This is a genomic window from Streptomyces sp. NBC_01390, assembly GCF_045040105.1.
In the GTDB taxonomy this organism is placed as follows: Bacteria; Actinomycetota; Actinomycetes; order Streptomycetales; family Streptomycetaceae; genus Streptomyces.
This window is the reverse complement of the sequence record NZ_CP109551.1, coordinates 6,421,818-6,537,160: the sequence shown is the minus strand read 5'-3', so window position 1 is coordinate 6,537,160 and position 115,343 is coordinate 6,421,818. Positions and strand designations below refer to the sequence as shown.

The window sequence follows — 115,343 nt, the reverse complement described above, 5'->3', positions numbered from 1 at the left end:
AACGGCGTCCAGGACTTCGGACCTGCCGTGGCTGTCCAGCACCGACCGTACGGTCACACGTGCGACCCGTGCCGCGCGCGGGTCGTGGGGAAGGCGAAGGGCATACGTCCAGGTGTCGGGCGGGGATACGGTGCGCATGAAGGGCTCCTACGGTGGAGGAACTTGGCTCAGTGGCTTGGGTTTCACCGTAGCGGCATCCGTAGAATGGTTTCTACGTAATCTGCTGATGCATCCGACTGTGCACTCGTGTGGGTGACCCTGTACGAAGCAAGGCAAGGGAGCGGAAGAACATGCCCCCACGGCAGACACCCACGGCACGCCAGTTGCGCCTGGGTGCGGAACTACGAAAGCTGCGCGAGAACGCGGGACTCACCGCCCGGGAAGCCGGCGAGATGATCGGCGCGAACCAGGCGCGCATCAGCAACATCGAGACAGGCCGTTTCGGCCTCAGCGAACAGCGCGTCCGCACGCTCGCCCACAACTACGACTGCACGGACTCGGCCCTGGTCGACGCGCTCGTGGCCATGGCGGCGCGCCGGGAACGCGGCTGGTGGGAGGAGTACCGGGACACGCTGCCGCCGCGCTTCCTGGACGTCGCAGAGATGGAGCACCACGCCGTCGCCCTGCGCGTGGCACAGGTCATCAACATCCCCGGTCTGCTCCAGACCCCTGAGCACGCGCGGGCCCTGTTCCGCCAGGTGGTCCCGGAGTTGCGGCCGCACGAGATCGAGTACCGCGTCTCCCACCGGATCAAGCGCCAGGTCGTGCTCCACCAGGAACAGCCGCCCGCGTACACGGCGATCGTCCACGAGGCAGCTCTACGCATGCGGTTCGGCGGGCCGGAAGTGGCCCGTGCCCAGTTGGACCACCTGGCCAAGCTGAGCGAATTGCCACACGTCACGCTCCGGGTGATCCCGTTCGACGGCACGGCGTTCCCCACGGTCGGCCACGGGCTGGACTACACGTACGGGCCCGTACCCGCGCTCGACACCGCACAGCTGGACGCGGCCCACGGCAGCGAACTCATCGATTCCGTCGCACAGTTGGCCAAGTACCGACTCATCCTCGACCGCATGCAGGAGGTCACCCTCGAGCCCGGGGCCTCTCGCGACCTCATCCACCGCATCGCCCAAGACACCTGAAAGCCGAGCCATGACCAGACTCAACTGGCAGAAGTCCACGTACAGCGAGGAAGCGTCCTCGTGCGTCGAGATGGCCCCTACCCCCACCACCATCCACATACGCGACTCCAAGACCCCCGCCAGCCCCCACCTCACCCTCAGGCCCACCACCTGGGCGGATTTCCTCTCCGACGTGACACAGCGCTCTTCCTGGAGGTGCCCGGCGACGATGGCGAACTAGCGCCGGACGACGAGGAGTCGAAAACTCTTGACAGACGCCGAAACACCAGCAACAGTTTACCGAGATTTCCCAGTTTACTGAGTGAAATGGGCTCGATGAACGAACCGTCGCACACCCTCCACGTCGACACCGAAGTGTTCGCCAAGCTCCAGTCCTTGGCGGAGCCCTTCGTGGACACGCCGAACAGCACTCTGCGGCGACTGCTCGGCCTCACCCCCGCTCCCACAGGGGGACACGCATCATCCCCCTCCCCTATCAACCCGCTGCACTCTCCTCGCGACCCGTCGCACTCGCTCGCCCCGCTCATTGAGGACGGCCGCCTGTATGTCGGCCAACGGCTCGTCTGGCACCGGCGCAACCTCGGCCGTACGCACCATGTGGTCGTCGTCGAGGGCGGCGGCCTCCGGCTCGACGACGGCACCGTCCACTACACGCCGTCCAGCGCGGCGACTGCCCTCGCGGGCAACCAGCAGAACGGATGGAAGGTACTCGCCACAGAGGCCGGCATCTTCTTGAAGGACCTGCGATGAACTCGCCGCCGGAACCCGGTTCCCGCCGCAGACCGACCTACGATATGTGCGTCCCAGGAGGCGGATCATGGCGGGAGTAACCCAGCCGAAGGTAAGTCGCGTCGCGCCGCCTCAGCTCGTGGACTGGGCCAGGAGCGGACGTATCCGGATTCCGCGTTTCCAGCGTTCTTACCGCTGGGAGTACACGGACGCCGAGAAGCTCTTCGACAGCATCCTGCGTGGCTACCCCATCGGGAACCTGCTGATGTGGCGCAAACCTGCACCCGCCGCCGAAATCGACCTCGGTGAACTCCGCATCAGCGCGCCAGCGGTTTCGGATGCGCTGTCGGTCGTCGATGGCCAGCAACGCCTCACCACACTCATCGGCGCATTGACCGCGTCCGAGGAGACCGTGGACCGACGGTTCCGGATCTTCTACGACCTGCGGGACAAGAAGTTCCTGTCGACGCCGCACTCGCAGAAGCCCCGCGACCACTGGCTGCCCGTCTGGGTCGCCGGTGACAACCGTCGGCTGATCGCCTGGCAGCGCGAGCGGAGCTGGCTGACGCCGGAGGATTACGACCTCTGCGACGAGGTCACCACGGCCATCCGGACGTACGAGATCCCCATGTACGAGATCGAAGGCGACGACGAGCAGGCACTGCGCGAGATCTTCGACCGGATGAACACATTCGGCAAGCGGTTGAACCGAGCGGAGATCTTCCAGGCTCTGCACGCCGGCCCCCTCGACGTGCAGCCATCCGGGCTTGACGCGCTGCGAGAGCGGGTCTCGGGCCTGGACTTCGGGGACTTCACCACTCAGATACTGATGCAGAGCGTGATGGCCGTGCGCGGCGGCAAGGTGGACCGCGACTTCCGGCACGAGTTCGACAACGACGCGGACAGGCAGCACGCGTTCGCCGTGACGGAGAAGGCACTGCGGGTGGTCGTCGACTTTCTCCGCGAGGAAACCGGAATTCCCCATCTACGATTGCTGCCGTACGCGCTCTTCGTGCCGGTACTCGCGCGGTACGCAGCGATCTTCGGACGGCCCGAGGGGCGGGGAGCCGAACTGCTGCGGCGCTGGATTTGGCGCGGGTCAGCAATGGGGGCAGCGCCACAGGGCAACACGGTGGCCTTGCGGCGCAATGCGACGGCGATTTCGGGCGACCCGGTCCTGAGTGCGCAGCGGTTGCTGAAGATGCTGCCACCAGGTGGCGAGCAGTGGACCCCCGACCTGTCACAGACGGCGCTCAACCGTGCCCAGGCAAGGCTCAACATGCTGGGGCTACTGTCTCTTCACCCGGTGCTGCTCACCGATTACTGGGACGAAGACGGCAACCGGCATACGCCGGGCACACGTATTGACCAGCCTCGGCTACTGGCCGCCCTGCTCGCGGGCAAGACCTCACCGTTGGCGCCAATCCTGAGCGGCTGGGAGAAGGGCATGGCGAACCGGATCGTCCACCCGCCAGTGGACAAGCAGGTCGATGTGCTGTCCCTGTTGGCGACTCAGGGGCCGGAGGCGCTCCGCTCGCACTGCTTCGACGAGAACGAACGCGTGTCCTACAACCCGGACGGGACCGGGTCCCTCCTCATGCGCGCGGACGTTGTCCGCAAGGTCATCGCCGACCACGTCCAGAGCATGGCCCTATGGGGCTTCTCCGACGGCCCGGACCCGGAATCGTGGTTCGGCGAAACATCCTTCGACCCGGACGACTTCTTTGTCCCGGACGAACTATCCGGAGGCAACAATGCAGCGTGACGTCACCGCGTCCGTGTTCCTGCGCAAGCGCCGAATCGGCGTACTCGGCTATCACGACGGCAACACCTGGTTCGAGTACCAGGACCTGAGCGCCGATCACCCCGTCCTCGGACAAGGCTTCGAGCGCGACCCGCGCAAGCGCCGGACGGCAAGCGGCAGTGTCCCCGAATGGTTCGCGAACCTGCTGCCGGAGACCGGCAGCGGGCTCCGGCAGCAGATCGCACGTGAACTGGGCAAGCAGAAAATTCACGACTTCGTCTTGCTCAGCCACCTCGGGGACGACCTTCCGGGGGCAGTTCGTGTTGTACCTGACGTACCACTGCACGGCCTGCCCGACCATGAGAGCACGGACGACTGCGCACACGATCACGCGCTTCGGTTCTCGCTGGCCGGCGTACAGCCGAAATTCTCCATGCGGTACGAGGGCAAGGCACTGGTGCTGCCCGCGACCGGCATCGGTGGCGACTGGATCGTGAAGCTCGCCGACCAGCGTTTCTCCGGCGTGCCTGCCAATGAGCACGCGATGCTCCAGTGGGCGGGCCGGTCGGGGATCGACGTTCCTGAGTCCCGGCTCGTCGTCGGCGCGGACATGCAGAATCTGCCCGAGGGATCGATCGACCCCGGCGAACAGGCCCTTGCTGTCAGCCGATTCGACCGTACGGATAGCGAAGGCCGAGTGCACCAGGAGGACTTCGCCCAGGTCCGCGAAGTCGCCATCGACGCCAAGTACGACAAGGCAACGTACGAGGGCATCGGCCGGGTAATCAGGGCGGTCTGCCCACCCGAGGACACGATCGAGTACGTACGGCGGCTGGTGGCGGTCGTGGTCATGGGCAATGCGGACGCGCACTTGAAGAACTGGACGCTGCGCTACCCCGACGGGAGGCAGGCCCGGCTGTCGCCAGCATACGACCTGGTGTGTGTCACGGCGTACCCGAAGATCGACCCGAAGCTCGCCTTCCCACTGGGCGGCACGGTCAGGTCTGAGGCCGTCACTCGACGCAACTTCCTCGGCCTGTCCCCAGCCCTCGGCCTGCCCGAGGAGCAGATCGTCGACACGGTCGCGGAGACTGCAGACGCCATGGCCAGCTCTTGGCCTAGCGTGCAACGGGACTTCCCCGTACCGGACTTCGTCACCTCGACGATCAATGACCGGTTGCGTACGCTCCCACTGCTGCACCCCTGAAAAGCTCCCGGGAGGGAGGGGCAACGCACGGACCTGTGCCTAGGCTGGCCACATGGCACCGAACATCGCTACGAATACCGCCGTGTCCCTGGCCGAGCTGCTCGACTTCGTACGGCCCCGCCACCGGGCGATCCTCCTCACCCGGCGCGCGGACGGGTCCCCGCAGGCCTCGCCGCTTACCTGCGGGGTCGACGACTCGGGGCGGGTCGTCGTATCGACCTACCCCGAGCGCGCCAAGACGCGCAACGCCAAGCGGGACGAGCGCGTCAGCCTGCTCGTGCTGAGCGACGACTGGAACGGGCCGTGGGTCCAGATCGACGGCACGGCGGAGGTCATCGACTCCCCGGAGTCGGTCGAGCCGCTCGTCGAGTACTTCCGGAACATCTCGGGTGAGCACCCGGACTGGGACGAGTACCGCGCGGCCATGGTGAAGCAGGGCAAGTCGATCATCCGGGTCACACCGGAGAAGTGGGGGCCGGTTGCCACCGGCGGCTTCCCGGCGAGGCTTGCGCCGCAGGGGTAGGCGGGGAAACGGGGGTCGGCGGCAACGAGGCTCGGGTTCGATGAGGTGAGCCTCGCCCTGGGGGCTCCGCCCCCAGACCCCCGGTCGCGCTGAACGCGCTCGTCCTCAATCGCCGGACGAGCTGGAGATGCCGGGCGGCGCACTCTCGTCGTCCTGCCTCGCCACCATCGCCTCGATTCCCGCCACCAGCAGCTCCAGCGCGAAGTCGAAGTCCCGGTCGCGCATCTCCTGCACCGTTCCGCCGCCCCTCGCCGCCATCATGTCCGCCGACTCCCGCATGAGATCGGCGACCTCGGGGGCGGCCCCGGCCGTGCTCATGGCGTGCTGGAAGAAGGCGTCCTGGGTCATGCCGGCGTCGTTGCAGCGGGTGATGAAGTGGCCCTCGATCGTGCCGAACCCGTACACGAACTGGAAGACGGCGGCGATGGCGCCGGTGAGGCCTCGCGCGGGCAGGCCGGTGCGTCGGATCACGCGCTGGACGGCACGGGAGAAGGCCTGCGCGTGTGGGCCGATGTTGAGGTAGGTCCCGGTGAGCGGTGACACCCAGGGGTGGCGGACCAGCAGGGCGCGGTACTCGCCGGCCAGCATCCGGAGCTGGTCGCGCCAGTCCTCGTCGTCGGCCTCCGGGTCGGGCAGGCGCAGTTGGGCGCTGGCCGCGTCGAGGGCGAGTTCGAGCAGGTCGTCCTTGGTGTCGACGTACCAGTACACCGACATCGCCGTGACGTTCAGCTCGGCGGCCAGCCGCCGCATCGAGAACTTGGCGAGCCCCTCCGCGTCCAGCAACCGAACGGTCACCTCGGTGATCCGGTCCCGGTCCAGCCCCGACGGCTGACCGGCGCGACCGCCACTGCTCCGGCGCACGGCTTTACCGTCCAACCAGACGCTGGTCCGCGCCGGCCCTTCAACTGGCTTCGCCATGGCGCACCTTCCGAAACGTACGTTCACTTGCGAAGATGCTAGGCCGAAGCCGACCTGAAGGGGCGCGGGGAACTGCGCGAGAAACCACGACGGACCCACAGCCGCGCGGCACACCGAACCCCCGAACTCCTACGCGGCCTTCACCTGCTCACCGGGCCCACCCGGGACACCCGGCTCCCCCTGTTCCCCTCGCTCAGCCCTGCGCAGCAGCAACGCCGCGACCACACCACCCAGCAACACCGCCCCCGCCCCCACCAACTGACTGGTCTCCAGGCCGGACGCGAACGCCTCCGTGATCCGTGCCCTCTCCGCCGCCGACCCCGCCTCCGCCAGCGCCCCCGGCAGGGACACCGCGGCAACGGAAACCAGCACAGCGAACCGCGCGTTCAGCACCGCGCCGAGCACCGCGACCCCGAGCCCCTGCCCGAACTCCGCCACCGTGCCGTTGATCCCCGCCCCGACTCCGGCCTTCTCCGGCGGAATCGAGCTCATGATCGCGTGCGCCATCGCCGGGCTGGCAATCGCCGCCCCCGTCCCGATGAGCAGCAGGCCCAGCAACGTACCCGCGTAACCGCCGGAGGCAACCGTCGCGATGGAGACGAGGCCGCACGCCATCAGCGTCATGCCGAGCCCGATGGCGAGGGGCGTCCCGAGCCTGGCCGCCCATTTCGCCGACACACCGGTGAAGTTGAGTGCGACGATCGCGAGCGCGAGCGGTGCCGTGCGCAGCCCCGCCTCCAAGGGGCCGTAGCCGAGCACGAACTGCATGTGCTGGGTGAGCAGGAAGAGCGAACCGCCCATCCCGAACGTGATCAGCACCGCGCCCGCGACCGCACCCGTGAACCGCCGGTTCCTGAAGAAGTGCATGTCGAGCATGGGGTACGGGATCCGGCTCTCCCAGTACGCGAAGGCGCCCAGCACCACGACCGCGACGGCCGCCGGCGCCAGCACCCGGCCCGACGTCCAGCCGTGTTCCGGGCCGGAGATGATGGCGAACACGAGCGAGGACATGCCGATCGTGGAGAGCAGCGCGCCCAGGAGGTCCGGGCGTTCGCCGGTCGGGTTCTTCGACTCGGGTACGAGGGCCACGACCGCCACCAGCCCCAGCGCCGCGACCGGGATGTTGATGAGGAAGATCGCGCCCCACCAGAAGTGGTTCAGCATGAAGCCGCCGATGAGCGGTCCGGTGGCGAAGCCGAGCGAGTTGACCGCGGCCCAGATGCCGATGGCCTTCGGCTGCTCCTCGGGAGTGAAGATCTGCATCGCCACGGCGAGGGTGGTCGTCATCAGCAGCGCGCCGCCGACGCCCATCCCGGCACGCGCCGCGATCAACTGGCCTGTGCTGTCGGCCAGTCCGGCGGTCAGTGAGCCCAGGCCGAACAGGGCGAGGCCCGCGACCAGCATTTTCTTGCGGCCGTAGCGGTCGGCCGCGCTGCCGGCGGTGAGCAGCAGGCCCGACTGGACCAGCGAGTACGCGTTGATCATCCACTGGATGTCGGAGGTACCGGCGCCCAACTCCCGGGTGAGGGAGGGGATCGCGACGTTCAGGACGGTGTTGTCGAGCAGCACGGTGAGCTGCGCGAGACAGATGACACCGAGGATCAGCCAGCGTTGGGGGTGGCCCTGGGCGGGCGGAGACTCCAGGGGGTTCGCCTGGGGTGCCTGGGGGGACGTAGACATGTTGTACACCGTAGAACGGTTCCTGTACGGCGTACAGGAAATAAAGGGCGGTGGGCCCGGAGCGAGATCGCTCGCTCCGGGCCCACCGCCACGCACTACCGACCGTCAGTTGCCGCTCGTCGGCTGGGTCAGGTCGTAGAAGGTGGCCGAACCCACCGTCACCTTCTTGAAGTTGCTCTCGATCCACGAGCTGATCTGGGACGACGTGCTCGTCGTGCTGCCGCTGCCGCCCATGCCACGGCCGCCGCCGGAGCCGCTGGAGATGAAGTAGTGGATCTTGCCGTCCTCCACGTACTTCTTGAACTCGGCCAGCGTCGGGGACGGGTCGGTGCCGTTGAAGCCGCCGATCGCCATCACCGGGTCGCCGGTGGAGAGCTGGTAACTCGCCGCGTTCTGGGCGCCGATGGCCGCCGCGGCCCAGGTGTAGTCACCGGCGTTCTTCTCCAGCAGGGCCTTGGCCGCGCTGCTGACGCTGGCGCCGTTGAGCAGACCGCCCACGCCGCCACCGCCGCCCATGCGGCCACCGTCACCGGTCTGACCACCGGGGGCACCCTGCCGGGTGTTGCCGTTGCCGGCGGTCGGGGGCTGGCCCATGCCGCCACCCTGCTGGTTCTGCCGGCCCTGCTGACCGCCCTGGGTGGTGCCGCCACCAGGGCCGCCGCGCATACCGCCACCGCCACCGCCGAAACCACCGCGACCACCCGCCACGGACGGACCCGCGGTGACGATCGAGCCGGTGTGACCCTCGTTGAGGGTGGTGAGGGAGTACGCGGTCGGGCCCGCCAGCGCTGCGACGAAGCTCAACCCGACGACTGCCAGGGCCAGTTGACGCCCGAGCCGGTTGACGAAGATGAGCCCCAGCGCGGCCGTGAGCCCGCCCACGAGCACCAGCCACTTCAGCCAGGGCAGGTAGTCGGAGGAACGGTTGAGGAGGACGTACCCCCAGACCGCGGTGGCCGTCATGGCACCCGCGAGCGTCAGCGACGCCCACATCCTGTCCCGCTCCTGCCAGAGCAGAGCCGCGCCCATACCGACCAGCGGCGCGATGTAGGGGGCGAGGGCGACGGTGTAGTAGTCGTGGAAGATGCCCTGCATAAAGCTGAAGATCACCATGGTGATCAGCAGCGAGCCGCCCCAGAGGAGGAGCCCTGCGCGGGCGGTGTCCGTGCGCCTGGCCTTGCGGCCGGCCCAGATCGCCGCGACGAGCAGGATCAGCGCGGCCGGGATCAGCCAGGAGATCTGGCCGCCGCTGCCGGAGCTGAACATCCGGTTCCAGCCGGTCTCGCCCCACATTCCGGTGCCGCCACCGCCGCCACCCCCGCCGACGCTGCCGGTCTCGTCGCCGTTGATACGGCCAAGTCCGTTGTAGCCGAAGGTCAGTTCAAGGAAGGAGTTGTTCTGCGAGCCGCCGATGTACGGGCGCGAGGACGCCGGCCACAGCTCGACGATCGCGACCCACCAGCCACCTGCGACGATCATCGCCAGCCCGGAGGCCAGCACCTGTCCGATGCGCCTGCGCACACTGGTCGGCGCGAAGATCACATAGACCAGGGCCAGCACCGGCAGGATCAGGAAGGCCTGCAGCGTCTTGACCAGGAAGGCGAAGCCGATCGCCGTACCCGCCCAGAGCAGCCACTTCGTCTGGGCCTTCTCCATGGCGCGCTGGGTGCAGTAGACCGCAGCGGCCATCAGGAGCGCGAGGAGCGCGTCCGGGTTGTTGAAGCGGAACATCAGCGCGACGACGGGCGTCGTCGCGAAGGCCGCCATCGTGAGCAGCCCGGCCGTGGCATTGAACCGGCGCCGCACGGACGCGTACAGCACACCTGCCGTGGCCACGGCCATCAGGACCTGCGGGAACAGGATCGCGAAGGAGTTGAGCCCGAAGAGCCTGACCGACAGCGCCATCGGCCAGAGGGAGGCCGGGGGCTTGTCGACGGTGATGGCGTTGGAGGAGTCGAGGGAGCCGAAGAAGAAGGCCTTCCAGGACTGGCTGCCCGCCTGAACCGCCGCCGAGTAGAAGGAGTTGGCGTATCCCGAGGCGGTCAGGTTCCAGGTGTACAGCGCGCCGATCACCAGCAGCGTGGCGAGGAACGCGGGCCGTACCCACCGATGGTCCTCGGGTCGACCGCGCCACAGTCTGCGTACGAAGGGCCGGTTGGGCTCTCCGGAGGAGGGAGCCGGTACGTCCGTGTCGGCACCTTCCTTCTGCTGTACGGCAGTTGAGTCCGGCGGCTGCGGCGGCGGATAGGTCGCCCGGTCGAAGTGAGTGCTGGTCATCGCGGGTTCCTCGGATCCTGGCTGTCGTGCGGGCGCACCGGCTGGAGCCGCATGGTCGGGTCCCCCCAGGTGCGGTCCGCGACTTCACCGGCGCGGAACTGGTCAGTGGGGTAGGGGGAGTTGGCGTACGAAGCAGAGGCGTAGGCCTGGTACGTGGGCGGGTTCGGCGTGTGTGAGTTCGGCGTGTGCGAGGCAACGACGGTGGAGGCCGCGGAAGCGTCATCGCCCTGGTCCGGGAACACCCAGGCCCTGAAGAGCAGGAACCGCAGCACCGTCGCCGCGAGGTTGGCGGCGACGAGCACCGCAAGTTCCGCGGAGTGGCCGGGGTCGCTGGTCGCCGCGTTGAGGGCGGCGAGCGAGCCGCTGGTCAGGGCGAGTCCGATGCCGAAGACGACCAGGCCCTGCGCCTGGTGCCGCACCGCCCCGCCCCGGCCGGTCACCCCGAAGGTCAGCCGCCGGTTGGCCGCGGTGTTCGCGACGGCGGAGACCAGCAGCGCGAGCGCGTTGGCGATCTGCGAGCCGGCGAAGCCGCGGAAGGCGCTGTAGAGCACCAGGTAGAAGAGGGTCGACATCCCGCCGACCACACAGAACCCGACGAGCTGGCGGGCCAGCCCCTTCGGTACGTCCTTGATGTCGCGGTCGCGCGGATCGTCGCCGAAGGGCCGGGTGAGCCGGTCCAGCGGCAGCGAGCCGGTGGCCAGGGCCTTGCCCACGCGCAACACTCCCTTCAGGTCGTCGGTCGCCGTCCTGACGATGTGGACGGTCGAGTCCGGGTCGTCGACCCAGTCGACCGGCACCTCGTGGATGCGCAGGCCCGCGCGCTCGGCGAGCACCAGCATCTCGGTGTCGAAGAACCAGCCGGTGTCCTCGATGAGCGGCAGCAGGATCTGGGCGACATCACGCCGGATGGCCTTGAATCCGCACTGCGCGTCCGTGAAGCGGGCCTGGAGCGAGCCACGCAGGATCAGGTTGTACGTCCGGCTGATGAACTCCCGCTTGGCACCGCGCACCACGCGCGAGGAGCGGGCGAGCCGGGAGCCGATCGCGAGGTCCGAGTGACCGGAGATCAGCGGTGCCACCAGCGGCAGCAGGGCGTTCAGGTCGGTCGACAGGTCGACGTCCATGTAGGCGAGGATCGGCGCGTCCGACGCGGACCACACGGTCCGCAGGGCCCGGCCGCGCCCCTTCTGCTCCAGCCGGAAGGACCTCACCTCCGGCAGCTCCGCCGCCAGCCGCGCCGCCACCAGGGGAGTGGTGTCCGTGGACGCGTTGTCCGCGACCGTGATGCGGAACGCGTACGGGAACGTGCGCTTGAGGTGCTCGTGCAGTCTGAGCACGCATGGCTGGAGGTCCTTCTCCTCGTTGTAGACGGGGATCACTACGTCCAGGACAGGCGTACCGGCTGCCGCGGCCGGGAGGTGCTCCCGCGCCGGCAGGGTGCCGGAAGAAGAGTCGGTTCGCATAGGACCGACTTTCGTCAGGCCCCCTGTCGCACCCATGTGGTGGCACTGTGCTGTGCCTGTGAGTCCGATTGCCAGTTTGTTTCGGGTGCGACTTCGGGGGCTAGGGCCGGCAGATGCACCGTGAATATGGTCTGTCCGGGCACGCTGTCGACGGTCACGGCACCGCCGTGCGCGGTCGCCACGGCCTGCACGATGGCGAGCCCGAGGCCTGTCGACCCGGTGTTGCGGGAGCGCGCGGAGTCGCCTCGCGCGAACCGCTCGAACACATGCGGCAACAGGTCGGCCGGGATGCCCTGTCCGTCGTCCTGCACGTCCACACACAGCCACGGCCCGCGTCGCTGCACCCGCGCGGTGACGGTCGTCCCCGGCGGGGTGTGCGTACGGGCGTTGGCCAGCAGGTTCACCAGAACCTGTTGCAGCCGGGCCGCGTCCGCCGACACGAGCGCGGGCTCGTCGGGCAGGTCGAGGCGCCAGTTGTGGTCCCGTCCGGCGGCGCGCGCGTCGCTGACGGTGTCCACGACGAGCGGTACGAGGTCGGTCTGGTCGAACTGGAGCGGCCGGCCCGCGTCCAGGCGGGCGAGCAGCAGTAGATCCTCGACGAGGAGGGTCATACGGCCCGCCTCCGACTCGATCCGCCCGAGCGCGTGCCGCGTGTCCGGCCCGGTCTCCTCACGTCCACGCCTCGTCAGCTCGGCGTATCCGCGGATCGACGCCAGCGGCGTACGCAGCTCATGACTGGCGTCCGCGACGAACTGGCGTACGCGCATCTCGCTCTGCTGACGGGAGTGCAGGGCGCCGTGCACATGGTCGAGCATCCGGTTGAGGGCGGCGCCGACCTGGCCGACCTCGGTGTGCGGGTCGGTCTCGGACTCGGCGACCCGCTCGTTGAGGGTCACCTCGCCGGTGTGCAACGGGAGTTCGGAGACCCGGGTGGCGGTCGAGGCGACCCTGCGGAGCGGGCGCAGCGCCACCCCGACGAGGACCGTCCCGGCGATACCGGCGGCGACGAGACCGGCGGCGGTGACACTGACCTCGACGAGGATCAGCGTGTTGATGGTCGTGGTGACGGAGTCGGTGGGCAGGGCGACGTAGTAGTTGCCCCGGTTGCCGGTGACGTACTTGACGCGGTACTCGCCGAGCCCGGTGAGGGTGACGGTGTGCTGGCCGCCGTCGCGGGACACGGCGGCCAGCTCGGCCATCTGGGTCTGGTCCAGCTGGACCGCGTCCATGTCCGGGAGACCGGTGTCAGTCGTGGTGGCAGTCGTGCTCGACTGCATATTGGCGATGTACGCCTTGGTGACGCCACCGTTCGCGTCGACGGCAGCGGCGACGGTGTACTCCTGCGTCCCGCCCTTCTTCATGAAGTCCGAGAGCCGCTGCGCGACGGTCTGTGTACGGCCGCCCACCCCGGAGCCGATGCTGCCGACGCTGGAGGACGCGGAACCCGTGGAGGACGAGGAGGAGCCACTGCTGCCCGGCGCCCCCTCGGGCGGAGTGTTGTTGCCAATGCCCGGCCCGTTCGGGGGACCACCGACGCGCTTGGCGGCTTCGTTGACCTGGTCGCCCAGTTGGTTGTAGAGGTGCTGTTCGAGCGCGATGGTCGTCACCGTACCCATCACGGCGCACACCACGGCGATCAGCGAGACCGCCGAGACGACAAGCCGCGTACGCAGGGTCCGCGGCCTGCTCTGCCGCTGCGCCCTCCGCTCCGACCTGCCGAGCCTCCGCTGCCCGCCCGCTTTCCTCTTGCTGTTCACCGTGCTGCCCTCCTACCGGGCTCGACTACCTCTTCCGGAGCGGCACCACCAATGACGCGACCAATGACGGTAGGTCAACCGGCGGGCTTGATCAGATATCCGGCGCCGCGCCGGGTGTGGATCATCGGCTCGCGCCCGGCGTCGATCTTCCGTCGCAGGTAGGAGATGTACAGCTCGACGACGTTCGCCTGACCGCCGAAGTCGTACGACCACACACGGTCGAGTATCTGGGCCTTGCTGAGCACCCGCCGCGGGTTGCGCATGAGGAAGCGCAGCAGCTCGAACTCGGTCGCGGTGAGGTGGATACCGTCCCCGGCCCGCGAGACCTCGTGGCTGTCCTCGTCGAGGGTGAGGTCACCGACGACCAGGACGGACTCGGACCGCCGGTCGGCGGCACCGGAACGCCGGATCAGACCGCGCAGCCGTGCCACGACCTCTTCGAGGCTGAAGGGCTTGGTGACGTAGTCGTCGCCACCGGCGGTGAGGCCCGCGATCCGGTCCTCGACGGCGTCCTTCGCCGTCAGGAACAGCACCGGCACCTCGGGCAGCTCGCGCCGCAGCCGGCCGAGAACGGTGAGGCCGTCCATGTCGGGCAGCATCATGTCGAGGACGACGGCGTCGGGCCGGAACTCGCGCGCGGTCTGCACCGCACCCGTTCCGTCACCCGCGCTGCGGATCTGCCAGCCTTCGTAACGAAGGGCCATGGACAGCAGCTCGGTGATCGACAGCTCGTCGTCCACCACAAGCACTCGGACGGGGCTCCCGTCCGGCCTCAGCAGTTCGGTGCGCCCCTGGGGCGAGGTCGTGGTCATAGCGGAAACCTTGTCGGTGTCCTCTGAGAGCAGGCTTTCTGGAACCTGTGATTTTCCTGAGAAACACACAGGCACCTCTCAGGGAAGCCCTGGGAACCGACACCCCGAAAGACGGGGAGAGGACGAACGGCACAACCCACCGGAGAGCACCGACCACCGGCCGACCTGCACCTTCGCGCCCACCCGGACCGTTCCGATCCACCGGACCGGCCATCGGAAACCCCCGGAGACCACCATCGGGCATCCTGTGCCCCTGCTGGGCGAACCTGGTCCGAAGTTACGCACCCCACTCCCGTACTCCACCTACGCCCGTGCGTCCCCCACTCCCGTTTGGTCACCGCCGACCGCCGTTTCTCACCCCGCCCTCACGCCGCCCTCACGCCAAGGTCAGACCCTCCTCACCCTTCCTTGTCCGTCACAGCCCGAACAGTCGCGCCCCGTTGTCGTGACACACGGCCCGGAGCCAGTCGTCGCCCAGGCCGAGCCGCTCCAGGGCGTGCAGCTGGTGGACGTACGGATACGGAAGGTTCGGGAAGTCCGAGCCGAGCAGGATCCGGTCGCCGAGGTCCGCCAGCCGGGGGAGCTCGACCCGGGGGAACGGGGCGAGCCGCTCCGCGAAGTCGGTGAACGCCATCGTCGTGTCCAACCGCACCTCGTCGTACCGCTCGGCAAGGCCGAGGAATTCCCCGTACTCGGGCATCCCCAGGTGCGCGACGATCAGCCGCAGCCGGGGATGCCGGGCCAGCACGCGCCCGATCGGCTCGGGCCCCGTGTGCTTGCCGGGCGCCGGACCTGACCCGCAGTGGATCACCACGGGCGTCCCGGCCTCGGCGAGCAGTCCCCAGGCCGGGTCGAGGAGTTCGTCGGCCGGGTCGTACGCCCCCACCTGCACATGCGCCTTGAAGACGCGCGCGCCGGCCTCGACGGCCTCCCGGACGTACCCCTCGACGCCCGGCTCGGGGAAGAGAGTCGAGGTGTGCAGACAGCCCGGGGTACGGCCCGCGAACTCCGCCGCCCACTGGTTGAGCCACTGGGCCATGCCGGCCTTGTGCGGGTAGAGCATGGCGGTGAAGGCCCGCACCCCGAACTCCCGGATCAGTGCGAGCCGTTCGTCCTCCTCCAGCCGGTAGGTGATCGGCCACTCGATGCCGCCGTTCAACGACCCGGCAGCGTCGAAGTAGGCCCAGACCTTGCGCAGCACCTGCTCGGGCATGAAGTGCGTGTGCACGTCGACGAGACCGGGCAACCCGAGCCGCACCCAGAACCGCCGAACCTCGGCTACTTCGGTGACATCGGCAGCCGCCCCGGTGCCGTCGGCAGCTCGACCGAGATCGGCGACCTCACCGCCGACGTCAGCGTTTCCGTCCTCCGAGGCTGTGCTCGCGTCGTCCACCGCTTCCTCCCGCTCAGGACTTCACTGCAGGACGCCCGATGACGCCCCATGACCCACCTGCCGTCCGGGATCAGAACAACCCGTCCTGTACCCCCGCCGCCTCCTTCGCCGCCTTGAACTCCCGTACAGGGACGGTGAGTCCACCGCTTCCGACCGGCACCAGTTCCCATCCGGTCATCAGCCTCGTGTCCAACACGACCACCCCACGCCCGTCCTCGACTGCCAGATGCAGGTCGGGCCCGGCAGCCGCCACCAGCTCGCCCCCGACGACACCTCCCGCGACCAGCTCCCTCACCGCACCCACGGCCGGCGCCGGCTCCGTCAGCCCGAACACCCCGACGTGGTCGACGACTTGGCAGGACGCCCGCTCCAGGGACTCGGGCCAGCCACCCAGCCCCACCGCCCGGGCGTGCAGTTCCTCGACCTCGACGGCCCGCTCCGCCGCCGATCCCGGCAGTGCGGCCCGCACCGCCCGCTTGTCGGCGTACGGAATCCGGTCCGGGACCCCGAGTGCGGCGCGCAGCAGCTCCTCCGTACGCCGGGCGGCCATCAGCGGGCCGACGCCCAGCCAGCTGAAGGCGACGGCACCCTGCTCAAGCAGCCGCGCGGAGCCCCGCTCCAGCGCCGTGATGCCGACCTTGGTCATCCCGGGCCCGAACCACGCCAGATATACGTGATAGGGCCGTGGATCGTCCGCGATCGTGTCGGCGGCGACCGAGTGCGCCCGGTCCAGCCGCGCGCACTCCTCGCAGCGCGCCCCCGTACTCCGCCCCGACACCCCCGCCCGTAGCGGACAGGCATTCCCCCGCGCTCCCACACATGTCCGTACGCCCCCTTCCGTGACCCCGAAGGCCACCCTCTTCCCCCAGGTCAGCGCGCTGTCGCGCCCCCCGTCCCACCGCAGCACGGGACCGTCCGCCGACCATCGCAGCCCCGAGCATCTCCACGCCTGTGCCATCCCTTGCGAGATTACGGGGTACCACTGACAACGCCCCCTGGAACGACAAAACGCCAGGTCAGAAGCGCGCAAGCCAAGCAGTGAACCAGGCGGCGCCCCAGACAGCGGCCCGCTCAGGCACATTCAGGCACGTTCAGGAACAGCCTCCCCGGCCCCACCCGCGACAGCCGTACCACTCTCACCACCCCCGACAACGGCACCGCCCGCACTCCGTGCCCGACCCGCCAGCCGACACGAGACACACCCCGGATGCCCCGCCCGCGCCGAACAGTCCCGCTGCCGCATCGGCCAGTCACCGACCGGCCGCACGCCAGGCGGCTTCCCCCACCCGGCGAGATGCAGCACCCAGGTGACCAGCACGGCGACCGCCACCACCACGCCCCCGCCGCTCAACGCGAGAGCCGAGGTCGTACAGACCCCCAATCCGAGCACGCAGGTCCCGACCGTGGCGATGGCGGTACCGGTCCAGCCGGCGACAGTGTGCCCCTCGTCGTAAGTGCTCACGTCCGTGTCTCCCCAGTAGGATGAGAATCTCTCACGTCGTAAGTAGTTTAGCTGCAAAACCTCTCACGAGCTAAGGCAATCCCCGATGCAAGGCACGCCCGACACCCCCGGCACACCGGACAGCGGGCCCCGGCCGCCCGCGACCCCCGCCCAGATGCTCAAGGAGATGGACCACACCATCGCGACGCACCTGCTCAGCCAGCAGGAGATGGCACGTCGCCTCAACATGAACGTCACCGACATCACCTGCTTCGCCTACGTCCTGGAAGCAGGCGAGAACCTGCTCACCGCCGGCGACCTGGCCGAGCGCGCCCACGTCACCACGGGCGCCGTCACCGGGATCCTCAACCGCCTCGAACGCGCGGGCTACATCACCCGCCGCCCCGACCCGAACGACCGCCGCCGGGTCCGCGTAGCCGCCGAACCGGCCGCAGTCGCCCGGGCTCACGCCCTCTACGGGCCCTACTACGCCCGCCTGGCCGCCCTCATCGCCGACTACTCCCCCGCCGAAGTAGCCGTACTGGCCGACTGGTTCACGCGTCAGGGCCGCCTGGCCCGGGAGTACATGGACGAGATCCACGACCTCACCCCGCCTGCCAACTCGCCTGTCACCCCGGCGGAGTAGTTGCCAGATACCTGCCCAGAGCCTCAAGGCCATCGGGTACGAAGGTCAGCCGACGGGTCAGTTCCCCCAACTCGCCCTCGCCGACCCACCCGTGCCAGCTGATCTCCGTCGGATCAGCAGAGATCTCCTCGGCGACGACAGCTTCGTGAACGCCGAGCCAGTACGGACTGATGGCCCCCCGGCAGAGGAACTTGAACACAAACCGCACGTCCACCCTCACCCCCAACTCCTCGGTGAGCTCACGCGCGGCGGCCTCCTCCCAGCTCTCCCCGACGTCGGCGGCACCGCCGACCAGCCAGTCGTAGTGCCCCGGAAACCGGGGGTGGCCATCGGCCCGCCGATGCACCAGCACCCGCCCAGCCCCATCGCGGCACACGGTGGTGGCGACCCGATGCAACCACCCGCGCCGAATGGCCTCGTCGCGCTCCACCACCCCGACGACCCGATCCAACTCGTCGACCCGTTCCACCAGTTCCACGCGCTCCACCGCATCGGTCACGGACCAACGGTGACACAGGGGGAGCGCGTCAACCCTGCTTCGGCCGCCGCCAGACCAAGGTGTACCGCCAGAAGAGCCACCGCCGCACCCGGCACCCGGGCAACACCCGCCGAGCCTCCCGCACGACCTCACCGAACCCCATCTCCGCCACCCGCGTCCGCGCGGTCATGGCAACCGGCCGCGCGGCCGACCGCCCCCGGTTCTTCGCCCAGGCCATGACGAGGTTCGCCGGGATGGCAACCGCCCCCACCAGATGATCAACAAAACCCTCGGCCCGGGAGAGCCCCACGACGACCAACGTCCCACCGGGCGCCAACTGCCGCCGGAGGAGGGCGAGCGCCTCGGCATACGGAAGATGGTGAACGACGGCGACACAGGTGACGACGTCGTACGAACCCTCCGGTCCGCTGGCAAGCCCGACCATCGCGTCCGCGACGGTGAACGTGACAGGGAGAGCAGGAGAGCTAAGCTCCCGGGCCTGGCGAACGATCGCAGAATCGGCGTCGATGCCAAGCACCGACTCCGTACTCCGCCCCGCCAGCAGCCGCACCAGATCGCCACTCCCACACCCCACATCCAGCGCATGGCCGTACCGCCGTGGCAACTGCCGCAGGATCCACCGGTGGTAGTGAGCGTTGTGATCCCAGGGCCGACCGGCATGAAACCGCTCAAGCGCCCGCAGGACCGACACCGGCAAGATCGTCACCCTCCAATCCTGACGCCAACGACGAACGACGAACAGAGTCAGGCCACCTGAACGCCAAAGGCCCCGGAGTGATCGCAGACGGGCGTGATCACCGGCCTCTGTGTGCCGTCGATGCCGTCAGGGTTGCCGTCACTTCCGAACCACCGATGGCCACGGATATTCTCCGGCGATGTCGAATCAGTCAGTGACAGTGGGAGTCGCTCTCGCCGATGTGATGGCGCACTGTGGCGGAAACCCGGTCGGCGCCGTGGAGTTTCTGGTGAAAGCGATAGCCGCCGCGCCGGCAGCCCCGGAGCCGTATGCGGCCCTCGCGGAGTTGTGGCAGGACCGGCGCTCGGAACTGAAGGCGGGCCTCGAAGGGGAAAGCTCCTTGAGCGCTGTACTGGCGCAGGCGTACTTCCTGTTCCTGGACTGGGACATGGACGACGCTGTGATGGCCCTCGGCTCGGTCACAGGGGCGCGGCCCGAAGTGGCGTGGGGCATCGCTCCCTGGTTCGGCGATCCTCGTTTCCTCGGCGCGGTGAGTGCCGAGGCGTTGGCGGAGGCGTGTCTGCGGACGTTGGACTACGGCCACAACCTGAACACCGAAGAGATGCGGGAGCGGTTCGCTCCCTGGTTCCATGCCCTCGACGTGGTCTCCGAACGCAGTCCTGTACCGGAGTCGCTGGCTGCCATGGCCCGGCTGCCCCGCGCCTGCGGCTGCTACGAACTGGCTTTCACTCTCTGCGACCGTGCCGATGCCGTCGATCGGGTCATGTGGACTGCGGTCGCCCGAGCGAACACCTGGCGCGCGATGGGCAACCTGGACCAGACCGCGGAAGCCTTCGAGCACGCCCTGACTCTGGATGCCACCAACTGGTCCCTCTACCTGGACCTCGCCGACGTGCGCGCCTTGCAGGGCGACTTCGCCGCAGCGGTGGCCCTCGTCGAACAGGGCATGCAACACGAACCGCACGAAACCTCCCTGCGCGCGGCGGGCGCCGCCTATCGCACACGCCTGTCCGGCTCGTCCGACGACCTGCGGGCCCTGATCGACCTCGCGCCTCAGGTCGCGAACACCTCCTACCGGGACCTACTGATCGACTACGCATGCGCGGGACCGGGTCTGCCTCAGAGACTCGTGACCAAGGCCCGCTCCATCAGCGAGAACTGAGCACGTGCTCTCGACGCAATGCTCAGCCACGCCCCCGAAGACCGACCCACCATCTACGAAGTACGCAAGGAGCTGAGCTGAACCCCGAAGCGGTGGCATGACCGGCGACGTGCTGAAAGGCCTCGCGCGGCGAGGTCGGAAAGGCTGCCGGATGCGTTGATGTCATGCGTGTATGTCAAAGGCCCCGCCGGTTCGCTCGGCGGGGCCTTTGACCTGTGTGCACTCGGCAGGATTCGAACCTGCAACCTTCTGATCCGTAGGATCGGGCGGATTCCTGCGGAGGGGCTCGACCCTGGCCTGGCCTGATCGTCGAGGTTCGTGATCGTCGGCCTCTGTGTGCCGTCGTTGCCGTCAGAACTGCCGTCAACTCCGAACGCTGGCGTCGGCTATGCCGCGCCGTCTGCCCGCCCGCTCAGCTCCGCCAGCACCGGTCTCGAACAGCAACCCGACAATGACTTACACACACGCCGTCCGTGTCTACCGAGTTGTAACTTTCTCTACTTAATAGATGACTCAATTTTGTACCGAAATTAGCTGTGCGAACTCTTCGCCCCAACTCCCTCGACGCAAATGATCTGAACCGGCCAGACGGAGCACCGACGCCAAATGCTCGGTATCCACACTTTGAGGACGCTTGGATCCACAATACCCGCACAGGGCAGCGCTCAATGCACCCAAGAAATCGCGACCTCGAAAATAGGGAGAAGTCCCACGAGGGCACTTTGGCGCCGCCTTCAAATTCCGGGTTCCATTCGCATATTCAAGCAAGACTGCCTGACCCGGACTTTGATCGGAAGTAGAATCAAGTGCGGCGCAGTAAGGCTGCATCTTTAGCGTGAAAATCTTCCGATCGATCTTAGAGTAGATTTCCACTTTGTCGAACGCCAGGCCCCAGCCATTCTCGTAATTTGCTCGACGAAGTCTAGAAATAGGATCAATCAGAGACAACGTCTTCTGTACAACCTTTTGCACACCTCCCAGATTTGCAATCTTCTCCGAACTTCCAAGCTCAGAAACCAGGTCACTGGCAGCGCCGGCGACCGTCAACATGCCCTCAAGATCTGCATTGTCGTATGGATGGAGTGGCATCTTGCTATTCGATCGAGACAGATTGGCCACCTCGTCATCAAAGTCTCGGTCAACCACACAGATGAAGTAGCCTTGACGCCAGAGGGTCAGCTTTTGCGCTGCCTCCAAAGCCACGGGGCGAGATCCTGCGGGGAAATAGACTATGTTGCCGTCAGGAAATGACCGCTGGAGAGTGCGCTCGTCGCTGACGCCTTCGACGATAACGACGTTACGAGGGTCACCTTGATGATGGAGCCTAACCCTATCTGCCAAATTATCAAGGTTTCGCAAAGAGATATTCTCCACCTCAGACCTCGCTTTCCATGTCATCGAAAGCAGCATCATCTGACTCAGGTGGCGATTCAACTAGAGGCGCTTTAATCTCTTGCACAATATCCCAATTACCATTGATAATGGCGCTTGAGTGCGTAGCGATTACGATCTGCATATCGGAGATGTGAGCCACCTCCGTAATATCGTTGAGGAAGGAATGCTTCCAGGCTGCATGCATTGAAATCTCGGGCTCGTCAATCAAAACAAGCGAGCCTTCGCTCGTAGCAAACAAGAGCATAGTGAAAACCGCCAGGAGGTGCTGTTCTCCAGACGATAGAGAGTTCACGCCTAGCGGTTTTCCGTTGTACTTCGAGCGGAATCGAATGAACCCTCTCTGGGTGAGCACTAGCTCTTTTCCAACGAATTTTGATTCAACAATTTTCCTGAGAGTCTTTAGCTTCTCATGGGTAGGCAAGAGAGGCTGTAGTTTTTGTTCCCAGTCGTCAAGGAAAACATTCAAAATCCGGCGTTCCGTAGGGGAGGTTTTCCCGTCTGGAAATTGAACATCAACAGGGCTTACGTTGAGTCCGCTAGCATGAAGTTCCGAATGCTGATCGGCGATCCTTTGATACCGCTGTCGCAAATCCTTCTCGTTGATCGTGGTTCGAGCTTTCTTCAGAACCCGAACTGCAAACGTCTGGTCCGCATTGAGGGACACATTAAGAGATTTACGGCGAGCGTCAGACAGTTGCGCGGCAACCTGGGCGATGTACTGCCTTGCCGGTTTGACTTCGGTACTCGTTCGGGGAGAAGGAGCGTTTTCTAGACGTTGAGTATCAATGAGAATCGACTTGGCCTCTGAAAAAAATTCACCAAGCCAACTATCTTTAAAATATGCGAGAGCATTCGGGGTTGCTGAAATTCCAAATCGACGCAAGGCCCCTTGGGTCGTTACTGGACGATCGAAACGAGTATCGTACCAGCCCCCATCCGGCAATTGGACGACGTAAGAAGGAACTTCCTGCTCGGAGTCCTGGATCTCCAGATACGGGACGTTAATTACTTTGAAGCTTCGGCGAGGGCTTCTCTTTTCCGAGAATTTAAAAGTAATGACTTCACCCCCACCTCGCACTGGCGCCAATCTGACGACACTTTTGTCTGCGAGATAGATTTCGATCTGCTCAAATTCTACTGAAGTCAAAGTCTTCAAATCGAGAGTCGTGAAAGCATAAAGAAGACGCAAGAAATGTGTCTTCCCAATACCGTTAGGGCCCGAGATGATAGTGATTGGTGAGTCTTTCGAAAAAATCACGTTGTGATCTACGTATCCAAACAATCCTTTAATGGTTGCTCGTGTAATGTTTCGCATGATCTCCCCAAGCCGATAGGCAGTAGGCGAACTTTAGCGTGCTCAAGGCTGGTATGTAGGGGAAATCACATGATTCTCCGCCAACTCCGTTCAGGAGGAAGCCCTGAGCCACGGGCCGGTCCACATGCCCAAGTGGGAGACCATGCCTCGCACAGGAAAACCGAACGGCAGTACGGGCTCGGTCTTACGACCGAGTCGAATACTTGGATGCGGTAGGTAGTGCCCACCATTAGTCCTTCCTGGGGTGTCCACATGCCCGACCTTCAACGTGCAGCCCTGGGGTGGGTGGGCCTGCCCTGCGGTCGCCAGGAGGTCGGCCGTGCCGTCTACCAGGCAGCTACGCCCCTTCGCCGCACGCCAGCGACGCACTGCACACGAGATCACTCAGCTTTCAAAGCTGATGTCCCCTGGTGTGCTCCAGGCCCGAAGCACCGCTCAACTCAACATCACATCACTACTCCCTCCCTTGCCTGACACATGACTTTTCCAGCCGGGGTGCGGAGCACGCGAGAGCCATCTCGTCAAAGTGACGCGAAAAGAGCCGAACGTGCGCCCACCCCCAGGTCAGTCTGAGATCCTGGAGTCCGATCGAGAGGGGCCGCAGGTATGGAGTGGAAGACCCACGGTGAGCGACAGATCTACACGAACAAGTGGGTGAATCTGTGTCTGGTCGACGTCCAGCAGCCTGACGGGGCCAGGTGGGAGTACCACGTCGTTCGGCTCCGGCACCTGGCCGTGGCCGCCGTAGTCAACGACCGCCAGGAGGTGCTGATGATGTGGCGGCACCGCTTCATCACCGACTCGTGGGCCTGGGAGTTGCCCATGGGTTTGGTCGAGGAGGGCGAGTCCCCGGAGGAGGCGGCGGCCCGCGAGGTCCTGGAGGAGACGGGCTGGCGCCCCGGTCCCATCAAGCCCCTGATCTACGCCGAGCCGGCCAACGGCATCACCGACTCACAGCACCACGTCTTCCGAGCGGACGGCGCGACCTACGACGGCCCGCCCACGGAGAAGAACGAGTCTGACCGCATCGAGTGGATCCCCCTCAGCGAGGTGCGCGGGATGATCGACCGCCGCGAGATCGTGAGCAGCGGATCCCTCGTCGGCCTCCTGTACGTGCTCATGGACGAAGCGATCCGCTGACCGGTGGGAGGAGTTCCCGTAGCCGTGCCTCGAAGGCCAGGGCTACGGGCTCCCTCCTATGCGGGGCCAACTGCTCGTAGAACTCCCGGAGATGGCCCGACACCCGCTCGGAGGACACCGCCGAGGCGGGCTCCAGCGCTTGCGTGGCGGTGTGGCACGCCTGGGCCAGCTTCCCTTGGTCCAGTTGCGTACGGGCCAGCCAGAACGCGTGAAACGCCCGGCCGCGTTGGTTGGTGCTGTTCTCCCGCCGCAGAGCATCCGCGATCAAGGGCTCGGCAGTCGCCGCCTCCCCCAGTCGGCCGTGAGCAATGCCGGTGTCCACTATGAGCTTCAGCTCGTCGAAGTAGGTCACCCACGACGGGTCCGGGTCGTTCGCCTCGATCTGCTCGAAGTGGCGGTGCGCTTCCCCGATCGCTCGGTGCGTGGAGTCCCGGTTGCCGAGGGTGGCATGGGCGAAGGCCTCGCGCATGGACAGCATCGACATGACGCGTGGCGTGGTGCCGAAAGCTGGGCGGGCCTGGTCCTGAGCGGCGGTCACGAAGGCCAGAGAGTCCCCCGGCTTGTCCTGGTACGTGGCCTGCAAGCTCATGCAGGCCAGGACGTTGGCCATGAACTGACGGTCGTCGATTTCCTTGGCCAGTTGCAGTGCCTCGGTGAAGTACGCGCGGGCCTGGTTGTACTGGCGGGCGTCGAAGTAGGTCCAGCCGGTGAGGCGCGCCAACTCGGCCGCGATTCCGTACAGGCCGTTCTGGATGGACGGCGGTCGGCTCTCCTTCAACAGGCCCACGACGTGCCGGAGCTGACCGACGATGGCCGGCCTCAGAGCCTCGCCGCCGTGCTGATCGTCCCGTCGCCAGTAGTCCTCGATGGAGGATCGGAACGCTGCAAGTGTGGCTGTGCTGAGGCTCGTTCGGGTGGCCAGGGCCAGGATGCTGTCTACGTCCGGCCCCGGCAGAGACGCGGGGGTCGGCTGTGCTGGCTCCGGCGCTTGCGGTGCCTCGCGCTCGGTGACCACGAGAGCCTGCGGCGTTTCCCAGGGACGACGGGCAAGCCCGAGCATGTGCCCTGGGATGCGCAAGCCGTCCGCGATGCGTTCGACGACGTCCATGTGGAGCAACTGACGTTGCCCGGCGATCACTTCGCCGACTCGGCTGGGTGTCAGCTCGCATCGCCTGGCGATCTTCGACGGGTAGATGCCCGCCTTGGTCTTGACCAGCCGGAAGACTCTGCCGAAGTCCCGTACCCGGCACGCGTTGATCATCTCGGGATCGGTGAGCAGCCTGGCGGGCAGTTCCTGCGGCCGGTCGGCGTCGGGCATCGGGCAAGCTCCCACACTGCGAGGGCTACGCAACGTCGCTGATTCTCTACTTCCCGCGATGTTACCCAAGTTGGGTAATCAGTCTGACCTTTTGGCGGGGGTACCCGGTTCGCGATGCTCGTGTGCATGGCGAGCAATCAGCAGACCAGACCATGCATCGGTGAACTGGCCAAGGACAGCGTCAGGGACCGTATCGGCGTCGTCATGGGCGAGTGCGGGGGCCGTGTGCAGATGCGGCCGATCCGTGGCGGCCTGGAGTGGGATGCCATTCCGGACGACGTGGTGGCGCTCAGTGCGCGGGAGGAACTGAGCGCACGTCTGACCATCAAGAACGGCAACAGTCTGGGTGGGTTGTGATGCGCGCCATCGGCCGGTACGCGGGAGTCCTTTTCATCATCTGCATCAGCGGTTCGTGCGGCCTGGTGATCGGCGCGGCCCTCGGTATCCGCCAGTAGACCGGCCGCCCCGGACGGGTGCCAGTTCACGGCTCCCCCGTCCCCGTCCGGGGCCGGCCCTTCCAAACCTGCCCCCTGATCGTCTGCTAGAGCCCAGCTCGGCGATCAGGGCGGCATGTCCGTGCCACGCACCACTTCACACCGGGAGATTGCACATGACGGCAACGGCGAACGATCAGCGGACCGGTCGCGCGGTGGCTGGTGAGGAATTGTTCGAGAGCCTCGCCCACTTCGTGGTCATCCACAACGGGCAGTCGACCGAGCGCGCCGAGCGGATCGCGGATCAGGCGGTCGCGTTCCTCGTAACGGCGGCCACCGCCACCGTTCCCATGGTCCCGTCCGATGACGTGGACCTCGGCCTCCACGCGCTCATCCTGCACACGAAGGAGTACGCGGCGCTGTGCGAGCGGTACGCGGGCCGCTTCCTGCACCACAACCCGGCGCCGGGCGGAGGCGCCCGCGACGCAGAGATGGTCGCCTCCTCGGCACGCGCCATGAAGGCGGCCGGGTTCATGGTCTTCGACAACCTGTGGACCGTGAACGGCGCGAATCTCGCGCAGTGCGACTCGGACTGCGGCCGACCGTACGGTCAGGCGTAGCACACGACAACAGCGACGCGGTCGGCCTGAACTCGTGGTCGGCCGCGCTCGCCTGGAAGGAGCAGAGACGTTGCCCGGCCTAACCCCTGAACTGCCGATCGTGGTGCTCGACGCACTCATGCCCACGACTCAGCGCATGGTCATCAACCGTCGGGGCTCCACGGTGTGGGAGGTGGAGAGCCCCCGGGGCCACTACGCCGTGAAGATCGGCTATCCGATCGAGGCTACGGCCGACTGGCCTGCCCAGCCCTGGACCGCGCTCGCGCCCGCGCGCGAGGGTGCCGTTCTGCTTCGCCTCGGCGTCGAGGGGATCGCGTACGGCGAATGGGAACACGGCACGTGGAACTTCCAGCCGTGGCACGAGGGGCCGGACCTGTACCGGCTGTGGGAGCGCTGCCGTAGGAAAGACTCGTCCATCACGCCGGATACCAGCGAGGCACTGGAATGCGTCGAGGCGCTAGCCGCACTCCACGCCAAGGGCTGGGCACATGGTGATGTACAGCCCGCCCACTTCATCATCGGGCCGCAGCGAACACACCTCATCGACCTCGCCCTTGCCCGTGGCGGCCATGTACCCGAGGGGCACGACTTCCCGTTCCGCGGCTGCCTCGTCCACTACGAAGCACCGGAGATCGCGCGCAGTGTGCTCGACACCGGGGAAGCGGAGCCGACACCGGCAGCCGACGTCTACGCGCTCGGGGCCTCGCTGCTCATCTCCGCCACGGGCTGGCGGGCGGTCGAGTACCCGGACGACGCTCCGCGACCTGTGCAGCGAGAGGCAGTGGCCAACGGCCGACGTCGGCCCGTGAAAGTGCCCGGTGAGCTGGGCGAATTGGTCGACGCGATGCTCAGTCATGCACCGGGGGATCGGCCCACCATCCCCGAGGTGGTCAAAGCCCTGACCTGATCCCGAAAACCCGGTACGCCTCACGTCAGCAGAGCGCGCGGACGCCAACAACAAAAGACCGGACCACCCCTCAGCCTGGACAGCATTCCGGGTGGTCCGGTCGTGGAAGCCCTGATCAGGACCCCGGTGCCGATGGTACCGGGGCGGTCGGCGTGCTCGGATTCGGGTGCGGCGACAACCCCCGTCAGCTGTTGTTGAGTTAGAGAGGACGGCGGTTGAAGGCGGTCATTGGAAGCGCAGTTCTGACCTGCACCACCGAAAGTGAGCCAAGACGGCGAGTGCGCCGAACAATCACCCGTCACGTATGTCTCCAGCAACCCCGTACGGGCATCAGCCACGCTTCCCGGTTTCGAAACGACAGTCACCCTGACGGCGGGGTCGTGCGCGCTCGGGCTCGGCCTGGTCCTGCTCGTGCTCCTGGTGCTCGGGCTGGGCGAGTTGCTTCCTGGCCTGGCTGTCTGCCTTGGCGGTGTTGCGCGCTGAGTGGCCGGGGGCCGCCGCAGCGGTGGCGGAGACAGGGAGCGGCGGCGGCCCGTGGCCGCCAGCGCGCGCGGCACGCCGTAGGCGGGCCGCCTTGATCCAGTAAAGAAACTCTGAACAGCACGCTGGGCAGCAGTCGATCAATCCGGGAGAGGCACGGATGCCGTGGGCAGGCCCCGGCGGTTCGAACAAGTGCGGCACGGAACGACGGCACGTCGGCAAGCGGGGAGCGATGACCGAGCACATACCGGACAACGAAATGGGGTCGACCAGCATTCAGGTCGGGGACACGGATCAAGTAGTCGCGCTGATCGAGGAGATGCGGGCCATGGTCGTTCGCCTTAGTAGGGAGACCAGGGAGTTGCGAGACGAAGTGGCCCAGCTCAGGACTATGGCTTCGGCTGCTGAGCTGCCTTCAACTCCTCGACCTCGCGCCGCAGTTCCTGATGATCAGCACTGAGGGCACGGATCTCGTCACGTAGTGCGGTGAGTACTTCGGCAAGGGTGGTCCCGGCGTCTGCGGCAGCTTCGGTGTCGTCGGGCCCGCCCTCCACCGGCTCGGCCTGGCCGTGCTTCTCGTCCCTGTTCGCCAAGTACCAAACCGGAGCGGTGTAGTTCGCCGAGGGCTCCCCTCCGGCGTTGTGGTCCGCGACGAAGCTGCCGCGACCATGGATCGTGTAGATCAGGCCTTCGTCCCGCAGCACGTTGAGTGCGGACCTCATGGTCATGTTGGCCACGCCAAAGCGTTCCTGTAGCTCGCGGATGGACGGCATCTGCTCGCCCGGCTTGATCCGCCCCTGCAAGATGTCGCGCCGAATCTCGTCGGCAGCGTGCTGATACGGCGGCCGGCGGTCCTGCTTGCTCTCTGACGCGGGGCTCATGGCCCAAGAGTAGCGATTCTTAGCACCCCTAGCACACCCCACTGACATAGGTGGCCTATGTCAGTTGATAGCTAGCTCACCCGATTCACTTGACTCTGCTAGGTCTGCTAGGTTCAATAGAGAGCGCGCCCCACCGCCCCGGTGGAGCGCAACCGAGAGGAATCAACTCCCATGGCACGCATCCGTGTTGGCCTGCTCCCCACCTCTTCGTTCATGGTCGGCACCCTGCCGGTGCCGAAGTACGCGGACCAGGAGAAGACGCAGTTCGCCACCGACCGTGAGACCGGCGCGAAGCTCTACACGATCACCCTCTTCTTCATGGAGGAGGACCGTGCCGAGGCTCTGAAGATCACCGTTCCGGAAACCGGTCTGCCCAACGGGCTCCGGCCCGGTGTCCCGGTCATGCCGGTGGAACTGTTCGCCACTCCGTGGGCGCGCATCTTCAACGGCTCGCTCTCGGACGGCATCGCCTACCGCGCGGGCCGACTGGACCTGGTGGCCCCGGCCGCTGAGGCGGCGTGAGCGGCAGCGCCTTCCGGTCCGGCACTGAGCGCAGCTACCCGCTGCCTCACGCCGGGCCGGGTGCCCAGTCCACCGAGTCGCTCGTGACCTCGGTGGCGGCCGTGCTCGTCGCCTACGGCTACCCCCGCCTCGACACATTGGCGGATCGGGCGGCCCTCGAATCGGCCCTCACGGCCTTCCTCTACAACCCGCTGGAGAGTCACAGGTGAAAGATCCGAACACACCGGCGCAAGGGATCTTCGGTCACGTCCCGCTCGTCGTCGCCCTGGCGCTCGCCGTGCTCGCCGGATGGGCGGCCTGGTGGATAGTCCGCTACGTTCGCGCCGATGCCATGACCCGCCAGTCCATACGGCAGGCCATACGCGTGCGGTGGGGCTGGAAGCGGCTCGCACCGATGCTCAAGCTGTCGGCCACGGACAAGACCCCGACCGCGCTGGCGTCACTGGCGACCACGAACGGCAAGCCCATCAAACCGCGCGTCCTCATTCCCGCCCTGAAGGTGAAGCACGACGCGTATGGCGTGATCGCGCGGGCACAGTGCCTGCCTGGCGTCGGTCTCCAGCAATTCCAGAAGGCGGGCCCACACCTCGCAGACGCCTGGCGCTGCACACGTGTCGCGGTCACCCAGGACAAGCCTGGGCAGGTCCTCATCCGGGGTGTGCGACTGGACCCACTGAAGTTCCCCACCGAGCACCACCCCACGGGTGAGCCTCCGGAGGAGACAGCCCAGTGGGATCTGGGCCTGGACGAGTACGCGCAACCCGTGTCCGTGAACCTCACGCAGGTGCCCGGTGTGACCGTGGCCGGACTTCCCGGCTTCGGCAAGACCAGCCTGATCAACCGGCTGCTCGCCGACTGGTCTCCCTCGCCCGCAGTGCAGTTCGCCTGCGCGGACGGCAAGGTGTCGGCTGCGTACGAAGGTGACTACGCGGACTGGGTCCAGCGCATGTTCGCCTTCGTGGGCGATGACCTGGAAGAGGCCAACAAGCTGTTCCGGCAACTCGTGGAGCTGCGCCGCGCCCGGTCGGCATCGGTGCGCCAGGTACTCGGGGTGAAGTCCATGTGGGACATCGGTCCTTCCGAGAGCTGGCCCCTGGTCGTGCTGATCGTCGACGAAGCGCACACCTACTTCCGCGACCACAAGGGAAGCGACCAGGAGACGAAGAAGCTGGCCGCGCTCGCCGCCGAGAATGCCCGGCTCGTGGAAGACCTGGTGAAGAAGGGCCGGTCCGTGGGACTGCTCGTCATCCTCACCACTCAGAAGTCCACGGGCGACGCGATACCCACCTTCATCCGCGACGTGTGCCCCGTGGGCCTGAGCTTCGCCCAGAAGACAGCTGAAGCCGCCGTGGCCGCTCTCGGTGACGAGATCCGGGAATGGCCGGACGCCAACCCCATCAACCTCCAGGACCCCACCTACGTCGGCGTCGCGTCGATGAACCACCAGTCGCAACCCGGCTTCACCCGCATTCGTACGCCCTACGTACCCGACGCGGAAGCGGCTCGCATCGCCGAAGAGACGGCGAACCTCACCATCGACCCATCGACCCTGCTGGCAGCCTTTATCGGCCCTCGCACGACGGACGTGGATCTCACGAAGCTCGACGCCTGAGCAGGTCGCCCCACCGCCTCGCACGTTCCCGACACCTCAGGAGAGGGGGTGAAAACTCATGCCAGAAGACCGGATCACCCAGCGCACGATCACCGCCGTCATGATCGTCATTGCCGCGCTGGCGTTCGTCTTCTCCTTCGGCAACGTCTGGTCCCTCGCACTCCGCCTCGGCGTCCCCGGCCCGATCGCACCGCTCATCGCCCCAATGGTGGACCTGTCCGTGGTCGGCCTCCTGGTCGCAGTTCGCTACCTCTCCCTGCGCGGCCTTCCGGCCGAACAGATGACGGCCGCGACCCGCCTCATGTCCTTCTCCGGACTACTGACCCTCGCCCTCAACGTCGCCGAACCGATCGTCACCGGACACTACGGCCGCGCCGCCGTCGACGCGGTGGCCCCGCTACTCCTCCTCGGCTGGGGCTCCGTCGGCCCGCAACTCCTCCGCGCCTTCCACACCGTTGCGCGCCCCGCCGCACCGGCTTTCCTGCCGAACAAGACCGAGTCGAAGCCTGAGACAGCTTCTGACACATCCCGCCCTGCGCCTGCGACGCCTCCCACCGTTCCGGTTCCGGCCCCGGTCACTCCGCACGTGGCCCCGGCTCCTGCCTCGCCGGCGGTCAAGGTGCCTGAGCCGCTGCTGACCGAAGCACGCTCCATCGCCACGTCCCACCACACCGAGCACGGCGAACCGATCACGGCGGCCCAGCTCAAGACGCGACTCGGGATCGGCCTGCCCATGGCCACCGCGCTGCACGCCGCTCTGTAGCGCCACCCCCTTCCGCCGGCCTCTCCGCCACTTCCCACCACCGCCCGCCCCTGGGCCCGACCTGCCATGCCTGCGGGCAGCAGCCCGAGCGCACTGAATCGCTGCTGCCCGCAGGGCCCACCCTCGTGCCAGAAGGGACACCCCGCCACCCATGCGCCGCCCCCTCGACCTGCTCCACGTCATCAGCCCCGGCCTGCGGGACCTGGTCGAACTGGCCAACACCGACAACTTCGACCGAGTCACCGAACAGGTCCGCGACCTGCGGGGCTGCACCAGCCCGGTCAACCTGCACGGCTGGACCATCACCACCGACCAGACCACCAACCAAGTGGTCCGCTCCTACCGCTCCGAGGACGAACCCACCGGCCGCCTCCTCACCACCTGCGGCAACCGCCGAGCCTCCCGCTGCCCCGCCTGCTCCCGCCTCTACGCCGCCGACACCTACCACCTGATCAAGGCCGGACTGTCCGGCGGCAAGAACGTCGCCGAAACCGTCCGCGACCACCCCCGCGCCTTCGTCACCCTCACCGCCCCGTCCTTCGGCCCCGTCCACAACCGCCCCACGACCAGCGCGGGCAAGCCCCGCCCCTGCTCCTGCGGCGAAAGCCACGCCCAGGACGCTCCCGAACTCGGCACCCCCCTGCGCCCGTCGCGCTACGACTACAGCGGCGCCGTGCTGTGGAACGCCCACGCCGGGGCCCTGTGGGCACGCTTCACCACCTACCTGCGCCGCGCTCTCGCCGAGCACCTCGGCATGACACAGAAGGCACTCAACGCGGCCCTCCGTATCTCCTTCGCCAAAGTCGCCGAGTACCAACAGCGCGGCCTGGTCCACTTCCACGCGGTCGTCCGATTCGACGGTCCCGACGGCCACACCACCGCGCCCCCGGCCTGGGCCACCTTCGACGCCCTCCATGCGGCTGTCGGCCTGGCGGTCGAGCGTGCCCGGCTCATCGTCGAGTCGGACGCGGTCGGCGAACGCGTCATCCGGTGGGGCGACCGCTTCAAGGTGGATCAGATCTCGGCCTTGGGGGACGGCGAACTCACGGACGCCAAGGTCGCCGGATACGTCGCCAAGTACGCGACCAAGAACGCCGAAGGCGCGGGCACTGTGGACCGCACCCTCGTCTGCCGCCCCTGCGCCGGGCGCGGCTACGTACGCGGCCCCGACGGCTTCCGCGACCTGTGCACCGACTGCGACGGCACCGGCCAAGCCGAACCCCTCACCGATCTCCCCGTGCAGCAGCACGCCCGGCAGATGATCCGCACCGCCTGGGCGCTCGGCCACCTCCCCGAGTTCGCCCACCTCAAGCTCTGGAAGTGGGCCCACATGCTCGGCTTCCGCGGCCACTTCTCCAGCAAATCCCGCGCCTACTCGACCACCCTCGGCGCACTCCGCGACGTACGCAGTGCCTGGCGCACTGCTCAGGCCGATGCTGCCCGCGTCCGGGCCGGCCTTCCGGTCGACGACGAGAACACCACCCTCATCACCGCCTCCTCGTGGACCTACCTCAGCAGCGGCTACCGCCCCGGCGAAGAACTCCTCGCCGCCCAGGTCCGCCACGACAGAGCCCACACCGAACGCCTCAAGCAAGAAGGGCTGCTGCCTGCATGACGACGGCCGTACTCACCGTGGACCAGGTCGCCGAACGTCTCGGCATCAGCCGCTGGAAGGTCCACGACCTGATCCGCTCCCGCGAACTCGCCTCCTTCAAGATCGGCCGCTGCCGACGCATCAGCGAAGCCGCCGTGGACGCCTACGTATCCCACCGCACCGAACAGGAAGCCGCCTGATGGCCACCCCGAAGAAGAACGCCAACAACGAGGGCACCATCTACCAGCGCAAGGACGGTCGTTGGGAAGGCAGTGCCTACGTGCTGACGACGGACGGCACGTACAAGCGGCGCAGCGTCTACGGCAAGACCTGGGGCGAAGCACACGAGAAGCTGACCAAGCTCAAGGCCGACTCCCTGAGCGGTCTCCCGGTAGCCACCAGCAAGATGACGCTGAGCGAGTACCTGGCGTACTGGCTGGCGAACGTCGCCAAGGGCAAGGTCCGCCGGACGACCTACGTCAACTACGAGTCCCTGGTCCGGAACTACGTCACCTCGGAGTTCGGCAAGAAGAAGCTGACCCGACTCACCGCCCGAGACATCCGCGCCTTCCTCACCAAGACGGCGGCCACCTGCCAGTGCTGCGCCCAGGGCAAGGACAAGAACCGCCCGGACCACAAGCGGCGCTGCTGCGCCCTCGGCAAGTGCTGCAAGAAGCTCCCGTCAGATCGGACCGTCCGCTTCCTGCTCGTAATCCTGCGTGCCGCTATCCAGCACGCCGTACGTGAGGACGAACTGCCGCGCAACGTGGCCCGGAACGTGGAGCTGAGCATGGGAACGAAGCGCGAGATAGAACCGCTCACGGCCAAGGAAGGGCGTCAGCTCCTGGCGGCGGCTCGGGAGAACCGCCTGTGGGCCGCGTACGAGCTGGCGGTCCGCATCGGCCTCCGGCGCGGCGAACTGCTGGGCCTGCGCTGGTCGGACCTGGATCTCTACGAAGGAGTGCTCACCGTCCGGCAGGCGCTCCAACGAGTCGGCGGCGAACTGCTGATCGTCGCACCGAAGACTCAGCGCTCAGCCCGCCGCGTGGCCCTGCCTGCTGAGTGTGTGACGGCGCTTCGCGCTCAGCGGGCCCAGCAGATCGCCGACAAGAAGGCAGCGGGGGACAACTGGAAGGAGACTGGACACGATCTCGTCTTCACCACGAAGAACGGGACACCGATCGAGCCGCGCAACATGAACCGCTCCTTCGAAGCGCTGAGCGTCCGCGCCGGCGTCCGCAAGGTCCGCCTGCACGACCTGCGCCACACTTGCGCGTCACTCCTCCACGAACAGGGCGCCGACGCCCGCATGATCATGGAAGTCCTCGGCCACAGTTCGATACGCGTGACCATGGACATCTACACGTTCGTACGGCTCGACTCGCAGCGCTCGGCCTTCGATCGCGTCGGGGATGCCCTGAGGGGTGACGGCAACGGCTCGGACGATGACGACGGCGCGGCCGGTGTCCCGGTTACCGTCTGATCGGCTCGCAAAGGCGGTTGCCGTCAAACCCTGCCGTCAACGCAAAAGCCAGAGGCCCTGTGGATTCCTCCACGGGGCCTCTGGTCTGCTGTGCACTCGGCAGGATTCGAACCTGCAACCTTCTGATCCGTAGTCAGATGCTCTATCCGTTAAGCTACGAGTGCTTGTGTTTTCTGTTGTTTTTGCTCTTCCTTCCGGGGTTTTCGACCCGGTTGGCGTTGCGGGAACAACATTACATGACTGGCGGCGTGAGGTGAAATCCGTTAGTCGCACCCCGCCTGACCTGCGAAAACGGCCGAAGCCCCGGTCGGTGAGGACCAGGGCTTCGGATCAGGTGCGGAGGCGGAGGGATTTGAACCCTCGATGGAGCGTAAACCCCAAACCGCATTAGCAGTGCGGCGCCATAGACCGGACTAGGCGACGCCTCCAGCACAACCTCCCGCGCGAGCGCGAGTGGTGCGTGCAGATGATGACACAGACGAGCGCGGTGTCACCAATCGCCTCCCACGGTACTAGGCAGGTGGGGCGCAGGGCAAAGCCGTTGTGGGGTCGTCGGCACGGCTCGCGCATCGTCCTTCGGGGTCAGGCGTTAGTCAGGTCATGTTCAAGGTCACGTCCAAGGTCATCCCGCACGCTCCTCGTGCCCACGTCCCCCTTCCTCCCTGCGCCCCCACCGCCCCCACCGCCGCCCCCGCCCGCACCCACACCGGCGCTCTCCGCCGCCTCGTCTTCGCCGCCACCGCCGGTGTCTCCCTCGCCGCCGCCTCCGTCTCCGCCGCGCCCACGGCCGCGTACGCCGACGCGGGCCCCCAGGCACGCCCCCTCTCGCCCTTCGCGCCCCTCCTCGCTCCCCTGGGACGCGCCTCCGACCACCTCACCGTCACCGTTCGCGGCACCGGTGGGCGTGGGGACGGGCGGTTCGAGTTGGCCTGTCATCCCGGTGGCGGGAGTCATCCCGACGTCGAGGAAGCCTGTGGGTCGCTCGACCGGGGCGCCCGGTGGGGGAAGGATCCTTTCGCCCCCGTACCCCCCGACAGCGTCTGCACGATGATGTACGGGGGTCCGGCGACCGCTCATGTGACCGGGACGTGGGCCGGGCGTCCTGTCGATGCCACGTTTGACCGCAGCAACGGGTGTCAGATGGCCCGCTGGGACCGGCTCGTACCGCTGCTTCCCGATCTTCGGTGAGCCGCCCGGGCAGGACCCCGACCAGCGGAACAAGGTCTCCGCTGGCCCTCACACCACAGTCGCGGGAGCCCCGTAGCGCATAAGCGGTGTGGAAGGTGCCGTCACAGGGTCTCTGTCACTTCGTCGTGCGACCTCCCTCTCATCCGGCGTCGCGAGCGCAACCACTGCCCTTAGACTCCCTCGCGTGACACGTTGCGGGCCGGTAGGCAAGATGGCGTCCGCGGTAGGCAAGGTGCGGTAACAGGGAGGAAGCGTCTCGTGAGCAGCAGGCCATCCCGAGGCGCTGCTCGCCTCGCAGCCATACTCGACGCGCTGCCCGATGCGTTGGTGCTGGTCAACGCCAATGGGACCGTCGTCAACGCCAATACGATCGCTCTCGCCGCGTTCGAGACGCCGGGCACCGCCCTCGTCGGGCGCGGGCTGCTCGATCTGCTGCCGCAGTTCGACTCGCGGCTGATCCCCGGCACCATGCGGCGGCCCGATTCCATGGACCCGCACGGGCAGACCAAGCCGACCCGGATGATCGCCCGGCGGACGGACGGGACCGAGTTCCCCGTCGAGGTCACCAGTGCGAATCTCGAGAACGGCCAGCAGGCCTACGACAGCTACGGCTACACCAATGACGAGCTGCTCATGCTCGTCGTACGCGATCTGTCCGGCACCGTCGACACCGAGGCCGAACTCGCGCGTTCGCAACGTCAGACCGAGATGATCCTGCGTGCCGCGGCGGAAGGTGTCGTCGGTACGGACACCGAGGGACGGGTCGTTCTCGTCAATCCGGCCGCCGCTCAGATACTCGGTTACCGGGCCAGCGATCTCGGCGGGCGCGAGCTGCACACCCTCGTCCTGCACTCGCGTGCCGACGGTGAGCCCTTCCCGTACGGCGAGTCGCCGCTTGCCGACACCCTACGGTCCGGGCGCAAGCACCGGGTGCGCGGGCAGGTGCTGTGGTCCAAGAGCGGGGACAAGGTCTCCGTCGATCTGACGACCGCACCCGTCCGGGACGGCGACCAGCTCGTCGGCGCCGTGATGACCTTCACCGACCGGCGTCCGTACGACTCCCTCGCGGAGGAGAAGGACGCCGCCGACAAGCTGCACGAGGCAGAGCTGGAGCGGGTCGCCGAGGAGCACGCCTCCGAGCTCACCTCCCTGCGCCAGAAGCACGTCGCCGAGATCGAGCAGCTGCGCGAGGAGCACGAGGAGGAACTCGCGGCCGGTGAGGACCGGTACGCGGCGCTCGCGGAGCGCGAGAAGGACCGGTACGAGGCGCTGGCCGGCCGGCAGGAGCAGTTGCTCGTCCTGCTCGGGCGTTCGCTGCGCGGACCCCTCGACGAGCTGCGCCGCGAACTGGCCACCCTCGCCGCGGACGACGCCGGGCAGCTGTGGCCCGAGGCCAACCAGGTGCTGCACCATCTGTCGGCCGGTTACTCGCGCATCACCACATTGGTCGACAACGTCCTCGCCTACCAGCGGCTGGACACGGGCGTCGACTCCGTCACCCGTACGAAGGTGATGCTCGACGCGGTCGTCGCCGCCGGGGTCGACGGGGCCGTCGAACTGATCGGGCCCGGGCGCGTCCAGTTCGCCGTGCACGCGCCGCCCATCGAGGCCGAGGTCGACCCGCAGCGCCTCGCCACCGCCCTCGCGCACCTCGTCGCGGACGTCGCCGGTGTCGACGCGACCGGCAACTCGCCGGCGTCCGCGGGCGGCTATCTGGACAACACGGTGGTCGTGGCCGCCGCGCAGCGCGGTGAGGTCGTACGGATCGAGGTGCGCGGGCCGTACACCGGGGGAGACCCGGTGCACGAGCCGATCGTGCGCGGGATCGTGCGCGCCCACGGCGGAGTGCTGCAGACGCACGAGGTACCGGGCATGAGCGGCAGCGCGTACGTCCTTGAGGTGCCCATCGGGGGCGGGGCGGGCGCGGTCGTCGCCGAGGACGCGCGGACGGGCGTCGGCGCCGAACTGGCCCTGCCCGAGCAGGAACCGGCCGGCGGCGACAGCAACGGCGACGGTGGTGGTGTCAGCGGGCGCCGCCGGGCCCGGCGGTCCTCCGTGGACGCCTTCCTGGAGGCCGATCTCCCGGAGGGCGCCCCCGAGGCCGACGCGGAGCCCGGTGACTCCGGCGACGAGGTGGTCGCGCCCACCGGGCGGCGCCGGAGGCGTGCGGCCGAGGAGGCCGCCGCCGCTGCCGCGCCCCAGCCCAACTCACCGGCACAGGAACAGGCGCAGGCGCACCCCCAGGCGCAGCCCTCGGGCGACGGGGACGGCGGTACGGGGCGTCGGCGCGGTCGGCCCAGCCCTGTCGACGCGGGCGATGCGAACGGGGGCGGTGTCTCCACCGGCGCCGTCGTCATGGCGGGCGAGCACGGCGCGGGCACCGCTGCCGCGGGCTCCGGCCTGGGCGGTACGGTGCCGCCCCAGGGCGTGCCCGGCGCTCCGGCGCGGCGCGGCGGGGGCGAGCAGCACGCGTTGCCGCCCGCCCTGCCCGCGGCTCCTTCCGCGGCCACCGGTGCGGAGGGCGCTGCCGACGAGGGCGCGGACGGGCAGCCGACCGGGCGCCGTCGCCGGGCCCTTGCGGCGGCGGCCGAGCGCGGCAACGCGCAGGAGGCGGGCCCACGTCCGGTGTTCGCGCTGCCTCCGGCCGAGGCCGACCGGACGGACCAGGGCGCCCCCGTGGCCCCCGGCGGACCCGCCGGGCCGGTCGGCGACCAGTTCGACGACGGTGGCCGTCATGACGGGCTCACGCACGATCCCGACGACGACCACACCCCGCCGCAGCCTCACCCCACCTCCGCCCCGACCGGTCGCCGCCGTGCGCGCCAGGCCCCGGAGCAGCCGGGGGCCGTGCCTCCGGGCGGGATTCCCGGCCAGGCGGCTCCCGTACAAGCGGCTCCGGTTCAGGCCGCTGCCGTTCCGCCGGGCGGCGTACCGGCCCAGGGGCAGGCACTGGGTCAGGGGCAGGCGGTTCCGGCGGCGCAGGCCGCCCAGGTCGCCCAGGCGGTGGCCGGACAGGCGGTTCCCGCCCAGGGGCTTCCCGCGCAGCCGGCGCTCGGGCAGCCCGTGCCCGGGCAGGCGCTCCCGGGTCAGCCGCTCCCCGGTCAGGCCGTCCCGGCACAGGGTGTCCAGGGGCAGCAGGTTCCCCAACAGGTAGTCCAGCAGGCCCCCCAGGCCATTCCTCAGGGCGCTCCCCAGGTCGCTCCCCAGCAGGTTCCGGCGCAAGGACTCGCCCCCGGCCAGGCGATCCCGGCCCAGGCCGCTCCCGTCGGCCAGCCCCAGCAGCAACCCCAGCCGTGGCCCCCGGCCGACGACGACACCCCGGACGCCGGAACCGCCGCCCAGGCGGCAGGCGCCCCCCTTCCTCCCGAGCGGGCTGCGCAGCCCCGGCTCGGACAGGCGCTCCCCGTCGAGGCCGCATCGCCGGTCGACCCGAACTCGACGCAGGGTCGGGCGATCAGTGTGCGGACCCTCGGGCAGGGAGTGGCGTTCAGCCGGCAGGCGGCGCAGGTCCAGACGCCGGGCCAGCCGCAGACCGCGACGCCCCCGCACGGCACCAACGGCTCGAACGGCTCGGGTCGTCGCCGCAAGCTCGGTACCCGCCCCGAGCCCGCCGGTCAGCCGGAGTCGACCGCCCGTCCGCACCCGCAGTCGGGCCAGGCCGCGCCCGCCACGCCCCCGGCGGCACAGGTCGCGCCCGCCGCCCCGGCCCAGCCCTCGCCGGCCGGTCAGGCGCCGCTGCCGGGTCAGCCGTCCCTCGCCGGGCAGGTGCCGTTGCCCGCGCAGCCCTCGCTCGCCGGGCAGACCCAGCTCGCGCCGGGCGCTCCACGCCTCCCCGGGTTCACCGAGGGGGCCGGGCGCTCGTACGCCATAGGGGCACCGGACGAGAACGCCGCCGAGGGGCCCGAGCCGCTCGACGGGCCCGGCGGAGCCGTCGAGGTCTCCGACCAGCCACAGCCGCGGCCCATGGACGACGAGTTGCCGCCGGAACCGCTGGACAACCCGCGTCGGCTGCTGGTGTGGCCCGCGCCGGACGTCACGACGCAGCAGGCGCTCAGCGACCGCGGGTACCGGCCCGTCATCGTGCACTCGCGCGAGGAGGTCAACGCGCAGATCGCGGCCTTCCCGGCGGCGCTGTTCGTGGATCCGCTGACCGGGCCGATCACCCGGACCGCTCTCCAGTCGCTGCGCCAGGCCGCCGTGGCCGCCGAGGTGCCGGTCCTGGTCACGGCCGGCCTCGGACAGGCGACACGCGAGGCGGCGTACGGCGCCGATCCCGCCGTACTCCTGAAGGCGCTCGCCCCACGTGACAGTGAGCAGCATCCGCCGCGGGTACTGCTCATCGAGGAGCACGCGGAGATCGCGCTCGCGCTGACGGCGACGCTGGAGCGGCGCGGGATGCAGGTCGCACGGGCCGCCAGTGACGCCGACGCGGTCACCCTGGCCTCGCAGTTGCGGCCGAACCTGGTGGTCATGGACCTGCTGCAGGTAAAGCGCCGCAGGGCCGGAATCGTGGACTGGCTGCGGGCGAACGGGCAGTTGAACCGCACCCCGCTGGTCGTCTACACGGCCGCCGTCGATCAGGCCGACCTGCCGAGGCTTGCCTCGGGCGAGACGGTGCTGTTCCTCGCCGAAAGGTCCACCAGCACCGAGGTGCAGGACCGGATCGTCGACCTGCTCGCCCGTATCGGCACCAATTAGCGGCACTGACCAAAAGCGTTAAAAGGCATCAATCGGCATATATTTGCACCGGGGTTGGGGCAGTGTTTCACGTGAAACACTGCCCCAAGCCACGCTCAGAGCTTGGTGACGTCCAACTCGCCCTCCGCGTACCGCTTGCGCAGGACCTTCTTGTCGAACTTGCCGACGCTCGTCTTCGGTACCGACTCGATGATCGTCCAGCGCTCCGGGAGCTGCCACTTGGCGATCTTGCCCTCCTCGGCGAGGAAGGCGCGCAGTGACGTGAAGTCGGCGGTGGAACCCTCCGACAGTACGACCGTGGCCAGCGGGCGTTCGCCCCACTTGTCGTCGGGGACGGCCACGACAGCCGCCTCCATGACGTCGGGGTGAGCCATGAGCGCGTTCTCCAGGTCGACGGACGAGATCCACTCGCCGCCGGACTTGATGACGTCCTTGGCGCGGTCGGTGAGCGTCAGGAAGCCGTCGGGGCTGATGGTGCCCACGTCGCCCGTCTTGAGCCAGCCGTCCTCGCTGAACTTGTCGGCGGGGCGCAGAGGTTCGCCGTCGGGGCCGTTGTAGTAGGAGCCCGCGATCCACGGGCCGCGTACCTCCAGCTCGCCCGCAGATTCGCCGTCCCAGGGGAGCCGTTCGCCGCCGGGGCCGCTCAGCCGGGCCTCGACGCTCGTCGGGAAGCGGCCCTGCGTGAGTCGGTACGCGAACTCCTCGTCCGTACCCACCGCATGGGCCGGCGGCCGGGCGATCGTGCCGAGCGGGGAGGTCTCCGTCATGCCCCAGGCGTGGCAGACGCGCATACCCAGCTTGTCGAAGGCGGCCATGAGGGAGGGCGGGCAGGCGGCGCCGCCGATGGTGACCTGGGTGAGGGACGAGACGTCCCGGGGGTTCGCGGTGAGCTCCAGAAGGAGGCCCTGCCAGATGGTGGGGACGGCGGCGGCGTGCGTCGGCCGGATCCTCTCGATCATCTCGGCGAGCGGGGCGGGCTGCAGGAACCGGTCCGGCATCAGCATGTTGACGCCGGTCATGAAGGTCGCGTGGGGCAGCCCCCAGGCGTTGACATGGAACTGGGGGACGACGACGAGCGAGGTGTCCTGGTCGGTCAGGCCCATGGACTGCGCCATGTTGACCTGCATGGAGTGCAGGTAGATGGAACGGTGGCTGTACACCACGCCCTTGGGGTCGCCGGTCGTCCCGGAGGTGTAACACATGGCCGCGGCCGTACGTTCGTCCAGCTCGGGCCAGTCGTAGCCGGTCGGCTTCCCGGCGATGAGCTCCTCGTACTCGTGCACGCGCGCGTGGGACCCGGCGAGGCTGGAACGGTCACCGGGGCCGGAGACCACGACATGCTCGACCGTCTTGAGGTGCGGGAGCAGCGGGGCGAGCAGCGGCAGCAGGGAGCCGTCCGCGATGACCACCTTGTCGGCGGCGTGGTTGACGATCCAGGCCAACTGCTCAGGGGGCAGTCGCAGGTTGAGGGTGTGCAGGACCGCGCCCATGGAGGGGATCGCGAAGTAGGCCTCGACGTGCTCGGGGTGGTTCCACATCAAGGTCGCCACACGGTCGTCGCCGGTGACTCCGAGGTCGTCGCGCAGGGCGTGTGCGAGCTGTGCCGTACGGGCCCCGATCTCGGCGAAGGAGCGGCGCCGCGGCTCGGCCTCGCCGGTCCAGGTGATCACCTGCGAGTCGCCGTGGATCGTCGACCCATGGGTCAGGATCCTTGAGATCAGCAGCGGTACGTCCTGCATGGTGCTCAGCACGGCGTCCTCCCGGGGCTTCATTGCCTACTCGGTGGTAAAGGTTCTGCTGATTCTGCGCACATACCGAGCGGTACGTCACTAGGAGAGAGTGATCGATCAGATCACGTCCTGCCTGGGGAACTACCAGCGATCACCAGAGGTTCCCGTTCGGGAACCAACATGCGGAGCCGAAGCGGAACTACCGGGCGAGAACCAGCTCGGGGTCCTCGCGCAGCTTGCCCAGCGCGCGTGAGACGGCCGACTTGACCGTGCCCACCGACACCCCGAGCACCTCGGCCGTCTGGACCTCGCTCAGGTCCTCGTAGTACCGCAGCACCACCATCGCGCGCTGCCGCGCCGGCAGTTTCATGATCGCGCGCCACATCGCGTCGTGGAGCACCTGGTGCTCGGCCGGGTCGCCGACCGGCGTCCCCTCGGGCTCGGGCAGCTCGTCGCAGACGAACTCGTCGACCTTCCGCTTCCGCCACTGCGACGTCCGCGTGTTCAGCAGCGCCCGGCGGACATAGCCGTCCAGCGCACGGTGGTCCTCGATGCGCTCCCACGCGACGTACGTCTTGGTGAGCGCGGTCTGCAACAGGTCCTCCGCGTCGCTCGGGTTCGCCGTGAGCGACCGGGCGGTGCGCAGCAGCACCGGGCGGCGGGCCTTCACGTACGACGAGAACGACGGGTACGAGGTGTACGACGCGAACGACAGGGTCTGCGTCGCCGGCGTAGCCGCGTCCGAAGCGCTGGTGCAGACGAGTGTGGTCATGGCTCTACGCTAGGTTCGCCCCCTACTCGGGCGGATCGGCCGCAGGTCCCGAAGCCGCGTCCGCCTCAGGTTGTAGGAGGGGGGCTGCCTCCACCTCCTGAAGGTGGAGGCCGAGTACGGGGCTATGAGGGTTCACCCCTGAGGGGTGGTACGACGGTATTACGGAGGCTGCTCCTCCAGTAGGAGGGCCGGCCCCGGCCCCGGCGGCGGACCGGACGGTCGCGCTCATCCGGCGGTCGCCAGCACCAGCCCCGAGGTCGGAACCCCCGTACCCGCCGTGACCAGCGCTCTTTCCACGCCTGGCACCTGGTTCACGGAGGTCCCGCGGAGTTGTCGTACCGCCTCCGCGATGCCGTTCATGCCATGCAGGTACGCCTCCCCGAGCTGACCCCCGTGCGTGTTCAGGGGCAGCCCCTCGGCCGCGACGAAATCCGCCGCCTCGCCCGGCGCGCAGAAGCCGAACTCCTCCAGCTGCATCAGCACGAACGGCGTGAAGTGGTCGTAGATGATGGCGACGTCGATGTCGGCCGGGCCCACCCCGGCGGTCCGCCACAGCTGGCGCGCCACCACGCCCATCTCGGGGAGCCCGGTGAGGTCGTCACGGTAGAAGCTGGTCATCTGCTCCTGCGCGCGCCCCGCGCCCTGGGCCGCCGCCGCGACGACGACGGACGGGTGCCGCAGTTCGCGCGCCCGTTCGACAGAGGTGACGACGACCGCCTGGCCGCCGTCCGTCTCCTGGCAGCAGTCCAGCAGCCGCAGCGGCTCGGCGATCCAGCGCGAGGCGGCGTGGTCGGCGAGGGTGATGGGCCGGCCGTGGAACCAGGCGGCCGGATTGGTCGCCGCGTACTTCCGGCCACGGACGGCGACCTGTCCGAACGCCTCCGCGGACAGCCCGTACGTGTGCAGGTACCGCTGCGCCGACATCGCCACCCAGGAGGCGGGCGTGAGCAGCCCGAACGGCAGCGACCAGCCGAGCGCCACCCCCTCGGCCGACGGCTCCCGCCGCTGCACCCCCGACCCGAAGCGCCTGCCCGACCGTTCGTTGAAGGCCCGGTAGCAGACGACGACCTCGGCCACCCCAGCCGCGACGGCGAGCGCTGCCTGCTGCACGGTCGCGCAGGCGGCGCCTCCGCCGTAGTGGACCCGGGAGAAGAAGGACAGCTCCCCGATCCCGGCGGCCTGCGCGACGGTGATCTCCGGGCTGGTGTCCATCGTGAACGTGACCATGCCGTCCACGTCGGCAGGCGCCAGCCCGGCGTCGTCGAGCGCGGCCCGCACCGCCTCCACGGCCAGCCGCAGTTCGCTGCGTCCCGAGTCCTTGGAGAACTCGGTGGCCCCGATACCGACGACGGCCGCACGGCCGCCGAGGTCGTCGCGCGCGTGCAGGGTCACGGGGTGCCTTCCGAGGCCGAGGGAGGTAGGGAGTGGGGTACGGAGACGGTCACCGTTCCGGACACATGGCGGCCGATCCCGTTCGCTCCGAGGACGCGTACGACGGCTGTGTCGCCATCGACGTCCTCGATACGGCCGGTCAACACCATGGTGTCGCCCGGGTAGTTGGGGGCGCCGAGGCGGATGGCGACCTTGCGCAGGACGGCGGCGGGTCCGAAGCAGTCGGTGATGTACCGGCCCACCAGGCCGTTCGTGGTGAGGATGTTCATGAAGATGTCGGGGGACCCCTTCGCCCGCGCCGACTCGGCGTCGTGGTGCACGTCCTGGAAGTCGCGGGACGCGATCGCCCCGGCGACGATCAGCGTGCGCGTGACCGCGATCTCCAGCGGCGGCAGTTCGTCCCCGGCCCTCATCCGCCCACCTCCGCGGGCAGGTCGCCCCGGAACACCGGAAGCTCCGGCTGCCCCTCCTCGTACCGTACGAACTCCAGCCGCACCGGCATCCCGATCCGCACCTTGTCGTACGGCACGCCCACCACGTTGCTGACGATCCGCACGCCCTCCGCGAGCTCGATCAACCCGACCGCGTAGGGCGGGTCGAAGGCCGGGAAGGGCGGGTGGTGCAGGACCACGTACGAGAAGACGGTGCCCTCGCCGGACGCCTCGACGGTGTCCCACTCACCGTTGCCGCAGGCGTTGCACCCCGGCAGCCAGGGGAAACGGAGGGTACGGCAGCCGAGACAGCGTTGAATGAGCAGCCGGCGCCGCTCGACCCCGTCCCAGAATCCGGCGTTGTCCCGGTTGATGACGGGGCGGGGGCGCGTGGCCGTGGGTTTCTTCTGACCCTCAGGTGGCTCGGTCGACTCGGGCGCGCGCGAGGGGGCGTATGCGCGTACCGGCGCGTACTTGAGGATCCGGAAGCGATGGGTGCCCACCGGCTCACCATCCACTCGTACATCCGTCCGGGTCGTGACGAAGTACCCGGTGCCGAGCTTGGTGGTCTTGGGCCCGGAGACCGACTCGACGACGGAGTCGAAGGCGACCCGGTCCCCCGGCCGCAGGGGCCGCAGATACTCCTGCTCGCAGTCGGTGGCGACGACCGAGGTGCAGCCCACGCCGTCGAGGAGGTCGAGCAGCTCCTCGTACGCGGCCGAGCGGCCCGGATTCCCGGAGAGGCCGCCCATGGTCCACACCTGGAGCATGGCGGGCGGCGCGACGGCGTCCGGCCCGGAGTACGCCGCACTGGTGTCGCCCAGTGCCTCGCACCAGTGCCGGATCATCGGCTCGTTGACGGGATCCTTGGCGACACCGCCGACGACGGCGGGGCGCCCTTCGAACGCGGCCAGGAGTGGGGCGAGTTGATCGCGTGACGGAGGGCTGGGGGGACGGCCAGGTAGGTGACTCACGGTTTCTGACTGTCCGTCAGATACGGGAGGGTGTCAAGGGTCCGAAAACGCCTGCGCGGCGACACGTTGTACCGAAGTACGTGCCGCCGCGCAGACGCGTTACCACCCCATGAAGCGCTCCCCACCAGGGAGTTCAGGACCGCCGGGGACCCACACCCCCACCGGCCCACGGCTCACCAGAGGTTGGTGAAGTTGACGACGGCGTTGGACTGGTCGATGGCCGTGAACGCCGAGCCGTTTACCTGCGCGGTGTTGTTCTGGTTCGAGGCGCCCGAGCCGACCGCCTGCTGCTGCGAGGTGGACGAGTTGCCGTTGTTGTTCCCGCCCACGCCGCTGCCGACGATGCCGGCGACGGCCGCGTTCGATCCGTCGTTCGCGAAGGCGCCGTTGTCCGCCGCGGCCACACCGCTGAACAGCGCGGCGGCGAGGGGCAGAGCCGAAACGGCGGCGAGAACGCGAGCGGTACGGATGCTTGCCATGTCTTTCCTCCAGAACATGTACGCCCCGGCTCCAGTGCCGGACCGTACGAAGTACGTGTGATGCGTGAACTGCTCCTGCTGCCAGGGAAGTTGGCCATCCGCCCCGGTGTTGTCCCGCCGCTGTGCACTGCGTCGCGAGATCAGAATTGCCCACCGAATCCCCGGCGAACCACCCCGGAACCACTTATTCCCCCTGAAGCGTGATGACAAGTCGATAAACCCCCTTCGGATCATGGAAGTCGCAGGTCAGGCCGACAGGACTGATTCACGCCAAGCCACCACGAAAGACACCAAGGGACACAAGGGCCGAAGCGTTCCCGCACATTTCCGGCCATTCCACCAACGGGGTCCGGACGGACAGCCACACCCTTCCCTTTTTCGAACATGCGTACGAACATGGAGGCATGGCCACCACAGACCGGCAGGCCACAACGCTGGCCCTCGCACACGCCCTGTCAGCCGCCGAGCGCGGCCTGGCCGTCATCCCCCTGTCCCGGACGAAGCTCCCGGCCCTCCGATCCCCCCACCGCGACTCCCCGGACCCCGCCCCCTGCCACGGCGAGTGCGGAAGCACGGGCCACGGCGTGTACGACGCCACGACCGACCCGTCCCGCATCCGCGAACTCTTCGCCGCCGCCCCCTGGGCCACCGGCTACGGCATCGCCTGCGGCCTGCCCCCGCACCACCTCATCGGCATCGACCTGGACACCAAGTCGGGCACGGACTCCTCCGCGGCCCTGCGCGAACTGGCCCTGCGTCATCTGTTCACGATCCCCGAGACGGTGGTCGTCCTGACCCCGTCCGGCGGCCGCCACCTCTGGCTGACCGGCCCCCCGGACGCCACGGTGCCGAACTCGGCGAGCAGGCTCGCCCCCGGCATCGACATCAGAGGAGCCGGCGGCTACCTGGTCGGCCCCGGCTCCCGCACCGAACACGGCGTCTACGGCACGGCTCCCGGCACGGCCCACCTGACCCCGGCACCCTGCCCACCGTCCCTCCTGCGCCTCCTCCTGCCCCCGCCCCGCACACACCGCTCAACGCTCCCCACACCTGCCGAACACGGCCAGGGCCTGGTCCAGTTCGTCCTCGCGGCCCACGAGGGCCAGCGCAACACCCGCCTCTTCTGGGCGGCCTGCCGCGCCTACGAGAACGGCATCGGCCCCGCCCTGCTGACCCCGCTCGTGGAAGCGGCCGTCCAGACGGGCCTGACGGAACGGGAGGCACGGGCGACGGTGGCTTCGGCGGAGCGGATGACGGGGCGACGGGGGTGAGGTGACGCATACGAACTTATCGGGCCACTGAGGCATGACTTCGTCAAATACGGCCAAAAGGCGCCCTGTCTGAACGGTGTACCGCGCACTCACACTCGCGACATGGGGGTTCACGGGTTTCACCGCGATGCCGACCGACCTGAGTGCTTGTTGTGCTCGGCGAACGGACCTGACGTTCGCGAGCGCGGACGCATCGTGCCCTTGTCGGCCGAACTCTGCGACGCCTGCTGGAACAAGCTGGCCAACAAGCTCGCCGAGTGCGAGGGAGCCACGGCAGTACCGAACCCGGAGTCGGACCCGGACGACATGGACTGGATCGAGCACCGCAGCTGCCGCCACTGCCATGCCCCGGTGCGCTGCTACCCGACCAACTACGACCGCTGGGTCGAGCTGGCCACCTTCGAGCTGCCGGCGAAGAAGGTTCCGCCACAACACCGTTGGCGACTGATGCGCCCGACGGCCCCCAACACCCCGATCGCGGTGGCGGCCGTCGCCATCAGGATCGGCGCCCTGGATCCGACGCCCGGCGAACCGGTCATCCCGGCCCACGAGTTCGTGTGCCTGCGGGAAGACACCTGACCACGCCCCTGAGACCCCGCCCTGGTCGTGCGCCGGGCAGACCGGCAAACAGAACGGCCTCCGACCCGTACACCAGGTCAGAGGCCGTTCACTGCGGTGGGTGTGGGATTTGAACCCACGGTGACATCGCTGCCACGACGGTTTTCAAGACCGTTCCCTTAGGCCGCTCGGGCAACCCACCTGCGCCCCGGCCCACCAGGGACGGAGCGGGTACAGCGTACCTGGCGCGGGCGCTGCTCGGGCGGCGTGATCCAGAAGGGGTCCACTGGGTCGGTTCCGCTCCCCAGGTCTGCCGCTGAAGGGTGGCGTCGGCACCGCGAGGGTTCCTCAGCCGCTCTCCACAGACTGGGCTGGTTCAGGCCGCCGTGGGCCCCGTCACCGACCAGCCCTCGGCCTGCGGACGGGCCGTCAGGTCCTCGTGGTGCAACGGCTTGCCGCAGGCCTGGCAGGTGACCACCGGGACCAGATCGCTGCCGCAGCTGTGCTCCATGACCATGGGGCGGTCGTTGCCCTTGCGGATGTGGCGGTCGCCCCACTCCATGAGGGCCATCAGGACCGGCTCCAGTTCGAGCCCCGCCTGGGTGGGCCGGTAGTCGAAGCGCTGCGGCCGCTCGCTGTAGATGCGCTTCGTCAGGATCCCGGCGTCCACGAGGCGGCGCAGGCGGGTGGCCAGAATGTCGCGCGGTGCGCCGATGTTGCGCACCAGCTGGTCGAAGCGGCCGTTGCCCAGGCACACCTCCCGCAGGACGAGCAGCGAGTACTTCTCGCCCACGAGCGCCAGAGCGTCGGCGATGGAACAGGGGCGCGGGTCTTTGGTGGCGGCCATGACGCCCAGCTTAGGGGAGGGTTTGTTTTTCCAACCTTCCGAGTTATGGTGAATTTGAATTTCCTACTCACTGGTAGTCTCGCCAATTCGTCGCGGAGGCCCGCACATGCGTGACGCAGTCATCGTCGAAGCCGTACGCACCCCCATCGGCAAGGGCAAGCCGGGCGGCTCCCTCGCGCACGTCCACCCCGTCGAACTCCTCGCCCACACCCTGCGCACCCTCGTCGACCGTTCCGGCGTCGACCCGGCGCTGATCGATGACGTCATCGGCGGCACCGTCGACCAGGTCGGCGAGCAGGCCATGAACACCACTCGCTACGCCGTCCTGTCGGCGGGCTTCCCGGACACCGTCCCGGCGACCACCGTGGACCGTCAGTGCGGCTCCTCCCAGCAGGCCGTGCACTTCGCCGCACAGGGCGTCATCTCGGGCGCCTACGACCTCGTCGTCGCCTGCGGTGTGGAGTCGATGAGCCGGGTGCCGATGTGGTCGAACGTGCCGCCCGGCAAGGACCCCTTCGGGCCCGGCGTCGCCGAGCGCTACCCGGAGGGTCTGGTCCCGCAGGGCATCAGTGCCGAACTCATCGCCGCCAAGTGGTCGATCACCCGCGACCAGATGGACGCCTTCGCGGTCTCCTCCCACCACAAGGCCGCCGAGGCCTGGGCCAATGGTCTCTTCGACGCCGAAGTCGCGCCCCTGGGGGACGTCACGCGCGACGAGTGCGTACGGCCGAACAGCACCCCGGAGATCCTCGCCGGCCTCCGGCCCGCCTACCACGACCCGGCCTTCGCCGAGCGCTTCCCGCAGATCGAGTGGAACGTCACCGCGGGCAACGCCAGCCCCGTCAACGACGGCGCCTCCGCCGTGCTCATCACCTCCAGCGAGACCGCCGCCCGCCTCGGCCTGCGCCCGCTCGCCCGGCTGCACAGCTTCGCCGTCACCGGCTCCGACCCGCTCCTCATGCTCACCGGCGTCATCCCGGCCACCGAGAAGGTGCTGCGCAAGGCGCACCTGACGCTCGACGACATCGACCTGTTCGAGGTCAACGAGGCGTTCTCCAGCGTCGTCCTGGCCTGGCAGCAGGAGACCGGCGCCGACCTTGCCAAGGTCAACGCGCACGGTGGCGCGATCGCCCTCGGCCACCCGCTGGGAGCCAGCGGCACCCGGCTGACGACCACCCTTGTGCACGCCATGCGCGCGCGTGGCGCCCGTTACGCCCTGCAGACGATGTGCGAGGCGGGCGGTCTCGCCAACGCGATGATCTTGGAAGCCGTGTAAGCGACTGACGTCCCCGCAGGTGGTGCCGCTTGTGCCAGGCCACCACCTGCGACGACGTACACGGCAGCGTTCGGGATCGAACCGAGCGCCGTCGCCCGTGCGGGAGACGGCGGCGAAGTAGTCCGCCGCCCAGAACGGCACCCCAGGGGGAACAGCCGGACCGCCGAGGCCCATGCGGATGGGGTGCCCCTCACCAAGGGGCACCCCATCTGGCCTGCGTACTCATGACCGGCGGAAGCAGTGGGATTCGAACCCAAGAGAAACGGGTCTGCCCGCGCGCGCGTGGGTCAGTTGTCGCCCTCGCGGGAGCCCAGGGTCAGGTCGACCGTCTTTGACTTGCCGTCGCGTTCGTAGGTGATCTGGACCTTGTCGCCGGGCTTGTGGGTCCAGATCTCGCCGATCAGGGTCGGACCGCTGTCGATCACGTGGTCGTCGAGCTTGGTGATGACGTCGCCGGGCTTCAGGCCCGCCGCAGCCGCCGGGCCGCCCGCCTCGACGGGATCGGCGGCGTCCGTGCCCTTCTGGCTGATCTGCGCGCCGCCCGTGCCCTCGGTCAGGGTGACCGAGGCGCCGATCTTCGCGTAGACCGGCTTGCCGGTCTTGATCAGCTGCTGGGCGACGTACTTCGCCTGGTTGATCGGGATGGCGAAGCCCAGGCCGATCGAGCCGGACTGGCCGGTGCTCAGGCCGCCGCTGCTGGAGGACTGGATCGCCGAGTTGATGCCGATGACGTTGCCCGCCGCGTCGAGCAGCGGGCCACCGGAGTTGCCCGGGTTGATCGACGCGTCCGTCTGCAGGGCGCTCATGTACGACGCCTTGCTGCTGGCGCTGCCGTCGCTGGAGGCCACCGGGCGGTTCTTGGCGCTGATGATGCCCGTGGTCACCGTGTTGGAGAGGCCGAAGGGGGCGCCGATCGCGATCGTCGAGTCGCCCACGGCCACCTTGTCGGAGTCGCCGAGGGTGAGCGGCTGGAGATCCGAGGGGGCGTTCTTGAGCTTGATGACCGCGACGTCGTAGCCCTGTGCGTGGCCGACGATCTCGGCGTTGTACTTCTTGCCGTCCGGGAAGGTGGCCGTCAGTTTGCCGCCGTCGACCGCGTCCGCGACGACGTGGTTGTTGGTGACGATGTGACCCTGGGTGTCGAAGACGAAGCCCGTACCGGTGCCGCCCTCGCCGCTGGAGCTCTCCGCCTCGATGGTGACGGTGCTCGGCAGCGCCCTGGCGGCCACGCCCGCGACCGTGCCGGCGTCACGCTTCAGGTCACCGCCGGCCTGCTGTGCGGCGGAGACCGTCGTCGACGTGGTGGAGTCGTCGTTGTCCTTGGCCAGCGTGTAGCCGAGGCCGCCGCCCAGGCCGCCGGCGACCAACGCGGCCACCAGCACCGCGGCGAACAGCCCGCCGCGCCCGGACTTCGGCTTCGGCTGCTGGTCGTACGTGGCGCCCCAGGGCGCGCCCGTGTCGCCGCCGCCTCCGCCGTCCATGTACGACGGTGTCGCCGGCGGCGGAGGCGGCGGCCAGGCCGCTGCCTCGTGGCCCGCACCCGCGCCCTGAGGGGCGTCCGGCGCTCCCGCCGACGCGTACGCCGGCACCTGTCCCGCGTGCGCCGGTTCCGGCTCCGGGGCGCCCTGGGGCACCGGCGGGAGCGGAGTCGTCCTGTCCTCGTGCGCGGTGGCCTGCGGGGAGGCAGCAGGAGCTTCCACCGGCACGGGAGGTGCGGACGGGGCCGGGGGTACCGCAGTGCCCTCGTTCTCGGTGCTCACAGCTCTTTCTCCTCGATCCACGGCTGTCCTTCTCGGTCGCACTCGGTCACGCCCGACCACACGTGCGCGTACCCGTTCATACGGGTGGCGGTCGGTACGTGATTCAGCTGTGCGCGTCCTTTTGTATGCCGTCAGCTTTTCCCACGGGCCGTCAGGGCACCATAAGCGGTGCCTGTGGGTCCGGGACCATCCTTTATATCCGACAAGTCACACAAGCATGGGCATCTGTTACGCGCATCGGGCACCCGTGACGTCACAGCCGCCCTCCGACGGTGACACCATGACGCGGTGACCCACGCACGACAGCACCCGATCCAGGTCGTCGCCCACCGCGGAGCCTCGGAGGAGGCCCCCGAGCACACGCTGGCCGCCTACAAGAAGGCGATCGAGGCCGGCGCCGACGCCCTGGAGTGCGATGTACGGCTGACTGCGGACGGCCATCTCGTCTGCGTCCACGACCGTCGCGTCAACCGTACGTCCAATGGCCGCGGCGCGGTCTCCGCCCTGGAGCTCGCCGACCTCGCCGCCCTGGACTTCGGCTCCTGGAAGACCGGGGACGAGGCCCCCGACTGGGAACACCGCCCGGAGGACCGCGAGGACACCTCCGTACTCACCCTGGAGCGGCTTCTCGAACTCGTCGCGGACGCCGGGCGGCGGGTGGAGCTGGCCATCGAGACCAAGCACCCCACGCGGTGGGCGGGCCAGGTCGAGGAGCGGCTGCTGTTCCTGCTCAAACGGTTCGGCCTGGACGCCCCGGAGTCGCCGACAGATTCACAGGTACGGGTCATGAGTTTCTCGGCGCGCTCGCTGCACCGCGTCCGGGCCGCCTCGCCGACGCTGCCGACCGTCTACCTGAACCAGTTCCTCTCACCCCGGCTGCGCGACGGGCGACTGCCCACCGGGGTGGGGATCGCCGGCCCCTCCATCCGGATCGTGCGCAGTCACCCCGCGTACATCGAGCGGCTGAAACGCGCCGGTCACCAGGTGCACGTCTGGACCGTGAACGACCCCGCGGACGTCGACCTCTGCGTCGCCCTCGGCATCGACGCCGTCATCACCAACCGCCCGGGCGCGGTCCTGCGGCAACTGGGCCGCTGACCAGCCACACTTCCGCGACGCCAGGAACCTTCGGCCGCGAGTCGTCTCTTACCCGACTCCGACCCCGGTTCACGTCCGGGCTCTTGACCTGGCGGTCCCGGTGAGGAAACCTCCACCTTCGGCCATACCGTCGAAATCCGGCCACTCGACTACAGGGAGTGCACCGGCGCGTTCGGTCCGTGTTCGATCATTGCGAGTGCGTCACCGAAGGCGGAAGGGGCGGTTTCCGGTACAGGCCAAAGGGGCATTCACACCGTGGCGTGGGGCAAAGGAGGTCTCGGGGGTGGCGTTGGTGGTGGCACAGGAGGTGCCCACGTCGTCGAGCATGGCCGTTCCCCATGGCCCTGCGGGCGTGGGGAAAGCAAGACACCGGATGCGCGATCAGTTGCGCACGGGCGGTGTGGCGGAATCGGTCATAGACGACGCGGTACTGATCCTGTCCGAACTCTTGAGCAATGCGTGCAAACACGGTCGGCCACTGGGCGAGGCCCTGGCCGGTGACGGCGACGTCCGGGCCGCGTGGCGCGTGGACTCCGGCGGCAGACTCATCGTCGAGGTGACGGACGGCGGCGGCCCGACCCGCCCGATTCCGTCGACCCCCTCGGTGACGGCGCACGGCGGTCGCGGGCTGAACATCATCACGGCGCTGGCCGACGACTGGGGCGTCCGGGACGACACCCGCGGCGAGGTCACGGTGTGGGCCGTCGTCAACGACGACGTCCACGACCCGAACGCCGGCCACCGGCGTACCGACTTCGCCACCCGCGTCACAGGCCGCTCGATGTCCGCGGTACCCGACCTGGACTTCGCGGACGCGTTCGACGACATGGACTGACGGCACACCGGCGGCGTCAGGTGCGCACAGGTCCTGACGCCGGTGTGCGGTGCGTTGTCCACAGGGTCCCGTCGGCCGTCGTACGAACGGCTAGGCTCGCGCCAGTACGAGACGAGCCGTAACCGGGAGACACCCACGATGGCCAAGAAGCGCCCCCAGACCAAGGCCTCGCGGCCTCAGCCGTCCGACCGAGCCCGCGCCGGAGGCGCTGACGGGGACTTTCCGGTTGTCGGTGCCCGCGAGCCCTGCCCCTGCGACAGCGGCCGGCGCTACAAGGCCTGTCACGGCCGGGCCGCCGCGCACGCGGTGACCGAACTGGTGCACCGGCCCTTCGAGGGCCTGCCCGGAGAGGGCGACTGGGTGGCTCTGCGCGAGCTGGTCCCCGCCGCCACCGTGGAGCTGACCCTGAAGGGCGGCCTCCCCGAGGGCGTTCCCTCGGTCACACTCGCGACGGTCCTGCCGATGGCGTGGCCCGCCCTGCGCCGTGACGACGGCTCGGTCCTGCTCGGGCTGCAGAACGACACGGCGTCCGGCGACATCAGCCGCGACCTCGCGGACACCCTCCAGCGCGCGCTCACCGCGGCCCCCGGCACGCCCGTACAGGGCCGCCGCGCACCGGCCGAGAGCCCGCGGCTGCAGGACCTGCTCGATCCCGAAGGCGTGTTCGAGCCAGTTGTGCACACGGGCTTCGAGTTCTGGGTTCCGGACGCGCAGAACGCCACGGCGGACGTCACCGCCTCCCTGGAGCGTGCGAACGACGCGGCCATCCCGACCGTGAAGCTGACGGGCGTCGACGCCGCGTACTGGTGCGAGACCCCGGACAAGAACCACCTGCGCTGGGTGATGCCGCACGGCGAGGAGCAGCTGCTCGACGCCCTCACGCGGCTGCACGCGGCCGGGCAGTCCAGCCTGGGCGAGGGCACCCGTCTGGTGGGCTCCTTCCGGGCTCACGGCCTCACCGTCCCGGTCTGGGACCTGCCGACCGGCGTCACCGCGGAGGACGTCGAGAAGCCGGCCGCCGAGTTCGCCGACCGTCTCGCCAGCGCGCTGGCCTCGGACGCGCCGCTCACCCCGGACGAGCGCCGCGCACGCGGCGGACTGACCAACCGACAGGTGACGCTCAGCTGACGCACGGTCGGACCCGTCGATTCCGCGGCCTCCGGTGGGGGGTGACTCCAGTCACAACTCCCCGTGAGAACAAGGGAATCGGTGTCCGAATAGCCGAGATCGAATTTGCGAACCGCCGATCTCTTGTTAGCGTTGCGGTAGCCCGGTTGCTGGTGCATCCCCCGTCGCCAGCAACCGGGTCTTTCTTTGCCCGGAGATTCCCGCAGCGTGCTGTACGGAACCGCGCCGCGCGTCAACTCCCGTCGGGCGCCCCGGAGTTGCTCCCCGAACGCAGCAGCAGCGGCCTTTGTCCCGCGGCCGCCGCCCCTCCGGCCCCGTCCGTGGAATTCCCCGCCGCCGCGAACTCCGCGACCGCCGTGTACGCCCCCGGCTCACCCGCCGTGCGCTCCCTGGGCGTCTCGCACACCCCGGGCTCGTCCTCGGCACCCACCGCGCACCGCAGCTGCACGGTGTGGGAGTCGGGGCCCATGAGGCTCAGCACGGACACGAGGTCACGGCCAGTCGTATTGCGATAGTAGGTGCGCGCCCAGGTCTCCTCCCCCTGGGACAGGACACAGGTCTGCGCCTCGATGCCGTCGGGGGAGGTGAGTTCGGGACCGCAGCGGGCGGCGGTGGCGAGCCCCAGACCGAGCAGCAGCGGGGAACCGGTGGGATCGGCGGCTTCTCGCGCCTTGTCGTCCTCCGGGCCCTGCTGAGGGCCTTCTTCAGGCGTCAGGGAGAGAAGGGCGTCGCGGTCCGCGTCGCCCACGGGGCCCGCGGACGCCACGGCCAGCGGCAGGGCGACCGTGAGCGCCACGACGCCCGAGAGCGCGAGCAGACGGAGGTTCATGGAGGTGAACATAACGACAGGGGACGGGCGCCCGGTTGCCCGCGCGCCCGACACCCCTACAACTCGGGCGCGCTCACACCCGTACGAGTGAGGGCCTCGACCACGGCGTCCACCACGGCCTCGACATCGGGCAGCCAGGGCGAGGCCGAGCCGGGCAGCGGAGCCCGCTCCCAGCGGACCTGGCCGTGACCGGTCTCGGACGGCGGCAGGGCGATGTAACCGCCCTCGCTGTGGAAGCGGAGCGAACCGGGCACGAAGTCCTTCGCGTACAGCAGTTCGCCCAGCTGTTCCATCGTGTACGGCTTCACGAGCAGCGACCAGCGGGTGGGACCCGCAACGACCGGACCCAGGCGCATGCCCTTGCGGTCCAGGGCGTCGAGAGCGCGGGCCGCGGCCGGGGCCGGCAGGCTGACCGCGCACGGAGCCGCGCCGCCGGTGGCGAGGATGATGGGAGCCGTCGGCCGGTTCGTCCACCACCAGCGCACCATGCGCTCGTCGGTGGTCGCCGCCAGCAGGCCGGGTTCGAACGGGTGAGCGCCGGGGACCGTGCACTCCGGGTCGGGGCAGCCGCAACGGGCGCGCCCCTGTGGATCCGGTGCCACGCCCGGGAGTACGGGCCACTGCCAGCCGGCCGCGAACGTCAGGGCCGCGCCGAGCACCTCAGGCTTCCCGCCGTCGCGCCGGGACAGGAGCCTGCGTCGCCTTCCGAGCCTTCCGAGGATCTCGCGCATGAGCGCTCGTTCCTTTCCGTTGCACGCCTGGCAACACCGTGGGCTACATCACACCATGTGTCGATCACTTCACTGTGCGTATCTTCTGGCGCATCCCGACCTGCGGGAGGCAAGGGGCAGCCCCCTTGTTGTGCGCCGAGCGCCGAGCGTTGGCTTCGTCCGCGTCCATACTGCGTTCATCAAAAGCATGGGCATGGCGCGGGGTGGCGGAGTCTGGCGTTTTGCGTCCCGCGTATTTCTCTCCGCCTCCGCCAGGGGAGGATGGGACACGGCCGTCGGTGGTTAAGACGCCCGGGTCCGTCGCCAGGTTCCGGGTGGTTGACACAACCACCCCCGGCCTTCACCGAGTACGTACCCACCAAGACCGCTGTGACGCTCCGTCGAACCAGGCCAGTCGACCTCAATAACCCGCTACCCGAGTCAGTTTTAGGCCAACTTTGCTTTTTCGCAAGGGGACCGCGGCGAACCCATGGACACCAGGAATCCCAGCAGGACAATGCTGGACATCCCCTCACGAGTGCGTGTACATGTGGAGACACTGCTAGCGGCGCAGAATCACATGGGGGTTTGCGATGCTATTGAGCAATAAGCGCCGGTCGGAAGGCCGGACGCCATGAACGCCCCTCACCTCCCGAAAGTGGCTGGAATCGATTCAACGGTTCCCTCACCCGCACACACTGTCGCGCCCGCGCCCGTAGTCCCGGACACCCCAGCGGACACTCCCGCGCTGACCTGCACGAACGGCCCCGGCATCCTGCTTCAGGACCGTCTCGCCGGCTGGGTGTCCGACCTCACAACACTGCACGAACTCACCGAACGGCTGGCCCGCACGGCGGCACTCGCCGACGCACTGCAGGAGCTGCTGAACGCCGGAGCCGCTCTCGTGGGCGCCCGGCGCGGCCTCGTCGTCCTGGAACCCGGTGACGGACTCGGCCCCGACACCACCATTGGCCTGGGGCTGGCCCGCGCGGACCTCGGGCACATCGAGACGATCCCGCGCGGCGCCATGCCGTACGGGCAGCTCCTCGACACGGCCGCCGGCCTGCCCGGCGGCGAGAGCGAAATCACACACCCGGACCTCCTCGCCGAGGACGGTCTCGACCCCCGTCACCGTGAAGTGGCCGCCCGTCTCGGCTACGCGGCGAGCTACGCGCTCCCCCTGTCCACGGAGTCCGCGGGCCGCCTCGGCGCGGCCGTCTGGCTGTACGACGAGCCCGCGGAGCCGGTCGAACGGCAACGGCACCTCGTCGGCCTGTACGCGCGGTTCGCGACCGAGCACCTGGCACGGCTGGTCGAAGTGGAGCGCACGCGCGCGTGTGTGCGCACGATCTCCGAGGAGCTGCTGCCCGCCAGGCTGCCCCGGACCGCCGGTGTCCAGCTGGCCGCCCGGCACCGCACCGGTCCGCGCGGGGGCGGCGACTGGTACGACGCGCTGCCGCTGCCGGACGCCGCCCTGGGCCTGGCCGTGGGCGCGGTGACCGGCTCCGGACCGAGCGCGATCGCCGCGATGGGCCGGCTGCGGGCCTCCCTGCGCGCGTACGCCGTGATGGAGGGCGAGGACCCGGTGGCGGTCCTCTCCGACCTGGAGCTGCTGCTGAGGCTCACCGAGCCCGCCCGCTGCGCCACCGCCCTGTTCGCCTACTGCGAGCCCGCGCTGCGCAAGGTCACGCTGGCCGGCGCCGGGCACTGTCCGCCCCTGCTGATCGGCGAGCGGCGCACGGAGTTCGTGGAGACCACCGTGTCGGCGCCGCTCGGGATGCTCGCCTGCTGGGAGGCGCCCAGCGTGGAGTTCCGTACCGAGCCCGGAGAGACGGTTCTGCTGTACACCGACGGGCTGCTGCACCGTACCGGCGAACCCGTGGACCGGGCCTTCTCCCGGCTGCACGCGGCGGCGGCGAGCGTCCCCCGGCAGTTGCGGGACGACGCGGGCGCGATCGCGGACCATGTCCTGCGGAGCATGCTGCCGGACGGGCTGGACGCGTCGGACGGTCAGGAGGACGTCGTACTGCTGTCGGCGCGGTTCGAGTGAGCCGCCGGTCGCCCCGCGCACCTCTGGGCCCCGTCCCGTACGACCGTACGATGGACGGGGTCCAGTGCCGTATCTAGGAGGATGACCGTGGCGGACGAGCTCAATCCGGCGATCCCGGAGACTGAGGCCGAGCCCGAAGAGCCGATCAAGCAGCGGAAGAACGGCCTGTACCCGGGCGTGTCCGACGAGCTTGCCGAGAACATGAAGTCGGGCTGGGCCGACACCGAGCTGACGGGCCTGGAGCCCATCGCTCAGGCCGGTCACACCGCCGCCCGCCGCGCCGCGCTCTCCGCGCGCTTCCCGGGCGAGCGCCTGGTGATCCCGGCGGGCAACCTGAAGACGCGTTCGAACGACACGGAGTACCCCTTCCGTGCCTCTGTCGAATACGCGTATCTGACCGGTAACCAGACCGAGGACGGCGTGCTCGTCCTGGAGCCCGTCACCGGCGGTCACAAGGCGACGATCTATCTCCTCCCGCGCTCCGACCGCGAGAACGGTGAGTTCTGGCTCTCCGGGCAGGGTGAGCTGTGGGTCGGCCGCCGGCATTCACTCACCGAGGCCGAACAGGTGTACGGCATTCCGGCGTCGGACGTGCGCGAGCTGGCCGACCGGCTCAGGGAGGCCACCGGGCCGGTACGGGTCGTACGTGGGTTCGACGCCGGTATCGAGGCCGCCCTGACCGACAAGGTCACCGCCGAGCACGACGACGAACTGCGGGTCTTCCTCTCCGAGGCGCGGCTGGTCAAGGACGAGTTCGAGATCGACGAGCTGCAGAAGGCCGTCGACTCGACGGTGCGTGGGTTCGAGGACGTGGTGAAGGTCCTCGACAAGGCCGAGGCGACCTCCGAGCGTTACATCGAGGGCACCTTCTTCCTCCGCGCGCGCGTGGAGGGCAACGACGTCGGCTACGGCTCCATCTGCGCGGCCGGCCCGCACGCCTGCACGCTCCACTGGGTGTGCAACGACGGGGCCGTGCGCTCCGGCGAGCTGCTGCTGCTGGACGCGGGCGTCGAGACGCACACGTACTACACGGCCGACGTCACCCGGACTCTGCCGATCAACGGCACGTACACCGAGATCCAGAAGAAGATCTACGACGCGGTGTACGACGCCCAGGAGGCCGGTATCGCGGCCGTGCGGCCCGGCGGCAAGTACCGGGACTTCCACGACGCGGCGCAGCGGGTGCTGGCCGAGCGGATCGTGGAGTGGGGGCTTGTCGAGGGGCCCGTGGAGCGGGTGCTGGAGCTGGGGTTGCAGCGGAGGTGGACGCTGCACGGCACGGGGCACATGCTCGGCATGGACGTTCACGACTGTGCCGCGGCGCGGGTGGAGTCCTATGTCGACGGGACGTTGGAGCCGGGGATGGTGCTGACGGTTGAGCCGGGGTTGTACTTCCAGGCTGATGATCTGACCGTGCCTGTGGAGTATCGGGGTATCGGGGTGCGGATCGAGGACGACATCCTGGTGACGGAGGCCGGGAATCGGAATCTGTCGGACGGGCTGCCCCGGCGATCTGACGAGGTGGAAGCTTGGATGGCTTCGCTCAAGGGTTGAGTTTCGTCTGCGGGTAGTTCGTGGCTGGTCGCGCAGTTCCCCGCGCCCCTAGGGGGATGGGTGTGGACCTGCATCTGGAAGTGATCGCGGCTGAAGGGCGTCGTGCCGGGATCGAGCGGGCCCTTCGTGACGCCGTGCGGGACGGGCGGCTTGCGCCCGGTGTTCTGTTGCCTGCCACCCGGCGGCTCGCCGATGAGCTGGGGGTTTCGCGGGGGACCGTGAAGGCGGCCTACGACCAGTTGGTCACCGAGGGGTATCTCACCGCTCGGCAGGGGGCCGGTACGCAGGTCGCCGCGTTGCCCTCCGTCGGTGCCGAGCCGCCGGAGGTAGCCGCACGCGCGCGTGTGCCCCGGTTCGACCTGCGGCCGGGGAGCCCGGACGTCGGGACGTTCCCGGCGGACGCCTGGCTGCGGGCGCTCCGCCGGGCCGTCGCGACGGCGCCCTCCCCGGCGTACGACTACGGCGACCCGCGCGGCCGGATCGAGCTGCGGACGGCACTGTCGGACTACCTGGGGCGGGCCCGCGGGGTGCTCGCGCCGCCCGAGCGGATCGTGATCACCTCCGGGTACGTGCAGGGGCTCTCGCTGCTCACGCGCGTGCTGGACGGCGCCGCCATCGCCATGGAGGACCCGGGGCTGCCGTTCCACCGGGAGGTCGTACGGCGGGCCGGCGGGCGGGTCGTACCGGTGGGCGTCGACGAGCGCGGCGCCCGCGTCGAGGAGTTGACCGGCCCCGGCAAGGTCTCCGCGGTCGTCGTCACCCCCGCCCATCAGTACCCGACCGGCGTGACCCTGCACCCGGAGCGGCGGCGGGCGCTCACCGACTGGGCACGCGCGCGTGACGGGCTGATCGTCGAGGACGACTACGACGGGGAGTTCCGCTACGACAGACAGCCCGTCGGCGCTCTTCAGGGCATGGCCCCGGGACAGGTCGCCTATATCGGCACCGCTTCCAAGACGCTCGGGCCCGCCCTGCGCCTGGGCTGGATGGTGCTGCCCCCGCATCTGGTCGACGCGGTCGCCGACGCCAAACTTCACAGCGACCACCACACCGAGACCATCGGTCAGCTGGCCCTCGCCGAACTGATCACCAGCCACGCCTACGACCGGCACGTGCGCGCGTGCCGCCTGCGCTACCGGCGTCGCCGGGACCGGCTCGTCGACCTGCTGGGCGCCCACCGGGACGTGCGCGGGATCGCCGCGGGGCTGCACGCCCTGGTGGAGGTGGCCGACGAGGCGGAGGTCAGGGCGCGGGCCAAGGAGGCCGGGCTCGCGGTCGGGTACCTCGAGGAGCACTGGCACGTGCCGGGCGCGGTGGCGGCGGGCGCTCGGGCGCAGGGGCTGGTCGTCGGGTACGGGACGCCTCGGGAGGGGGTCTACGAGGAGGCGTTGGCCGTGCTCGGGCGGGTTCTGAACGGTGGTTGAGTTCGGTTTCCCCGGCCTGAAATTGGGCCACTGAAAGGCATGACTATTGGGCCTGCCGATCGGTCCACCGTGCTTCTAACGTCGTCCGTATGACCAACTCCCTCGTCCCGCCCGCAGGCCCGCAACGTGTGCTCGCCCTGGCCCAGCTGACCAACTCGGTCGGCGACGGGGCGTACTACGTCACCTCCGCCCTCTACTTCACCCACGTCGTCGGGCTGGCCCCCGCGCGCGTGGGGCTCGGGCTGACGCTCGCCTGGGCGGTCGGTTCGCTGGTCGGGGTGCCGCTGGGGCGGCTCGCCGACCGGCGTGGGGCGCGCGGGACCGCCGTACTGCTGGCGCTCGCCACCGGGGCCGCGGTGGCGTCCTTCCTGGTCGTGCGGGGCTTCGTGCCGTTCGTGATCGCGGCCTGTGCCTACGCGTCCGCGCAGTCGGGGCTCGCGGCGGCCCGGCAGGCGCTGCTCGCCGGGCTGGTGACGGCCGGGGACCGCACACGGCTGCTCGCGCACCTCCAGTCCACGCTCAACGCCGGTCTGGCGGTGGGCGCCGGGCTCGGCGGGCTCGCGCTGAGTGCCGGGACACGGGCGGCGTATCTCGGGGTGTTCGCGCTGGACGCGGTGAGCTTCCTGGTCTGTGCGGGGCTGCTGCTGCGGCTGCCGTCGGTTGCGCCCGTCGCGGCGGCGAAGTCGCGGGGGCTCGGTGTGCTGCGCGACCGGCCGTACGTCGTCGTGACCCTGCTCAACACCGTGCTGCTGCTGCGCATGCCGCTGCTCAGCCTCGGAATCCCGCTGTGGATCACCGAGCGGACCGACGCTCCCGCCTGGGTCGTCTCCGCGCTGTTCGTGCTCAACACGGGCGCGGTGATGGTGTTCCAGGTGCGGATGGCGCGCGGGGTGACGGAGCTCGGGTCGGCCACGCGCGCGGTACGGCGCTCCGGTTGGGTGATGCTCGCGGCGTGCGCGGTGTTCGCCCTGTCCGCCGGGGTGGGGCCCTGGGTGGGCGTCGGTGTCCTGGTGGTCGGCGCGGTGCTTCAGGTCGTCGCCGAGATGGGCCAGTCGGCGGGATCCTGGCAGCTGTCGTTCGAGCTGGCCCCGGCCGACCGCGTCGGCGAGTACCAGGGCTTCTTCGGCACCGGCGTCACCGTGGCCCGTACCGCGGGGCCCCTCGTCCTCACCGCCCTGCTGGTGGGCTGGGGGACCCCGGGATGGCTGCTGCTGGGCGCAGTCACGCTGGTGGCGTCGTACGCCATGGGCCCGGCGGCCCGGAAGGCGGCCGCCGCAGGCCCGGTCGGCGCGGCTGTCAGGCGGCCCGTGTCAGTGGGCTGACCGGCAGCGAGTCCAGGAACAGGGCCCCCGCGAAGAGCCCGGCGCTGCCGCGGGGGCTCCACGCGCGCGCGTGGAGGTCGTCGTCGAGGGCGGCCAGAGCCGCGGCGCCCGCTTCCGTCGACGTGCCGCCCGCTTCCAGGACTCCGCGGGCGCCCGCCTGGACATGGCGCAGGCCGTGCGGGCCCGCCGTGTACAGCAACTCGGTGTCCTGGAGCGTCGACATGACGGTCAGCAGCGCGTCGAGGCGGGCCTGCGCCTCCGTCGCGCCGGTCGAGCGGGCGACGGCCAGCGCGTCCAACGCCCGCCGTACGTGCGGGAATCCGGCCCGCGCCTCGCCCCGGGCGCCGGCGGCGCCGTACTTCGCCGACACCGAGGAGCCCCGGGAGGGTCTGCGCGGGGCGCGTTTGTCGGGGTGGGAGGCGATGCGCTTGGCCGCGGCGGCGACGTCGAGCGCCTTGGCCCGGGGGTCCAGGGCGGCTGCCGCGACCAGCAGGCCGAGCGCCCACAGGGCACCCCGGTGGCCACCGCCCGTGAGCCCCACCGAGTGCTCGGTGGACCGGCCGATGGCGCCCAGTTCCGTACGGAGCCCGGGTGTCGGTTCGCCGGTGCGGCGGGCCGCGGCGGCCATCGCCGTGAGGCCGGGCGCGAGCGCCTTGGCCGACCAGCGCAGGGCGAGTTGGTCCCGGCGCGTGGCACGGGCGTGGAGATCGCGCGGGTCGGGCAGGCCCGGCTTGGGAGCCAGGGCCAGCTGTCCGGTCAGCGCGTCCACGGCGGCGAGCGCCAGCGCCTCGTCCTCACGGCTTGTCATGTACGCACCCTACGAGGAGGCCGTGGCGGACGGTGAGGCACTTTCGGTCGGAGCGTCCGTCGGGGGCTCACCGCTCGGGGGCGTACCGCCGCCACCGCTGCCCGCACCGGTGTTCTCGGCGTCCGGGTCGATGCTCAGGGTGATGAAGCCCTTGTAGCCCTTGGAGACGTCCTTCTTGTGGACCGGCTCCAGGGTGAGCAGACCGCTGGAGGCGCCGCCACCGTCGTACACCATGTCGTTGTCGAGGGTGGTGTAGCTGCCGGAGTGCCGGGAGTAGGGCTCCAGCGCGAAGATCTCCTGGGCCGCGTCGTCGGGGAAGAACAGCTGGCCGGTGTAGTTGACCGTGCCGCCCTCGTAGGTGCCGTCCTCCTTCTGGCCGCCGGTGTGGACCTTGAGGTGGATGTGGCAGGTTCGCGGCGTGTACCAGCCCGGGAAGATCGTCTCGAACTTGACGACCCCGTTGGCGTTGGCGATCTGGTAGCCGCGCAGATAGGTGTTGTCGTTCGCGGTGGAACCGTCCTCGCTCTCGGCGGGGGCCGAGCCGCCGGGGTTGGCGGTGGTGTAGCCGGAGTAGTAGCCCCAGGCGTCGCAGTGCCAGATCTCCACGGCCGCGCCCGCGACCGGGGCGCAGGACTCGGTGGTGTCCTGGACGGTGATGCGCAGCGTCAGCGGGACGCCGGACTTGCCCTCGGTGATGTCCTTTCGCACCAGCGCGTTGTCGAGGTAGTACGGCCCCTCCGTCACGCTGGACATGAGCACGCAGGTGCCGCTGCTCTGGCTCGCCGTGGCGGACGCCGTGGCGTCGGCGGTGGCCGTGGTCGTCGCCTCGTCGGCGAAGGCCGACTGGTAGCCCGCGACCACGAGTCCGCCGGCGACGACCGTACCTCCGGTCACCGCGAGGGCGCGGCGCCGGCTGATCGAAGTGTCCTTGTGGATTCCCGTCATGAGCAGGAAATTAGGGACGGCGTCCGTCAGGAACGTGGGCGCGTGCTGAGAGCCGTCTGTGAATGCCAAGAAAACTGAACGTCCACTTTCGGGTGCCCACGTTCGGGTGAAGGGGGACGCGGACTCGCACCGCGGCGGCCCCGGACAAGGCGGTCGCGTGCAACACGCACCCACTCGCTGGACGTAGAAAGCCTGGTCGGGACAGCGGGGAGCGCCGGGGCTTCGAAGGCCGGCCCGAATACGCCTTGAGTAAAATCTTGACAAAGGAATCCAGGCCGGAAAGGACGGTCACTCCCCGCTGGCCTGCGGTGTTTCGCGAGGGTGCCACCGCACCCCGCCTGCCGGTCTTGCTGACCGAGGCCGCACGATGACGACATGAGCGACGATCGGATGATCCAATTCGCCTATGTTTAAAGCCAGTTGGTGTTCACCGAACCGCTGGTAGCACTGCGCGCACGCCTGTACGCTGCCGCTCTCGACCACTGGCTGGCGGGACACCTGATGGTCCGCAACGTCGGCCAAGTGGAAGCTCGCAGGAAGAACTTCGTTTCGGCATCACGTCGCCGAAACGAGCGATGAAACGCGAGTCGACGCGAATTAATCGGGTGCACGTGAGTCACTGGTGGAGGTTTGCCCACTTTGGGCCCCTTTGTGGACCCACGGACTTATGAAGAGGTTCCCATGAACGCCTCCTTTGACACCGCGGCCGAAGAACCAGGGAAGACGGCGGGCGTGGTCGGCCCGGAGCGGGTGCCCCTCGTGACACTGGCTCGTGCCCGCGCCGAGTCGCCCGCACTCACCCGGGCCGTGTCGAACGGTGGCGTCCAGCGGGGACCGAGCAGGGTCACGGCCGGAGCCTTCCAGTCCAGCGTGTGACACGGAGACAAGGACCGACAGCACTCTCATGGGCCGCACGCCACAACCGCTCAGTCAGTTCGTTCTGAAGGTGCACAGTCGCTGTGACCTCGCTTGCGATCACTGCTACGTGTACGAGAAGGCTGACAAAAGCTGGCGCGGCAGGCCGGCGGTGATTTCCGACGAAGTCCTGGAAGTCACCGCCCGGCGCATCTCCGAGCATGCCTCCGCCCACCGGTTGGACGCCGTTTCCGTCGTGCTGCACGGCGGGGAACCGCTGCTTGCCGGCCGCGCACGCCTGCGCAGGACGGCCGAGGCGTTACGGACGGCCCTGGACGGTGTGTGCGAGCTCGACCTGCGCATCCACACCAACGGGGTAACGCTCGACCAGAGGTTCTGTGACCTCTTCGCGGAACTCGACATCAAGGTCGGCATCTCCCTGGACGGCGACAAGGCCGCCAATGATCTGCACCGCCTCTACCGCAACGGCCGCAGCAGTCACGACAAGGTCCTGCGCGCCGTGTCCCTGCTCAGTCGGCCCCGCTACCAGCACCTCTTCGCGGGCATCCTCTGCACCATCGACCTGCGCAACGATCCGGTCGCCGTGTACGACGCCCTGGCCGCCCTGAAGCCCCCCCGCATCGATTTCCTCCTGCCCCACTCGACGTGGGAGGACCCCCCGCCGCGGCTGCCCGGCGACACGTCCGCCACCCCCTACGCGGACTGGCTGCTGACCGTCCACGACCACTGGGACGCGGACGGCAGACCGATGGACGTACGGATCTTCGACTCGGTGCTGCGCACCCTGCGCGGCGAGAGCAGCCTGACCGAATCGCTGGGGCTGGCCCCCGCGGACCTGGCGGTGATCGAGACCGACGGGACCTTCGAACAGGCGGACTCGTTGAAGACGTCGTACGACGGCGCGCCCGCCACCGGCATGGACGTATTCCACAACACGCTCGACGACGTGGCCGCGCACCCGGGTGTGGTCGCCCGCCAGCAGGGACTGGAGGGGCTCTGCGCGACCTGCCGCAGCTGCCCGGTCGTGCAGTCCTGCGGCGGCGGTCTGTACGCCCACCGGTACCGCGTCGACAACGAGTTCGACAACCCGTCCGTGTACTGCGGTGATCTTGAAGGCCTCATCGTCGGAATCCGGGACCGCGACCGGGCCGGCCAGACGACGTCGGCCACCACCGGGGCAGCCGAGCCCGCCCCTGTTCTCGATGCCGCCCACCTCGACGAGCTGGCCGCCGGCGCCGGTGGCGGCGCCGTCGCGGATCTGCTGGTGCGTCACCAGCTCGGCCTGAACCGGGAGCTCCTGGCCCTGGTCTGGCAACAGGCCCACCCCGACGCCGGCGGGGCACGGGCCTGGGAGACGCTGGCCGTCCTGGACGGCAGCGCGCCGCACGTCGTGGACTCCGTCCTGACACACCCCTACGTACGCCCCTGGGGGCTGTACTGCCTGGACGGCGACAGGACACGGACACCAGCGGGGACACAGACGCGGGCCGCGATGCGCGGGGTGGCCGAGATCGCCGCGGTCGCGGCGCTCCGGGCCGGACAACCGGCCACGGTCGCCGTACCGGTCGCCGACGGGGTACTGAGGCTGCCGACCCTGGGCACGCTCGCGGTCGGCGACGCGACCGAGGCCCATGTGTCCGGCGATGCAGACGGCTTCACCGTCGAGGCCGGCCGCAGGACGTACCGGATGGAGTGGAAAGGCGTCGACGACCCCGCGTGGTCCACTCGCCGCCGATTCGAACTGGACGGCTGGGCGGTCGCTCTGGAGGACACGGATCCCTGGCGTGACTGCCATGACCAACCGGTACACTCCCGGCTGACCGAGTCCGAGGCCGAGGAGTGGTACACCGGTCTGAAGGCCGCCTGGGAGTGGATCCGGCGGGAGCTCCCCGCCTATGTGCCCGGCATCACCGCCGAGCTCGACGTCGTCACCCCGCTGTCGGCCTTCCCGCACCCGCACGGCAGCGGCTCCGTCAGCCGGGGCGTCTTCGGTGCGGTGGGCATCGCCCGGCCGGCCGCACCGGAAAGCCTGGCCCTTCTCCTCGTACGCGGGTTCCAGTACGGGAGGATGAACGCGCTGCTCGACCTGATGGAGTTTCAGGATCCGTCCGGTGACGCCTTGTTGACCCTGCCCGGCGGACTGGGCCCACGCCCGGCGCGGGACATGCTGCTGGAATCGTACGAACACCTCGCGGTGATCGACTTCTGGCACGCCCGGCGGCGCGGTACGACGGGCGAGGAGGCCCGAACCGCGGACGCCTCGCTCCGGCGGCAGCTGGACCACGCGACCGGGGCGGTCGCCTGTCTGGCGGCCTCCGGCACGCTCACTCCGGTCGGCGCGCGGTTCGTCGCGGGGCTGCGGGAGGCGGTGCGGGCGCGCGGCGTCGCGGTGAAACGGGCCTGAACCGACGCGCGCGCGGCGCGAACCGTCAATACGGTGCCGTTCGGCCTGCTTCCGCGCGGGAGGAGCACTTCCTACACTGGGCATCCGGTCGCGGCACACTCCGGGGGGCATGCGTGCGTGGTGACGCGAACAGCACTAAGGGTGAACGCCCTTATTTCTTCCTCAGTTACGCGCACACTCCGAAGAACAGTTTCAGTGACGCGGATCCCAACGCCTGGGTGAAGAAGCTCTACGACGGTCTGTGCGCGGACATCATGCAGATGACCTCGCTGCGGCCCGGCGCCAAGGCCGGCTTCCTGGACCAGGGCATGGCGGTCGGCACCAAGTGGACCGACGAGCTCTCCGAGAACCTGGCGCGCTGCCAGGTCTTCGTCCCGCTCTATTCACCCCGCTACTTTCTCAGCGAGCAGTGCGGCAGGGAGTGGTGGGCGTTCTCCCAACGGCAGATCAACCACCGGGCGCACCACGGCGAGAACGGCGAGGGCGGAATCATCCCGGCGTTATGGGTGCCGGTCGAACCGGCACAACTACCGCGGGCGGCACAGGACCTGCAGTTCAACCACGCGGACTTCGGCAACGACTACGCGGCCGAGGGCTTCTACGGGCTGACCAAGCTCAACTACCTCAAGTACGACTACCAGAAGGCGGTCTACCGACTCGCGCAGCGCATTGTCCGGGCCGCGCAGACAACGCAGTTGGAGGAAGGCCAGGTCTACAAGCAGTACGAGTCGCTGCCGAGCGCGTTCGGATCGGGCGGGCATCCGGCGGAGTTCGACATCTCGGTACTCGCCTGCTCCCGCAGCAACCTGCCCAACGGCCGTGTGGCGGACTACTACGGGGAGACGCCCCAGGAGTGGAACCCCTATCATCCGGTGTCGACCCGCCCCCTGAGCGAGCATGCCGCCGACCTCGTCCGGACCATGAACTACCGGGTCAGCATCGGCGATTTCGAGAGCGACGCCGACCAGTTGCTGAGCGAGGAGTCGCCGAGAACGCCGGGCCTGCTGCTGCTGGACCGCTGGGCGCTGGACACTCCACGAGGCCAGGAGCTGATGAGACGGCTGTGCGACCGAAAACGTCCCTGGATCAGCGTGATGGTGCCGCAGTACTCGGGCGACGTCCTGCCGCACGAGCGCGAGCGGCAGTTGCAGCAGCTCACCGAGCAGATCCTGGCGCCCCGTCGTTACGAGAACGCGGGCCACCGGTCGCCCCGTGACGGCATCCGCTCCCTCGACGCCTTCGGCGCCGATCTGCAGAAGGCCGTCGGACTGTCCGTCACCCACTACGAGACCCACGCGAGGACCTACCCGCCGGAGGGGCCGGCGATCCAACGCCCACGGCTGGGAGGGCCGGCGTATCCCGGCTAGGCGCGGGCCCGAGGACACCCGGGCCCGGTCCTTCGGCCCCCCCGGCACGAACCGAACGCAGGAAGAGCACGGCCGACGAAGCGGAGGGTTTCCGATGACCGAGAACCGCAACGGCACTGTGATCACGTTCTATTCATACAAGGGTGGCACCGGCCGGACCATGGCACTGGCGAACGTGGCCTGGATCCTGGCCGCGAACGGCCATCGAGTGCTCACCATCGACTGGGACCTCGAAGCTCCGGGGCTGCACAGGTTCTTCCACCCGTTTCTGAAACCCGCTCTGCTCCGGGCGACCCCGGGCCTGATCAACATCATCGACGAGTACCGCCGGGAGGCGCTGCGCGATCTGCCCGACCGGGAGCCGGACTGGCACCGCCACTACGCCCGGGTCAGGCCGCACGCCATCTCCCTCGACTGGTCCTTCCCCGAACCCGGCAGCCTCGACTTCCTCTCCGCGGGCATGCGGCACCGCGACTACCCGATCGTCGGCAACATGGACTGGGACCGCTTCTACACCAGTTACGGTGGCGGCCAGTTCTTCGACGCCATGCGCGCCGACATGCAGCGCTACTACGACTACACCCTGATCGACAGCCGCACCGGTCTGAGCGACCTGGCCGACATCTGCACCGTCCAGATGCCGAGCACCCTCGTTGTCTGCTACACCCTGAGCGACCAGAGCATCGAAGGCGCTGCCGGTGTCGCCAAGGACATCGAGGACCGGTACGGCAGCAAGGGCATCCGCATCCTGCCGGTCGCCATGCGTATCGACGACGGCGAGAAGGACAAGGTCGACGCCGGGCGCGCGCTGGCCCGGGAGCGCTTCGCCGGCCTGCCCAGCGACATGGACACCGAGCAAATGGTCGAATACTGGGGCTCGGTGGAGATCCCGTACCGCCCCTACTACGCCTACGAGGAGATCCTCGCCGCCTTCGGAGACCCCCCGCCCAGGGTGGCCAGTTCCCTGCTCGCCGCATGCGAACGGCTCACCTCCGTCATCACCGAGGGCCGGGTCACCACGCTGCCGCCCATCGACGACCTGAAACGCGGCGAGTCTCTCGCCGTCTACACCCGGCGCCGCCCGGTACCCGCGTCCAAACTGCTGCTCTACTACGTCTCCGAGGACCGGATGTGGGTCGACTGGCTGGAGGCGGTGCTGCGCGACGCCGGTTTCGAGGTGGAGTCCAGGGACGTCCGGTCGATGACGGCCACCGAGCTCGGCGCCGAGGCGGTGTCGGGCCGTAAGCACCAGGTGCTCGCCGTGGTCTCCCCGGCCTTCGACAACTCCCGCCGGGCCAGGGCCACCTGGGAGACCGCCGCGCACTCGGGCGGCACGGAGGAAACCGCCAAGGCGGTGTCGGTGCGGGTGGGCGACGTACAACTCGGCCTGCCTTACGCCGGCAGAGGGGTGATCGACCTGGTCAGGCTGGACGAAGGTACGGCCAGGCGGGTGCTTTTGACCGGTCTGGACCGGCCCGAGGCTGTCGCGTCGGCCTCACACACCCGTGGACAGGTGCGCTACCCCAACACCGGCACGCCCGTGTCCAACATCCAGCCTCGCTATCCCTGGTTCACCGGCCGCGCCCCGATCCTGGACACCCTTCGGCGGCAACTCGTCAGCAGCGTCTCCGGGCAGCGGCTGCCGCAGGTGCTGCACGGTCTCGGCGGAGTGGGCAAGACCCAGCTGGTCCGTGAGTACGCCCACCGTTTCAAGGCGGACTACGACCTGGTGTGGTGGATCGACGCCGAGCAACCGGACCTGGTCGCCCCCAAGCTCGCCGACCTGGCCCGCCGGCTCGACCTCAACGTCGGTGACGACGTCGCCGATTCGGCCTGGGAGGCGGTCCAGGCTCTCCGGGACGCGGCGCCGTACGCGCGCTGGCTGCTGATCTTCGACAACGTCGAGGACCTGGACCGGATCCTGGAGAACTTTCCCGAGCAAACCGCCCCCGTCGCGGACAGCGTCTACGGCCACCTCCTGGTCACCTGCCGGGCCAAGCCCGCCTCGACCCGGGTCCAGTCGGTGGAGGTGGAGGTCTTCACCCGGGAGGAGAGCGTCGAGCACCTGTGCCGCCGCGTGCCCGGACTGAGCACCGGGGACGCGGGCGAGGTCGCCGACGCGGTCGGTGACCTGCCGCTCGCCATCGAGGTCGCGGCTGCCTGGCTGGAGGCGACGGCCACACCTGTGCGGGAGTACGTCGAACAACTGCGGGAGCAGTCCACCCAGGTGCTGTCGGTCCCGGCGGCCGCGGGCGCGGTGGAGTACCCCTCTTCCGTGGGCGCGACCTGGAACATCTCCATCGCCCGTCTGCGCGACGAGTCTCCGGCCGCGGCCCGGCTGCTCGAACTGTGCAGCTTCTTCGCGGCGGAGCCCATCTCCATGAACCTGATCAGCAGCGACGCGATGATCAGGGCGCTGCTCCCGCACGACCCGGATCTGCGCGCCCGCTACATGCTGGGCAAGGTCACCCAGGCACTGAACCGTTTCGCCCTGGCCAAGGTCGACGCCACCGACAACACCATCCAGGTGCACCGGCTGGTACAGGCCGCGGTCCGGGAGAGTCTGGACGCGCAGAAGCACGAGGACACGGTCCACGAGGTGCACCGGATCCTGGCGACGGCCCGGCCCGCCAAGGACACCGAGGACGCCGTGGACGACCCCACCGAGTGGCCCAAGTTCGAGGCGATCTGGCCGCATCTGGTCCCCTCCAACGTCCGTGAGTGCTCGGAGGAGGAACCCCGGCAGCTGATGGTCGACCGAGTGCGCTACCTGTCGAAGCGCGGCGACCTGCACGCCGCCCGTCTGCTGGGCACCCAGCTCAACGAGTTCTGGACCACCGAGTTCCCGGACGCCAACGACGAGCAGATCCTCAACCTGCGATTCGAACTCGCCAACACCTTGCGGTTACAGGGCGAGTACCAGGACGCCTGGTCGATGGACGAGAGCACCCTCGCCCGGCAGCGGGAGCTGCTCTACGAGGGACACCCCAGCCTCCTCATCACCTCCGGAAGCCTGGCCGCCGACCTGCGCGCGCTGGGCCGCTTCAAGGAGGCGCTCGAACTGGACCTCCGGGTCTACAACGGGTTCCGGCAGACCTTCGGCGAAGACCACCGGCGCACTCTGATCTCCGCCAACAACCTCGCCATCGACCACCGGCTCGCCGGTGACAGCGAGGCCGCCCGCCGGCTCGACGACGACACCGTCCGGCGCCGCACCGTGCTCCTCGGGCCGCTCCACCCGTACACCCTGACCACCAAGGCCCACTATGCCCGCGACCTGCGGGAACTGGGCGACTACAAGGCGTCGGTCCAGATCCTGCGCGAGGCGCGCGAGGGCTTCGAGCAGATCCTCAACCTCTATGTGCCGCAGGTGCTCCAGGTCGACAAGAGTCTCGCGGTCTCCCTGCGCAAGGCCGGCAACCTGACCGAGGCGCTACGGACCAGCGAGGCGACGTGGGAGACGTACGCGCGCTACCGCGACCGGTACGGCAGCACCATCCCCGACGCACTGGCCTGCGGCCTCAACCTCGCCGCGGACCTCTTCGCCAACGACCCCGACCGCCGGGGCGCCGAACGAGCTGTCGCGCTGCTCTCCGAGGTGCTGGAGGGATACCAGGAATCCTTCGGCGTGGAGCATCCCTTCACCATGCAGTGCATCAACAATCTAGCCATCTACCAACGGGGCCTGGGCGACCTGGACAAGGCGGCCCAACTCAGCGCGCAGGCCCACGCGGCCCTCATCAACGCCTTGGGCGAGACCCATCCGGCCACACTGTGCGCCGGGATCAACCTCGCCAACGTCCACGGCGACCTGGGCCGCTACGAGGCGGCCGAGCACCTGGAACGGATGGCCGTGGAGGGACTGCGTGAGCGGTTCGGAGCCGGCCATCCGGACACCCTGGTCAGCATGGCCAACCTGGCCATCACCCTGCGGGACTCGGGACGGCAGGCGGAGGCGGCCCGGCTGCGGGAGGAGGCGGAGGCGCAACTGGTGGTGCACCTCGGTGAACTGCACCATGTCACCGAGTCGGTCCGTTCCTGGCACCGGGTCACCCGGGATCTGGAGCCACAACAGCTCTGACGACGCGGTCGCGGCCCTCTTCCGGGTCGCCCCGGACCACCTCGCTGATGACCCGGGTCATCACCCGCAGTGCGCCGAAGTGGGCGGCGCCCGGCTCGACATAGACCCGGGCGCCCGGAATGTTCCGGCCCAGCCAACGGGTGTGCTCGACCGGTGCGAAAATGTCGTCCTCCCCGTGCCAGAGCAGCACCGGCGTGGTGATCCCGGCCACCTCGAATCCCCACCCGGTGCTGAACGCCATCACGTCGTCCACCCAGCCGTCTGCCGAGGTGCGCAGCCCCTCGGTGAAGTTCCGCTCCAGCATGTCCTGAATCCCGGCGTCCGCGACGATCCGGCGGTCGGACTCGGGCAGTTCGGCGCGCATCTCGTCGATGGTGGCGGCCGGGTCGGCGAGGATCGACATCGAGCGACGCCCCAATGCCGCGGTCACGCGATGCCTGCTGATCGCCGCGTTGAGGTACTCCCTCACGTTCGAATCGATCATGCCTTCGAACCAGTCGAGATCGGGAGCGTCCTGCGGGGCGAGTCCGACCAGGGCCGCCGCCCGCGTCGTACGCTCCGGCAGCAACGCCGCGCAGGCCAACGCGTGCGGAGCGCCCCCTGAGCGGCCGACGACCGCGAAGCGGCCGAGCCCCAGGGCGTCGGCAATGGCCCTGACGTCGTCCGCCGCGGCACTCACCGTGCGGCCGGGCATCCGGTCCGAGTCCCCGTATCCCGGCCGGTCGAAGGTGATGAGGCGAACACCCATCCGATACAGGAGCGACGGACGGGGCGCGGGTCCCAGTCGACTGCCCGGAGTGCCGTGCAGCAGGAAGACCGGTCTGCCGTCGGGGTGCCCTCGCTGTTCCACCGACAGCCGCCGGCCGTCCGCGGCGCTCACCGTTCGCGGCACTGGCAGTCCCCCTGTCACTCGCGGCCGGCGTCCTGCTCGTCCGCAGTCGGCGCCCCGATGAGTGATGCGCCGACTCGACACCTCGTGTCCCGCGCATTTCCGGGTGCCTCGCGATCGGTCCGTCGCCACCGGCCAGTGCCCGTCGGAGCCGTCAGGGCTCCGCTCCCGTCCGTACGTTTCGTGCCACTCGGGTACAGGGGAATCCGGCGACCGCGACACAGCCGTGAAGACGCGGAGCGACACACGTCCGGCACCCCTGGACGGTCGGCGGTCACCCATGTCCCGTCAACGGCGGCGACCGGCCGCGATCTGCGTCGACTCCCCCATCCGGCAAGTATGCAGGCGGACGGGCGCCCCGCCCAGACCGTTTCCGGCAGAGGTTGGGACCACGGGATCACACCGCCATCAGCGGCGCGCCCTTCTGCCACTTGAGGATCTTGTCGAAGCTGACCACCGCGCCGCCCCGGCCCGGCTTGTTGCCGATGGTGACGTGATCGGCGAGTTCCTCGATCAGCGACAGACCCCGGCCGTTCTCCGCGTCGTACGGGACGGCGGCCACGGGTACCGGCCGGCGCGGGGCCTCCTGGAGCGCCGGAACCGCCGAGGTCGCCGGGAAGCCGGGACCCGAGTCGGTGACCTCGATGCGGCACTTCTCCCCGTCGAGGTACGCGGTGACGTGATAGGCCCCGCGGGAGTCGCCGTACCCGGTGTCCCCGCCGTGTTCGACGGCGTTCGCGCAGGCCTCGCTGAGCGCGACGGAGAGGTCGTAGCAGATGTCGGGATCCACGCCCGCCGTCTCCATGGTGCCCAGCAGCAGGCGTCTGGCGAGCGGAACGCTCGCCGCCTCACGTCGAAGATGGAGTGACCACCAGATGCTCATGCTCCAGCCTCCAGGCCGCGGCTCGACATACCTGTACGTATTGCCGCGAGTGGCGGTGTGTAAGCACGCAGTTGACGTGATGCCGCCCATACGGGGGATGCGCCGAGGTCTGCAATCGGTGTATGTAGTGCATCAACTGACAGAAGCGGTCTTCCGGTTGTACTCGGTTTTACCTGGCGGTATCCGGCTGTACTCCACCTTGTGGACCTGCCGTACGGGTGCCGTGGGGCCAGTGCGATGATGAGCCCGCCATGACTGCCCGCCGCCGGCGCACAGCGCCCTCCGGAAGCACTCTCCGGATGCTGAGGGCCGCGGTGTTCTCCGCGGTCTGTGTCGTGCTGGCCGGGGCCGGTCACGCCTTCGCCTCCTGTGCCTCCGTTCCGCTGTGGAGCCTCTTCGCCGGTTTCCTCGGGGTCCTCGCGTGCGCGGCACCCCTCGCCGGACGGACCCGCTCGCTGCCGGGCATCGTCGTCCTGCTGGCCCTCGGCCAGACCGTCCTGCACACCCTGTTCGGGCTGGGGCAGCACATGACGTCCGCGGCGTCGGCCTCCCCGGCCGCCACGGCAGACACCACCCTGGTCGCACGGGCCGCCCGGCTGCTGTGCGGCGTGCCGCTCGCGGCGATCAGCCCGGCCCAGGCCCAGCGGATCCTCGCCGACGCGCGGATCAGTACGGGCGGTGGTACGGGAGCGGGTACCGGTGGCGTGGCGGGCATGGACATGGGGTCCATGGGCCACACCACGGACGCCCTCGGGTCCACCGGGGCCGCCGGGTCCGTCTCCGCGCTGCTGCCGACGCTGCCGATGCTGCTCGGTCACGTCCTCGCGGCTGTCGCCACCGGCTGGCTGCTGCGCCACGGAGACCTGGCTCTGCTGCGGCTGATGCGGCTGTCGGCGCACGGAGTGGCCGAGGGGGCGCTCGTACGGTCCCTGCGCGGGGCGCTCGCGCTGGCGCGCGCACTTCGCACGGGCCTTCCGGGTACGCCCGGTACGGCGTCGCACGCACCGCGCGCGTGGACCCTCGTATCCCTGCGGCCGTCCGCCACCGCGCTCCAGCACACGGTGATCCGGCGCGGTCCGCCGGCCTCCTCGCTCGTGCTCGCCGCCTGACACGACGCGACCGCTCCCCGTCGGGTTCCCAGGGTCTTTTGATCCGAGGGTCCGAGGGCCGGAGAGAGGGCCGCCGTCGTGCGGCACGCGCGTGTGTGCACCGTTTCGCACGCGCCTCCCTCTTCCTCTCCGACCCGCCGGACTCCCCGGCACGTCGGACCTCACTCGAAGTGGAGCGCCTTCCGTCATGAAGGTTTCCCGTATCGCCGTCGCCGGCGCCCTCGCCGGTGCCAGCGTCCTCGTCCTGTCCGGCCCCGCCTTCGCGCACGTCAGCGTCTCGGCCGAGGGCGCCGCCGCCAAGGGCGGCTACGCGACCGTCAACTTCAAGGTGCCGAACGAGCGCGACAACGCCTCGACCACCAAGCTGGAGGTCAGCTTCCCGACCGACCACCCGCTCGCCTCGGTGATGCCGCAGCCGGTCGACGGCTGGACCGTCAAGGTCACCACGTCCAAGCTGGCCAAGCCCCTTGAGATGCACGGCGAGAAGATCTCCGAGGCCGTCTCCAAGGTCACCTGGACCGCCACCGGAAAGGGCGTCGAGCCCGGCTTCTTCCAGAAGTTCCCGCTCTCCCTCGGCCAACTGCCCGAGGACACCGACGAGCTCGTCTTCAAGGCGCTCCAGACGTACTCCGACAAGGAGGTCGTCCGGTGGATCGAGGTCCAGGAGGACGGCGCCGAGGAGCCCGACAACCCCGCTCCGGTGCTGGCGCTGTCCGCCGCCACCGAGGGCCACCACGGCGGCGCCTCCACCGCCGAGGAGCCCGCAGAACAGGCCGCCGCGAAGACCACGACCACGGTCGCCGAGCCCGCCGACAGCAGCGACACCACCGCGCGCGTGCTGGGCGTCGTGGGCATCGTCGTCGGGGTCGCCGGCGTGGCGTTCGGTGTGCTGGCCGGCCGTCGTCGCACCACCGTCTGACCCGCGCTCACCTCCGGTGCGCGCCGGGGGCGTGCGGTTGTCCCGTACGCCCCCGGTCGTCCGGTGCACCCACTGGGTGCACATCGCACCTCCCACGAACACCACCTCCAGGACATCGCCTTATGCGCAAGAAGCTGTTCGCCGCATCCGCCCTGCTCGTCGCGGCCACCCTGACCCTCTCCGCCTGCGGCAGCGGTGACGACTCCGACCAGTCCGTCGCCGATGTCTCCGTCGAGGCCGGCTCGGACAAGGCGGCCACAATCCTCGACCAGCCGTTCGAGAAGCCCGACCTCGTCCTCACCGACACCCAGGGCAAGAAGTACGACCTCCGCGCGGAGACCAAGGGCCGGCCCACGCTCATCTACTTCGGCTACACCAACTGCCCCGACGTCTGCCCGCTGACGATGAGCAACATCGCCGTCGCCAAGAAGCAGCTGTCCAGGGCCGACCAGGACAAGCTCCGCATCGTGTTCGTCACCACCGACCCGAAGCGGGACACCCCGGCCGCGCTCGGCAAGTGGCTCAAGGGCATCGACCCCCAGGTCGTCGGTCTGACCGGGGACTTCGCCACCATCCAGGCGGGCGCCCGCACCCTCGGCATCTCCATCGAGCCGACGTCGAAGGACAAGAACGGCAAGACGATCTCGATGCACGGCACCCAGGTCATCGCGTTCTCCCCGAAGACCGACGGCGGTTACGTGCTGTACGGCGAGGACGCCACCGTCGACGACTACACCAAGGACCTCCCCAAGATCATCAAGGGGCAGAACCCGTGAGGCGCGTCCGGCAGATCGCCGTCGCGACGGCCACCGTGCTCACCGGGGCGCTCGCCCTCACCGCGTGCGGGAGTTCGGACTCCGGGGACTCCTCAGCCGACGCCGGCCTCTCCGTCGGCTCCGCCTACATGCCCCAGCCGGTCTCGGACTCCATGGCGGCCGGGTTCCTCGTCATCACCAACAAGGGCGCAGCCGGTGACGTGCTCACCCACGTCACCAGCGACATCGCGGGCGACGTCACCGTGCACAAGACCGTCGGGCAGACCATGGAGGAGGCCGAGCGCCTCGACATCCCGGCCCACGGCGAACTCGTCCTGCAGAGCGGCGGCGACCATCTGATGTTCGAGCAGCTCAAGCGCAAACCGCGAGAGGGCGACAAGGTCGCCGTCCAGCTGCACTTTGCCAAAACCTCGCCGATCACCGTCGAGATGCCCGTGAAGTCCGCGACGTACAACCCGAAGACCGGACACTGAGACCGAGGGAGGGATCACCGTGACACAGACCATCGCCCCCCGCGTGCGGCCCCTGGTGCTGCTGTTTCTCGTGGTGGCCGCCGCGCTGCTCACCGGACTGGCCGGCGCGGCGCCGGCCTCCGCACACGCCGCGCTCACCGGCAGCTCGCCACAGCAGGGTGTGGTGGTCGCCAAGGCCCCGACCCAGGTGACGCTGACCTTCTCCGAGAAGGTCGCGCTGTCCGACGGCGCGTTCCGCGTGCTCGACCCCAAGGGCAAGCGCGTCGACACCGGCAAGGCGACCGAGCTGAACGGCACGACCTACGCCGTGCCGCTCCACTCCGGCCTGCCAGACGGCACGTTCACCGTCGCCTACCAGGTCGTCTCGGCGGACAGCCACCCCGTCGCCGGCGCCTTCACCTTCTCCATCGGCGCCCCCTCCGTCACCTCCGTCTCGGTCTCCGACCAGACGGCGGGCGGCGGAGTCGTCGGCGCCCTCTACGGCTTCGGCCGGTACGTCTCGTACGCGGGCTTCATCGTCATGGTCGGCGGCGCCGCCTTCGTGCTCGCCTGCTGGCAGCGGGGCTCCGGCGTACGGGCGCTGCAGCGGCTCGTCGTCTCCGGATGGCTCGCGATGACCGCGGCCACCCTCGCGCTGCTGCTGATGCGCGGCTCGTACACGGGCTCCGGCAAGGTCGGCGACATCTTCGACCTGGGCCTGCTCGGCGACGTCCTGCAGACCAAGACGGGCGCCGCCCTCGTCTCCCGGCTGCTGCTGCTCGCGGCCGGCGCGCTGTTCATCGCCGTCCTCTTCGGGGCGTACGCCAGGCCCGAGGACGACGAGGCAGACGCGACCGAGACCGGGGACGAGCCCGGCACCGAGCCCGACGACGGCTCCGCCAGACGGGACCTCACCTTCGGGCTCGCCATCGGCGGCGGGGTCGTGGCGATCGGGCTGGCTGCCACCTGGGCGCTGGCCGAACACGCCTCCACCGGCCTCCAGCCCAACATCGCGATGCCCGTCGACGTCATCCACCTGGTGGCCGTCGCCGTCTGGCTCGGCGGGCTCTCGGCACTCCTGGTCGCCCTGTTCCGGGCGCCCGCGGACACCCCGATCGAGGGTTCGGCCGTACGGCGCTTCTCCCGCGTCGCCTTCGGCAGCGTGCTGGCACTCGTCGCGACCGGCATCTACCAGTCGTGGCGCCAGCTCGGCTCCTGGTCGGCGTTCACCGACACGTCGTACGGACAGCTGCTGCTCGTCAAGATCGGCCTGGTGATCGTCCTCGTCGGCATCGCCTACGTCTCGCGCCGCTGGACCTCCCAGCTGCCGGAGACCCCCGCGACCACGGCAGCGGCGGACACCGAGGTCGAGGCCGCCGTCGACACCGAGAAGGAACCGGTCGGCGCCTCGGCCGTCGGAGGCTCGGACGCCAAGCGGGCCGCCCAGCTCGCCCGGCAGCGGGCCGCCGTCGACACCGCGAAGGTGAAACGGCTGCGCAACGCCGACCCGCTGCGCTCGGGGCTGCGTCGCTCGGTGCTCGCCGAGGCGGGCGTCGCCGTCGTCCTGCTCGCCGTCACGACCGTGCTGACGTCCACCGAACCGGGCCGTACAGAGGAGGACGCCAAGGCCGCCACCGCCGCGTCCTCCGCCTCGTCGTCCTCTTCCTCCTCGGACTCGGAAGGGGCCGGCGCGCTGACCCTGGACATGCCCTTCGACACCGGTGGCCAGGACGGCAAGGGCGTCGTCCGGCTCGACATCAACCCCGCCCGCGTCGGCGGCAACGTCATGCACGTGTACGTGGAACGGCCCAACGGCAGAGCGTTCGACGTGCCCGAGGTGAAGGTCGCCTTCACCCTCACCGCCAAGAACCTCGGGCCGCTGACCGTGAACCCGGACCACCTCACGACAGGCCACTGGACGGCGAACGCGGTCCAGATCCCCATGGCCGGCGACTGGAAGATCGCCGTGACCGTGCGGACCTCCGACATCGACCAAGTGACCGTCGACAAGAACGCGCAGATCGGCTGAACCGCACCATGGCTGACCAGTCCACCAAGGAAACCAGTGGGGAGAACCCCGTGGGCGACGCCGACGGGAGCTCCGCGAAGAACGCCACGCAGAACATCTCGCGTCGGCGGCTGCTCGGCACCGCCGGTGCCACCGGGCTCGCGCTCGGCGCGGCGGGCGGGGCCACCGGCTATGCCGTCGGCTCCTCCGACTCCGGCTCCTCCGCCGAGGCCTCCGGCCAGTCCCCGGCGCTCACTTCGGTGGGCGCGGACATGGCAAAGTTTCACGTGAAACATCAGGCCGGCATCACCGATGGCCTCCAGTCCTGCGGCCATCTCGTCGCCTTCGACCTGGCGGCGGGCGCGGGGCGCAAGGAGGCCGCCGCGCTGCTGCGCCGCTGGTCCGACACCGCCCAGCGGCTCATGGCAGGCGAGGCCGCCGCGCACGACGACACGGATGTCGCCCGGGACGCGGGCCCGTCGTCCCTGACGGTCACCTTCGGCTTCGGGTACGGCTTCTTCGCCCGCACCGGGCTGGAGAAGCAGCGCCCGGTCGCGCTCGACCCGCTGCCCGAGTTCTCCTCCGACCACCTCGACAAGGCCCGCAGCAACGGCGATCTGTGGGTGCAGATCGGCGCCAACGACGCCTTGGTCGCCTTCCACGCCCTGCGCGCGATCCAGAAGGACGCGGGCAGCGCCGCCCGGGTCCGCTGGCAGATGAACGGCTTCAACCGGTCGCCGGGCGCCACCGCCCAGCCGATGACCGCCCGCAACCTGATGGGGCAGATCGACGGCACCCGCAATCCGAAGCCGTCCGAGGCCGACTTCGACAAGCGCATCTTCGTCCCCGCCACCGGCGAACCGTCCTGGATGGCGAACGGCTCCTATGCCGTCGTACGCCAAATCCGCATGCTTCTCGACGACTGGGAGCAGCTGTCGGTCAAGCAGCAGGAGGACGTCGTCGGGCGGCGGAAGGCTGACGGGGCGCCACTGAGCGGCGGGACCGAGACGACCGCGATGGACCTGGAGAAGGTCGACGCCAACGGCGATCTGGTGGTCCCCATCAACGCCCACTCCCGGATCACCCGCCCCGACGAGAACGGCGGCGCGGCCATCCTGCGGCGCCCGTTCTCCTTCCACGACGGGATCGGCGCGGACGGTACGCCCGACGCGGGGCTCCTCTTCGTCTGCTGGCAGGCCGATCCGCTGCGCGGGTTCGTTCCCGTCCAGCGCAAGCTCGACCGGGGCGACGCGCTGTCGAAGTTCATCCGGCACGAGTCGAGCGGCCTGTTCGCGGTCCCGGGCGGGGCGGCCGAGGGGGAGTACGTGGGGCAGCGGTTGCTGGAGGGGTGACGCGGCGGCGCCGGGGGCCTCCGGGTGGTGTCCGGGGCCGGTGTCACCCCCTGGGGCGACTGGTCGGGGAAGCGTGCGCCGGGTTCGGCAAGGGCCATTAGGGTGAGACGCATGTCAGCCAGCTACGCGTATCTCGGCCCCGAGGGCACCTTCACCGAGGTTGCCCTGCGCACGCTTCCCGAGACGGCCACCCGGGAGCTGATTCCGATGGTGTCCGTGCCGGCCACGCTCGACGCGGTGCGCAGCGGTGAGGTCGAGGCCGCGTTCGTGCCGATCGAGAACTCCGTCGAGGGCGGTATCACCACCACGCTCGACGAGCTGGTCGCGGGCTCCCCGCTGATGATCTACCGCGAGGTGCTGCTGTCGATCACCTTCGCGCTGCTGGTCCGGCCGGGCACCCAGCTGTCGGAGATCAAGACCGTCACCGCGCATCCGGCCGCGCAGTCGCAGATCCGCAACTGGATGAAGATCAACCTCCCGGATGTGGTCTGGGAGTCGTCCGCCTCGAACGCGGACGGTGCCCGGCTGGTGCAGGAGGGCCGCTTCGACGCTGCCTTCGCGGGCGAGTTCGCCGCCGCCAGGTACGGCCTCACCGCGCTGGAGACCGGTATCCACGACGCGGAGAACGCGCAGACGCGGTTCGTCCTGGTGGGCAGGCCCGCCCGGCCCGCCGCGCCGACCGGCGCGGACAAGACGTCCGTGGTCATCTGGCAGCGCGACGACCACCCCGGTGGACTGCGCGATCTGCTGGGCGAGTTCGCGGTACGGGGCGTCAACCTGATGCTGCTCCAGTCCCGGCCGACCGGGCAGGGCATCGGCAACTACTGCTTCGCCATCGACGCCGAGGGCCATATCTCCGACCGGAAGGTCGCCGAGGCGCTCATGGGGCTCCGGCGGATCTGTCTCAAGGTGCGGTACCTGGGCTCGTACCCACGTGCGGACATCGGCGTGGAGGACGTCCGTGCTCCCCTGCCGGGGACGTCCGACGAGGAGTTCGTGACGGCCGCCGACTGGGTGGCGCGCTGCCAGGACGGCCGCTTCTAGCCGGTCCCCGGCGCAATCGGCCGGTCCTACCAGCCGATTTCCGTTATCCACAGAAGTTATCCACAGGCTGGCTTCTCGACCTGGGGACAAGTCGACAACGGAACGCCAGTCTGTCGACAAATCTCCCTACAGGCCGCCGGCCCGTCCACAGTCCGGCATGCCACCCTTCGTCCACTCGTTTCCCTGGTGTAACTCCCCGGGGTTACGCATATCCACCCGAAAGTGGGCGTGAGGGTGGTTTGCTTCGGGAATTGGTCATCTCGTGGACACCTTTCGAAACGATCACTTCCGTAATCCACAGATCTTTCGCACAGCCTGTGGATAACTTTGCGCGGGTGTGGATTACTGTGGACGACCCCGCCCCCAAGTCCCCTTCTCCGCAAGGGATTCGGGTCAACCGGACGCTACCGCCTGACCCTTTCAGGGAATCTGGACGCCTTTTCTTTGACGCCCCCGGGAAAGATCGACATTTAGGGCAAATGGCGACACAGGGTGCGTATGGAAATACCGAGTCGTGAGTGCCAACCACGCACCGGTAGCCTTGGAGGGTGATTGACCTTCGCCTGCTTCGTGAGGACCCCGACCGTGTGCGCGCTTCGCAGCGCGCCCGTGGAGAGGACGTCGCGCTCGTCGACGCTCTCCTGTCCGCCGACGAGCGGCGCAGGTCGTCCGGCGCCCGCTTCGACGAGCTGCGTTCCGAGCAGAAGTCGCTCGGCAAGCTGATCCCCAGGGCCTCCGGCGACGAGAAGGCCGAGCTGCTGGCGAAGGCCGGGCAGCTCGCCGCCGACGTCAAGGCGGCCGACGCCGAACAGCACGAGGCGGACGAGGAGGCCAAGAAGCTCCTGCTCCAGCTCGGCAACCTGGTCCACCCGGACGTCCCGGTCGGCGGCGAGGAGGACTTCGTCGTCCTGGAGACGCACGGCACGATCCGCGACTTCGGCGCCGAGGGCTTCGAGCCCAAGGACCACCTGGAGCTGGGCGAGGCGCTGGGCGCCATCGACGTCGAGCGCGGCGCCAAGGTGTCCGGCTCGCGCTTCTACTACCTCACCGGCGTCGGCGCGCTCCTCGAACTCGCCCTCGTCAACGCGGCGATCGCGCAGGCCACGGAGGCCGGCTTCGTCCCGATGCTGACCCCCGCGCTGGTCCGCCCGCGCGCGATGGAGGGCACCGGCTTCCTCGGCCAGGCCGCGGAGAACGTGTACCACCTGGAGAAGGACGACTACTACCTGGTCGGCACCTCCGAGGTCCCCCTCGCCGCGTACCACATGGACGAGATCCTCGACGCCGACAAGCTGCCGATGCGCTACGCCGGCTTCTCGCCGTGCTTCCGCCGCGAGGCCGGCACCTACGGCAAGGACACCCGGGGCATCTTCCGCGTGCACCAGTTCGACAAGGTCGAGATGTTCTCGTACGTCGACCCGGCGGACGCGGAGAACGAGCACCAGCGTCTCCTCGACTGGGAGAAGCAGTGGCTGACCGCCCTCGAACTGCCCTTCCAGGTCATCGACGTGGCCTCCGGCGACCTGGGTTCGTCCGCCTCGCGCAAGTTCGACTGCGAGGCGTGGATCCCGACCCAGGGCAAGTACCGAGAGCTGACCTCGGCCTCCAACTGCGACGGCTTCCAGGCCCGCCGCCTGTCCGTGCGGATGCGCGACACCAGTGACGGCAAGAACAGGGTCCAGCCGCTCGCGACCCTGAACGGCACGCTGTGCGCCGTACCACGCACGATCGTGGCGATCCTGGAGAACCACCAGCTGGCCGACGGCTCGGTGCGCGTACCCGAGGTGCTGCGCCCGTATCTCGGCGGCCGGGAGCTGCTGGAGCCGGTCGCCAAGTGACCGACGCCGCTGGGTCGTTTCCCTACCGACTCGTCGCGACCGATCTCGACGGAACGCTTCTGCGCTCCGACGACTCGGTCTCGGCGCGCACCCGTGAGGCACTCGCCGCGGCCACCGCGGCGGGCGCCGCGCACATCGTCGTCACCGGACGCGGGGTGCGCTGGACGCGCCACATCCTCGACGAACTCGGCTACGAGGGACTCGCGGTCTGCGGCCAGGGCGCACAGGTGTACGACGTCGGGGCGCATCGTCTGCTGACGTCGATCACCCTGGACCGGCAGCTGGCCTCGCTGGCGCTGGCGAAGATCGAGGCGGAGGTCGGGCCGCTGTTCCTGGCGGCGAGCCGGGCGGGCATCGACGGCGAGGTGATGGTCGGGCCGGGCTACACAGGCGTGGGCTCGCTGCCCGTCCTCCCGCTCACGGACCCGTCGCAGCTGTGGGCCGAGCCACTGAGCAAGATCTACGTCCAGCACCCGACCCTGTCGTCCGACGAGCTCACCGAGGTCGCCACCCGGACCGCGGGCGGTTTCGTCACGGTCACCATGGCCGGCGAGGGGATAGTCGAACTCCTCCCCCTGGGCCTGTCCAAGGCGAAGGGCCTGTCCCTGGCAGCCCGCAGGCTGGGCCTGAAGCCCGCGGACACGATCGCGTTCGGCGACATGCCCAACGACATCCCGATGTTCACCTGGGCGGCCCGCGGGGTGGCGATGGCGAACGCCCACGCCGAACTGCGGGCGGTGGCCGACGAGGTGACGTCGTCGAACGACGAGGACGGCATCGCGGTCGTGCTGGAGCGCTTGCTCGCGTAGTCCCGCCCGCCTCAGGGGCCCTCGCCCGACTCAGGGCCGGGGGCCTGGGAGGGCGGCCCGCGCGAGTGACTCGCGCGCTCGAAGTGGCCGCCCCGGGCAGCTCCCCCCGCTGAACGGGGCCGCCGGAGGTAGTGACTCCTACGGAACCCGCAACGGGCTGCCCTGAAGGAAGCCGCGCGGACCGCCGTGCATCGGCGTCGACCCGGCTCCGCTCCCAGAACCCGACTCCAGGTCACCGGAACTGCCACATCGGACAGATCCGGCGTACTGGACACAACCACTGTGCCCGTACGCGGAGTCGGACGCCACCGAATAAAACTGGTGACCGAGTTGTCGGGCCGGCCGGACGCGCTACTTACGGCGCCACCTGCGGCGACGCGACTTGCTGAAGAACCAGCCCGCCGGGGGTTCGTCCGACCGCCAGGGCTGCGGCTCGGGAGCCTTGTTCCGCCACCGCGTCGTCAGCATCCGGGCGCGGGCGGACGGTTCGGCGGTTTCGGCAGAGCGTATGAAGTCCTCGTCCAGGACCAGCTCGTCCCAGATGTCCCCGTCCCCTGCCATCCCCGTCCTCCTTGCCCTGTGACCCCGTTTGTCCAGTGTGCCCGGACACGCGTCAAGTCCCTGTCAGGAGACCGCGCGTACCCGGGCTTCCGGTTTTCCGTCTACTCCTCGCCGGTCGGCGTCAGCGTGCGCAGCTTCTGTCCGGCGTACCAGGTGGCGAGGACGGTGACCGCGATCAGCAGGACCGTCGCTGTGGTCAGGCCGACGTCCGAGGTGACCAGGTCGCCGCCCGTGACCTTGTGGCCGACGGCAAGTGCCCACTGCTGGACGCTCAGTGTGCGCGCCCCGGGCACCAGCGAGCCGAACAGGGCCTCCCAGACCAGGGCGTAGACGAGCCCGAAGACCACCGCGTGCCGGGACACCGTGCCGAGCAGCAGGAAGAGCGCGGCGTAGGCGATGGAGGCGACCAGTGCGGCGACCGTGTAGGCGACGGCGACCTGCTGGCCGTTGCCGTTGAGGATGAGGCCCGCGACGAACGTCGGTACGGCCGAGAACACCATGGTGACGCCGATCGCGACGATCAGCTTGGTGTAGATGATCTTGGATCGCTTGAGCGGCTTCGAGAGCAGGTAGACGACGGAGCCGTCGTCGATCTCCGGGCCGATCGCGCCGGTGCCCGCGATGACGCCGATGAGCGGCACCATCGTGGCGAGGGCGAGTCCGCCCAGCACGTCCGCCGCCGTCTGGTCGTCGGCGCCGACGAGGCCGCGTACGGCGACGGCGATCACGATCAGCAGCAGGGGCAGCGCCCCGAGGATGAGGGCCCGGCGGCGGCCGAGCAGGGCCCGGTAGGTGAGCCGGGCGACTGTGGGGTCGTACATTTTCGGCCTCCTACGCGGCGACGAGATACGAGAACACGGATTCGAGGGACTCGTCGGACGGCGAGACCGTGAGCAGCCGGATGCCGTGATCGCGGGCGACGCGGGGCAGCAGGGCGGTGAAGCGGCCGAAGTCGACGGCCTGGATGCGCAACGCGCCCTCCGCGAGGTCCACTTCGATACCGGAGGTCGACGGGTCGGCGATCAGGGCGGCGGCCAGCGCCCGGTCGTCGCTGGAGCGGACGAGGTAGCGGTGCGGGCGGTCGGTCATCAGGCGGCGGATCCGGCGGAAGTCACCGCTGGCCGCGTGCCGTCCGGCGACGACCACCTCGATGTGGGCCGCCAACTGCTCGACCTCTTCGAGGATGTGCGAGGAGAACAGGACCGTGCGGCCCTCGGCGCCCATGCGGCGCAGCAGGTCCATGAGCTGCATGCGCTGGCGCGGGTCCATGCCGTTGAAGGGCTCGTCGAGCAGGAGGAGCGACGGGTCGTGGACGAGCGCGCTCGCCATCTTCACGCGCTGGCGCATGCCCTTGGAGTACGTCGAGATCTTGCGGTCCTGCGCGTACTCCATCTCGACCGTGGCGAGCGCCCGCTGTGCCGCCTTGGCGCCCAGTCCGTGCAACTCGGCGTTGGCGACGACGAATTCCTTGCCAGTGAGGAAGTCGTACATCGCCTCGCGCTCGGGGACGATGCCGATGTGCTGGTAGATCTGCTCGTTGCGCCACACGGGCTGTCCGTCGAGGGTGACGGTGCCGGTGGAGGGGGCCAGGAAGCCGCCCATCATGTTGATGAGGGTGGACTTTCCGGCGCCGTTGGGGCCGAGGAGGCCGGTGACTCCGGGGCCGATCGTCATGGTGATGTCGTTGACCGCCACCACGTTGCCGAACCAGCGCGAGACATGGTCGATGTTGAGCGTGGTCACAGTCCGACCTTTCGGTAGCGGCGCATCAGAAGGCCGTAGCAGCCTGCGACGAGACCCAGGACGGCGAGGAGGAAGACCACACCTTCGCCGGCGCCGGGGCCCACCCCTCCTGGGTAGGAGGACGTCGCGCCCAGGAAGGCCGTCTGCACCCCGTCGATGAGCGTGATGGGCGAGAAGAGGCCGATCCAGGGGACGGCGCCGGAGTTGCCCTGCGCGTCGGCGATGGCCTGGAGCGTGGAGACCGCCCCGTAGGAGATGGTCAGTACGGCGATGACCGCCGCGATGCCGAAGCCGCGGCGCGGGGTGACGGCCGAGATGACGAGGCCGATACCGGCGAACAGCAGCGAGAGCAGTGCCACGGAGACGAGCCCCTGCAGGAATCCCTTGGTCTGGTCGGTGAAGTCGAGCTTGGCCAGCAGGGCGCCCGCGTAGAGCACGATCAGCGGCACCGCGGTGATGATGAACAGGGCCGAGGCCAGCGCCGCGAACTTGGCCCGTACGTAGTCGGCGGTCTCGATCGGCCGCGAGAAGTACAGGGGTACGGTCTTGAAGCGCAGGTCGCGGGAGACGGCCTGGGGTGCCTGCGAGGCCACGTACAGGCCGATGACCGCCTGCATGATGACCGCGTAGTTCGTGTACTCCACGGGCAGCTTGTGGGCCTTGGTCGCGACCGTGACCGCCACCATGATGGCCGCGGGCACGCACATCACCGCGAAGAGCACCATTGGCAACACCTTGGACTTGACCGAGCGGCCCAGGCCGTAGGAGCCGCGCAGGGACTGCGAGTAGAGCGAGCGTCGGGCGTACGCCCGGCCCAGGCGCGGGCCGTCGTACGAGCGGTAGCCGATGTTGTGGATGCGGGACTGGGCGCCCGCCTGTGCCGGGGTCTGCTCAACCGCCATGGCCGACCGCCTCCTTTCCCGCGCCGTGCTGTGCGGTGCTCTGTGGTGTGGCGCCCTGCTGTGCGGCGTTCTGCTGTTCGTCGCTGTCGGTGAAGACCTCGGAGATGTGGTGCCTGCGCTGTTCCATGCGCACCAGGCCGAGGCCGAGGTCGGCGACCGTGTCCCGTACGAGGTCGTAGGTGTCCTCGTCCTGCGCGGTGAGCAGCAGGATGTGGCCGGCGCCGGGCAGGCCGCTGCCGTCGTGGGTCTCCACCCCGCGCGCGTGGAGCGCGTCGCGCACCGCGGTGGTGCCGTCCGGGTGGTCGTCGGTGTCGGTCACCTCGATGGCGAGGATGGCCGTGGACTGGGTGAAGTCCGTGGTGGAGCTGGACCGCAGGAGCTTGCCGCCGTCGACGACCACCACGTGGTCACACGTACGCTCCAGCTCGCCGAGCAGGTGCGAGGTGACCAGCACCGAGATGCCGAAGTCGGTGTGGATACGGCGGATCAGGCCGAGCATCTCGTCGCGGCCGACCGGGTCGAGACCATTGGTCGGCTCGTCCAGGAAGACCAGCTGCGGGTCGTGGACCAGGGCCTGGGCCAGCTTCACGCGCTGTTTCATGCCGGTCGAGTAGCCACCGATGGGTCGGTAGCGCTCCTCGTACAGGCCGACGTGGCGCAGGGTGTCCGCGGTGCGTTCACGGGCGGCGGCCGGCGGCAGCCCCGACATGCGCGCCATGTGCACGACGAACTCGGTGGCCGAGACGTCGGGCGGCAGGCAGTCGTGCTCCGGCATGTAGCCGACGCGCTCGCGGATCGCGCCGCCCTCGGTGGCGACGTCGAGCCCGAGCACGCTGGCCCGGCCCTCCGTGGCGGGAGACAGACCCAGCAGGATCTTGATCAGGGTGGATTTGCCGGCGCCGTTGGCACCGACGAGTCCGGTCACACCGGGTCCGATGTCCATGGAGAGCCGGTCGAGCGCGGTCACCCGGGGGAACCGCTTGCTCAGGCTTTCGGTCGCGATCACAGTCACGTCCACGACGGTAGTGGCGCACACCACACCGGTCGTCAGCCCGAAGAGCTGTCTCCGCATCCACCTTCAGTCGTACGGGCCCGTAGGGGTCAACCTCAGGTCGAACAACCGGCGAGGTTGTCCACAACGGCGCCGTTGTCCACAGACAGGCGTTCGACTGTTGACGCGGGCTCTAACAAGTGTCAGATTCGCGAGGGTCAAGTTACGGGCACGTAGCGCGGTCGATGGGGACGGTGGGCGGCGGCAATGGCGACGGCGGTGATGGGCGGACGCACCGGGGAACTGGCCGGGTTCCGGCGGGTGCAACGGCTGGCGTACGAGTGTGCGGAGGCCGTCGCGGCGCGACTGGAGCCGGGGATCACCGAGCGCGAAGCGGCCCGGATGCAGCGGGAGTGGCTGCGCGAGCGGGGCGTACGGGACTGGTTCCATCTGCCCTTCGCCTGGTTCGGGGACCGCACGGCGTTCGTGAACTTCCGCGTCCCCCTCCAGTTCTTCCCGACCGGCCGCCGGCTGGAGCCGGGGATGCCGTTCATCCTGGACCTGGCCCCGGTCCACCGGGGTTTCGCGGCGGACATCGGCTACTCGGGCTCGCTCGGGGCCAACCCGCTGCAGGACAGGCTGATGGCCGACCTGGAGGCGCACCGCGAGCTGATCCTGCGCGAGGTGCGGGAGCGGCGTCCGCTGCGCGAGATCTATGAGGACGTGGACCGCCTCATGGTCCGCCAGGGCTATGCCAACCGGCATCGCGCGTATCCCTTCGGGGTGATCGCGCACAAGGTCGACCGGGTACGGGAACGGCCCTGGTCACCGAGGGTGTTCGGGTTCGGTACGCAGTCCCTGAAGGGGCTGGCGGGCGACGCGCTGCGCGGTCATCGAGAGGGCTGGTCACCCCTGTGGTCGCCCTACCGCTTCTCCGACCATCCGCCGCAGCCGGGTCTGTGGGCGGTCGAGCCGCATCTCGGATTCCGGGGCACCGGGGCGAAGTTCGAGGAGATCCTGGTCGTCACGGACTCCGCGGATCCGCGGGAGAGCGCGTTCTGGCTGGACGACGATCTGCCGCACGTGCGGCGTTGGGCGGAGGCGAAGTGACGATCGACGGGGCGCGTGAGCGCCGGGTGCAGACGGGCGGGATCGAGCTGTGCGTCGCCGAGTCGGGGGACCCGGCGGACCCCACGGTGATCCTGCTGCACGGCTATCCGGACTCCAAGGAGGTGTGGTCGGAGGTCGCCGCGCGGCTCGCCGACCGCTTTCACGTCGTGCTGTACGACGTGCGGGGTCACGGAAGTTCGTCGGCGCCGCGTCCGCTGCGCGGCGGTTTCACCCTGGAGAAGCTGACCGACGACTTCCTGGCCGTCGCGGACGCGGTCAGCCCGGACCGGCCGGTGCATCTGGTGGGGCACGACTGGGGCTCGGTGCAGTCCTGGGAGTTCGTCACCGTCGCGCGCACCGAGGGCCGGATCGCGTCCTTCACGTCGATGTCCGGGCCCTCCCTCGACCACCTCGGCCACTGGACGAAGGGACGCCTGAAGCGGCCCACCCCGCGCGCGGTCGCCCAACTCCTGGGCCAGGGGCGCAGGTCCTGGTACGTGTACGCGATGCACACGCCGGTGCTCCCCGAACTCGCCTGGCGGGGCCCGCTCGGCAAACGCTGGCCGAAGGTGCTGGCCCGCCACGAGAAGGTCTCCTCGGACGGTTACCCGACCGCCTCCCTGCCCACGGACGCGTCCAACGGCCTCTGGCTGTACCGGGACAACGTACGGTCCCGGCTGCGCAGGCCCCGCCCGGACGCACACGCGCACGTGCCTGTGCAGCTCATCACGCCGCTGGGGGACGCGTTCCTCTCCGAGCGGCTGAACGACGGACTGGAGCGCTGGGCGCCCGGGCTGGTGCGCCGCACGATCGACGCCAAGCACTGGATCCCGCGCACCCGGCCCGACCAGGTGGCCGCCTGGATCGGTGAGTTCGTGACCGCCAACGAGGCCGGGCAGCTCCCGGCGGCGCCAACGGGCAAGTACGCACAGCGTTTCGGCGGCCGGCTGGTCCTGGTCACCGGGGCTGCCAGCGGCATCGGACGGGCGACGGCCTTCGCGCTCGCCGAGGCGGGCGCCCGGGTGGTGGCCGTCGACCGGGACGCCGAAGGAGCCGCCCGCACGGCCGAGTTGGCCCTCCTTGTCGGCGCCCCGGAGAGCTGGTCGGAGGTGGTCGACGTCTCGGACGAGCAGGCGATGGAGAAGCTCGCCGAGCGGGTCGCCACCGAGTACGGCGTGGTGGACGTGCTGGTGAACAACGCGGGGATCGGCCTCTCCGGCTCCTTCTTCGACACGACCGCGGAGGACTGGAAGAAGGTCCTGGACGTCAACTTGTGGGGTGTGATCCACGGTTGCCGGCTTTTCGGGAAGCAGATGTCCGAGCGCGGGCAGGGCGGCCACATCGTGAACATCGCGTCCGCCGCCGCGTTCCAGCCCTCCAAGGCGCTTCCCGCGTACAGCACTTCGAAGGCCGCGGTACTGATGCTCAGCGAGTGCCTGCGCGCCGAACTGGCGGGTCAGGGCATCGGTGTCTCGGCGATCTGCCCCGGGTTCGTCAACACGAACATCACAACGACCGCGCGCTTCACGGGAGTCGACGCGGAGGAGCAGGCCCGCCGGCAGAAGCGGACGGCCCGGCTGTACGGGTTGCGCAACTACCCGCCGGAGAAGGTCGCTTCGGCCATCCTCCGCGCCGTGGTGCGCAACGAGGCGGTCGCTCCGGTGACGCCGGAGGCCCGGGGCGCGCATCTCATGTCCCGCTTCGTGCCGGGGGCGTTGAGGGCGCTGGCGCGGATGGACCCGCCTCTATGACCAGAAATCTCAAATCGTATTAAATATATGCAACTTGACCAAAGGTGGGAAAGGGGTGGTGGGTTGTCCACAGTTTCGTCAATTCCCCTGTGGATAACTCGACTTGGCTGTGGATCAAACCTCCGGACCAAAATCAAATGCGTGACACCCGTCCCGCCCGGCACCCTTGGGGGATGACCGAGAAAGAGACCGAGAAAGAGATGGACGAAAGACGCACCGTGAAGGTGTCGAAGTACCTGTCGAAGCATCTGCGGCACCAGCCGGAGCGGATCGGGCTCGCGCTCGACGAGGCCGGCTGGGTGGAGATCGACACGCTGATCGCGGCTGCCACGGCTCACCACTTCCGGTTCACCCGGGAGGAACTGGATCACGTGGTCGCCGCCAACGACAAGAAGCGGTTCGCGATCGACGGCACCCGGATCCGGGCCAGTCAGGGCCACAGTGTCGAGGTCGACCTCGGGCTGCCCCCGGCGACCCCGCCGCCGTACCTCTACCACGGCACGGTGGACCGCTTCCTGGACGCGATCCGCGACGAGGGCCTGCGGCCCATGAACCGGCATGCCGTGCACCTCTCGCCCGACCGTGAGACCGCGACCCGGGTCGGCGCCCGCCGGGGCCGGCCGGTCGTGCTCTCCGTGGACTCGGCCGCCATGCACCGCGACGGTCACCTCTTCCACGTGAGCGCGAACGGCGTCTGGCTCACCGAGGCCGTACCACCGCGTTATCTGCGCTTCTCCGGCCCGCGCTGACCCACCCACGGCACCGGGCCCCGGGCCCCGGGCCCCGGCATGATCGGGGGCATGGACCACCTGCCCAGCACCGAGGCCGCCGTCACCGCCCTGCGCGCCCTCGCCGCCGAGTACTCCCGCGAGATCGAGGTCGGCCACGACATCGGCGCCGACCAGACCTCCCGGCGCACGGCTGCGGGCATCGGCGTCACCACGGACCCGGACGGCTCGCTCCCGCACGAGGCGCTCGCCGAGTTCGGCGGAGTCCCCCGGGTGACCGTCCGCCTCTTCCCCGACGACGACGCGCTGATCACCGTCGAGGGCGTCGAGTGCCACGACATTCCGCGCGACGACGTGCCCGCCTTCCTTCGCTCCGTCTACGACGGCCTCGCGTTCGTCGCGGCCCGCCGCTTCCCGCCCACCCGCCACCTGGTGGTACCGCTGCCCGGCGACCGCACGTACAAGGAGTACATCCCGCTGCTCGGCCTCAGCCCATGGCTCAGCAGCCGCATCCGGTGAGCGTTCCCTCGACCGCCGGGTGACTGTTTCACGTGAAACATGAACGGCGCCTAGGCTCTCAACCATGAGCCTGCACCTGAGCACCGTCATCCTGCCGTACCGCCGTTGGCACGAGGGCGGGCGTTCGGCCTGGGAGCGCGCGGAACAGCTCGGCTTCCACACCGCGTACACGTACGACCACCTGTCCTGGCGCACCTTCCGGGACGGCCCGTGGTTCGGCGCCGTGCCCACGCTCACGGCAGCCGCCGCCGTCACCGACAGGCTGCGCCTGGGCACCCTCGTGACCTCGCCCAACTTCCGGCACCCGGTGACGCTGGCCAAGGAGCTGATCTCCCTCGACGACGTGTCGAACGGCCGGATCACCCTGGGCATCGGCGCGGGCGGCACCGGCTTCGACGCCACTGCCCTGGGCCAGGATTCGTGGACACCCCGGGAGCGCGCCGACCGGTTCGGCGAGTTCGTCACGCTCCTCGACAAGCTGCTGACCGAGGACGGCAAGGAAGGCGTCTCGTACCAGGGCGACTACTACTCCGCCCACGAGGTGCGCAACATCCCGGGCTGTGTACAGCGGCCCCGGCTGCCCTTCGCGGTGGCCGCCACCGGACCGCGCGGGCTGAAGCTCGCCGCACGGTACGGCCAGGCCTGGGTGACGACCGGCGACCCGCGGTTGTACGAGAACGGCACACCCGAGCAGTCGGTCCAGGCCCTGCGCGGACAGGCCGAGAAGCTGGCCGACGCCTGCGCCGCGATCGGCCGGGACATGCGCGGACTCGACAGGATCCTGCTCACCGGGTTCACCCCGGACCGGGGGCGTCCGCTGGAGTCGGTGGACGCGTTCGTCGACTTCGCGGGCCGGCACCGGGAGCTGGGCTTCACCGAGATCGTGATCCACTGGCCCATCCCCGACTCCTACTTCGCGGCGGACGAGCAGGTCTTCGAGCGCATCGCCACGGAGGCACCGGCGCAGCTTCGCTGACGCAGCACCGGTCGGGGCGGCCACTCACCTGAGCGGAGCGCCGAACAGCCGGGCGCGGACATACGCGAGAATGGGCTGGTGACCTCAGCGACCAGAGAGCCCGAGACCCCCGCCGCCGCCCTCCCGATCCGGCTGATCGCCACCGACCTCGACGGCACACTGCTGCGCGACGACAAGTCGGTGTCCCCGCGTACGGTGGCCGCCCTGGCCGCCGCCGAGGCAGCGGGCGTCGAGGTCTTCTTCGTCACGGGCCGTCCGGCCCGCTGGATGGACGTCGTCAGCGAGCACGTCCACGGTCACGGCCTGGCGATCTGCGGCAACGGCGCAGCGGTGGTCGACCTGCACGGCGGCCCCGGCGCCCACCGTTTCGTGAAGGTGCGGGAGCTGGCCAGGGACAACGCGCTGGACGCCGTACGCCTGCTGCGTGACGCCGCGCCGGGGACCGTGTACGCCGTGGAGCAGACGTACGGCTTCCACCAGGAGCCGGAGTATCCGAAGCTGCACATGGAGGTGCCGGACAACCGGGCACCCGCCGAGAAGCTGCTGGCCCCGGGCGGCCCGAGCGACGGTGAGCCCGTGCTGAAGATCCTCGCCTTCCACCACACGATGGACCCCGACGTGTTCCTCGCCACCGCCCGGCTCGCGATCGGCGACCGTGCCACCGTCACCCGCTCCAGCCCCAGCGCCCTGCTGGAGATCAGCGGACCGGGCGTCTCCAAGGCGAGCACGCTGGCCCTGTCCTGCGCCGAGCGGGGCATCTCGTCCGAGGAGGTCGTCGCCTTCGGGGACATGCCGAACGATGTGGAGATGCTCACCTGGGCGGGCCGGTCGTACGCGATGGGCAACGCGCATCCCGATGTCGTCGCGGCGGCCTCGGGACGGACCGCGCCCAACAACGAGGACGGGGTGGCCGTCGTGATCGAGCGGCTGCTCGCGGAACGCCTCTGAGAGTGCCGCCGCACGAGGGCCGCTCCTACAACGGCACCCCGCGCTCCGCCAGCCACGCCGCCGGGTCCACCCCCGACCCCAGTTCGGGTGTCACGCGTACCTCGAAGTGCAGGTGGGGGCCGGTCGAGTTGCCGGTCGTGCCGGTCTGGGCGATCCACTGGCCCGGAGTCACCCGCTGCCCCTGGTCGACGGTGATGGCGGCGAGGTGCGCGTACTGCGTGTAGTAGCCGTCGGCGTGCTCGATCACGATCTCGATGCCGAAGGCGCCTCCGCAGGACACCGACACCACCGTGCCGGCGCCGACCGCGCGCACCGGGGTGCCGATCGGTACCGCGAAATCCTGCCCGGTGTGCCCGTTGGCCCATCGGTCGCCGCCGCTGCCGAAACTCGCGGAGAGCTCGTACGTCTCCACGGGCGTGACGTATTCCGGCATGGTCCCGGGGTCCGGCTGGTCGAGCCGGACGGCGCCCCGGCACGAGCCCGCCGCCACCGAGGCGTCGGCCCGGCCCTGGAGAGTCCAGCGGGCCTCTTCGAGTTTCGCCTCGATCGAGCGCTTCAGCTCGGCGAGTTCGCCGTTCCTGCGCTCCAGCGTCTGCCACTGCGCCGCCGCCTTCGCCTCGTCGGCGGCGAGCCGGGCCTCCGCGCGCCGGCTCTTGTCGATCGCGTTGTTGACGGCGAGATCGGCCTGCCACACAGCCCGCTGACCACGCATCAGCTCGTCGGGACTGTCCGCGAGCAGCATCTGCGCGGTGAGGGGCAGGCCACCTCCGCTGCGGTACTGGCCGCGTGCGATCCGGCCCAGGTCCTCGTGCAGGACGGCGATGTCGCGCCGTTCCCGGGTGAGGAGTTCCTCGTACCGCCGGGCTCTGGCGCCCTCCACCTCGGCCTCGCGCCGTCCGGCCTCGTACTGCCTCGTCACCACGGCGGCATCCGCGTACAGCCGGGTCACCTCGGTGCTGAGACCCGAGTCCGTACCGGAGTCCGGTCCGGGGTCCGCGCCTTCGCCCGAAGCCGCCGTGGGCCGCGCGACCAGGACCGCGAGCGCGCACAGCAGTGCCGGAACGAGCAGCGGGTGGCGGCGACGTGATCCCATGTCAGCGATCGTGTACCGCAAACCGTCCTCGGTGCCTGTTCAAGTCGTACGCCTGGGGGACCCGTTGCCACGAACGGCTCACAAGAAGGGCTGTGACGGGCTCAGTACGGCGCCTGCCACGTCACCGTCGTACCGGCGCCGGCCGGGCCGCTGCCGGGTCCGTGACCGCTGTCGCCGCCCAGGGACTCGGCGCGCCGTTTCAGGTTCCTGAGGCCGCTGCGCCGGCCGCCCTCGGGGATGCCGACACCGTCGTCGGCGACGGTCAGCCGGACGCCCCGTCGGCCGTCCGGCAGGGTCGCGTTCGCGTCGACCACCACATCGATGCGGGACGCCCCAGCGTGACGGAAGGCGTTGGACAGTCCCTCACGCAGGGCGGCGACGAGGTTTTTGCCGGTCAGCTCGCCGACATCGGTGTCGACCGGGCCGACCACCCGGAGCGAGGGCTGGAAGCCGAGCGCCACGGCGGCCATGTGGATCTCCCGCTCCACCCGTGTGGACAGCTCGGACGGGATCTCCCCGGGATCGTCCTGGAGCGCGAAGATCGCGGTACGGATCTCCTGGATGGTGACATCGAGTTCGTCGACGGCCCTGCCGACGCCGTCCCGTACCTCGGGCGCGACCGGCCCGCGCTGGGCGCTCTCCAGCATCATCCCGGTGGCGAACAGCCGTTGGATGACGAGGTCGTGCAGGTCACGGGCGATCCGGTCGCGGTCCTCGTACACCGCGAGCCGTTCCCGGTCGCGCTGGGCCTCGGCCATCATCAGCGCGAGCGCGGCCTGTGCGGCGAACTGGACGGCGAGCGCGCGCTCCGTCTCCGTGAACGCGCGCTCTCCCCGCGCGCGGGGCATGGCGAGGCTGCCGACGACGCGGCCGTCGCTCTGCAGGGGCAGCAGCAGGGTGGGCCCGTAGTCGCTGGTGAGGCCGTTGCCGATGGCCAGGCGGGGGTCGGTGGCCGCGTCGGCGACGAACACCGGCTCGCCGTCGAGGAGTTCGGCGACGATGTCGCTCTCCGGCGGGATGATCACTCCGAGCGCGCCGGAGGGGCTTTCCGCGTCCACGGCGACGATCTCCAGACCGCCCGAGTCCGCGGGCAGCAGCACGATCCCGGCCGCGGCTCCGGAAAGCCGGCGTGCCTGTTCGGCGACGATCCGCAGCGAGACGCCGATGTCGCCGCCCGAGAGCAGCGCGGTGGTCACGGCCACGGACCCGTCGATCCAGCGCTCGCGCTGCCGGGCGGCCTCGTACAGACGGGCGTTGCCGATGGCGATGCCCGCCTCGGTGGCCAGCACCCTGACCAGGGTCAGGTCGTGCTCGGTGTAGGGCCCTCCGCCGCGCTTGGCACCGAGGTACAGGTTCCCGAAGACCTCGCCGTGCACCCGGATCGGCTCGACCTGGCGGACGCTCTCCTCGTCGGCTCCGTGGTGAACGAGGTCGGTGAAGCCCGTGCCGTCCTCGGCGAGGACTCGGATGGCCACATGCCCCGCGTCCACCAGGGCAGTGGCCGTCGCGCAGATCCGCTCCAGCGTGGCATGCGGCCCGAGCCCGGTCCCGACGGCCCGCATGGCTTCCAGCAGTTGCGGCACGCACGGCTCGGGGCGAAGTGGTAGGTCGGACATCCCACGAGCCTAATTAGTGCGCTTTGTCCACGAAAGTCGAGCCGCCGGGACCCCGTACCGAGCAAGGGCTCAATGCACCACCGCTGCCGATGCCAGGTGCTCGGACTCCGCCTCCCGCTCCGCCATCGCCCGCAGCGGCCCCTCGACGGCGACCAGCTCCTCGAACGTCCCGCGCTGCACGACCTGACCGCCGTCCAGCACGATGACCTCGTCCACGGCGTCGAGACCGGCCAGCCGGTGGGTGATGAGCAGCGTCGTACGGCCCTCGGTCGCGGCCAGCAGATCGGCGGTGAGCGCGTCGGCGGTCGGCAGGTCCAGGTGTTCGGCGGGTTCGTCGAGCACGAGCACCGGGAAGTCGGCGAGCAGCGCCCGGGCGAGCGCCAGCCGCTGCCGCTGTCCGCCGGACAGCCGCGCCCCGTGCTCGCCGACCAGCGTGTCGAGGCCGTCGGGCAGCGAGTCGGCCCAGTCCAGCAGCCGCGCCCGCGCGAGGACGCCCCGCAGGTCGTCCTCGGTCGCGTCCTTCCTCGCCAGCAGCAGGTTCTCGCGCACGGAGCTGTCGAAGAGGTGGGCGTCCTGGGCGCACAGCCCGATCAGCCGCCGTACGTCGTCGCCGTCCAGCGCGTGCGCGTCCACCCCGCCCAGCGTGTAGGAGCCGGCGTCCGCGTCCAGGAACCGCAGGAGCACCTGGGCGAGCGTCGTCTTGCCGGACCCGGAGGGACCGACGACGGCGACCCTGCGCCCTTCGTCGAGGGTGAGGTCGAGGCGGGCGAGGGCGTCCCGGTCCTGTCCGGCATGGCGGGCCGCCAACGCCCTGACGACGACAGGGAACGGCGACAGCGGCGCGGGGAGTGGCACCTCGGGTTCCCGTACGGGCTCGGGCGCGTCCAGGACCTCGTACACGCGCTCGGCGCTCCTGCGCACCCGCTGCCGGTACCGCACGGCGAGCGGCAGCCCGAGGACCGCCTCGAAGGCGGCCAGGGGAGTGAGGACGACAACGGCCGTCACCACTCCGTCGAGCCGCCCGTCGGCGACCGCCCGGGCGCCGACGAGGGCGGTGACCGCGACCGTCAGTCCGGACAGCAGCGCGGTGAGCCCGTCGCCGAGGGCGGTGGCGGTGGCCGCGCGCGAAGCGATCCCGGTGAGCACCGAGTCGGCCCGCCGAACCTGCTCGGTACGTCCGTTCAGAGCGCCCGCGACCGTCGACTCGGCGGTGCCGGTGAGCAGGTCGGCCACATGCGTGGCCAGTGCCCCGCGGGCCGGGGCGAGCCGGCGTTCCGCACGCCGTGCCACGGCACTGGTCACGAGGGGGACGCCGACACCGGCGGCGAGCAGCCCGGCGGCGAGGACGGCCCCGGCCTCCGGCAGCAGCCACGCCGTGAACCCGACGGAGGCGGCCGAGACGACCAGGGCGGCCCCGGCGGGCAGCAGCCAGCGCAGCCAGTAGTCCTGGAGGGCGTCGACATCGGCCACGAGCCGCGACAGCAGGTCGCCGCGCCGGGCCGTCCGCAGTCCGGCGGGCGCCAGCCTCTCCAGGCGCCGGTAGACGGCCACCCGGGTGTCGGCCAGCATCCGCAGCACGGCGTCGTGCGACACCAGCCGCTCGGCGTACCGGAAGACGGCGCGCCCGATCCCGAAGGCCCGCGTGCCCGTCACGGCGACCATCAGATACAGCACGGGCGGCTGCTGCGAGGCCCGCGAGATGAGCCACCCGGAGGTCGCCATGAGCCCGACGGCACTGCCGAGCGCGAGACTCCCGAGCAGCAGCGCGAGCCCGAGCCGCCCGCGCCGGGCCCCGGACATGGCCCGCACCCGCGCGAGCACACCGAGCCGCCCGGTGGGAGCGGCGGGTACGAGTACTTCCTCGTCGAGCACGGGGAGCAGAGCACTGCGTGGACCGTCCCCGAGGAGTCCGTCACCTCCGAGGTATCCGCCGGCCTGCTCGTGCCCAGGCAACTGAGCCGGGCGCACAGCATCCGCCAGCCGCACCACCCGGTCCGCGACCCCCAGCAGCGCCGGTCGGTGCACGATCAGCAGCACCGTCCGTCCCACGGCAAGGCGCCGCACGGCGGCCACGACCTCGGCCTCGGTCTCCCCGTCCAGCGCGGCCGTCGGCTCGTCGAGCAGCAGCACCGGCCGGTCCGCGAGGAACGCCCGGGCCAGTGCGAGCCGTTGCCGCTGCCCGGCGGAGAGTCCGGCCCCCTCCTCACCGAGCAGCGCGTGGACGCCCTCGGGCAGCGCGTCCACGAACTCCAGCGCTCCGGCGTCGGCCAGCGCCCTCCGTACGGCGGTGTCGTCGGCGTCGGGCCGGGCCAGCCGTACGTTCTCGGCGATCGACCCGGCGAACAGATGAGGCCGCTGGGGCACCCAGGCCACCCGCGAACGCCACTGCTCCAGGTCGACACCCGCGAGGTCAGCACCGCCGACCGACACACGTCCCTCCGTGGGCCGGACGAACCCGAGGAGTGCGTGCAGCAGCGTCGACTTGCCGACGCCGCTCGGCCCGACGAGCGCGACCGTCTCGCCGGCCCCGACAGCGAACGAGACGTCGGCCACCGCGTCCACCGAGCGCCCGGGATACCTGACCGTGACGCCCTCGAAGGCCACTCCGCCCTCCGGCACCGCCCCGGTCCCGGACTCCGGCACCTGCGTCTCCAGTACGGCGAAGATCTCCTCTGCCGCGGCCAGCCCCTCCGCCGCCGCGTGGAACTGGGCGCCCACCTGCCGCAGCGGCAGATACGCCTCCGGCGCGAGGATGAGAATGACGAGCCCGATGTACAGGTCCATCTCGCCGTGCACGAGCCGCATACCGATGGTCACCGCGACCAGCGCCACGGACAGTGTCGCCAGGAGTTCCAGCGCGAAGGACGAGATGAAGGCGATCCGCAGGGTCCCCATCGTGGCCTGCCGGTACTCGCCGGTGATCCGCCGGATGGACTCGGCCTGCGCCTTGGCCCGGCCGAACACCTTCAGGGTCGGCAGCCCGGCCACAACATCCAGGAAGTGGCCCGACAGCCGGGACAGCAGCCGCCACTGGCGGTCCATCCGGGACTGCGTGGCCCAGCCGATCAGCATCATGAAGACCGGAATGAGCGGCAGGGTACCGACGATGATCGCGGCGGACACCCAGTCCTCGGTGACGATCCGCGCCAGCACGGCCACGGGCACCACCACCGCGAGCCCCAACTGCGGCAGATAGCGCGAGAAGTAGTCGTCCAGCGCGTCCACCCCCCGCGTGGCGAGGGCGACCAGCGACCCGGTCCGCTGCCCGCTCAGCCACCCGGGGCCGAGCGCGACGGCCCGCTCCAGCAACCGCCTGCGAAGCTCCGACTTCACTGCGGCGCTTGTCCGGTGAGCGGCCAGCTCGGTGAGCCAGGAGACCACCGCCCGGCCACCGGCGACAGCCACCAACAGCAGAAGGGGTGTACGGAGTTCAGTGACCGACAGCCCGTGCTGGAAGGCACCGACCACCACCTCGGCGATGAGCATGGCCTGCGCGATGACCAGCCCCGCGCCGACGACACCGAGACCGACGACCGCAAGTAGGAAGCGACGCGTGGCACCGGCGTACCGGAGGAGGCGCGGATCGATTGGTTTCACGTGAAACATGCCCTTCGGTCCAGAGAGGTGGTTTCGCGATGTTTCACGTGAAACATCGCGAAACCACCTGCCGCAGACTAAGCAGACAGAGACGACTCAGTGCGGGGCGTCGGCGAGGTGCTGCGTGCCGATCCGCTTGCGGAACACCCAGTACGTCCAGCCCTGGTAGAGCAGGACCACGGGGGTGGCGATCCCCGCACACCACGTCATGATCTTCAGCGTGTACGGACTCGACGAGGCGTTGGTGACCGTGAGGTTCCAGTCCGCGTTGAGCGAGGACGGCATGACGTTCGGGAAGAGCGTCAGGAACAGCATCGCGACTGCGGCCACGATGGTGACCCCGGAGAACGCGAACGCCCAGCCCTCACGTCCCTTCCATGCCGCCCCGAGTGCGGCGACGAGCGCGAGCACAGCCACGACTGCCGCGGCCAGGGAGCCCCCGTCACCCTTGTCGGCCTGGGTCCAGGTCAGGAACGCGAGCGCGACGACAGCGGTCACGAGTCCGACGCGAACGGCCAGTTTCCGCGCCCGTTCCCGGATGTCCCCGACGGTCTTGAGACCGACGAACACCGTGCCGTGGAAGGTGAACAGCGACAGGGTGACCAGGCCGCCGAGCAGCGCGTACGGGTTGAGCAGATCGGCGAGACTGCCGACGTACTCGAAGTCCGCGTCGATCTTCACCCCGCGCACGATGTTGGCGAAGGCCACGCCCCAGAGGAACGCCGGGAGGAGTGAGGTCCAGAAGATCGCGGTCTCCCAGTTTCGCTGCCAGTTCTCCTCGGGCCGCTTGACGCGGTACTCGAAGGCGACGCCCCGCACGATCAGGCAGACCAGGATGAGCAGCAGCGGCAGGTAGAAACCGGAGAAGAGGGTGGCGTACCACTCGGGAAAGGCGGCGAAGGTCGCACCGCCCGCCGAGAGCAGCCACACCTCGTTGCCGTCCCAGACGGGTCCGATGGTGTTGATGAGGACCCGCTTCTCGGGCCGGTCGCGGGCGAGCAGCTTGGTCAGGACGCCGACCCCGAAGTCGAAACCCTCCAGGAAGAAGTAGCCGGTCCACAGGACGGCGATGAGGACGAACCAGACGTCGTGAAGTTCCATGGCGATTCCAGCTCCCTGGGCCTAGTAGGAGAAGGCCATCGGCTTGTCGGCGTCCTGAGGGTCGCCACCGATCTTCGTGGGCGGGTTGAGGTCGGCCTCGGTCAGTTCCGGCGGCCCTGCCTTGACGTACTTCACGAGGAGCTTGACCTCGATGACGGCGAGAATCGCGTAGAGCGAGGTGAAGACGATCATCGAGGTGAGGATCTCCCACTGCGAGACGCCGGGGGAGACCGCGTCCCGGGTCTGGAAGATGCCGTACACGACCCACGGCTGGCGGCCCATCTCGGTGAAGATCCAGCCCCAGGAACTGGCAATCAGCGGGAAGCCCAGGGTGAGGATCGCGATGCGCCAGTACCACTTGGTGAGCGCCGGGCCGAGCGCCCTGCCGGGCAGCAGCGACAGGTGGGGCACCTCGTCGTCGCCGACGCGCAGATGCTGCGGCAGCATGAACTTCTTGCGGGTCAGCCACAGGCCGGCCAGCCCGATCGTGAAGGACGTCATACCGAAGCCGATCATCCAGCGGAAGCCCCAGTAGGCGACCGGGATGTTGGGCCGGTAGTCGCCGGGCCCGAACTTCTCCTGCTCGGCCTTGTTGACGTCGTTGATGCCCGGGACGTACGAGCTGAAGTCGTCGTTGGCGAGGAAGGACAGCAGACCGGGGATCTCGATGGCGACCTTGTTGTGGCCGGCCTCGACGTCGCCGTAGGCGAAGACGGAGAAGGGCGCGGGCGCCTCGCCGTCCCAGAGGGCTTCGGCGGCGGCCATCTTCATCGGCTGCTGCTTGAACATGACCTTGCCGAGGAAGTCACCGCTGACCGCGGTCAGCAGACCGCCGATGACGACGGTGACCAGGCCGAGCCGCAGCGAGGTCTTCATCACCTCGATGTGCTTCCCGCGCGTCAGATGGAAGGCGGCGATGCCGACCATGAAGGCGCCACCCGTGAGGAAGGCCGCGGAAAGGGTGTGGAAGACCTGGGTGAGCGCGGTGTTCTGGGTGAGGACCAGCCAGAAGTCGGTGAGTTCGGCGCGCCCTTTCTGCTCGTTGATCCGGTAGCCGACGGGGTGCTGCATCCAGGAGTTGGCCGCGAGGATGAAGTACGCCGACAGAATCGTGCCGATCGAGACCATCCAGATACAGGCCAGGTGGATCCTCTTGGGCAGCTTGTCCCAGCCGAAGATCCACAGCCCGATGAAGGTGGACTCGAAGAAGAAGGCGATCAGCGCCTCGAAGGCGAGCGGGGCGCCGAAGACATCGCCGACGAAGCGTGAGTAGTCGGACCAGTTCATGCCGAACTGGAACTCCTGCACGATGCCGGTGACGACACCCATGGCGATGTTGATCAGGAAGAGCTTGCCCCAGAACTTGGTGGCCCTGAGGTACTTCTCCTTCTCCGTGCGGACCCAGGCGGTCTGCAGGCCGGCGGTGAGCGCGGCGAGGGAGATCGTCAGCGGGACGAACAGGAAGTGGTAGACGGTGGTGATGCCGAACTGCCATCGGGCCAGAGTCTCCGGCGCCAGAGCGATTTCCACATCTCCTCCTTACAAGCTGTGATCATTGCGGCGGTTTGTCCCTGTCGCCGACCCGCACGAGAGGAACAAACGGGACGCGCTTGTGAACGCGTTCACATTCACAAGCAATTATGGCGCATGCCCGTTCGACCTTGGAGAGGTGGGGGGTCCCTAAACGAGACCTGACCGGCACTTGACAAGAAAGGGCCGGTCAGGCAGGAGATGGGCAGTCCATGAGCGCGTCGGGTGCCGACGCTCGCGACCCTGGACCAGAGCGGGACTAGAGCTCCTTGCGGAGCACCTCCGCCGTCTTGAGGAAGACGTCGTTCGCCTCGGTCTCCCCGATCGTCACCCGGACCCCCTCGCCCGGGAACGGCCGGACGACGACCCCGGCCCGCTCACACACCGCCGCGAAGTCCACGGTGCGCTCCCCCAGCCGCAGCCACACGAAGTTCGCCTGTGTCTCGGGCACCGTCCAGCCCTGGCCGCGCAGACCGTCGACCACCCGGGTGCGCTCGGACACCAGGGAACCGACCCGCCCGAACAGCGCGTCCTCGGCCCGAAGCGAGGCCACGGCCGCGTCCTGGGCGAGCTGGCTCACCCCGAACGGCACCGCCGTCTTGCGCAGCGCCGCCGCCACCGGCTCGTGGGCGATCGCGAACCCGATCCGGAGTCCGGCGAGGCCGTACGCCTTGGAGAAGGTCCGCAGCACACAGACGTTCGGCCGGTCCCGGTAGAGCGTGACTCCGTCCGGCACCTCGACATCGCGTACGAACTCCTTGTACGCCTCGTCGAGCACCACCAGCACATCACTGGGCACCCGGTCCAGGAACCGCTCCAGCTCGGCCCGCCGTACGACCGTCCCCGTCGGGTTGTTGGGGTTGCACACGAAGATCAGCCGGGTCCGGTCGGTGATCGCCTCCGCCATCGCGTCGAGGTCGTGCACGTCCCCGGGCGTCAACGGGACCTTGACGGACGTGGCGCCGCTGATCTGCGTGATGATCGGATAGGCCTCGAAGGACCGCCAGGCGTAGATCACCTCGTCCCCGGGCCCGCTGGTGGACTGGATCAGCTGCTGCGCGACACCGACCGAGCCGGTGCCGGTGGCGACGTGGGAGACCGGCACGGCGAAACGTTCGGCCAGCTCGCTCATGAGCTCCGTACAGGCCATGTCCGGGTAGCGGTTGAAGGCCCCGGCCGCGGCCGTCACGCTCTCCAGCACACCCGGCAGAGGTGGGTACGGGTTCTCGTTCGAGGACAGCTTGTAGGCCACCGGACCGTCGGTCGCGGCCGGCCTGCCCGGCTTGTAGGTGGGGATACCCTCCAGCTCGGCGCGCAGCTTGGGGCTCGTCTCGCTCACCGCAGTCCTCCTCGTGACCACCACCGGCTCAGCACGGCCACCCGCTGCCGGTTACCGGGTACCAATGCTTCTCACCTTATGAGGATTCGGCGTCCCTGCGTACGGGTCGGCCATCATCCGGGAGCTTCCGGCGCACCGCGTGCACCCCTCCGTCGACCGCCCCGCCTGTCCCACCTGCCCCGCCCGTCCCATGAGCACCGGGTGTATCAACGTGCAAAGTTGTACGAATCGGGGGGCGCATCACGCTTCTCGGCACGCGCCGGTGGCTCACGCCGTGGCGCGCATCCCTCGAAGAGGTGAGTTGAGACCTCTTCGAAACATCGGTCACTTGGCAGGCCTATGCACGCCGACAAGTCCGATAGGGCAGTAATATTGCCCAACTGACTTTCTTTCTAAGGTAGTTACTCACTTTGGACCATGCAGAAACGTGCCTGTCAACGGCTGCATATGCGTCCGCACTACCCCACCGCATGAGCCCTACTATCGGCTCGCCATGACAGCAGCAGGGAAGCACCAGGTGAGCCGCGCGGAGACAACCCGAAGAGGCAGTCGGCCGGGCCGGGCAGGCATCAGAGACGTGGCCGCCGCCGCCGGCGTCTCGATCACGACCGTCTCAGACGCCCTCAACGGAAAGGGCCGGCTCCCGGACGCCACCCGCCGCCATGTCCGTGAGGTCGCGGACCGGCTGGGCTACCGCCCGTCGGCCGCGGCCCGGACCCTCCGTACCGGCAAGTCCGGTCTGATCGGTCTGACCGTGACGACGTACGGGGATGAACCTTTCACCTTCACCGAGTTCGCGTACTTCGCGGAGATGGCGAGGGCCGCCACGTCGGCCGCGCTCGCCCGGGGCTACGCCCTGGTCATCCTCCCCGCGACCTCACGCCACGACGTGTGGTCGAACGTGGCCCTGGACGGCACGGTCGTCATCGACCCGTCGGACCAGGACCCGGTGGTCACCGAACTCGTCCGGCAGGGACTGCCCGTCGTCTCCGACGGCCGCCCGGCCGGCTCGCTCCCGGTCACCGCGTGGGTCGACAACGACCACGAGGCGGCGGTCCTGGGCATCCTCGACCACCTGGCCGCCGCCGGCGCCCGCCGCATCGGCCTGCTGACGGGGACCTCCACCGACACCTACACCCACCTCTCGACCACGGCCTACCTGCACTGGTGCGAGCGGGTCGGCCAGGACCCGGTGTACGAGGCCTACCCGGCCCACGACCCGTGTGCGGGCGCCCTCGCCGCCGACCGGCTGCTGGCCCGCCCGGACCGCCCGGACGCCGTCTACGGCCTCTTCGACCCGAACGGCACCGACCTGCTGGCCGCGGCCCGCCGCTACGGCCTGCGCGTCCCGGACGACCTCCTGCTGGTCTGCTGCAGCGAGTCCACGGTGTACGCCACCACGGAGCCGCCGATCACCACGCTCTCCCTGAAGCCGCGCCGCATCGGCACGGCGGTGGTCCAGCTCCTGATCGACGCCATCGAGAACGTCGACTCGGACCTGCCGGTCGAGCAGGTGATACCGACCGAACTGATCGTGCGGACGTCCTCGCAGCGCCGTCCGCCACGCACGACGGTCAGTCCGCCGCGGTCACCGGAGCAAGGGTGACCCAGGGGCGGTGGTGAGGGGCGGGGAAGCGGGCTTGTGCGGGGCGGGCGCCCGGGGAGCGGGGCCGTACGAGGGGTCGGCCCCGTAGGGGAAACGGGAGCCGGCCCCGTTCAGGAACGCGGGACACCGGCGTCGGGACAGTTCACTGGCGCCGGTGTCATGATCGTACGAAGCGTTCGATGTCCGAGGTTCGAAGCAGGGAGTCCGGGGCGGGCCCGTACGGGAAAGCCCTTCCGAATCGGGGCGAAAGCCGCGGTGAACTGGGCTCTTTCGCTGATTCACCACCCCTGGGTCATCACATGGCGCGATCCGCATTCCTATGATGGGCCCACGACACCGCGGGCCGCTGCGACCAGGCAGTCCGATGCGGTGCAGATGCGGCGCGATGGTGGAGGGGTCGATGACTCAGGGGGCCGGTCAGGGACCCGAGGTGACGCGGACGGCGACGTTGCGCGACTTCCGGGTGCCCGCGTACGTCCATGAGGCCGGTCCGCACGCTGACGGCGCGGTCCCCGGGGACGTCACCGTCGGCGCGGCCGACACCGACGTCCAGGAGACCGAGGAGAGCGCGCAGACCCTGTCCGACCTGGAGGAACACCCCGACGGATACACACCGACCCAACGCGACCTGCCGGTGATCAACCGCGGTGACACGCTTCAGGTGACCGTCGATCCCGCGGCCCTGGCCGCCGAAGGCCCGGGTCCTCTGTTCGTCGTCGGGGACGTCCACGGATACATCGACGAACTGATCGGCGCCCTCCAGGAACAGGGCCTGATCGACAGCGCGGGCAACTGGTCCGCGGGCACCGCCCGGCTCTGGTTCCTCGGCGACTTCACCGACCGCGGTCCGGACGGCATCGGCGTCATCGACCTGGTCATGCGGCTGTCCGCCGAGGCAGCCGCGGCCGGCGGCTACTGCAAGGCCCTCATGGGCAACCACGAGCTGCTGCTACTGGGCGCCAAGCGGTTCGGTGACACCCCCGTCAACTCCGGCGCGGGTACGGCCACCTTCCAGGCGGCCTGGCTGCTGAACGGCGGCCAGAAGACCGACATGGACCGGCTTCAGGACCACCACCTCCAGTGGATGGCCCGCCTCGACGCGATCGAGGAGGTCGACGGACACCTGCTCGTGCACTCCGACACCACCGCCTACCTCGACTACGGCGACTCGATCGAGGCGGTCAACGACACCGTCCGCGAGACGATCACCCGCAACGACGCGGACGAGGTGTGGGATCTGTTCCGCAAGTTCACCAAGCGCTTCTCCTTCCGCGACGAGGGCGGAGTGGAGGCCGTACGCTCCCTCCTCGACACCTACGGCGGCGCCCGCATCGTGCACGGGCACAGTCCCATCCCCTATCTGGTGGGTGATGTCGGCACCGAGGACGACGGCGAGGACAACTCCGGTCCGAACATCGAACATCCGCACGTCTATGCCGAGGGACTCGCCATCGCGATGGACGGCGGCGTGACCATGGCCGGAAAACTGCTGGTCCAGGAGCTTCCGCTGGATCTCTGACGGGTGTCCGGGCGTTCCCCGGGCAGCCGTCCCGCGACCAAGAACCGCATCGGGCGGGGGACTGTCACACGGTAATTTCTTCAAACCCCCTGTCACGGCGCGCCGTCGCCGCTCTACCATCGGCTTATCCGTAGCAGGCTCCCCTCCGTTTCTGCCCGACGGCTCGTCAGCATGCCGAGCCCCAAGCCCTACGGAGCATCGGGGGATGCACATGAACAGCGTTCCGCAGCACCTGCTGAACGAGGACCGCCAGGAATACGAGCGGATCCTCGATGAGGCGCTGCGCTCCGCCCCGGACCGCCCGGAACTGGCCGCCGTCGGTCAGCGTCTGAACCCCGAACAACTGCGCACAATGGCGCTCAACGCCACCGCGCTCATCACGGTCGCCGCGGCGAACGAGTACCAGCACTACGTGAAGGTCCGCGACGAACTGCGCCACCCGGCGCCGTCCACCCCGTCCTCCGTCCACGAATCCGGCTCGAACGAGCCGGGTAGAGGCGCGGTGGGGTTCGTCGCCGGTATGGGTGAGGCTGTCGCCGAGCCCGCCGGAGCGGGCGCTGTCGCCGTCGTCGCGGTCCTGGCTCCCGTCCTCGCCGGCACGGCGGCGGCGATCTTCCTGCTCGTGGGCTACATCCTCAAGATGCTCGATCCCGAGCCGGCGTTCGCCCAGACCATGCTGACCACCGGATGGGTGTTCGGCGCGGTGACCGCGGCAGCGATACTCGTCGCCGCGGTCGGCCTCCTGCTCACCGCCCTGCGCAACAGCCCGGAGGCGGAGGAGGACGGGGCATACGGCGAACTGACCGGGGAGGTCGCGCAGGCCAGGGACGCCTGGCGCGAGGCCCTGCTGGAGCGGGGCATCCTGCCCTTCCTCCGCGACGCCCTCGCCGACCCCGGTACGGCGGCCATGAACCGCAAACCGGCCGCGCAACCCACCGTCAGCCGCATGCCCCAGCTCGGCTACAACCGGCCCGGCTTCAGCAGCCCCGAGGGCGACTCGACGACGGGCCACCGCCCCAGCTTCTCCAGCCCGGACTTCACCAGCCCGGACTTCGGGGGCCCGGACCACCCGCCGGAGTGACCGGCCGGTCCGGACGCGGGACGAGCGACTCAGGTGGAGCGGGCGGCTATCGGAGCCGCCTGACCACTTGGGCCTCCGCCCGCTCCACAGGCGTACGGCCGTGCACATGGACCATGGCCAGGTGGTACAGGGCCGGGGCGACCGGTGCCCAACGGTGGATCCGGTCGGCGTGCAGCATGTACCGGACGACATCGCCCGGCCGGAACGGCACGTAGTCGATCGTCTGGTGCTCCCAGCGGTCGGCCGCGCCTCGGCTCATTCGGGCCTGCAGCCCCTCCCGGGTGATGTCCTTGAGTCGGGCGTAGAAGTGGGCGCTCCATTGCCGCCGTTCGACGTCGACGACGAAGGCCAGCAGCACGAGGGAGTACTCGTGGGGTTCCAGCGAGAGCTCCTCGCGCATACCGCGGCGGGCCACCGCATGCAGTTCCGGCGCGCTTCGGCCGGCGGAGTCGATGTGCCGTGACATCCCTTCGTTGACGGACGAGTTCCACAACCCCTGGCCCGTCCGGACCCGGTTGCTGCGCCGGCTGACGACCAGCATGTCGTCGGCCGTCACCACGGCGATGTTCACCCCGAAGCTGCACTGGAGGAAGGCGGGCGCGACCAGTGGATCGTCGGGGTCGAGGTGGCGGCTGCGAGGTGTCGTGCCGTCCGGCAGCCGGCGGTCGAGCTGCTGGGTGGCGAGGAACGTGTAGTAGTCGGTGGGCCGCAGACGTATGTGGACTTCCGGATGCTCGGCCAGGGCCGTCCGGGAGATGTCGAACGACTCGACCGCGTAGCGGGGGCCGTTCCACACGGGTGTCCGCCCCTCCGCCCGCAGCCGCTCGTTCTCCGCCTCGATCTCGTCCCGCCAGCCGGCCATCTCCTCGGGGAGAGCGACCTCCTGGTCGAGGACATGCACATGCACGTCTTCGGGGGCGATCGCCACGTCACCGTCCCCTTCGACGATCAGCGCGGAGGTGTGCAGCGGCCCGAGTGAGAACGTCTGCCAGGCCGTGCCGCTCTCCTCCCGTTGCCGCAGCCCGCGCACCGCACTGACCGATCGCCTTCGCAGCCGGAACCAGGCGTCCTGCAACGGCTGTTGGAACAGCGTTGCGAACACCATGCCGATTGCGGCTCCCGCTACCCCGTTGGCCAGGTCGATTCCGCCCATGGCACGGAGGGTAGACAGAACGATCAAGGAACGGGGGTTCTTGTCCCTTCCGTTACCGCTCGCACGGGAACCTTCCGATACTCCTCCACTCGTTTCTCACTCCGCGAGCGGCAGGTACACCCGGTTGCCGCTGGCCGCGAACTCCTTCGACTTCTGGAGCATCCCCTCAGCGACCTCCTCCGCCGTCGCATCCGCAGCCGCCGTACCGCCGAACCGCTCTGTGATGCTCTGGCTGATCTTCATCGAGCAGAACTTCGGCCCGCACATGGAGCAGAAGTGGGCCGTCTTGGCGGGCTCGGCCGGCAGGGTCTCGTCGTGGAACTCCCGTGCTGTGTCCGGGTCGAGGGCCAGGTTGAACTGGTCCTCCCACCGGAACTCGAAGCGGGCGTCGGAGAGTGCGTCATCCCAATCCTGCGCACCTGGGTGCCCCTTGGCGAGGTCGGCTGCATGGGCGGCGATCTTGTAGGTGATGACGCCGGTCTTGACGTCGTCACGGTTCGGCAGACCCAAGTGCTCCTTGGGTGTGACATAGCAGAGCATGGCCGTGCCCCACCAGGCGATCATCGCGGCACCGATGCCGGAAGTGATGTGGTCGTACGCCGGCGCGACGTCAGTCGTCAGCGGGCCGAGCGTATAGAACGGAGCTTCATCACAGATCTCCTGCTGAAGGTCGATGTTCTCCTTGATCTTGTGCATCGGGACGTGGCCCGGGCCTTCGATCATCGTCTGTACATGGAAACGCTTCGCGATCGTGTTGAGTTCCCCGAGCGTCCGCAACTCCGCGAACTGCGCCTCGTCGTTGGCGTCCGCGATCGATCCGGGGCGCAGGCCGTCGCCGAGCGAGTACGTGACGTCGTACGCGGCGAGGATCTCGCACAGTTCTTCGAAGTTCTCGTACAGGAACGACTCCTTGTGGTGCGCCAGGCACCAGGCCGCCATGATCGATCCACCGCGCGAGACGATGCCGGTCTTGCGGTTCGCGGTGAGCGGTACGTACGCCAGGCGGACGCCCGCGTGCACCGTCATGTAGTCCACGCCCTGCTCGGCCTGTTCGACGACCGTGTCCTTGTAGATCTCCCAGGTCAGTTCCTCGGCCCTGCCGTCCACCTTCTCCAACGCCTGGTACAGCGGCACCGTGCCGATGGGAACGGGGGAGTTGCGCAGCACCCATTCGCGGGTGGTGTGGATGTTGCGGCCGGTGGACAGGTCCATGACCGTGTCGGCGCCCCAGCGCGTCGCCCAGGTCATCTTCTCGACCTCTTCCTCGATGGAGGAAGTGACGGCGGAGTTGCCGATGTTGGCGTTGACCTTCACCAGGAACCGCTTGCCGATGATCATCGGCTCGATCTCCGGGTGGTTGACGTTCGCGGGCAGTACCGCACGTCCGGCCGCGATCTCCTCGCGGACCACCTCGGGATCGAGGTTCTCCCGGAGCGCCACGAACTCCATCTCGGGCGTGACCTCGCCGCGGCGGGCGTACGCGAGTTGCGTCACCGCCTGTCCACTCCGGCTCCGGCGCGGCTGCCGGGGCCTTCCCGGGAACACCGCGTCGAGGTTTCGGAGGCCGCCGCGCGGCGAGGTGTGCTTGATCCCGTCGTCCTCCGGGCGGACGGGGCGGCCCGCGTACTCCTCGGTGTCGCCTCGGGCGATGATCCAGTTGTCGCGCAGAGGCGCCAGCCCCCTGCGGACATCCGTGTCGACCTGCGGATCGGTGTACGGGCCCGACGTGTCGTACAGGGTGACCGACTTCCCGTTGGTGAGGTGCACCTGACGGACCGGCACCCGCAGGTCGGGGCGCGAGCCACCGACATACCCCTTGTGCCAGCCGACGGACTTCCCGACCCCCTGGGACTGTTCGCCCTGAGTGGGCTGGTCGTCCTGGTCGGAGGCAGGCGTGCGTGTGTCCTTGATGGTCATGAGACCTACTCCCTACGCCGGCATTACCCGGTAACAGGTTCAGCGGTCGACGCAGCGGATTCCGTCTGCCGATGTTTCATGTGAAACATCACTCGTTCCACGTGTTCCACGTGAAACATCGCTAAGACGGAGGTCAGCGCCCTCTCAGCCCGGTGCTCCGAGCTCCCGCGTGTGCAAAGGTGCCTCCACGCTAGCGTCAATTTGGGCGAGGTGAACAGAGGGCCCCTGCCGTTCTTGCGATGATCGGGCGGTGACCACGACCCAAGGACCCCCGTACCCGCCCTCCGAGCCGGCGCGCGGAAGCGGTGCCGGGCACGGCTCCGGACCCGGCAGTGGCAATGGCGGCCCCGGCCAGGAGCGCGGGCTGCGATCCGGCAACGGCCCCGGCGGCCTCGGTGGCGTGTCAGGGCCCGGAGCAGGAACAGGCGGAGCGACCGGAGGGAATCAGGGTCCCGGGTACGGGCCCGGTCGCAGGATCGATCGCGGCTACGGGCCCGGAGCGGGCCCGGGCCGAGTCGGCCGTCCTGGACCGGGTGACCCGGACCACGGGTTCGGCGCCGAGGGGCCCGGGACCGGCCAGTTCGGCCCGCTTCCCGTGTCCGGCGCCAGACGGGGTCCTGGCCCCGGAGCAGGTGACGGGCGCGAGCACGAACACGGAGCCGGGCCGGGTCAGCACACCGACCATGGGCATCATGGGCATGGGAACGGACCCGGCGACGGGCACGGTGGCGGACCCGGCGGAGGTTCTGGCGGTGGGCACGGCCCCGGACCTGGTGGTGGGGAACATGGGGACGGGCCGGGTGACGCCCACGGTCCCGATGACAACGGCGGTCAATCGCACGGCCACAGTCACAGCCATGGGCCGGCCGCCCCTGTCTCCGTCCACCTGCGAAAGATCATCGGGGCGATTCTGATCCCCTTCGCCGCGGCGGTCGTGGTCGGGCTCGTGGTGCTGTGGCCCGGGGGCGCCCCGGCGCACCAGCGCACGGGCGTCGGTTTCGATCGGCAGACCCAGGAAGCCACGGTCACCAAGGTCGTCTCGGTGGACTGCAAGTCCGTCAACGCCTCGGGGGAGACCCCGACCGGCGACACGTCCACCGCCGAGGGCTCCTCGGCACAGCAACAGGCGACCGGCGACTGCAAGAGGGCGACGATCCGGGTCGACACCGGTGACGACAAGGGCCGTACGTTCACGGAGATCGTGCAGCCGGACCAGTCACGGCAGTTGCACCAGGACGAGAAGGTCGTGGTCGCATACGAGCCCTCGGCGCCGAAGGACCTGCAGTACTCGGTCGCCGATGTGAACCGCAGGTTCCCCATGGCACTGCTGGCCGGCATCTTCGCGCTCGCCGTCGTGATCGTCGGACGCCTGCGCGGGGTGATGGCTCTGGTCGCCCTGGCCGTCAGCTTCATGGTCCTGACCTTCTTCATCCTGCCGGCGATCCTCCAGGGCTCGAATCCGCTGCTCGTGGCGGTGATCGGCGCCAGCGCCATCATGCTGATCGCGCTCTACATGTGTCACGGCCTCTCGGCCCGTACGTCCGTGGCGGTGCTCGGCACTCTCTTCTCGCTGGTGCTGATCGGCGTCCTCGGCTCGCTGTTCATCGGCTGGGCCGCGCTGACCGGCAACACTGACGACAACACCGGCCTGATCCATGGCCTGTATCCGTCCATCGACATGAGCGGCCTGCTGCTCGCGGGCGTCATCATCGGTTCGCTGGGTGTCCTCGACGATGTGACGGTGACGCAGACATCGGCGGTCTGGGAACTCCACGAGGCAAACCCGACGATGGGATGGCGTGGGCTGTACCGCGCCGGCATCCGTATCGGCCGCGACCACATCGCGTCCGTCGTCAACACTCTCGTCCTCGCCTACGCGGGCGCCGCGCTGCCGCTGCTGCTGCTCTTCTCGATCGCGCAGAGCAGCGTGGGGGCCGTCGCCAACAGCGAACTCGTCGCGGAGGAGATCGTGCGGACCCTGGTGGGCTCGATCGGCCTGGTCGCGTCCGTGCCGGTGACCACGCTCCTGGCGGCCCTGATGGTCTCCGCCGACCGCCCGGGCACGGCACCGCTGACTGCGGGAGCGACAACAGTGGCCGGACCGGGAACAGGGGCCGCGACA

General features: G+C 69.3%; 97 protein-coding genes, 3 tRNA genes and 1 riboswitch (2 of these 101 cut by a window edge). Of the genes, 54 read left to right on the top strand and 46 right to left on the bottom strand.

Translation table 11 applies throughout. The annotated features are described in order from the left end of the window. Positions 1-138, bottom strand: the 5' end (the start) of a protein-coding gene (locus OG241_RS29395) for an ATP-binding protein (protein WP_405819411.1). Its footprint begins 306 nt before the window's first position; the window shows 138 of its 444 coding nt (coding positions 1-138); it begins with the start codon at positions 136-138; its stop codon lies beyond the left edge, outside the window. Positions 139-290: 152 nt separating this feature from the next. Between OG241_RS29395 and OG241_RS29390 the strand changes: the two genes are divergently transcribed. The 6 genes from OG241_RS29390 (at position 291) to OG241_RS29365 (ending at position 5,345) form a co-directional block, all read left to right on the top strand. Next, on the top strand, positions 291-1,142 hold the full coding sequence (locus tag OG241_RS29390; protein ID WP_405819409.1) for a helix-turn-helix domain-containing protein: 852 nt from the start codon (positions 291-293) through the stop codon (positions 1,140-1,142). 10 nt (positions 1,143-1,152) lie between these two features. Then, positions 1,153-1,362, top strand: coding sequence for a DUF397 domain-containing protein (locus OG241_RS29385; protein WP_405819408.1), 210 nt, complete (start codon positions 1,153-1,155; stop codon positions 1,360-1,362). A 95-nt stretch (positions 1,363-1,457) separates the two neighbouring features. Continuing rightward, complete coding sequence (locus OG241_RS29380) at positions 1,458-1,892, top strand: hypothetical protein (RefSeq protein WP_405819407.1); 435 nt, start codon at positions 1,458-1,460, stop codon at positions 1,890-1,892. A gap of 67 nt (positions 1,893-1,959) precedes the next feature. After that, positions 1,960-3,636, top strand: coding sequence for a DUF262 domain-containing protein (locus OG241_RS29375; protein ID WP_405819405.1), 1,677 nt, complete (start codon positions 1,960-1,962; stop codon positions 3,634-3,636). Further along, positions 3,626-4,822 carry a type II toxin-antitoxin system HipA family toxin gene (locus OG241_RS29370; protein ID WP_405819403.1) on the top strand — a complete coding sequence of 399 codons (1,197 nt, stop codon included), beginning with the start codon at positions 3,626-3,628 and terminating at the stop codon, positions 4,820-4,822. The genes OG241_RS29375 and OG241_RS29370 overlap by 11 nt, the downstream gene beginning before the upstream one ends. 52 nt (positions 4,823-4,874) lie before the next feature. After that, positions 4,875-5,345 (top strand): PPOX class F420-dependent oxidoreductase, encoded by a 471-nt coding sequence (locus OG241_RS29365; RefSeq protein WP_006377355.1) that lies wholly within the window; start codon positions 4,875-4,877, stop codon positions 5,343-5,345. Positions 5,346-5,450: 105 nt separating this feature from the next. Here the strand turns inward: OG241_RS29365 and OG241_RS29360 are convergent, their stop codons facing one another. The 9 genes from OG241_RS29360 to OG241_RS29320 all read right to left on the bottom strand — a co-directional run bounded on the left by OG241_RS29360 (position 5,451) and on the right by OG241_RS29320 (position 17,107). Continuing rightward, positions 5,451-6,263, bottom strand: a complete 813-nt coding sequence (locus OG241_RS29360) for a TetR/AcrR family transcriptional regulator (protein ID WP_405819401.1) — start codon at positions 6,261-6,263, stop codon at positions 5,451-5,453. A gap of 129 nt (positions 6,264-6,392) precedes the next feature. Then, on the bottom strand, positions 6,393-7,943 hold the full coding sequence (locus tag OG241_RS29355) for an MFS transporter (protein ID WP_405819399.1): 1,551 nt from the start codon (positions 7,941-7,943) through the stop codon (positions 6,393-6,395). A 105-nt stretch (positions 7,944-8,048) separates the two neighbouring features. Then, positions 8,049-10,220 (bottom strand): ArnT family glycosyltransferase, encoded by a 2,172-nt coding sequence (locus tag OG241_RS29350; protein WP_405819397.1) that lies wholly within the window; start codon positions 10,218-10,220, stop codon positions 8,049-8,051. Then, positions 10,217-11,683: a glycosyltransferase gene (locus OG241_RS29345; RefSeq protein ID WP_405819395.1), complete on the bottom strand. Its 1,467-nt coding sequence runs from the start codon at positions 11,681-11,683 to the stop codon at positions 10,217-10,219. The genes OG241_RS29350 and OG241_RS29345 overlap by 4 nt, the downstream gene beginning before the upstream one ends. Before the next feature lie 14 nt (positions 11,684-11,697). Beyond that, the gene (locus OG241_RS29340; protein WP_405819394.1) at positions 11,698-13,440 is read right to left on the bottom strand and encodes an ATP-binding protein; all 1,743 of its coding nucleotides are present in this window, start codon (positions 13,438-13,440) and stop codon (positions 11,698-11,700) included. 74 nt (positions 13,441-13,514) lie between these two features. Next, positions 13,515-14,252 (bottom strand): response regulator transcription factor, encoded by a 738-nt coding sequence (locus tag OG241_RS29335; RefSeq protein ID WP_405819392.1) that lies wholly within the window; start codon positions 14,250-14,252, stop codon positions 13,515-13,517. A 415-nt stretch (positions 14,253-14,667) separates the two neighbouring features. Beyond that, complete coding sequence (locus OG241_RS29330; protein WP_405826477.1) at positions 14,668-15,510, bottom strand: amidohydrolase family protein; 843 nt, start codon at positions 15,508-15,510, stop codon at positions 14,668-14,670. Positions 15,511-15,715: 205 nt separating this feature from the next. Then, entirely contained in the window at positions 15,716-16,603 is an 888-nt protein-coding gene (locus OG241_RS29325) for a DUF2797 domain-containing protein (RefSeq protein WP_405819390.1), read from the bottom strand. A 123-nt stretch (positions 16,604-16,726) separates the two neighbouring features. Then, positions 16,727-17,107 (bottom strand): HGxxPAAW family protein, encoded by a 381-nt coding sequence (locus OG241_RS29320; RefSeq protein WP_405819388.1) that lies wholly within the window; start codon positions 17,105-17,107, stop codon positions 16,727-16,729. A gap of 85 nt (positions 17,108-17,192) precedes the next feature. Here OG241_RS29320 and OG241_RS29315 point away from each other — a divergent pair, with 85 nt between their 5' ends. After that, positions 17,193-17,732: a MarR family transcriptional regulator gene (locus tag OG241_RS29315; RefSeq protein ID WP_405819386.1), complete on the top strand. Its 540-nt coding sequence runs from the start codon at positions 17,193-17,195 to the stop codon at positions 17,730-17,732. Here OG241_RS29315 and OG241_RS29310 read toward each other — a convergent pair. Beyond that, positions 17,716-18,231, bottom strand: coding sequence for an NUDIX hydrolase (locus OG241_RS29310; RefSeq protein ID WP_405819384.1), 516 nt, complete (start codon positions 18,229-18,231; stop codon positions 17,716-17,718). The two genes, OG241_RS29315 and OG241_RS29310, sit on opposite strands and share 17 nt — an antisense overlap. Before the next feature lie 28 nt (positions 18,232-18,259). Beyond that, a complete protein-coding gene (locus tag OG241_RS29305) occupies positions 18,260-18,937 on the bottom strand; it encodes a class I SAM-dependent methyltransferase (protein ID WP_405819382.1) in 678 nt (225 codons plus the stop codon). Positions 18,938-19,106: 169 nt separating this feature from the next. Between OG241_RS29305 and OG241_RS29300 the strand changes: the two genes are divergently transcribed. Next, positions 19,107-20,090 carry a tetratricopeptide repeat protein gene (locus OG241_RS29300; RefSeq protein WP_405819380.1) on the top strand — a complete coding sequence of 328 codons (984 nt, stop codon included), beginning with the start codon at positions 19,107-19,109 and terminating at the stop codon, positions 20,088-20,090. A 513-nt stretch (positions 20,091-20,603) separates the two neighbouring features. On the opposite strand, the gene OG241_RS29295 is transcribed toward OG241_RS29300, so the two are convergent. After that, the gene (locus OG241_RS29295; protein ID WP_405819378.1) at positions 20,604-21,464 is read right to left on the bottom strand and encodes a hypothetical protein; all 861 of its coding nucleotides are present in this window, start codon (positions 21,462-21,464) and stop codon (positions 20,604-20,606) included. A gap of 1 nt (position 21,465) precedes the next feature. Continuing rightward, positions 21,466-22,800: an AAA family ATPase gene (locus OG241_RS29290; RefSeq protein WP_405819376.1), complete on the bottom strand. Its 1,335-nt coding sequence runs from the start codon at positions 22,798-22,800 to the stop codon at positions 21,466-21,468. 606 nt (positions 22,801-23,406) lie between these two features. On the opposite strand from OG241_RS29290, the gene OG241_RS29285 reads away from it, so the two are divergent. Then, positions 23,407-23,940, top strand: coding sequence for an NUDIX hydrolase (locus OG241_RS29285; RefSeq protein WP_053741481.1), 534 nt, complete (start codon positions 23,407-23,409; stop codon positions 23,938-23,940). Here OG241_RS29285 and OG241_RS29280 read toward each other — a convergent pair. Continuing rightward, positions 23,918-25,258 carry a helix-turn-helix domain-containing protein gene (locus tag OG241_RS29280; RefSeq protein WP_405819374.1) on the bottom strand — a complete coding sequence of 447 codons (1,341 nt, stop codon included), beginning with the start codon at positions 25,256-25,258 and terminating at the stop codon, positions 23,918-23,920. The two genes, OG241_RS29285 and OG241_RS29280, sit on opposite strands and share 23 nt — an antisense overlap. 114 nt (positions 25,259-25,372) lie before the next feature. Between OG241_RS29280 and OG241_RS29275 the strand changes: the two genes are divergently transcribed. From OG241_RS29275 to OG241_RS29265, 3 genes are all read left to right on the top strand, one after another. Continuing rightward, positions 25,373-25,615 carry a hypothetical protein gene (locus tag OG241_RS29275; protein WP_405819372.1) on the top strand — a complete coding sequence of 81 codons (243 nt, stop codon included), beginning with the start codon at positions 25,373-25,375 and terminating at the stop codon, positions 25,613-25,615. Positions 25,616-25,868: 253 nt separating this feature from the next. Beyond that, positions 25,869-26,312, top strand: coding sequence for a glycine-rich domain-containing protein (locus OG241_RS29270; RefSeq protein ID WP_405819370.1), 444 nt, complete (start codon positions 25,869-25,871; stop codon positions 26,310-26,312). A gap of 70 nt (positions 26,313-26,382) precedes the next feature. After that, positions 26,383-27,219 carry a protein kinase domain-containing protein gene (locus OG241_RS29265; RefSeq protein WP_405819368.1) on the top strand — a complete coding sequence of 279 codons (837 nt, stop codon included), beginning with the start codon at positions 26,383-26,385 and terminating at the stop codon, positions 27,217-27,219. A gap of 869 nt (positions 27,220-28,088) precedes the next feature. Here the strand turns inward: OG241_RS29265 and OG241_RS29260 are convergent. Next, on the bottom strand, positions 28,089-28,580 hold the full coding sequence (locus OG241_RS29260) for a GntR family transcriptional regulator (RefSeq protein ID WP_405819366.1): 492 nt from the start codon (positions 28,578-28,580) through the stop codon (positions 28,089-28,091). Between the two features lie 171 nt (positions 28,581-28,751). Between OG241_RS29260 and OG241_RS29255 the strand changes: the two genes are divergently transcribed. From OG241_RS29255 to xerC, 7 genes are all read left to right on the top strand, one after another. Beyond that, positions 28,752-29,102 carry a hypothetical protein gene (locus OG241_RS29255; RefSeq protein WP_006381100.1) on the top strand — a complete coding sequence of 117 codons (351 nt, stop codon included), beginning with the start codon at positions 28,752-28,754 and terminating at the stop codon, positions 29,100-29,102. Beyond that, the gene (locus OG241_RS29250; RefSeq protein WP_405819364.1) at positions 29,099-29,311 is read left to right on the top strand and encodes a hypothetical protein; all 213 of its coding nucleotides are present in this window, start codon (positions 29,099-29,101) and stop codon (positions 29,309-29,311) included. The genes OG241_RS29255 and OG241_RS29250 overlap by 4 nt, the downstream gene beginning before the upstream one ends. Next, complete coding sequence (locus tag OG241_RS29245) at positions 29,308-30,714, top strand: cell division protein FtsK (protein WP_405819362.1); 1,407 nt, start codon at positions 29,308-29,310, stop codon at positions 30,712-30,714. The genes OG241_RS29250 and OG241_RS29245 overlap by 4 nt, the downstream gene beginning before the upstream one ends. Positions 30,715-30,772: 58 nt before the next feature. After that, positions 30,773-31,477 (top strand): DUF2637 domain-containing protein, encoded by a 705-nt coding sequence (locus OG241_RS29240; protein ID WP_405819360.1) that lies wholly within the window; start codon positions 30,773-30,775, stop codon positions 31,475-31,477. A 151-nt stretch (positions 31,478-31,628) separates the two neighbouring features. Beyond that, entirely contained in the window at positions 31,629-33,092 is a 1,464-nt protein-coding gene (locus OG241_RS29235) for a replication initiator (protein ID WP_405819358.1), read from the top strand. Further along, positions 33,089-33,271, top strand: coding sequence for a helix-turn-helix domain-containing protein (locus OG241_RS29230; protein WP_105970329.1), 183 nt, complete (start codon positions 33,089-33,091; stop codon positions 33,269-33,271). The genes OG241_RS29235 and OG241_RS29230 overlap by 4 nt, the downstream gene beginning before the upstream one ends. Then, a complete protein-coding gene (xerC, locus tag OG241_RS29225) occupies positions 33,271-34,554 on the top strand; it encodes a tyrosine recombinase XerC (protein ID WP_405819356.1) in 1,284 nt (427 codons plus the stop codon). Before OG241_RS29230 ends, xerC begins: the two co-directional genes overlap by 1 nt. Before the next feature lie 91 nt (positions 34,555-34,645). On the opposite strand, the gene OG241_RS29220 is transcribed toward xerC, so the two are convergent. Continuing rightward, a tRNA-Arg gene (locus tag OG241_RS29220) sits at positions 34,646-34,718 on the bottom strand. A gap of 173 nt (positions 34,719-34,891) precedes the next feature. After that, positions 34,892-34,982 (bottom strand) — tRNA-Ser (locus OG241_RS29215). Positions 34,983-35,154: 172 nt separating this feature from the next. On the opposite strand from OG241_RS29215, the gene OG241_RS29210 reads away from it, so the two are divergent. After that, positions 35,155-35,742 carry an SSI family serine proteinase inhibitor gene (locus tag OG241_RS29210; RefSeq protein WP_405819354.1) on the top strand — a complete coding sequence of 196 codons (588 nt, stop codon included), beginning with the start codon at positions 35,155-35,157 and terminating at the stop codon, positions 35,740-35,742. A 258-nt stretch (positions 35,743-36,000) separates the two neighbouring features. Beyond that, positions 36,001-40,440 (top strand): PAS domain-containing protein, encoded by a 4,440-nt coding sequence (locus OG241_RS29205; RefSeq protein WP_405819352.1) that lies wholly within the window; start codon positions 36,001-36,003, stop codon positions 40,438-40,440. A 95-nt stretch (positions 40,441-40,535) separates the two neighbouring features. On the opposite strand, the gene OG241_RS29200 is transcribed toward OG241_RS29205, so the two are convergent. The 6 genes from OG241_RS29200 to OG241_RS29175 form a co-directional block, all read right to left on the bottom strand. Continuing rightward, positions 40,536-42,212: a long-chain fatty acid--CoA ligase gene (locus OG241_RS29200; RefSeq protein ID WP_405819350.1), complete on the bottom strand. Its 1,677-nt coding sequence runs from the start codon at positions 42,210-42,212 to the stop codon at positions 40,536-40,538. A gap of 157 nt (positions 42,213-42,369) precedes the next feature. Then, on the bottom strand, positions 42,370-42,942 hold the full coding sequence (locus OG241_RS29195) for a SigE family RNA polymerase sigma factor (RefSeq protein ID WP_405819348.1): 573 nt from the start codon (positions 42,940-42,942) through the stop codon (positions 42,370-42,372). 225 nt (positions 42,943-43,167) lie between these two features. Beyond that, positions 43,168-44,334: a lipid-transfer protein gene (locus OG241_RS29190; protein ID WP_405819347.1), complete on the bottom strand. Its 1,167-nt coding sequence runs from the start codon at positions 44,332-44,334 to the stop codon at positions 43,168-43,170. Continuing rightward, positions 44,331-44,747, bottom strand: coding sequence for a MaoC family dehydratase (locus tag OG241_RS29185; protein ID WP_405819346.1), 417 nt, complete (start codon positions 44,745-44,747; stop codon positions 44,331-44,333). Before OG241_RS29185 ends, OG241_RS29190 begins: the two co-directional genes overlap by 4 nt. Further along, positions 44,744-45,739, bottom strand: coding sequence for a bifunctional MaoC family dehydratase N-terminal/OB-fold nucleic acid binding domain-containing protein (locus tag OG241_RS29180; protein ID WP_405819344.1), 996 nt, complete (start codon positions 45,737-45,739; stop codon positions 44,744-44,746). The genes OG241_RS29185 and OG241_RS29180 overlap by 4 nt, the downstream gene beginning before the upstream one ends. A gap of 173 nt (positions 45,740-45,912) precedes the next feature. Next, positions 45,913-46,218, bottom strand: a complete 306-nt coding sequence (locus OG241_RS29175) for a hypothetical protein (protein WP_334589988.1) — start codon at positions 46,216-46,218, stop codon at positions 45,913-45,915. 404 nt (positions 46,219-46,622) lie between these two features. On the opposite strand from OG241_RS29175, the gene OG241_RS29170 reads away from it, so the two are divergent. Together OG241_RS29170 and OG241_RS29165 are read left to right on the top strand one after the other, a co-directional pair. Next, the gene (locus OG241_RS29170; RefSeq protein ID WP_405819341.1) at positions 46,623-47,489 is read left to right on the top strand and encodes a bifunctional DNA primase/polymerase; all 867 of its coding nucleotides are present in this window, start codon (positions 46,623-46,625) and stop codon (positions 47,487-47,489) included. Between the two features lie 195 nt (positions 47,490-47,684). After that, entirely contained in the window at positions 47,685-48,068 is a 384-nt protein-coding gene (locus OG241_RS29165) for a DUF6083 domain-containing protein (RefSeq protein WP_405819339.1), read from the top strand. 94 nt (positions 48,069-48,162) lie between these two features. Here OG241_RS29165 and OG241_RS29160 read toward each other — a convergent pair. Together OG241_RS29160 and OG241_RS29155 are read right to left on the bottom strand one after the other, a co-directional pair. Then, positions 48,163-48,249 (bottom strand) — tRNA-Ser (locus OG241_RS29160). A 174-nt stretch (positions 48,250-48,423) separates the two neighbouring features. Further along, a complete protein-coding gene (locus tag OG241_RS29155) occupies positions 48,424-48,894 on the bottom strand; it encodes a winged helix-turn-helix transcriptional regulator (RefSeq protein WP_405819337.1) in 471 nt (156 codons plus the stop codon). A gap of 106 nt (positions 48,895-49,000) precedes the next feature. On the opposite strand from OG241_RS29155, the gene OG241_RS29150 reads away from it, so the two are divergent. Further along, the gene (locus OG241_RS29150; protein WP_405819335.1) at positions 49,001-50,170 is read left to right on the top strand and encodes a thiolase family protein; all 1,170 of its coding nucleotides are present in this window, start codon (positions 49,001-49,003) and stop codon (positions 50,168-50,170) included. A gap of 287 nt (positions 50,171-50,457) precedes the next feature. Here OG241_RS29150 and OG241_RS29145 read toward each other — a convergent pair whose 3' ends face one another. Next, positions 50,458-51,930, bottom strand: a complete 1,473-nt coding sequence (locus OG241_RS29145) for a S1C family serine protease (protein WP_405819333.1) — start codon at positions 51,928-51,930, stop codon at positions 50,458-50,460. 288 nt (positions 51,931-52,218) lie between these two features. Between OG241_RS29145 and OG241_RS29140 the strand changes: the two genes are divergently transcribed. The 3 genes from OG241_RS29140 to OG241_RS29130 all read left to right on the top strand — a co-directional run bounded on the left by OG241_RS29140 (position 52,219) and on the right by OG241_RS29130 (position 54,991). Continuing rightward, positions 52,219-53,028, top strand: a complete 810-nt coding sequence (locus tag OG241_RS29140) for a glycerophosphodiester phosphodiesterase (RefSeq protein WP_405819332.1) — start codon at positions 52,219-52,221, stop codon at positions 53,026-53,028. A gap of 196 nt (positions 53,029-53,224) precedes the next feature. Then, the gene (locus tag OG241_RS29135) at positions 53,225-53,863 is read left to right on the top strand and encodes an ATP-binding protein (protein WP_405819330.1); all 639 of its coding nucleotides are present in this window, start codon (positions 53,225-53,227) and stop codon (positions 53,861-53,863) included. Between the two features lie 138 nt (positions 53,864-54,001). Continuing rightward, positions 54,002-54,991, top strand: a complete 990-nt coding sequence (locus tag OG241_RS29130; RefSeq protein ID WP_405819329.1) for a DUF5926 family protein — start codon at positions 54,002-54,004, stop codon at positions 54,989-54,991. Positions 54,992-55,223: 232 nt separating this feature from the next. Here the strand turns inward: OG241_RS29130 and OG241_RS29125 are convergent, their stop codons facing one another. Together OG241_RS29125 and OG241_RS29120 are read right to left on the bottom strand one after the other, a co-directional pair. Further along, entirely contained in the window at positions 55,224-55,820 is a 597-nt protein-coding gene (locus tag OG241_RS29125) for a hypothetical protein (RefSeq protein ID WP_405819327.1), read from the bottom strand. Between the two features lie 56 nt (positions 55,821-55,876). Continuing rightward, the gene (locus OG241_RS29120) at positions 55,877-56,551 is read right to left on the bottom strand and encodes a bifunctional DNA primase/polymerase (protein ID WP_319096586.1); all 675 of its coding nucleotides are present in this window, start codon (positions 56,549-56,551) and stop codon (positions 55,877-55,879) included. A gap of 613 nt (positions 56,552-57,164) precedes the next feature. Here OG241_RS29120 and OG241_RS29115 point away from each other — a divergent pair. The 4 genes from OG241_RS29115 (at position 57,165) to OG241_RS29100 (ending at position 62,880) form a co-directional block, all read left to right on the top strand. Further along, entirely contained in the window at positions 57,165-58,580 is a 1,416-nt protein-coding gene (locus OG241_RS29115) for a PP2C family protein-serine/threonine phosphatase (RefSeq protein WP_405819324.1), read from the top strand. 87 nt (positions 58,581-58,667) lie between these two features. After that, positions 58,668-60,134, top strand: coding sequence for an aminopeptidase P family protein (locus OG241_RS29110; protein WP_405819322.1), 1,467 nt, complete (start codon positions 58,668-58,670; stop codon positions 60,132-60,134). Between the two features lie 56 nt (positions 60,135-60,190). Beyond that, positions 60,191-61,558 carry a PLP-dependent aminotransferase family protein gene (locus tag OG241_RS29105; RefSeq protein WP_405819320.1) on the top strand — a complete coding sequence of 456 codons (1,368 nt, stop codon included), beginning with the start codon at positions 60,191-60,193 and terminating at the stop codon, positions 61,556-61,558. An 89-nt stretch (positions 61,559-61,647) separates the two neighbouring features. Next, positions 61,648-62,880: an MFS transporter gene (locus OG241_RS29100; protein ID WP_405819318.1), complete on the top strand. Its 1,233-nt coding sequence runs from the start codon at positions 61,648-61,650 to the stop codon at positions 62,878-62,880. Here OG241_RS29100 and OG241_RS29095 read toward each other — a convergent pair. Then, positions 62,855-63,688 carry a triphosphoribosyl-dephospho-CoA synthase gene (locus OG241_RS29095; protein ID WP_405819316.1) on the bottom strand — a complete coding sequence of 278 codons (834 nt, stop codon included), beginning with the start codon at positions 63,686-63,688 and terminating at the stop codon, positions 62,855-62,857. The genes OG241_RS29100 and OG241_RS29095 overlap by 26 nt on opposite strands. Positions 63,689-63,697: 9 nt before the next feature. After that, positions 63,698-64,633: an intradiol ring-cleavage dioxygenase gene (locus OG241_RS29090; RefSeq protein WP_405819314.1), complete on the bottom strand. Its 936-nt coding sequence runs from the start codon at positions 64,631-64,633 to the stop codon at positions 63,698-63,700. A 681-nt stretch (positions 64,634-65,314) separates the two neighbouring features. Between OG241_RS29090 and OG241_RS29085 the strand changes: the two genes are divergently transcribed. The 4 genes from OG241_RS29085 to fxsT all read left to right on the top strand — a co-directional run bounded on the left by OG241_RS29085 (position 65,315) and on the right by fxsT (position 73,361). Continuing rightward, a complete protein-coding gene (locus OG241_RS29085) occupies positions 65,315-65,509 on the top strand; it encodes an FXSXX-COOH protein (protein ID WP_405819312.1) in 195 nt (64 codons plus the stop codon). Between the two features lie 28 nt (positions 65,510-65,537). After that, positions 65,538-67,913: an FxsB family cyclophane-forming radical SAM/SPASM peptide maturase gene (locus OG241_RS29080; RefSeq protein ID WP_405819310.1), complete on the top strand. Its 2,376-nt coding sequence runs from the start codon at positions 65,538-65,540 to the stop codon at positions 67,911-67,913. A gap of 113 nt (positions 67,914-68,026) precedes the next feature. Continuing rightward, entirely contained in the window at positions 68,027-69,280 is a 1,254-nt protein-coding gene (locus OG241_RS29075) for a TIR-like protein FxsC (protein ID WP_405819308.1), read from the top strand. Between the two features lie 94 nt (positions 69,281-69,374). Further along, positions 69,375-73,361 (top strand): FxSxx-COOH system tetratricopeptide repeat protein, encoded by a 3,987-nt coding sequence (fxsT, locus tag OG241_RS29070; protein WP_405819306.1) that lies wholly within the window; start codon positions 69,375-69,377, stop codon positions 73,359-73,361. Here the strand turns inward: fxsT and OG241_RS29065 are convergent. Next, positions 73,330-74,253, bottom strand: a complete 924-nt coding sequence (locus OG241_RS29065; RefSeq protein ID WP_405819304.1) for an alpha/beta fold hydrolase — start codon at positions 74,251-74,253, stop codon at positions 73,330-73,332. The genes fxsT and OG241_RS29065 overlap by 32 nt on opposite strands. Before the next feature lie 394 nt (positions 74,254-74,647). Continuing rightward, positions 74,648-75,133, bottom strand: coding sequence for an ATP-binding protein (locus tag OG241_RS29060; protein ID WP_405819303.1), 486 nt, complete (start codon positions 75,131-75,133; stop codon positions 74,648-74,650). Positions 75,134-75,384: 251 nt separating this feature from the next. On the opposite strand from OG241_RS29060, the gene OG241_RS29055 reads away from it, so the two are divergent. From OG241_RS29055 to OG241_RS29015, 9 genes are all read left to right on the top strand, one after another. Continuing rightward, positions 75,385-76,242 (top strand): hypothetical protein, encoded by an 858-nt coding sequence (locus tag OG241_RS29055; RefSeq protein WP_405819301.1) that lies wholly within the window; start codon positions 75,385-75,387, stop codon positions 76,240-76,242. Between the two features lie 187 nt (positions 76,243-76,429). Next, positions 76,430-77,161 (top strand): YcnI family protein, encoded by a 732-nt coding sequence (locus tag OG241_RS29050; RefSeq protein WP_405819299.1) that lies wholly within the window; start codon positions 76,430-76,432, stop codon positions 77,159-77,161. 122 nt (positions 77,162-77,283) lie between these two features. Continuing rightward, positions 77,284-77,937 carry an SCO family protein gene (locus tag OG241_RS29045; RefSeq protein ID WP_405819297.1) on the top strand — a complete coding sequence of 218 codons (654 nt, stop codon included), beginning with the start codon at positions 77,284-77,286 and terminating at the stop codon, positions 77,935-77,937. Continuing rightward, complete coding sequence (locus OG241_RS29040) at positions 77,934-78,410, top strand: copper chaperone PCu(A)C (RefSeq protein WP_405819295.1); 477 nt, start codon at positions 77,934-77,936, stop codon at positions 78,408-78,410. The genes OG241_RS29045 and OG241_RS29040 overlap by 4 nt, the downstream gene beginning before the upstream one ends. Before the next feature lie 19 nt (positions 78,411-78,429). After that, the gene (locus tag OG241_RS29035; protein ID WP_405819293.1) at positions 78,430-80,418 is read left to right on the top strand and encodes a copper resistance CopC/CopD family protein; all 1,989 of its coding nucleotides are present in this window, start codon (positions 78,430-78,432) and stop codon (positions 80,416-80,418) included. A gap of 8 nt (positions 80,419-80,426) precedes the next feature. Continuing rightward, positions 80,427-81,749: an iron uptake transporter deferrochelatase/peroxidase subunit gene (gene efeB / locus OG241_RS29030; RefSeq protein WP_405819291.1), complete on the top strand. Its 1,323-nt coding sequence runs from the start codon at positions 80,427-80,429 to the stop codon at positions 81,747-81,749. A 111-nt stretch (positions 81,750-81,860) separates the two neighbouring features. After that, a complete protein-coding gene (pheA, locus tag OG241_RS29025) occupies positions 81,861-82,793 on the top strand; it encodes a prephenate dehydratase (RefSeq protein ID WP_405819289.1) in 933 nt (310 codons plus the stop codon). 548 nt (positions 82,794-83,341) lie between these two features. Continuing rightward, positions 83,342-84,631 (top strand): serine--tRNA ligase, encoded by a 1,290-nt coding sequence (gene serS / locus OG241_RS29020; RefSeq protein WP_405819287.1) that lies wholly within the window; start codon positions 83,342-83,344, stop codon positions 84,629-84,631. Continuing rightward, positions 84,628-85,440, top strand: a complete 813-nt coding sequence (locus OG241_RS29015; RefSeq protein WP_405819286.1) for an HAD family hydrolase — start codon at positions 84,628-84,630, stop codon at positions 85,438-85,440. The genes serS and OG241_RS29015 overlap by 4 nt, the downstream gene beginning before the upstream one ends. 351 nt (positions 85,441-85,791) lie before the next feature. On the opposite strand, the gene OG241_RS29010 is transcribed toward OG241_RS29015, so the two are convergent. The 5 genes from OG241_RS29010 to OG241_RS28990 form a co-directional block, all read right to left on the bottom strand. After that, on the bottom strand, positions 85,792-86,001 hold the full coding sequence (locus OG241_RS29010) for a hypothetical protein (RefSeq protein ID WP_405819284.1): 210 nt from the start codon (positions 85,999-86,001) through the stop codon (positions 85,792-85,794). Positions 86,002-86,102: 101 nt separating this feature from the next. After that, positions 86,103-86,822 (bottom strand): ABC transporter permease subunit, encoded by a 720-nt coding sequence (locus OG241_RS29005; protein ID WP_405819283.1) that lies wholly within the window; start codon positions 86,820-86,822, stop codon positions 86,103-86,105. Between the two features lie 10 nt (positions 86,823-86,832). Continuing rightward, a complete protein-coding gene (locus OG241_RS29000) occupies positions 86,833-87,744 on the bottom strand; it encodes an ABC transporter ATP-binding protein (RefSeq protein ID WP_405819281.1) in 912 nt (303 codons plus the stop codon). Further along, positions 87,741-88,646 carry an ABC transporter permease subunit gene (locus OG241_RS28995; protein WP_405819279.1) on the bottom strand — a complete coding sequence of 302 codons (906 nt, stop codon included), beginning with the start codon at positions 88,644-88,646 and terminating at the stop codon, positions 87,741-87,743. Before OG241_RS28995 ends, OG241_RS29000 begins: the two co-directional genes overlap by 4 nt. Continuing rightward, entirely contained in the window at positions 88,636-89,652 is a 1,017-nt protein-coding gene (locus OG241_RS28990) for an ABC transporter ATP-binding protein (protein ID WP_405826475.1), read from the bottom strand. The genes OG241_RS28995 and OG241_RS28990 overlap by 11 nt, the downstream gene beginning before the upstream one ends. A 252-nt stretch (positions 89,653-89,904) precedes the next feature. Here OG241_RS28990 and OG241_RS28985 point away from each other — a divergent pair, with 252 nt between their 5' ends. The 6 genes from OG241_RS28985 to OG241_RS28960 all read left to right on the top strand — a co-directional run bounded on the left by OG241_RS28985 (position 89,905) and on the right by OG241_RS28960 (position 95,669). Further along, complete coding sequence (locus OG241_RS28985; RefSeq protein ID WP_405819277.1) at positions 89,905-90,747, top strand: M24 family metallopeptidase; 843 nt, start codon at positions 89,905-89,907, stop codon at positions 90,745-90,747. Beyond that, positions 90,744-92,498, top strand: a complete 1,755-nt coding sequence (locus tag OG241_RS28980; RefSeq protein WP_405819275.1) for an SDR family oxidoreductase — start codon at positions 90,744-90,746, stop codon at positions 92,496-92,498. Before OG241_RS28985 ends, OG241_RS28980 begins: the two co-directional genes overlap by 4 nt. A 200-nt stretch (positions 92,499-92,698) precedes the next feature. Then, a complete protein-coding gene (locus OG241_RS28975) occupies positions 92,699-93,247 on the top strand; it encodes an RNA 2'-phosphotransferase (protein WP_405826473.1) in 549 nt (182 codons plus the stop codon). A gap of 39 nt (positions 93,248-93,286) precedes the next feature. After that, positions 93,287-93,745, top strand: coding sequence for a hypothetical protein (locus OG241_RS28970; RefSeq protein WP_405819273.1), 459 nt, complete (start codon positions 93,287-93,289; stop codon positions 93,743-93,745). 64 nt (positions 93,746-93,809) lie between these two features. Then, complete coding sequence (locus OG241_RS28965) at positions 93,810-94,721, top strand: LLM class flavin-dependent oxidoreductase (RefSeq protein WP_405819272.1); 912 nt, start codon at positions 93,810-93,812, stop codon at positions 94,719-94,721. 78 nt (positions 94,722-94,799) lie between these two features. Beyond that, entirely contained in the window at positions 94,800-95,669 is an 870-nt protein-coding gene (locus OG241_RS28960; RefSeq protein WP_044473829.1) for a Cof-type HAD-IIB family hydrolase, read from the top strand. 25 nt (positions 95,670-95,694) lie between these two features. On the opposite strand, the gene OG241_RS28955 is transcribed toward OG241_RS28960, so the two are convergent. From OG241_RS28955 to hisC, 6 genes are all read right to left on the bottom strand, one after another. Beyond that, complete coding sequence (locus OG241_RS28955) at positions 95,695-96,762, bottom strand: M23 family metallopeptidase (RefSeq protein ID WP_405819269.1); 1,068 nt, start codon at positions 96,760-96,762, stop codon at positions 95,695-95,697. Positions 96,763-96,863: 101 nt separating this feature from the next. Further along, complete coding sequence (locus OG241_RS28950; protein ID WP_405819268.1) at positions 96,864-98,378, bottom strand: GAF domain-containing protein; 1,515 nt, start codon at positions 98,376-98,378, stop codon at positions 96,864-96,866. 69 nt (positions 98,379-98,447) lie between these two features. Further along, a complete protein-coding gene (cydD, locus tag OG241_RS28945) occupies positions 98,448-101,984 on the bottom strand; it encodes a thiol reductant ABC exporter subunit CydD (RefSeq protein WP_405819266.1) in 3,537 nt (1,178 codons plus the stop codon). A gap of 87 nt (positions 101,985-102,071) precedes the next feature. After that, positions 102,072-103,076 (bottom strand): cytochrome d ubiquinol oxidase subunit II, encoded by a 1,005-nt coding sequence (gene cydB / locus OG241_RS28940; RefSeq protein WP_405819264.1) that lies wholly within the window; start codon positions 103,074-103,076, stop codon positions 102,072-102,074. 21 nt (positions 103,077-103,097) lie between these two features. Further along, complete coding sequence (locus OG241_RS28935; protein WP_405819262.1) at positions 103,098-104,606, bottom strand: cytochrome ubiquinol oxidase subunit I; 1,509 nt, start codon at positions 104,604-104,606, stop codon at positions 103,098-103,100. 259 nt (positions 104,607-104,865) lie between these two features. Further along, complete coding sequence (hisC, locus tag OG241_RS28930; RefSeq protein WP_405819260.1) at positions 104,866-105,945, bottom strand: histidinol-phosphate transaminase; 1,080 nt, start codon at positions 105,943-105,945, stop codon at positions 104,866-104,868. A gap of 493 nt (positions 105,946-106,438) precedes the next feature. On the opposite strand from hisC, the gene OG241_RS28925 reads away from it, so the two are divergent. The 3 genes from OG241_RS28925 to OG241_RS28915 all read left to right on the top strand — a co-directional run bounded on the left by OG241_RS28925 (position 106,439) and on the right by OG241_RS28915 (position 110,151). Next, on the top strand, positions 106,439-107,551 hold the full coding sequence (locus OG241_RS28925; protein WP_405819258.1) for a LacI family DNA-binding transcriptional regulator: 1,113 nt from the start codon (positions 106,439-106,441) through the stop codon (positions 107,549-107,551). A gap of 385 nt (positions 107,552-107,936) precedes the next feature. Then, positions 107,937-109,070: a metallophosphoesterase gene (locus tag OG241_RS28920; protein ID WP_405819256.1), complete on the top strand. Its 1,134-nt coding sequence runs from the start codon at positions 107,937-107,939 to the stop codon at positions 109,068-109,070. 205 nt (positions 109,071-109,275) lie between these two features. After that, positions 109,276-110,151: a hypothetical protein gene (locus tag OG241_RS28915; protein ID WP_405819255.1), complete on the top strand. Its 876-nt coding sequence runs from the start codon at positions 109,276-109,278 to the stop codon at positions 110,149-110,151. A 46-nt stretch (positions 110,152-110,197) separates the two neighbouring features. Here the strand turns inward: OG241_RS28915 and OG241_RS28910 are convergent, their stop codons facing one another. Both OG241_RS28910 and thiC read right to left on the bottom strand, forming a co-directional pair. Beyond that, positions 110,198-111,304 (bottom strand): hypothetical protein, encoded by a 1,107-nt coding sequence (locus OG241_RS28910; protein ID WP_405819254.1) that lies wholly within the window; start codon positions 111,302-111,304, stop codon positions 110,198-110,200. 96 nt (positions 111,305-111,400) lie between these two features. Then, the gene (gene thiC, locus OG241_RS28905) at positions 111,401-113,221 is read right to left on the bottom strand and encodes a phosphomethylpyrimidine synthase ThiC (protein WP_405819253.1); all 1,821 of its coding nucleotides are present in this window, start codon (positions 113,219-113,221) and stop codon (positions 111,401-111,403) included. Next, positions 113,214-113,400: riboswitch (TPP riboswitch) on the bottom strand. (Overlaps the previous gene by 8 nt.) 416 nt (positions 113,401-113,816) lie before the next feature. Between thiC and OG241_RS28900 the strand changes: the two genes are divergently transcribed. Then, positions 113,817-115,343, top strand: the 5' portion of a protein-coding gene (locus OG241_RS28900) for a YibE/F family protein (RefSeq protein ID WP_405819251.1). Its footprint extends 63 nt past the window's final position; the window shows 1,527 of its 1,590 coding nt (coding positions 1-1,527); the start codon lies at positions 113,817-113,819; its stop codon lies off the right edge, out of view.

Bases quoted from the DNA above. Each gene is read 5' to 3' on its own strand.
- OG241_RS29390 (WP_405819409.1), top strand. From the start codon at position 291: ATGCCCCCACGGCAGACACCCACGGCACGCCAGTTGCGCCTGGGTGCG.
- OG241_RS29385 (WP_405819408.1), top strand. From the start codon at position 1,153: ATGACCAGACTCAACTGGCAGAAGTCCACGTACAGCGAGGAAGCGTCC.
- OG241_RS29380 (WP_405819407.1), top strand. From the start codon at position 1,458: ATGAACGAACCGTCGCACACCCTCCACGTCGACACCGAAGTGTTCGCC.
- OG241_RS29375 (WP_405819405.1), top strand. From the start codon at position 1,960: ATGGCGGGAGTAACCCAGCCGAAGGTAAGTCGCGTCGCGCCGCCTCAG.
- OG241_RS29370 (WP_405819403.1), top strand. From the start codon at position 3,626: ATGCAGCGTGACGTCACCGCGTCCGTGTTCCTGCGCAAGCGCCGAATC.
- OG241_RS29365 (WP_006377355.1), top strand. From the start codon at position 4,875: ATGGCACCGAACATCGCTACGAATACCGCCGTGTCCCTGGCCGAGCTG.
- OG241_RS29360 (WP_405819401.1), bottom strand. From the start codon at position 6,263: ATGGCGAAGCCAGTTGAAGGGCCGGCGCGGACCAGCGTCTGGTTGGAC.
- OG241_RS29355 (WP_405819399.1), bottom strand. From the start codon at position 7,943: ATGTCTACGTCCCCCCAGGCACCCCAGGCGAACCCCCTGGAGTCTCCG.
- OG241_RS29350 (WP_405819397.1), bottom strand. From the start codon at position 10,220: ATGACCAGCACTCACTTCGACCGGGCGACCTATCCGCCGCCGCAGCCG.
- OG241_RS29345 (WP_405819395.1), bottom strand. From the start codon at position 11,683: ATGCGAACCGACTCTTCTTCCGGCACCCTGCCGGCGCGGGAGCACCTC.
- OG241_RS29335 (WP_405819392.1), bottom strand. From the start codon at position 14,252: ATGACCACGACCTCGCCCCAGGGGCGCACCGAACTGCTGAGGCCGGAC.
- OG241_RS29325 (WP_405819390.1), bottom strand. From the start codon at position 16,603: ATGGCACAGGCGTGGAGATGCTCGGGGCTGCGATGGTCGGCGGACGGT.
- OG241_RS29315 (WP_405819386.1), top strand. From the start codon at position 17,193: ATGCAAGGCACGCCCGACACCCCCGGCACACCGGACAGCGGGCCCCGG.
- OG241_RS29300 (WP_405819380.1), top strand. From the start codon at position 19,107: ATGTCGAATCAGTCAGTGACAGTGGGAGTCGCTCTCGCCGATGTGATG.
- OG241_RS29290 (WP_405819376.1), bottom strand. From the start codon at position 22,800: ATGCGAAACATTACACGAGCAACCATTAAAGGATTGTTTGGATACGTA.
- OG241_RS29285 (WP_053741481.1), top strand. From the start codon at position 23,407: ATGGAGTGGAAGACCCACGGTGAGCGACAGATCTACACGAACAAGTGG.
- OG241_RS29280 (WP_405819374.1), bottom strand. From the start codon at position 25,258: ATGCCCGACGCCGACCGGCCGCAGGAACTGCCCGCCAGGCTGCTCACC.
- OG241_RS29275 (WP_405819372.1), top strand. From the start codon at position 25,373: ATGCTCGTGTGCATGGCGAGCAATCAGCAGACCAGACCATGCATCGGT.
- OG241_RS29270 (WP_405819370.1), top strand. From the start codon at position 25,869: ATGACGGCAACGGCGAACGATCAGCGGACCGGTCGCGCGGTGGCTGGT.
- OG241_RS29260 (WP_405819366.1), bottom strand. From the start codon at position 28,580: ATGAGCCCCGCGTCAGAGAGCAAGCAGGACCGCCGGCCGCCGTATCAG.
- OG241_RS29255 (WP_006381100.1), top strand. From the start codon at position 28,752: ATGGCACGCATCCGTGTTGGCCTGCTCCCCACCTCTTCGTTCATGGTC.
- OG241_RS29240 (WP_405819360.1), top strand. From the start codon at position 30,773: ATGCCAGAAGACCGGATCACCCAGCGCACGATCACCGCCGTCATGATC.
- OG241_RS29235 (WP_405819358.1), top strand. From the start codon at position 31,629: ATGCGCCGCCCCCTCGACCTGCTCCACGTCATCAGCCCCGGCCTGCGG.
- OG241_RS29230 (WP_105970329.1), top strand. From the start codon at position 33,089: ATGACGACGGCCGTACTCACCGTGGACCAGGTCGCCGAACGTCTCGGC.
- xerC (WP_405819356.1), top strand. From the start codon at position 33,271: ATGGCCACCCCGAAGAAGAACGCCAACAACGAGGGCACCATCTACCAG.
- OG241_RS29210 (WP_405819354.1), top strand. From the start codon at position 35,155: ATGTTCAAGGTCACGTCCAAGGTCATCCCGCACGCTCCTCGTGCCCAC.
- OG241_RS29200 (WP_405819350.1), bottom strand. From the start codon at position 42,212: ATGAAGCCCCGGGAGGACGCCGTGCTGAGCACCATGCAGGACGTACCG.
- OG241_RS29195 (WP_405819348.1), bottom strand. From the start codon at position 42,942: ATGACCACACTCGTCTGCACCAGCGCTTCGGACGCGGCTACGCCGGCG.
- OG241_RS29185 (WP_405819346.1), bottom strand. From the start codon at position 44,747: ATGAGGGCCGGGGACGAACTGCCGCCGCTGGAGATCGCGGTCACGCGC.
- OG241_RS29175 (WP_334589988.1), bottom strand. From the start codon at position 46,218: ATGGCAAGCATCCGTACCGCTCGCGTTCTCGCCGCCGTTTCGGCTCTG.
- OG241_RS29170 (WP_405819341.1), top strand. From the start codon at position 46,623: ATGGCCACCACAGACCGGCAGGCCACAACGCTGGCCCTCGCACACGCC.
- OG241_RS29155 (WP_405819337.1), bottom strand. From the start codon at position 48,894: ATGGCCGCCACCAAAGACCCGCGCCCCTGTTCCATCGCCGACGCTCTG.
- OG241_RS29150 (WP_405819335.1), top strand. From the start codon at position 49,001: ATGCGTGACGCAGTCATCGTCGAAGCCGTACGCACCCCCATCGGCAAG.
- OG241_RS29130 (WP_405819329.1), top strand. From the start codon at position 54,002: ATGGCCAAGAAGCGCCCCCAGACCAAGGCCTCGCGGCCTCAGCCGTCC.
- OG241_RS29125 (WP_405819327.1), bottom strand. From the start codon at position 55,820: ATGAACCTCCGTCTGCTCGCGCTCTCGGGCGTCGTGGCGCTCACGGTC.
- OG241_RS29120 (WP_319096586.1), bottom strand. From the start codon at position 56,551: ATGCGCGAGATCCTCGGAAGGCTCGGAAGGCGACGCAGGCTCCTGTCC.
- OG241_RS29115 (WP_405819324.1), top strand. From the start codon at position 57,165: ATGAACGCCCCTCACCTCCCGAAAGTGGCTGGAATCGATTCAACGGTT.
- OG241_RS29105 (WP_405819320.1), top strand. From the start codon at position 60,191: ATGGGTGTGGACCTGCATCTGGAAGTGATCGCGGCTGAAGGGCGTCGT.
- OG241_RS29100 (WP_405819318.1), top strand. From the start codon at position 61,648: ATGACCAACTCCCTCGTCCCGCCCGCAGGCCCGCAACGTGTGCTCGCC.
- OG241_RS29095 (WP_405819316.1), bottom strand. From the start codon at position 63,688: ATGACAAGCCGTGAGGACGAGGCGCTGGCGCTCGCCGCCGTGGACGCG.
- OG241_RS29090 (WP_405819314.1), bottom strand. From the start codon at position 64,633: ATGACGGGAATCCACAAGGACACTTCGATCAGCCGGCGCCGCGCCCTC.
- OG241_RS29085 (WP_405819312.1), top strand. From the start codon at position 65,315: ATGAACGCCTCCTTTGACACCGCGGCCGAAGAACCAGGGAAGACGGCG.
- OG241_RS29080 (WP_405819310.1), top strand. From the start codon at position 65,538: ATGGGCCGCACGCCACAACCGCTCAGTCAGTTCGTTCTGAAGGTGCAC.
- fxsT (WP_405819306.1), top strand. From the start codon at position 69,375: ATGACCGAGAACCGCAACGGCACTGTGATCACGTTCTATTCATACAAG.
- OG241_RS29060 (WP_405819303.1), bottom strand. From the start codon at position 75,133: ATGAGCATCTGGTGGTCACTCCATCTTCGACGTGAGGCGGCGAGCGTT.
- OG241_RS29055 (WP_405819301.1), top strand. From the start codon at position 75,385: ATGACTGCCCGCCGCCGGCGCACAGCGCCCTCCGGAAGCACTCTCCGG.
- OG241_RS29050 (WP_405819299.1), top strand. From the start codon at position 76,430: ATGAAGGTTTCCCGTATCGCCGTCGCCGGCGCCCTCGCCGGTGCCAGC.
- OG241_RS29045 (WP_405819297.1), top strand. From the start codon at position 77,284: ATGCGCAAGAAGCTGTTCGCCGCATCCGCCCTGCTCGTCGCGGCCACC.
- efeB (WP_405819291.1), top strand. From the start codon at position 80,427: ATGGCTGACCAGTCCACCAAGGAAACCAGTGGGGAGAACCCCGTGGGC.
- pheA (WP_405819289.1), top strand. From the start codon at position 81,861: ATGTCAGCCAGCTACGCGTATCTCGGCCCCGAGGGCACCTTCACCGAG.
- OG241_RS29010 (WP_405819284.1), bottom strand. From the start codon at position 86,001: ATGGCAGGGGACGGGGACATCTGGGACGAGCTGGTCCTGGACGAGGAC.
- OG241_RS29005 (WP_405819283.1), bottom strand. From the start codon at position 86,822: ATGTACGACCCCACAGTCGCCCGGCTCACCTACCGGGCCCTGCTCGGC.
- OG241_RS28995 (WP_405819279.1), bottom strand. From the start codon at position 88,646: ATGGCGGTTGAGCAGACCCCGGCACAGGCGGGCGCCCAGTCCCGCATC.
- OG241_RS28985 (WP_405819277.1), top strand. From the start codon at position 89,905: ATGGCGACGGCGGTGATGGGCGGACGCACCGGGGAACTGGCCGGGTTC.
- OG241_RS28975 (WP_405826473.1), top strand. From the start codon at position 92,699: ATGGACGAAAGACGCACCGTGAAGGTGTCGAAGTACCTGTCGAAGCAT.
- OG241_RS28970 (WP_405819273.1), top strand. From the start codon at position 93,287: ATGATCGGGGGCATGGACCACCTGCCCAGCACCGAGGCCGCCGTCACC.
- OG241_RS28965 (WP_405819272.1), top strand. From the start codon at position 93,810: ATGAGCCTGCACCTGAGCACCGTCATCCTGCCGTACCGCCGTTGGCAC.
- OG241_RS28955 (WP_405819269.1), bottom strand. From the start codon at position 96,762: ATGGGATCACGTCGCCGCCACCCGCTGCTCGTTCCGGCACTGCTGTGC.
- OG241_RS28950 (WP_405819268.1), bottom strand. From the start codon at position 98,378: ATGTCCGACCTACCACTTCGCCCCGAGCCGTGCGTGCCGCAACTGCTG.
- cydD (WP_405819266.1), bottom strand. From the start codon at position 101,984: ATGTTTCACGTGAAACCAATCGATCCGCGCCTCCTCCGGTACGCCGGT.
- cydB (WP_405819264.1), bottom strand. From the start codon at position 103,076: ATGGAACTTCACGACGTCTGGTTCGTCCTCATCGCCGTCCTGTGGACC.
- OG241_RS28925 (WP_405819258.1), top strand. From the start codon at position 106,439: ATGACAGCAGCAGGGAAGCACCAGGTGAGCCGCGCGGAGACAACCCGA.
- OG241_RS28920 (WP_405819256.1), top strand. From the start codon at position 107,937: ATGGTGGAGGGGTCGATGACTCAGGGGGCCGGTCAGGGACCCGAGGTG.
- OG241_RS28915 (WP_405819255.1), top strand. From the start codon at position 109,276: ATGCACATGAACAGCGTTCCGCAGCACCTGCTGAACGAGGACCGCCAG.
- OG241_RS28910 (WP_405819254.1), bottom strand. From the start codon at position 111,304: ATGGGCGGAATCGACCTGGCCAACGGGGTAGCGGGAGCCGCAATCGGC.
- thiC (WP_405819253.1), bottom strand. From the start codon at position 113,221: ATGACCATCAAGGACACACGCACGCCTGCCTCCGACCAGGACGACCAG.